Here is a 115,343-nt window from a genome sequence, read left to right as displayed (position 1 = left end):
GATAATATCACCGGGGAAGTGTTCGCTGGTTTTGATTAAAAACCTGATATTTTTATTTTGAAATGCCAGCAGCGAATCCCCACCGTAGGCTACCCAAATCCATCCTCTGCTATCGCGAGTCAGAACCTGAATTTTCTGTTGTCCTATGCAACCATGCATATTCATTTTCGTCAAGCGTCCATGTTGCACATGGTACAATCCATCGTCACTTCCTACATAACATTCATTGCTTGTAAGAGGAGCAATGGCTGTAATTCTTTTACCGGATGCTACAAGATGTATATCATATCTGCCGCGATGATACCTGAGAAGGTATAAATAGCCATGTGAACCCAACCAATACGTACTATCATCAACCCGTGCAGCAACTTTAAATCCGAAATATTGCGGAAAAATCCGTACAGGATTTTTGCCGGGATGAAGCTGATACAATCCTGTTTGCGAAACAATCAGAAAATAGGGATCGTTATAAAATATTTTTCTGATCCATGCATCCAAATTAGGATGGGTGGTCAAAATTTGTTTGGAAAGATGAGCAACCTGCTGATCTTGCTGATATGTCCAGAAAATGCATTCACCCTGGTTATTTCCGGCCACTATGCCATTGTCGAAAGGCAAGATGCAATTAAGATTCGAAACATGTGGAGCTGATGGTGGAAAAAAAGACTTGATATATTGTTGACGCAGTTGAATCAAACCTTCTTCTTTGGTGCATATCCATATTAATCCATCGCCCCGATCATATACTTCATTTGCAGAAGCATTTTGCCAGATTTTACGCTGTATTTGTAAGGAAACGGGATTAATCAGATAAATTTCTCCCTGCAATGTAGTAGCATATAATCCATCGGGAGCCTTATCAATCTGCCGGATGGAAAATGGAAATTTCTTTCGGAATGCAATATTACCTGTTTGAATATCTAATTGCAATAATGTAGAATCTGTACCACAAAACATGATATTTTCCCGGCTCACTGCAAAGCGAACCTGGATGGGAAGTGCAGATGCAAATAGCAATTGATGATTTTGCAACATCAGATATTTATCGGATAGCAATACACCATACCGGTTAGCAGGCAGTTTGACAATTTGATAGACAAGGGTATGGAAATCAAAGCTATCCATGATTTGCCTGTATCTTGTATGGACGATATACACCCGTCCATGAATATCACATAAGGCAATTTCGGATTGGGAAAGCACAAATGCCCGATAACTTCTGAAATCCCGTGCGGCCAGGGAAGGCAATACATAAAAATGATCGGTTTGCCAATCATAATACACCGGAGGTTTTTGAAATGGCAATGCCCAAATTGTGCCGATGCTATCCATGGTTGTATTCAGCACATCCAGGTCGGGCAAGCCATCCTGGATACCATAGCGACGGAATTGAAAGCCATCGAAGCGAGCAATTCCATTTTCAGTGGCAATCCATAAGAAACCACGCTTATCCTGTACACAACCATAAAGTGATTGAGCTGGTAAACCCTGGCTGAGTGAAAAATACCGGGCAGAAAGATTTATGGGATTAGCCGGCAATGACTTGTCAGGCTCTTGCGCATAACTATTATTCCACAGAAAACAAGCTAACCCAATAATGCAGATCAGTAGTAAATTTTTCATCAACTCACACAATGATTTATTTTATGAATTCAAAAGAAAATTACTGCTTTTATCTGTAAAAAAACAGCCCTCTGTTGAGGGCTGTCATGAAGGAAGCATGCAATATCAGTTCGCAATACTAAAAGGTAAGTACGATTTTCCCCCGGCCATGGGCCTGATCCATACGTTCGTGTGCTTTACGCAGATTTTCTGCAGAGAAGGGCATTACCTCATCAACCCACGATTTGGCCTTGCCCCATTCAAACAGGGGGGTCATTTCTTCCAGTCTTTTGCGTTCGCGGGTCAGAAACACGCCATGCAAGGTTTGATTGTGATGATAAAGTGGTGCTAGATTACCGGCGGGTGGCAGAATGCACGCCAAACGTCCGAAAGGCTTTACCAGATTCAGAATGCCACCAATCACCGGGTTACCCTGGATATCAAAAGCTGCATCCACGAGCTTGCCTCCTGTGTATGCCAGTATTTGCTGATGAGCCTGTTCGTGGTGATAATCTACCACAAAATCGGCTCCCACCATACGCACAAACTCGTGATTATGGGCACTGGCAGTGGCAATCACACGAGCGCCTGCCGCACGGGCAAATTGTACAGCAAACGATCCCACCCCTCCGGCTGCAGCAGTAATCAACACGGTTTCGCCAGGTTTAACCTGCAACCGTCTCACAACTGCTTCCCAAGCCGTACCTCCGGCCAGCGGAATAGCGGCTGCTTCTTCAAATGTAATTCCACGTGGCTTTCGGGCTAATATGTTAGCTGGCACGGAAGTAAACTCCGCATAAGTACCCCGTGGATTGCCGTGAATCTGTGGTGTATAAAACACTTCATCGCCCACGCGAAATTCGGTAACCTGTTCCCCTACGGCCTCCACAACTCCGGCAGCATCATAGCCCAACACCGCCGGCAGAGAAATGCCCGCCCAGGTACCATTGGCGCGAATTTTGGCATCCACTGGATTTACCGATACTGCTACATTGCGCACCACAACCTCATCTGGTGCGGGTTTGGGTTTAGGCAAATCAGTAAGCTTCAGCTGGTCAACCCCACCAAATTGTTCAATGATAACGGCTTTCATAACATGCAGGTTTTAAGATTTATGAAATGAAAATCTTTTCGATTTTTTGCAGAATCTGTTGGGCTTGTTGCTGATACTGCTGCGAAATTTGTCGGCTCCAAACAATAAAAGGATTGTCGTCCAGCCTGCCCAGCACTTTCTCCATCTGCTTTTCATGGTCATATACCATTTTGCGGAAAGGATTTTCATAATCCTTTTTCCGAGAAAGGTAAATCTGTTCATCTATCCACTGCTGAATATGCACAAATTTTTTCAACCACTGCATCAAAAGATCAGGATGCAAATCATCAGCCGTACATGCATGCAATGCCAGCAAGGCTGCTGCGGCATGATGTTGTTTTTCCTGTTCATATTGTTTGCTCCATTCCTGATATCGCTGATGCAAAGCTTGCCAACTATTGATTTTTCCGGAATGAATGTCCTGTATCAATTGTTCCCGATATCGTTTGGGAACAAGCTGCCCGCCTATGTTTTCCCATTTTTCCAGACATGCTTTCTTGAAAAACTGTTGAATGGATGAGAAATCTTCTTCTTCTGCCAAACGCTGAATCACCGGAAGTAAATTTTTTATGCCGTAATAATGAATCATTTCTCTAAATACCTGATAACCTTCTGCAATTTTGATGAAAATATTGTTGCGCGAAGAATTTTCAAGCCCTTCATAAAGCACTTCCATCTGTTGCAATACAGGATGTTTTGCTTGCAACAGGGATTCACCTGTTTTCTGATAATCTACTTTTTGCAGGTCGGAAACATGCGTATGCAGGTGATTATAATAAGCCTTGCCTGTGGCATAGGCCATTAGTTGCAAGGCATCCAGCATTTCATTCACGGAATCGGGAGCCAGAAAATCATATTCCAGATGTTGAACTTTTTCTGTACGTTGATCTCTGTCCTGATATTTCCAGGCATTGCGGGCCAGGGCATACATGTTGTAACGAAACCAATAGCCAGGCATGACTTTCAATCGGTTTTCGCTTTCTTCATGCACCAGTAAAGAAAAAGGTACACGCAAATCAATTTCAGCTGGATAATTGCCCTTGGCAATCAGCGTAAATGTGGCAAAGCGGGAATTGTGTTTAAGGCTTACGCAAAGACCCGGCCAGAAGCCACGCCCGGCGATGATTTCACCATCAGCGCCCCGTGAATTGTGATTGGAGCCGATGGTGGCTCCGGCAGCCATATTGCTTTGTCCCATCACCAGCGCGGCACATAAAAACGAATTGTTGTGATGTTGTTCATGTGCCGGGAAAATCAAAGAATTCAACACTTCACAACAAGATACAGTTGCATTATTACCCAGATAGGAATTGATAAGCCTGGCACCATATTTCAGGCTGGAATGCGAAGCCATCACAAAACGCACGGCTTTTACACCGTAAAAAACGCGGCATCCATAGCCTATAATCCCATTCACCAATTCACAGCCTTCTCCAATTTGCGAAGGGGCTTCGGCACTGCTGTTAATCGTAATATTCTTGATTTTATTGGCACCCTTGATATAGGCATCGGAACCGATTTTGGTGTCTTTGATGATTTTACAACTTTTAATCACTGTACGATCGCCCACTTCACCATAATAACCCCTTCGATGATCAAATGCCTGAGCGGTGAATTCCATAAACTTTTGCATGAGCAGATCGTCATCTCTGTAACGGCTCCACAAATAGGCATCGCCGGGCAGCATGCCTTCAAAAGGCAATACTTTGCGACCCCCGTTTTCGTTGCAGATTTCCAGCCAGATGCGATGGGATTCCGGCTCGCCCTGTTTCAAAATTCCATTGCCAAACCGGGCATAATCGGTGGTGGCCATTTCATCCACATTGGTCAGGATCACTTCATTGCCGATGATATAATGTGATAAATAATTCACCTGATTGATGACTACATTATCACCCAAATCCGATGAGCAAATGGTGCTGTTGTACAACCCTACGGCCAATCGCAGGTTATGAAATTCCAGATAATAGGGTTCCAGTTTGCCAATCCGCACCAGTCCGTAAAAATGGCAGTTTTTGACCAGCCCGGGATCGAAAGCATCATCTACCAGAATATGATTCCAGTTGTCGGATGTATTGTTGTTGCGCACCAGGGTTTCAATCTCATAAGCCGTGAGCTGGCGGTAGTTGCGGCGTGGGTTTTGCTGGTTGCGGATGTAATATTCATCCGCACCTTCGGGTAAATACTTCGGGTCAATGAAATGATAACCCAGAGCCTGAAGTGGATGCTTGGTGATGTTGTTCATATCGGCCGGATTTTAAAACTGTCCGTTTGCAAACGGCAATCAGTTCTGATTATTTCTTATTCTACGGTTACCGATTTGGCCAGATTGCGCGGTTTATCGACATCATATCCTCTGGCAACCCCAATGTAATATGCGAGCAACTGCAGGGGAATCACATTCAGGATGGGGGCCACCATTTCATCGGCAGCCGGCACTGCTATCACATCATCAGCCATGTGTGGCACCACTTCATCGCCTTCCGTAATCACGGCAATGACCCTGCCCCTGCGGGCTTTGATTTCCTGAATATTGGATACAATTTTTTCATGAAAACGATCGCGGGTAGCTACAAACAAAACCGGCAATTGTTCATCTACCAGTGCAATCGGACCATGTTTCATTTCGGCAGCCGGATAACCTTCGGCATGGATATACGAGATTTCTTTCAGTTTCAATGCCCCTTCCAGCGCTACCGGGAAATTATATCCCCGTCCCAGATACAGAAAATCGCGTGCTGATGCATATTTTTCTGCTATGGCTTTGATATTTTCATGCTGCTGCAGGATTTCCTTCACCTTTTCGGGAACCAAAGCCAGTTCATGCAGCACATGCAAAAATCTTTCCCTCGACAAAGTGCCTTTTTCATAGCCCACCTTCAAGGCTATCATACACAAAACAGCCAGCTGAGCCGTAAATGCCTTGGTGCTGGCTACACCAATTTCCGGACCTGCATGCGTATAAGCTCCTGCGTGCGAAGCCCGGGCAATGGAAGAGCCCACCACATTGCAGATGCCAAAGATAATAGCTCCGGCTTTTTTGGCTTCTTCTATGGCTACCAGGGTATCGGCTGTTTCTCCCGACTGGGAAATAGCCATCACCATATTGCCGGGATGAATCACTGGATTGCGATACCGGAATTCCGATGCATATTCTACTTCCACCGGAATGCGGCAAAGTTCTTCAAACATATATTCCGCCGTAAGTGCAGCATGCCAGGAAGTACCACAAGCTACCATGATGATGCGCTGTGCATCGATAAACTTCTGCATATATTCCTCTACTCCCCGCATGGTGATCATGCCCCGTTGCTCATCCAGCCGGCCACGCAAGCTATCAAAAATGGTATCGGGCTGCTCAAAAATTTCCTTGAGCATGAAATGATCAAAACCGCCTTTTTCAATAGCAGCCAGCTCCAAATCCAATTTCTGAATAAATGGCGTTTGCCTTTCATTGCCCAGGTTTTTCAGGATCAGCTCATCGGCTTTGACAATCGCTACTTCATAATCATTCACAAACACCACTTCTTTTGTATATTCAATAATGGGTGACGGATCGGATGCCAGAAAATGCTCACCCCTTCCTACTCCAATCACCAGGGGAGTTCCTTTGCGTGCGGCAATTAAAGTGTCGGGATGATCTGCATCTAAAATCACAATCACATAAGCGCCTACTACCCTTCGCAACGCGATACGCACAGCTTCTTCAAGCTCACATTGATTGTGTTGCTGAATATCTTCAATGAAATGAATCAATACTTCCGTGTCGGTATCGCTGGCAAATACATGCCCTTTGTTCAGCAATTCCTGCTTAAGGGCAGCATAGTTTTCAATGATACCATTGTGAACAATGGCCAAACGGCCGCTGCCCGACAGGTGAGGATGCGCATTGCGATCACTGGGCTCGCCATGTGTAGCCCAGCGAGTGTGGCCAATACCCACATGGCTGTTCAGATTTTTCCCTGCAAGAAACTCTTCCAGATCGGCTACTTTGCCTTTTCTCTTGTAAACCGCCAGATGCGGATTTTGGCCCGGTTCCCCATCCTGTATCAAAGCAATTCCCGCACTATCATAACCACGATATTCCAAACGTTTCAATCCTTTTAAAATAACAGGATAAGCCTGGCGATGACCAATGTAAGCAACAATGCCACACATAAAAATTCAATAAGGTTAGACGTGTTCAGAAATATGCAAACAAATATCCGAATAAATTAACGACATGCTCATAGCTTCGGAAACAGGCGAAAATTTATCTGTTTTTTGACAGGATTTTGCATGGGTTTTGCTCATAATTTTTCAAATCTTTGGAATATGAAAACGGCCGTGATGCTTGCTTTGTTGTGTAGCGGCTTGTACCTGCCCGCACATGCACAGGATCGCTTGCAGGGACAGGCACTGGAGAAAGCCGTGCAGGACAGAAAGTTTGTGTTTTATGCCCGAACCGCCCTTCCTCTGCAGGGCCGCATGATTAACCTGACCGACCTTAGCTACACCCTGAAAGTGATGCCCGATTCCCTGTACGCCAGCCTGCCCTATTTTGGAGAGGCTTATGTGGCTCCTGCCAACCCGGCTGAAGGAGGCATCCACATCCGCAGCGGAAAGTATCGGTACCAACTCAATCGTAAAAAATCGGGCTGGCATCTGACTCTTTTCCCTACCGGAAGTGGAGATGTCTATCGGATGGATCTTGATATCAGCACCGAAGGCTACGCCAGCCTTTACATCATTCCCAATCAACGCGAAGCGATCTCTTATTCCGGCATCATCAGCAAATAAAAATGGGATGAGCACTATCAGAAAAAATAACGTTGTTTTTCTTCCCTTTTCTGTTTTTGTCCTGCCTCACGAAGATCATACACGAATTTTACCATGAAATAACGATGCAATACGCTGTTTCTGGTATCCTGAATATAGGTTTTTGAAATAACCCGCTGCACATTTGCATTTTGATTCAACAAATCAAATACCGTAAATTCCAGACTGCCCTGCCTATTGCTGAAAAAGCCAGATCCAGCGTAATATTCCACAACCAGAAGTTTTTGCTGAATCCGAGCGTTGTGTGGCTATTATGAATATAACTCAAATCATTTCAGGATTTTCGTTTACCATACATAGCAACTTTGAATTATCCACAACTGGGAATAGTTACATAAGGGATAGGTGCTGCAATTAAGCCTGATAACTGAATGTAACTCTGTTTCCAATTCTTAAAACGATTGCAAAATCAATACTTGAAAAAACAAAGAACTGTGTTGTGAGAAATTTATATTCTGAGCAAATAAATGAAACTGCCTCTATCAGCAGGAACTTACAGCAGACATGAAAACCTGATCTGATTGTTTCTGCCTATCCGATTTCATATGGAACAATATGAGCTAAAAATGGCTGGGGCCCCTTGCCATTTTCAATTATTTACCGTATATTGAGATGGCGCTTTTCCTGAACACCTAAAACCCACTGTCATGATTAATGTAGCCAACATTCTCTCCCGCAAGGATCGCCGGCTGATTTCCGTGACGCCCGACACGCCGGTACTGGATGCCCTTCGCATCATGGCTGATGAAAATGTAGGATCTGTACTCGTGATGGAAAACAATACCTACAAAGGCTTGCTTACCGAACGGGATTACGCCCGTAAAGTGATTCTGAAAGGAAAATCATCCGCCGATACGCCGGTTTCAGAAATCATGTCAACGGATCTGCCTCGCATTTCTCCAGAAGATTCCATTGAACATTGTATGGAACTCATGTCCAGCAGGAACATCCGCTACCTGCCCGTCTTCCGCAACAACGAGCTGGTAGGCATCATATCCATCAATGACGTGATTAAGGCGATCATCACCCATCAGGAGCAAACCATTCAGCAGCTTACTTCCTATATTCATTCCTGATTTTCGGTGATAGCAAAATCAATCAGAATTTTCGAGAGTTTCAGACAGAGGAATGATGTTCGTTGAGGCCTAATTTTTCCAGTGCCAGCTTAGCGGCTATCTGACCAGCATCTTTTTTATTGTAAGCCTTACCGGTGCTAATAATTTTGCCATCTACCACCGCCGCAACGGTGAAGACTTTTCGGGCTCCTTTCATTTCCTCCTCAATCAACTCAAACTCCAGTTGATGGCCATATTTATTGGCCCAGCCGTATAATTTGTTTTTATGGTTGATTTCGGTGTGTTCCAGGGCTTCCATGTCCATATACGGCGCAATGATAGATTGATATACAAACTGACGGGTCTTATCATAGCCCTTGTCAAGATAAATGGCTCCCACAAGGGCTTCCAGCGCATTCCCAAAGATATGGCTGATTTTGAGCAGGCTGTTGTATTTATCGTAATGAACCAGCTTGCGCAGGCCCATTTTAATGGCAATTTCGTTGAGCTGCTGGCGGTTGACCATTTTGGAACGCATCTCGGTAAGATAACCTTCTGATCGGCCGGGATATTTGTGATAGAGATAATCTCCTACAATAGCCCCCAGTACGGCATCGCCCAGATATTCCAGGCGTTCGTTGCTTTCGCGGTTGTGTTCGGTTATGGAACGATGGCTGAGGGCTGTTTCATACAGCTTCAGATGATGGGGCGTGAATCCGAGGATTTGTTTTAAAGCCTTTTTCAGTTGCCGGTTCTCATTCACGCCTAACCAGCGGCTCCATATGCGACGTATCGAGGCCAAGGTTGAAATCTTCAGGGAACAAATTTCTTGAAGATTACGGAGGCGTTATGTCCGCCAAAGCCAAAAGTATTGCTTAAAGCAGCTCTAACTTGTCTTTGCTGAGCCTTGTTGAATGTAAAATTGAGCCGGGCATCGAGCTGGGGATCATCGGTGAAATGATTGATGGTAGGCGGTACCCAATCATGCACAACAGCCAGGATTGATGCAATGGCTTCAATGGCACCTGCAGCGCCAAGCAGATGACCCGTCATCGATTTGGTGGAGCTGATGTTGAGCCGATAAGCCGCTTCGCCAAACACCTGCTGGATGGCTTTTATTTCGGCCACATCGCCCAGCGGTGTAGAAGTGCCATGTACATTGATATAATCAATATCTTCCGGCTTCATCCCTGCATCTGCCAGGGCTTCCCGCATCACATTCACAGCACCCAGCCCTTCCGGATGAGGTGCCGTCACATGATAGGCATCGCCAGTAGCCCCACCACCCGCAAATTCAGCGTAAATATGTGCACCACGCTGCCGGGCATGTTCCAGCTCTTCCAGCACCAACCCGCCTGCACCTTCGCCCATCACAAACCCATCCCTGTCCAGATCAAAGGGGCGGGAAGCTGTTTTCGGATCATCGTTCCGCTCAGAAAGGGCACGCATGGCGTTGAAACCACCAATGGCCACCTCATTGATCACACTTTCCGAGCCGCCACAAATGATCACCTTGGCTTTGCCCAGCCGGATCAGGTTAAAAGCTTCTATAAGTGCATTGGTGGAAGAAGCACAGGCCGAAACCACAGCAAAATTGGGTCCCCGGAAACCATGACGGATGGAAATCTGCCCCGCTGCAATATCCATGATCATCTTGGGAATGAAAAACGGACTGAAACGGGGTGTACCATCACCCAGATAAAACCCCTTGATTTCCTCAATCAGCGTAAACAGGCCGCCAATGCCGGACGACCAAATGACACCCACCTGCTCAGGATCAACCGAAGTTTCCTTCAGCCGGGCATCGGCCACCGCCTGATCAGCACAGATAACTGCCAGCTGCACAAAAGGATCCATCTTGCGCAGTTCCTTCTTGTCAAGGAACTGCGCCGGATCAAAGTTTTTCAGCTGACAGGCAAACTTGGTTCTGAACCTGGAAGTATCAAACGATGTAATGAAATCAGCACCCGAAACCCCATTTATCAATCCCGTCCAGTAATCCTGAACAGTATTGCCAATGGGTGTGATGGCACCCAATCCCGTGATGACAACGCGTTTTAATTCCATTAATCGTTCGACAAAAGACTTTCAGAAACTTACTTTACGTGTTCTTCCAGATAAGCAATAGCCTGGCCAACCGTAGTGATGGTTTCAGCCTGTTCATCAGGAATGGAAATATTGAACTCCTTTTCAAATTCCATGATGAGTTCAACGGTGTCCAATGAATCAGCTCCTAAGTCGTTGGTAAAACTGGCTTCCGGTGTAACCTCTGATTCATCTACACCTAACTTGTCCACAATAATTTTCTTAACGCGGGTTGCAATGTCAGACATAACGGTTAGTGTTTAAGGTTATTTGACTGCAAAAATATAATTTTTGAGAAATCTTTTGCTTTCGGTCAAATTTTTGCTCATTCATTGCTCATCTCCCTATAACCGTATGAGCTGCTTGAACTTTTCACAGCTTTGGTGAAACAATATTCAACATTCATTGAAAAATAGCATTTATTTGTTTAATTCTTCTGAACCCCGCCCCCGTTTCTTTAATGATTTCTCTAATTTTGTTAAGCTTTGGTTGTTTCTGCTTTCTCATCCATAAACGATTTCCCAAAAATGAAAAAATTTTCTGCGGCATCGCTGATTTTCATCCTGCTGGGCATTACAGCCATTGGGGCATTGGTGGCCAATAAGCTGAAAAAGGATCGTCAGCTCAGGCAACAGCAAATGCTTGCCCGACGGGGTTCTGGCGTGCTGCAGGTTGATGTGTTTGTGGTAAAACCCCAGGTCATCCAGCAAACTCTTGATGCCAGCGGTACGCTGATGAGCAATGAATGGATTAATCTGCAACCCGAAGTGAGCGGCCGCATTACTGAACTGAACTTCAGGGAAGGCAGTTACGTGAAAAAAGGTACACTGCTGGTAAAATTGTATGACGGCGATCTGCAGGCTCAGCTTCAAAAACTGCAGGCCCAGCTGGCCCTCCAGCAGCTTACTCTGGAACGCCAGGAAAAATTACTGGCCATTAACGGCATCAGCCAGCAGGATGTGGATAACACCCGCAACCAGATTGCATCTATCCAGGCCGATATTCGCAATGTGGAAGCCCAAATTCGCAAAACCGAAATCTATGCTCCTTTTGATGGCGTAATGGGCCTTCGCAACGTAAGCCTCGGCGCAGTTGTCACGCCTGCTACCATCATTGCTACCCTTCAACAGATTGATCCCTTGAAACTCGATTTTACCATTCCCGAAAAATATGCTCCTTTGATTGACACCCATGTACCCGTAAGCTTTCGTACAGCAGGTTTTGATCAGGATTTTCAGGGGTGGATTTATGCCATTGAACCCCAAATTGATGAAAATACCCGAACGATCCGGATTCGCTGCCATGTGCCCAACCCCGCACAAAAACTGTTACCGGGTGCCTATGCCGATGTGAAGCTGGTATTGAAAAAAATTCCACAGGCACTGATGATTCCCACACAAGCCATTGTCCCCACGACACGCGACCAACAGGTAGTAGTTTACCGGCATGGCAAGGCCAGCTTTGTAAACGTGCAGACGGGCATTCGGCAGGAAGATTTTATTCAGATTACCCATGGGCTTTCACCAGGCGATACCGTTTTGATTACCGGTATGATGCAAGCGAGACCCGGTATGGCCTTGCATATCAACCAGGTTTTGTAATTTATTGATGAAGCTATGAGCTTACCGTCCCTTTCACTGAAACGCCCCGTGCTGGCCATCGTGATGAATATCATCATCGTGATATTCGGGGTTATTTCTTTTAAATTCCTGGGCGTACGCGATTATCCGGCTATTGATCCCCCCGTGATCAACGTCCGGACAACCTATTCCGGTGCCAATGCCGATATTATTGAATCACAAATCACCGAACCTCTCGAAAAATCCATCAATGGCATTGCCGGTGTAAAAAGCATTTCTTCAACCAGCGCCCAGGGATTGAGCAATATTACCGTGGAGTTCGACTTAGGCTCCGATCTGGAAGCCGCAGCCAACGATGTACGCGACAAGGTATCACAGGCCGTGCGCCAGCTCCCGCAGGATATTGACGCTCCGCCCGTGGTAACCAAAGCCGACGCCAACTCCGATGCCATCATCACCATGACGGTGCAAAGCAATACCAAAAGCCAGCTGGAAGTGACCGATTACGCTGAAAATGTGCTGATGGAAAAATTGCAAACCATTCCCGGCGTGAGTACCATCCAGGTGTGGGGCGAAAAAAAATATGCCATGCGCCTGTGGATGGACCCGGAAAAAATGGCTGCCTACGACATCACTCCACAGGACGTGGAAAATGCCCTAAACCGCGAAAACGTAGAATTGCCCTCCGGAAAAATCACAGGCAATGCCACTGAGCTCATCGTGCAAACCTCCGGCAGGCTGCTTACGGAAAACGATTTTAACAACCTGATCATCAAAAACCAAAATGGCCAGATTGTCCGCTTTTCTGATATTGGCCGGGCTATGCTGGGCCCAGAAAATGAAGAAACCGTATTGAAGGAAAAAGGCATTCCCATGATTGGCCTGGCCCTGGTACCCCAGCCCGGATCCAACTATGTGGCCATTGCAGAAGAATTTTATAAACGTTTTAATCAAATCAAAAAAGATATCCCAAAAGATTTTAAAGTAGATATCGCTCGCGATACAACCCGCTACATCAAGCAATCCATCTCAGAAGTAGAAGAAACCCTCATCATAGCTCTGCTGCTGGTGGTGCTGATTATCTTCATTTTCTTCCGCGACTGGCTCATTGCCCTGCGTCCCTTGCTCGATATTCCGGTATCGCTGATTGGCGCATTTTTCATCATGTATATTTTTGGTTTTTCTATCAACATCCTTTCTCTGCTGGCCATTGTGCTGGCTACAGGACTGGTGGTAGACGATGGTATTGTGGTTACCGAAAATATTTTCAAAAAACTGGAAGCTGGCATGCCGCGCCTGCAGGCAGCCCGGGAAGGATCAGATGAGATTTTCTTTGCTGTGGTAGCCACTTCCATCACACTCGCTTTCGTGTTCCTGCCCATTATTTTTCTCCAGGGATTGATAGGCCGGCTGTTTCGCGAATTTGGTATTGTCGTGGCCGGTGCGGTGCTAATTTCTGCATTCGTTTCGCTTACCCTCACCCCAGTGCTGAACGTATTGCTTTCCCGCAAAACCCTCCACCGTTCAAAGTTTTACAACCAGACGGAACCCTTTTTCCGGGGAATGGAAAATGGCTACAAGCAATCATTGACGCGTTTTATGCGCCATCGCTGGCTGGCGCTGGTTATTGTAGCCGCCTGCCTGGGTATTTCAGCACTGATTTATAAACATCTGCCAACCGAATTAGCCCCTCTGGAAGACAGAAGTGAATTCCGGCTCACGGTTACTGCACCCGAGGGCACTTCTTTCGATTACATGGATCGGTATATGGATCGCCTGATCCAGTTTATGATAGATTCTGTGCCCGAACATCGTATCATTTTGAGCGTAACATCTCCCGGATTTGGCGGATCGGGAGGAGCTAATACCGGATTTATGTATGTAACCCTGGTGCCACCGGCCGATCGAACACGCTCCCAGCAAGATATTGTGAATTACGTGAATGCCCACATGCGCGATTTCACCGAAGGACGGGCCTATGCCATCCAGACCCAAACCATTCAGGTGGGCCATCGGGGCGGATTACCTGTGTCTTTTGTATTGCAAAATCTGGACTTTGACAAGCTGAAAAACGTATTGCCCCGTTTCATGGAGGAGGTCAACCAGGATCCGGTGTTCCAGGGAACAGATGTGGATTTGAAATTCAATAAACCTCAACTCACGGTGCAGATCGATCGGGCAAAAGCCACCAGCATGGGAGTTTCCGTAGCCGATATCTCGCAAACCCTTCAGCTGGCACTGGCCAATACCCGCTATGGCTATTTCACCATGAATGGCAAACAATACGCAATCATCGGCGAATTATCACGCCCGTATCGGGATGATCCATCTGATTTAAAAAACATTTACGTACGCAACAATTTGGGTCAACCGGTGCCCATTGATAATCTCGTACAGATTTATGAAACTACGGCCCCACCACAGATCTATCACTGGAACCGATATAAATCAGCCACCATATCGGCCGGACTGGCTCCCGGCAAAACCATTGGCGACGGCATTGCCGAAATGCAACGCATTTTCCAGAAATTGAAAAAAGAAGGTGTTATCGATGATTCGTTTGTCACCTCGCTTTCCGGTTCATCACGCGATTTTGCAGAAAGCCAGTCGGGCATCTCCTTCGCCCTGGTGTTTGCCCTGATCCTGATTTACCTGGTGCTGGCTGCCCAGTTCGAAAGCTTCATCGATCCGATTATCATCATGATTACGGTGCCACTGGCTGCTGCCGGTGCCTTGATTTCCCTATGGCTGTTTGATCAGACATTAAACATCTTTTCCCAGATTGGCATGATTATGCTGATCGGGCTGGTTACAAAAAATGGTATTCTCATCGTAGAGTTTGCGAATAAAAAACGTGAACAAGGCCTTTCCAAACGGGAAGCAGCCATTGAAGCGGCTACCCTGCGGCTGCGGCCTATTCTGATGACCAGCCTGGCCATGTCGCTGGGTGCTTTGCCCATCGCTTTATCACTTGGTGCATCGGCAACCAGCCGGGTACCCCTTGGCATTGTGATCGTAGGAGGCGTTATTTTTTCTTTGATTCTCACTTTGTTTGTCATCCCTGCCATGTACACTTACCTGGCTTCCGAACGCGGCCTGTATCATGAAGATACCGGAACTCAACCTATCAGGCAGCCCGCCGACAAAGAAGCTTATGTATGGGATAAAGGATAAAGGAACAAACCATTGTCTATGGAGGATTTTTTGCAGAAGATGATTTGCATGATGAAATACTTGCGTCTGATGTTTTCTAAATTTCCATTAGTTGCCTGTTTTATGTTGCTGATAAGTTTGCTGGCTAAAGTATCAGCACAACCGTTGATGACACTCGATCAAGCCATTGCCATAGGTATCAAAAACAACTATAACATTTTAATGGCCAGAAATGAACAAGAAGTGGCCAATAATGATTACCGCTATGCTTACGGGGCTTTGCTTCCGCAAATCAACCTGAATGCTACACGCAACTGGTCATCCAACAATGTGAATCAATCTTTTTCTGATGGCAGAAAGGTAGATAAAAAAAATGCACGATCGAACGTCTGGAACCTTACCGGCAATTTAAACTGGACTTTGTTCGATGGTTTGCGCATGTTTGCCGCTGCTGATGAACTGAAAAACATTCGCGACAGAGGTGAATTAGCGGTTAAAAGCCAGGTGATCCAAACGGTTGCAGCTATCATGAATACTTATTATCAAATTGTCCAGCAAAAACAACAGCTGGCTGCTATTGCTGAACAGATGCAGATTTCAGAAGAAAGAGTGCGTATTGCACAAAATAAATTTGCTTCCGGGCTGGGATCCAAACTGGATGTACTTCAAGCCCAGGTTGACTTAAACGCGCAACGTTCAGCTTATTTACAACAACAAACGTTGATTTCGAAAACCAAAGCTTCCCTGAATCAATTGATTGCATTGCCACCCGATCAGGATTTTGAAGTAGAAGATTCCATTCCCGTTGATACCACCTTGCAGATTACCAATCTTAAAACCGAGGCGTTGCAGCAAAATCCGGATCTGTTAATTGCTTCAAAAGATATTCAAATTGCACAAAACAATTTGCAAATTACCCGCGCCCAACGTTTTCCCACCCTTTCTTTTAACACCACCTATAGCTTCAATAAACAAAATTCCCAGGCTACCAATCCATATCAACCTATTTCCAACCGCAATCTGGGACTCACCTATGGCTTTTCAGCCAGCATTCCCATCTTTCATGGATTCGATATCAAACGGCAAATCGAAGACGCACAATTGAATATTCAATATCAGCAAGTAAATCTGCAGAACCAAACCAGTCAGCTTGAATTAGCCCTGCAGAATGCATATCGGGATTATCGCTATTTTATTCAAGCCATGCAACTGGAAGAAAACAACGTGCAGGTAGCCGAAGAAAATGTACATATCGCCCTGGCTGCATTTGAACAAGGACAAACGACTACGCTTGACGTCAGAACGGCTCAGCAAGGACTGGCCGACGCACAAGCAAGGCTTATTACCGCTCGATATAATGCCAAACAGGCTGAAATTACACTGCTGCAATTGAAAGGAGATCTGGTGCAATAACTTATTAAACGATGTTGTCACTTCCGCTTCGTTTTGAACTGATTCCCTACGGTTCAGCATCTTATCAGGAAATGATCCGGTTGCGCGAAAAGATATTGCGCATTCCGCTGGGGCTGCGGTTTTCAGCAGATGAACTGATCGCAGAAAAAAACGATTGGCATGTGGGTGCTTTTTTGTTACTCACCAATCAGCTGATAGCCTGTTGTGTGCTGAGCCCAGTTGATCATCAAACTGTGAGGCTGCGCCAAATGGCAGTGGAGACCCATTTTCAACGACAAAAAATGGGTACTGCCTTATTGCAATACGCCGAACAAATAGCCAGATCAAAAGAATTCCAGACCATTGTGCTGCATGCGCGGGTATATGCCATGGCATTTTACCAGAAACATGGTTATACGGTGACAGGCGATGTATTTACAGAAGTCACCATTCCTCATGTAAAAATGAAAAAAGATATTCAGCTCGGTGGATGACAGCCTCAATAATCAGCTGCCTGATACATACTCCTGATATTGCATGAAGATGAAGAAAATGCATTCAGTTGCCTTGCAACGCCTGTACAATAAAGCCATAGACATCAACAGGACTGATGCATTCCGGCAATGCCATGGCTGCTGCAAACAAAGGTGCATGGTTTCGATCAAGTTCCACACATCCGGAAGCAGCTTTTATCAAAGTATCTGGTGCATGAGCATTTGTTTCCGGAAAATCTGTCTGCAAAGACGATGAGGGTGCTTGTGATTGCCTGCCTGGCGCAGATCCCAACAAGGCATAAGTACCATAAGGTTCGGCATACGCCATTGCATAATGTTGGTAAGGTGCTGCTTCTTTGCTTCGCCAGTAATCATAAGCAAACCACCGGCCGGATTCTGCAATCACCACGTAATCTCCGGCTCTTGGATGAGCAATACGCCGGTTTCGTTTTTCAGCTCTGTCCCAAACAGCTGCCACACCATCTATTTGCTGCAAAAAGGCCTTCAGCCGACGGGCCTGCTTCGGATCCTGCACATATACGTGTGCTATTTGATGATCGGCCACGGCAAAAGCCTTTGACTCCATCACATCCAGGAATTCCTGACCGTACTGCGAAATCACCTCCAGCCATCCTTCTTCCCGAAGCAACCGGTTTATATAAACGGGCTGATGTACGGGCGTATACACCTCATCCGAAAGCAGCATGACCTGCACATCATGAGCTTCATACAGTGAAATCAGCTGCATGCACAACCGATCTACAGATGCCAATATAGTACCCAGCTGCGCAGTCTCCAATCCTTTTACGGGAAATTGGTAAGATAGTTCAGGAAGCGAAATGCAGGTGAGATGAGGCTTCTCATGCATTTCAACCCACTGTGCCGTGCGAAAAATACGTTCATTCATCTGCTGCAACTCTTCAGCCTCACTCCGGATGCGCGAAGGTGTGGCCATTTCTTTCCGATAAAGCAGATCCCGAAATTCTTCCCATTCTTCTGCCAAACGGGTGAGCAATGATTTCGGCTTCACATATACCTGCGGAACAGGCGGCCAGAAAGCCATCCGGTAAGGTTTAAAACCAGCTACAATATCGCAGCTGTTTTGAAAATAATGATGCCAACCAATAAGGGCACACCGAAAATCCGGATATTTTGCTTTCATCCTCTGCCAGATGCCGGGATGCTGGATGAGCCTACCTGAGGGAAACTGCCAATGAATCAAAGCCTGATCAGCTTCGTACCAGCCATTGCCCACAATACCATGATCCGTAGGCCAGCTTCCGGTTAAAAAGCTCGCCTGCATGCTGGGCGAAAGCATAGGAAACGAAGCCTGAATAGGAGCATAACGCACACCCGATAACCAGGTATCTAACTGAGGAGTGAATTTTCTGATCAAATCAACCGAAAGACCTGAAATGTTGATGATGGCAACACGGTTCATATCCCTGATTCAATATTAGCCTTGCAAGCGGTCGTTTCAAAGGATAGGCCATCATATGCTTAAAAGCTCATTCGAGGCTAAAGTTATGAAATTCAAATCAAAAAATAGGATAACCGCACATTTTTTCATGACCTTGAGTGTGTACACATAGTAGAATCCTTGCATCCGGATAGCCCGGTGCTTTTTATGCTGAGGTTTATTAGTTTTGTATATCACACATGATAGAAGGTTTACGATATGGCTGCTTCTTTTGGCCTCTATGGCTGCAGGCGGCATTCTTACACTTTTCTTTTCAGCCTTACCCAATTTCCAATAAAGCTTTAAAAGATACTTTTGCTTTTCATCTCCCGGCCGATAGCCTGCTGGCAAGATGCATAGAGGCATTTGAAAAACGCGATTTGAACCAAGCCACATCTTTTGGAATTCAGGCTGCCGAAGCATTTCATCGGCAAAAAAAATATGCCTCCGAAGCGCTTGCCTATTCGTATCTGGGTGAAATATGCAAACAATTGGGCACTATCGATCGCACCCTGGCCTACAGCTGGCAGGGAATTGATTATGCCCGAAAGGCAGCCGCTATTTGCCAACAAATTCACGATACGGCCGGCTGGGTTGATGCCCTGAATGTACAGGGTATCATTTTCCGCGATATTGGCCAGGTTCATCCTTATGAAAAATATTATGATTCAGCACGTAGCTGTTATCTAAAAGCCATGAAATTGATTCAGCTTTCTGGCAAAGCCACAAAATATATTCCCAAACTGTACAATAATCTCAGCCAGATTGCTACGGAGTATGACCATAATTATGCAAAAGCGCTCGAATACCTGTCAAAAGCCATTGCTATTAATGAGAAAAATCACAACCTCATTAGCCTTTCTTATAACTATGGCAACGTGGCTTATGTGTATCAACAAATGGGAAATCTCCAGAAGTCTATTGCCTATGCCCGTAAAACGGTAGCTGCTGCTCAATCGTTGCGCATGCCCGATCGGTTACTGAATGCCTATGAACAAGCGTATGAAAGTTTTAAAGCGGCTCGCCAGTTCGATTCTGCCTTGTATTACTATGAGCTCTACAATACCATCAACGATTCTATGGCCAATGTGGAGAAAACCCAACAGATTGCCGATATGCAAACCAAATATCAGACCCTCCAAAAAGAATCTACCATCCAGCAATTGAATATACAGAATCAAGCTAAAACCCGGCAAATTAGTCTGCTGGCAGGAACACTCCTGCTAATGGGTCTCTTGCTGGGAACAGTGATCTGGCAATATTTAAAAACAGAAAAACAAAAAAAACTAATTGCCCTGCAATCTGAGCAATTGAAAACGATGATGAAGGAATTGCATCACCGGGTGAAAAACAATCTGCAAATTGTGAGCAGCTTGTTGAGCTTGCAGGGTTATAAAACAAGCGATGAACCAACCAGGCAGGCTTTTCGCGAAAGTCAGCAACGCGTGTGGGCTATGAGCCTCATCCATCAGCGATTGTATCAAACCGATCAACTCACTACCATTCACATCCAGGACTATTTATCCGAACTGGCACAATCTCTCATCATTGCCTTTGGTTATGATCCGGATACATTCGATTTGCAGGTAACCAGCAATTGCCAGTGGCTGGATGTGGAGAAAGCTTTGCCACTTGGCTTAATGGCCAACGAAATCCTCACCAATGCTTTCAAATATGCATTCATGGATCTGCCTCAACCCGCATTGCATATCAATTTTGAAGAACACAAGGATCACATGCATCTTACTATCCGATATTCCAGCCAAACATGGGATAAAAATCGCTGGCTTTCTAACAATCAATCATTCGGCCATCAACTGGTAGCTACACTTTGCAAACAACTAAGAGCCCGGCAGGAATTGGATATTCAACAGCACGCAACCACATTTTCCTTTTCTATTCCCAAATCAGCCTGATGCATGCCTGATGAACACATCCATATTCTCATCGTAGAAGATGAATCGATTGTGGCGCTCGATCTGGCCACAGGCCTGCAACACGAGGGATATCATATCGTGGGCATTGCCGATCATGCAGAAGAAGCCAAAACATTATTTACCTCTCATCAAGTAGATCTGCTGTTGATGGATATTCATATCCGGGGTGAAAAAGATGGCGTGGAAACCGCCAAGGAATTGATGGCCATCAAACAAGTGCCCTTGATTTATCTTACAGCCTATACGGATCATGAAACCATTCAACGCGTTAAACAAACCTATCCTGCTGCCTTTCTTTCCAAACCTTATGATATCCATCATGTGCGCATTGCCATTGAACTGGCTCTGAACAACTTTGCCCTGTATAGGCAGCGTACCGGGAAAATGATTTCACTGCCTTCTGCCAACACAGACGAAGCAAGAGATAATGTTTACACAAATCCCACACAGGAAAAAGAGAGCATTCTTCAGTATGATGAGTTTATTTTTATCAAGCAAAACTACCGATTCATCAAAATCCGCACAGCCGATATCTTATATGCCAGTGCCGACGACAACTATGTGCATTTGCATACAAATGATAAGAAATACAGCCTGCGCATACCTCTGGCACAACTCATCGAGAAAATTCAATCACCACAGCTGGTTCGTATTCACCGCTCCTATGCTGTAAATCTTCAGGCTATTCAATCGTTTACCGAACAGGAAGTGGTCATCAATAAACAACATTTGCCTATTGGCAGAAATTACAAAGAAGATTTTCTGAAAAACTTTTATTTCAGATAATCATCATTTTTAGTCCTCATTTTTCCCTGCATTCGCCCACAGATTTTTTGATTTTACCCCCTTGCAAATCCGGCAGGTAGATTTTGCAGGTATTTTAGCCTCATGATGAAAACCTTACCCGTATTTCCTTATCCTATGGCATACTCAGTTCGCAGTGCCACAACAGTGGTTCTGGTCAGGTATTATCCCCGAACGGTGCATCAAAACATGCATGTGATATTCCGGAGTGAAAGTTTTGTTCATGTTCGAATGGAAATCAAAGATTACAATATGCGTATCTGGTCGGGCCGCACCTTGTTGCTCAGGCCAGGTGAGCAGGAATTGATTTTTCATCTGCATTTTTTAGCTGAAGGCATGTATTGGATTGAATGGGATAAACCGGAATTGCCGTGGATTGAATTTCTGAAGGCGTAGGCTTTCGTGTTGTTGACCCCCTTCATCCTGTTTGTTACCCCAAAACTTAAGATAAAAAACAGGAGGCACCTGGAAGAGCCTCCTGTTTTGCATTTCAAGAAATAAATTGGGAATCGATATTAGTATCCGGGATTTTGTTTGAGATAAATGGTACCTGTCTTGTTTTCAATATCAATCTGCGACTGCGGAATGGCAAAGATTTCATTCTTGCCTTGCGTGAACTTCGCTCCCGTCATATAAGGTACACGAACAGCGGTAAGTTGAGCATATTTATTTAACACTGTAGCCATATACCCGGGCGATTCCTTATCCCATCTTTGCAGATCGAAGAAGCGATGGCCTTCCATGGCAAATTCAAGCCGTTCTTCAAAACGAATAGCCTCAAGCGCCGCATTTTTACCCAGAGAAGCAAAATAACCTGGACCATAGACGCTGGTATAAGTGCTGATTTTATAATTATCAGCCGGTGTGGTTTGGGGTGAATAAGTAAAACTCTTGGCGTCGAAGGAAGCATTTTTATAGACCCAGCCGGCCTTATTAGCAGCCCGCGCCCTTACACTGTCCACATACACCTGAGCCTGGTTCAGGTCGCCCAGTTCAGCGTTACATTCGGCTTCCCAGAGCAAAATCTGGGAATAACGGATTACATTGACATTATTAGCGGTAAGTTCTGTTGAAGCCCAGAAAGTAGATACATCGGAATACGTACCCTTTTGGCTTTTAGCATATACATTTTTCTTGGGGCTGAATAACCAGTCGTTAGATACATCCCGAATCCAAGAGGGATTTTGAGGCCCCCAATCCAGATAGGGAATGCCTGGCCGACCCATGGTCCAGTCAATACGCGGATCCAGAAATCCCGTCCAAGGATTCAGGGTATCACTCACATTATTTCCCTGTTGATAAGCATTATTCTGGAATAAGGGTAGGCCATTATTATCCGTTTTGAAAGCATTGGCCAGATCTTCCGAAGGATTATCAAATCCACAACAAGCACCTGGACCCGCATTGTACGGGAAATTCAATACATCTCCATAATTTCCATTTGCGTTACCTGTGATATTGGCTGCATCGCCTGAATTGTCGTTCACTGACATTTGCACAGCAAATACGCTTTCCGTGCTATTTTTAGCCGAAGGGTCGGGGTTGAAGTTATTAGCAAAAACGGGCTGCAATGCATATTTCTGTCCTTTGGCATTCACTCCGTTTTGGATGATATCATCCAGCAACCCCTTCGCCTGTGAATATTTCAGTTCATACATATAGCACCAGGCCAGAAAAGCTTCAGCGGCATATTTATTGGCTCTACCAGGCTCGGATTGTACAGCAGGCAGATTGGTCATGGCAAACTGAAAATCGGCTTCAATGTTGGGAAGCGGATCGATATAATTGCCAGAAGCATCTACATTGGGAGCATTGAAATTGTTGTTGGTATAAGTAATGCTTTCATCCACATAGGGAATATTCTTAAATACCCGGTAGAGTTCAAAATGATAAAACCCACGTAGAAAACGGGCTTCGGCAATTACTTCCGTGGTATCCAGTGTTCCTAAGTTTTTGGCAATGCGAATGGTACGAATTACATCATTGGCTCGTTGGATACCATCGTACATGGCATCCCATTTTTGAGCCGGGTAACTGTTGCTGGGATCGGCACTCCAGGTTTCCAGCGGCACAATGTCGCCCTGGTCAGAAGGGGTGGATCCTTTGTATGCATTATCCGCACACACATCGCCATACACCCAATTGGATGCTGCAGAACCCCAACCGGAATTGTTTCCTCCTTCGCCATCTAGCAAGGAATAAGCTCCAATCAGCAATTGCTGAATGCCTTCAGGCGTGGCCAGTGTTTGCTGGCTTACGGCACCTATTGGTGGTTTATCGAGGAAGTTTTTGCAGGAATACAAGGAAATCAGGCAAGTTCCTACAATGGAAAAGCTGATCCAGAATTTATATTGTCGTTTCATTTCCGTACGGTTTTAGATGTAAACAATTAGAATGAAAGATTAACACCCACAAAATAAGCTTTCTGATTCGCTGGATAGTTTCCGAAATCGATCCCAAAATTGCTGTTATCGTTCAGGTTAGAACCCTGCAATTCAGGATCCAGTCCGCTGTATTTGGTGATGGTGAACAGGTTGGCAGCCTGTACATAAATCCGCAAGCGGTCAATCCCGACTTTTGACAGGCGTGCAGTTGGAATGGTATATCCGATTTGCAGTTGTTTACACCTGAAATAGGATCCTTTTTCCATATACCACGAATTGAACACCGTGGTATTGCTGAAATTGGCTTTGGTAGTAAGGATCGGTGTTTTGGGATTGGGGTTGGTGGGTGTCCAGGAATCGTACACAGCTTCTTTGCTTACAGCTCCCTGGAATACCTGCCAGAAATCGGTCCAGTATTTCACATAATTGATCACATCATTTCCATACACACCATAGAAAAAGGCTGATAAATCGAAGTTCTTATATGTAGCTGCTATATTTAATCCATAAGTAAACTTCGGATTGGGATTGCCAAAGAACACCCTATCAGCATCTGTGATTTGTCCATCGCCATTGGCATCCAGATATTTGAAAAAGCCAGGAGCAGCACCCGTTTGAGTAGGTGATTTGGCGACATCGTTGGCATCTTTGAAATAGCCAATCACTTTATATCCAAAGAAAGCACCGATAGGATGACCCACCTGTGCACGGGTAAATGCACCAATACGAGTTGAACCCGCACTGTAATAATCCTGATACTGGAAAGGCAGCTTCACAATTTTATTGTTGTAAGAAGTCAGCGTTCCGGTCAGATCCAGATTGAAATCGCTGCTAATCCGGGCATGGTAGGTGCCACTGAAGTCAATTCCAGTATTCTGAATATTTCCTAAGTTCACAAATGGGGAAGCAGCTCCACCAGCCGTTGCTGGCAAAGTTACAGGAAACAATAAACCACTGATAGCTTTCTTATACCAGTCCAGTGAAATGTCCAGCCGATCACCTAAAATAGTTGCATCAAAACCCACATTAGTCAGGATATCGCCCTCCCATTTGGCTTTTGGATTACCCAGCTGGCTATTATACCAGCCCAATAAAGAAGATGTTCCTGTTCCATTCAAGTCGTAGTAAGACTTACTGGCGAACTGTGAATATAATGTGTAAGCATTAGTGGGATTAATGTTGCTCAAGGAACCCAATTTACCCCATCCACCTCTGATCTTCAGATCATTGATCCAAGTAATATTTTTCATGAACGATTCCTGAGAAATACGCCATGCCAACGATACCGAGGGGAAGTAGCCATAGCGGGATTCCGGCGCCAGCATAGACGAACCATCCCGCCGCAGGGTGGCCGCCAGCAAGTACTTGTCTTTATAGCTGTAATCCAATCGGCCAAACAAGGAGAACAAAGTATTGTTTGTATATACACTACCGCTGTTTGATACTGCACCACTACCTGTGTTCAGTTCCCAGTAGGTGGGGTCGGTAATGACGTAATTGGTTCGGCTAGCCACCATAGATCGCCCAAAATTGTTCACGGCTTCCGAACCCACCAGCAGTGCCACATTATGACTACCAAACTGCTGGCTGTATCTCAAAGTGTTGGTCCAGGTCCAGCTGCTGTTGTATCCAGCTCCTTCGGTGTAGCTATTGGGATTGGTAGCTCCTTCGGCATTTTCGTAGGCGGTATAAGTAAAGAAATAGTAATAGTAGTTGTCATAATTTCCACCAAATTGGGTACGGGCGGTAAAATGCTTCAGGAAATCCACTTCGGCATACACATCGCCTAAAACGGCCCAGTCATTGGACTTGTTATCTTTTGTTCGATATTGGTTCGCATAAGGATTTTGTGAGTTACTTAAGTTTTTAGCTCCTGTGCCTGCAAAATTACCCATGATATCATAGATAGGAATAATCGGCGGTTCCCGATAGCTGAAGGAGATAGCATTTCCTTCGTTCTGGTTGGTGAAACCCGGATTTTGTTTGTAGTAAACATATGCATTTTCACCTACCCGGATATGATCACCCACTTTGAAATTACTGTTCATCCGAACGCCATATCTTTTCAGGTAAGTATAAATCAAAGTACCTTCCTGATTCAAGTACTCGAGCGAGAACAGGTAATTGGATTTATCAGTTCCACCACTGGCAGAGATGGAGTGCTGCATTTGCAGGGCTGGCTTGAATATCGCATGAAACCAGTCGGTCCCTGCTTTGTTGGCCCGGGTGATGCGGTTATCGTCGGGCTGTCCGGGATCAAATACATAATCGGATGGACTGGTACCCGGGTCCCCTTCTTTAGCACCGGTAGGGATAATATAGTCGGGTAATACAGGAGTAGGCCCACTTCCATACTGCGGATGGCTGGGCGTAATGCCGTCGTTTTTATAAGCTTGCCAAATCAGGTTTGCTTCTTCCTGAGGAGTGGCAATATTCCAGACATTCCCACTCAACGGCCGCTGGGTACCAATGTAGCCGTCATAATTTACTTTGGTAGCTCCGGCTTTCCCTTTTTTAGTAGTTATAATCACCACACCATTGGATCCGCGCACGCCGTAAATGGCTGCCGCACCGGCATCTTTGAGGACTTGAATAGATTCGATATCATAAGGATTGATGTCCTGCATACTTCCCACCTGCACACCATCTACAATAATCAATGGATCGGTGTTACCCAGTGAGGTGATACCCCTGATCCGGAAATTGCTTCCACCACCGGGCACACCGGAGTTGATTACCGTTACCCCGGCTGCCATCCCTTGCAATTGGGACTCCAGCGTTCCTGCGGGAATTTGCTTGAGATTATCCACATTCACAATGGATACAGAACCGGTGATGTCTTTTTTCTGTTGTGCAGTGTACCCCGTCACCACCACTTCGTTGAGCTGGCTGGCGCTTTCCTGAAGTTTAATGGTGAGGGTAGAATGCCCATCCACCGGCACCTGTTGGGAGTTAAACCCAATAAAAGATATCACCAGCACGGCCTGGTCATTCGGCACCTGAATGCTAAAGGAACCATCCGGCCCTGAAACAGCACCGGTGTTCGTTCCTTTTACCTGAATGGAGGCCCCGACGATGGGAGAATTATCCGTCGCATTGAGAATGGTTCCCCGGACGGTTCGCTGGGCTAAAGCCTGGGTGCTCAGGGCCACGGCACCCAGGATCATCACAGCCCGAAACAACTGTGTAAGTCTGTGTTTCATTGTGCAGATCTGGTTTATGGGTTAAAAGATCAATTTTTGAACTATCTATTTCGAAAGAATATTCAAACAACTATCTCACCTGAGCAGACAGCATAAAAGCTATCACTCTCATGCCCAACACGCATATCAAGGAAAGGGGTCCAGAAAACACAACCGGGAAGCAATCAGAGAAGAATAACCAAATGAAGGAGAAACCAAAGCGGGTAAGGAGTAAACCAAATTCATATACAGTGGTTTAATGGGTAAAGGAGTCAAAACCGTATCGACAGACAAACTTATGCGATTTGTTTTAAAAAAACAAATACTTTTTTAACCTTTTTTTATACTTTTTTGACGGTCTTGTGGGAATGTTCAAAAGAAGATTCTTTTTTTCAAAAATTATCCAGTACTTTGAGTCTGTATCTTTCAATCTGTATCTTTCAAATTGTTACCCATGACTACCAGAAGATCTTTCCTGCAACAGCTTTCGGTAATGACAGCTGCCGTACTGGCCGCGCCTCTTTTGCCTGATACCGAAGCCCAGAGCCGGGCTATTGGCCTGCAACTTTACACCATTCGCGATGCCATGGCCAAAGATCCTGCAGGATCCCTGGCGCATGTAGCTCGCATAGGTTACAATGAAGTGGAAGCCGCTACCTACACGGGCACCGAAAAATTTTACGGCTATGAGGCAAAGGCCTACAAGCAACTGTTGAATCAGAACCATCTGCAACAAATTAGCGGACATTATATCCTTGGCGGATTGGAAAAAACTTCCCGTTCTCCCCTGGGCAGCATCCAAAACGGCTGGGAAAAAGCCATTGAAGATGCCCATACGGTGGGTCAACAATACATGGTATGCGCCTTCCTGATGCCCGATGAACGGAAAACCCTCGATCAGTACAAAAAAATTGCTGATATTTTCAATCGGGCAGGCGAACAATGCAAGCAGGCCGGCATCCAATTTTGCTATCATAACCACAATTTTGAATTTGAACCCATTGACGGGCAGATTCCTTATGAGGTGTTGCTGAAATCAACCGATCCCAACCTGGTAAAAATGGAAATGGATATTTACTGGGTCAAAAAAGCCGGGCAGGATCCGCTCAAGCTGTTTGCCAAATATCCCGGCCGCTTTGTACTCTGGCATGTAAAGGATATGGATAATACACCTAAGCAGTTTTTTACGGAAGTAGGCCATGGCATTATTGATTTTAAAACCATCTTTGCGCATGCGCGACAAGCAGGCATGCAGCATTTCTTTGTGGAACAGGATGTATGTCCAGGGGATCCCTTTGTAAGCATTACGGAAAGCTATCAATACCTGCACAAATTGCTGGGGTGATCTTTCTATTTTTGATTCAAAAAAACTAAAAAGCCCGCTTCAGAAGCGGGCTTTGCTTTATGCATTTGCCAGTTCATGATTTCAATGCCGCTTCATAACGCTTTTCTACCTCGGGCCAGTTCACGATGTTCCAGAAGGCATTCACATAATCGGCGCGGCGGTTCTGATATTTCAGGTAATAGGCATGTTCCCATACGTCCAGTCCGAATATCGGCGTACCTTGCTGTTCGGCCACATCCATCAGCGGATTATCCTGATTGGGCGTGGAAGTAATGACCAGTTTGCCGTTCTGCACAATCAACCAGGCCCAGCCACTGCCGAAACGACCCAAAGCGGCTTTGTTAAACTCTTCTTTAAACTTGTCAAAGCTGCCAAAAGTACTATTGATGGCCTCGGCCAGCTTACCCGAAGGCTGTCCGCCACCCTGCGGAGATAAGATGGTCCAGAACAAAGAGTGGTTATAATGCCCACCTCCATTGTTGCGCACAGCTACCGGATATTTGGATACCTGTTTCAGAATTTCTTCAATGGTTTTGTTTTCGGCATCCGTGCCCGCAATAGCATTATTCAGGTTGGTCACATAGCCGCCATGATGCTTGCCGTGATGAATTTCCATCGTGGTCTTATCAATATGGGGTTCCAGTGCATCAAAAGCATACGGTAAGGAAGGAAGTGTAAATGCCATAATCTATCGATTTTAAAGGGTTAAAAATGAATGTCAAACAGGATAACAAAAATACACATTTATCTACCAGCTGGCAAATTAGCTATGATTCGTCTGGTCATCCCATTTTCAAATTTTATGTCCGCAACCAGGGGCGAGCCACTTCCCGGAATGGCCAGGGTATGGCAATGATGATCAGCAGCAAGGCAATGCCAAAGAAAACAAGTGAACGGGCGAGTTTTTGCTGGTCGCTCTGGGCTTTTTTTACCCGGCTCCAACCCACGTGTACCAAAATCCAGGCTATGATCATCAACGTTTCATGTTCTACGGTAAAAAATCTCGCAGAGGCTTGTTGCATGGTTTGCGACATCTCACTCCACCGGGACAGCCATCCTCCCACGATGTACAGGATGATACCAATCAATAACTGCAGATCGCAGCTAATCATAAAAAGCAATCCGCTACGGCGATGTACGGGCAAATATTTTTTATCACCCATAAATTGGGTGAATGCGCTGAACCATGCCCACAGGCCCAGTAAAATCACCACCCAACGCATCCAGTTATGCAGAATCAAAAAGAAAGTGTGCATGAGATAAGCATTTTATGACAGCCAAACAAAAATACAGGTCAAACTCCTGATTTCCAATTTTTCCATGCCTGTTTTGCAAAAGCTTACTAAATTTGTTAGCAATTCTGAATTTTAGACTAACACTTATGGCATCCCTGGCCGGAAAAAACATTCGCATCCTGCGTCAGCAGAAGGGACTTACCCAACAAGCATTTGCCGATCGGCTGGGCATCAAACGGTCGTTGCTGGGCGCGTATGAAGAGCAAAGAGCCGAACCGAGGCTGGATGTACTGCAAAAGATTTCGGAGTGGTTTGGCATTTCGCTGGAGGATTTGCTGTGGCAGGATCTGTCAGCCCCGGGTGTACGCTTTCGACGCCTGAAAGAACAGGCCCAGCAAACGCCCCGCCAGCGCATTGAATTTGTCCCGCAAAAAGCCGCTGCTGGCTACTTGCAGGGATATAGTGATGAAGAATTTATCGAAGAACTTAATACTTTCACCTTGCCCATGCTGGGTGCGGGCCACTATCGCGCTTTTGAAATCAGTGGTGATTCCATGCTGCCGGTGGAGTCGGGATCAGTTGTCGTAGGGCATCGCGTGGAGCGGCTGGAAGATGTCAAAAACCAGCAACCCTGCATAGTGGTAACCCGGCAGGAAGGTATTGTGTACAAACGAATTCAGAAAAGCAACCGGCAACCGCAGAAAATTACCCTGGTATCCGACAATCCGGCCTATCCGCCCTACAGCGTTTCCAAAGAAGATATTCTGGAAATCTGGCAGGCCGATCTGATCATCAGCCGCCCAGCACAAAAGCCCCGCATAGGGGTGGAACAACTGGCTGAAGTAGTACAGCAACTGCAATCACGCATCGACAAATTGCAACGGTCATCTTCTTCATCCAAACGGGCATAACCATTGGGCATTTCAACCAGCAGGCACTTCCACCACTTCATTTCCCAAAACAGCATACACCTTTGCACCACTTGCAAAACGAATGAAATGGCGACCGGTAAATTTCCCAAATGCAGGTAAAACGGCATAGGTCTGTGTAAAATAAAAACAGGGCATTACCACCGATTGCCTGGCTTTGCCCTGGATGCGCACACAGGGATGAATATGTCCGCACAAAAAATAACTGCTTGCTGTTTCCATATCTCCCTGCGGTACATGCACCATGTGGAAAGGCCCCAGTTTCAGCTCATGATGAACTTGAATCTGCAGGCGATTGTACTCTTCCTCTGCCAGGATATCGTGATTGCCTTTTACAAGATGAAATGTGATGTCAGGGAATTGTTTGCGCCACACATACCATTCCTCTACCTGATAATTCAACTGGCTGTGAAACAAATCGCCCAGCATGATGATTTGTTGTGGAGCATAGCGCACAATAAGTTTTTGCAACAGCCTGAGATTTTCCTGATTTAGCTCTGCAGGTACAGCTATGCCTGCCCTGCGGAAATGCATGGCTTTTCCCAGATGCAGATCAGCTACAATCAGAGCAGCCTGTTTTTCCCAGTAAATGGCTTTTTCCGGCAATAATGTCAATGATTCTCCGCCACAAACAACTTGCATGGTTTCCTTTATGCTAACTTCATTTCAACGATTTGCCTACGGACCCTGCAAAATTCCTCCCATATTTCCTTCACCACTTCTGCAGCAGGCTTGATTTCCCGCACCAGCGCACATATCTGGCCAATTTCCAGTTCACCGTTTTCCAGATCCCCTTCAAACATGCCTTTTTTGGCACGACTTCTTCCCAGTAAATTTTTGAGTTCTTCTACCGAGGCACAGCGGTTTTCGGCTTCCTGCACCTGCTGGAAAAATGCGTTTTTCAGCAAGCGCACAGGCACAAGTTTTTTCAAAGTAAGCATGGTATCTCCTTCCTGCGCCTGCACCACGGCTTGCTTGAAAGCCGGATGAGAAGAAGCCTCGTGCGTGGCTACGAAGCGGGTACCAATCTGCACGCCCTCTGCACCCAACGCAAATGCAGCCATCATGGCCCGGCCACTGGCAATGCCTCCCGCAGCAATTACCGGAATCTGCACGGCTGCACAAACCAGCGGAATCAAGCACATGGTGGTGGTTTCCTCGCGGCCATTATGCCCTCCAGCTTCAAATCCTTCGGCTACAACAGCATCGCAACCTGCCTGTTCGGCTTTCATGGCATACTTTGCTCCCGGCACCACATGCACCACCGTTATGCCATGCGATTTCAGAAAAGGCGTCCATTTGGAAGGACTGCCACCGGAAGTGAATACAATGCGCACCCCTTCTTCCACAATGATTTGCATGTGCTGCTCAATATCGGGATACAGCAAGGGGACGTTTACGCCAAAAGGTTTGTCTGTTGCAGACTTGCACTTGCGAATATGCTCGCGCAATATTTCCGGATACATGCTGCCCGAACCAATCAAACCCAATCCTCCGGCATTGCTTACCGCACTGGCCAGCTTCCAGCCGGAGGTCCACACCATGCCTGCTTGAATGATGGGATACTGAATACCCAATAGCCGGGTTACACGATTATCCATAACCGATTATGCAAAATCAATTTCTGTATTATCGCCAATATTGAGATGCTGCGACAAACCCTTGATATGTGCATCGCTTCCAATCAATGAATCTGATAGCACCACCTCTTTTAATTTGCTGTAGGCCCCAATGATGGATTGCTGGATAATGCAGCGATGAATGAGCGTATGCTCACCGATCGTTACATTGGGACCAATGATGGAATCTTTGATCCTGCATCCTTCAGCAATGCTTACCGGCTGCACAATGATGCTGTTTTCAACCACACCTTCAGGAATCGGAACGGGTGGCTGCTTTTTTAATAACGTGGCATTCGACTCTAAGAGCTTGTCCTTTCTGCCGCAATCAAACCAAACTGTAACCTTGAAAGGAACAAATGAAATGCCTTTCCGGATCATGCATTCTATTGCATCGGTGAGTTGAATTTCGTCGTGTGAACGAATGTTGTGTTGCACCTGATGCGTCAGGCAATCAAACAATGCATCGGTATCAATGATTTTATACACACCCACCAGGGCTGTATTGGAGGTCGGAATCTGGGGTTTTTCTTCCACGTGTAGAATACGCTGAGTAGCTTCATCAATTTCTGCTACCCCAAAATCACGAGGATCATCCACTTTTTTAATGCCCAATAAATTTTGCCTGGCCTGTATGATGGCTTTGTAGTCAAATTCACAGATGGTATCGCCAAGCATGATCAACACTTCATCGTGCTGCACCCATTCCCGTGCCAGCCACACCGCATGGCCTACTCCTTCGCGTTCGGTTTGATGTACAAAATGGCTTTGCAAAAAGGGATATTTCTGTTCCACATAGGCACGAATTTTTTCGCCCAAATGCCCGGTAATGAAAATAAATTCCTGGATACCGGCTTCATGCAAGGGGTCAATGATAAAATCGAGCAAAGGCTTGCCAGCCAGAGGTATCAATGCTTTGGGCTGGGTGTGGGTATGCGGCCGGAGCTTGGTTCCGGCACCCGCAACAGGAATAATTGCTTTCATGATATCGGGTTAAGGTTGTAATCTTCCTTTCGCCAAAAATAGGTTTTCTGTGCGTTTAGCCTGTTTGCATCGATACACGGTGTGGAAAAATTCCCATAAGTGTATGCATTGCCATGATTTTGCTTGGATACAGCAGGCTGAAATTACCATAATTTAACCGGAGATAAAATCCATCAGGAACATATTTATGGCCTATTTTTGCCAAAAACACATATGCTTCGCGATCAACAAATCTTTGATATCATCCGCCAGGAACTGGAACGCCAGCGCAAAGGCCTGGAATTGATTGCTTCGGAAAACTTTACCAGCCTGCAGGTAATGCAAGCCATGGGTCAGGTGATGACCAATAAATATGCGGAAGGCTATCCCGGGCATCGGTATTATGGAGGATGTGAGTTTGTTGATCAAAGCGAACAGTTGGCCATCGATCGGGCTAAACAAATATTTGGGGTTCCGTATGCCAATGTACAACCCCACTCAGGTGCACAGGCCAATGCCGCTGTGATGCTGGCCGTGTTGCAGCCAGGGGATAAAATCCTGGGGCTCAACCTCAGCATGGGCGGTCATCTCACGCACGGCTCGCCGGTGAACTATTCCGGAAGGCTTTATCAGGCCTTGTTTTATGGCGTGGATCGCGAAACCGGACGGGTCGATTATGATCAGCTGGAACAGGTGGCCCTGGCCGAAAAACCCAAGCTGATCATTTGTGGTGCTTCGGCCTATAGCCGCGACTGGGATTACGCGCGTATCCGTCGCATAGCCGATGAGATTGGCGCTTTTGTCATGGCCGATATTGCCCATCCGGCCGGACTGATTGCCAAAAACCTCCTGCAATCGCCTTTTGAGCATTGCCATTTTGTTACCACCACCACCCACAAAACCCTGCGGGGCCCGCGCGGAGGCATGATTCTGATGGGTAAGGATTTTGAAAATCCTTTTGGCATCAAGACGCCTAAAGGTGAAACCCGTATGATGAGCTCGCTGATCGACGCCGCCGTGTTTCCGGGCATCCAGGGCGGCCCGCTGGAACATGTGATTGCCGCGAAAGCCGTGGCATTTTTCGAAATCCTCACCGACGATTTCACCCAATACGCCAAACAAATCATTGCCAACGCCCAGGCCATGGCCAAAGCTTTTCTGGATAAAGGCTATCATATCGTATCTGGCGGCACGGATAACCATTTGCTGCTGATTGACCTGCGCAACAAAAACATTACCGGTCGAAAAGCCGAACAAACCCTGGTGAAGGCCGATATCACAGTGAACAAAAACATGGTGCCCTTCGACGACAAATCGCCTTTCGTTACCTCGGGTATCCGCGTGGGCGTGCCGGCCATTACCACACGTGGATTGAAAGAGGAACACATGCCGCAGATTGTGGAATGGATCGACGAACTGATTTGTGATCCGGATAATGAACATAAAATCGCCACCGTGAAATCGGCTGTCAACCAGTTCATGGAACAATTTCCCCTCTATCCGGAATTGGGATGATGCGTTGGGTGTATAAAGCCTGCGCTCCAGAAAAATGAGTCAGGCAAATGGAATTCATTGCTGGATATGGGCTCCCAACCAGGCCATGATGCCGGCTCCAATTTCAATGGCCCGCTCATCAATGTCAAATTGCGGTGTGTGCACGGTGGGTCCTACGCCTTTTTCTGGGGCTGCTACTCCCAGCCTGAAAAAACAAGCCGGAATGACCTGTGAATAAAACGCAAAATCTTCCGCACCCATGCGGGGATCTACGTCTTTGACATGCGCAGCATCCAGATATTGTTCAGCCAATCTACGAGCCGCCGTTGTTACCTGTTCATCGTTCACCAGGCATGGATATCCTACCGGAATTTCTACTTCGGCTTCAGCACCCATGGCCTGAGTCACATGCTGAACGGTGTTGCGAATGAGTTCATGGGCCCGGAAACGCCAGGTTTCATTCATGGCCCGGAATGTGCCCAGCAGCTTGACTTCCGTAGGAATCACGTTGGTGGTGTATCCGCCGTTGAAGGCACAGATGGAAAGCACCGATGGTGAAAAGGGATCTTTCTGCCGGCTGATGACCTGTTGCAGCGCCACCACTACATGAGAAGCCGCCAGAATGGTATCGGTGGTCAGATGGGGAGAAGCAGCATGGCCGCCTTTGCCCCGAATGGTAATATAGATTTCATCAGCCGAGGCCATGCTAATCCCACTGCGAAAGCCCAGGTAGCCCACCGGCAGCTCGGGATGCACATGCATGCCTAAGATGCACGACGGACGCGGGTTTTCTAAAGCCCCATCGCGGATCATCAGGCTGGCGCCGCCGGGATGTTTTTCCTCGCCGGGCTGGAAAATGAGTTTTACGGTTCCCTGCCATTCGCGGCGCAACTGCTGCAAGATATACGCCGCGCCCAGCAAGCAGGTGGTATGCACGTCATGCCCGCAGGCATGCATCACGCCCGGATGCTGCGAGCGATAAGGCACGTCATTGGCTTCTTCGATCGGCAAAGCATCGATATCGGCGCGCAAAGCCACGATGCGCGACTGTGGGTTTTGCCCCTCGATCAATCCCACTACACCTGTACCGGCTACCGGTGCCCGGTAAGGAATGCCCCATTCCTGCAACTTTCCGATGATGAATTGCATGGTCTGATGCTCCTGGAACGACAGCTCAGGATGCTGGTGCAGGTGATGACGGATGGCTATCAGTTGCGGATAAATTTCTCTGGCTAAAGATTTGACCTGTGCTAACATGATTCAATAACAGATTTCAACGGCTGGAAGGTAAAATGGCTTCTGCATCAATCACATCCGGTACAATGAATACCCCGGAAGAAAATATTTCACGCAAGGTATCACGCAGGGGAATGGCATCCTCCTGGTTTAAAAAATCGCCCACCCGAACCCGGAAATAAGGTGCATGATATTGCAGATAAGCACGGTATTGCGGAAACCGCTGCAGCAGCAAAGCCCTTACCTGATTGGCCCTTTCCCGGTCGTCGGTACTGATCACCTGTACCCGGTATCCCTTATGAAAGCGGTTGGCATAAAAATGATATTGCCGGTACAAGTTCACCAGCCGGGTCAAAGCACTATCCTGAATCCATTCCACCGCCGGAGCGGCTGCCTGCTGGGCTCGCACTTGAGCTGAAAAAACACATCCCATCAGCATAACAACCACAAACCATCCGAAGAATACAAGCAATTTCAGGTTCAATTTGTACATACAGTGTATTTAAACCTGCTGAATAGCTTCCTGCATGATGGCCACGCCGGCACTGCAGCCTATCCGGGTTGCACCGGCTTCCAGGTATTGCCGCACCTGCTCATAGTGGCGAATCCCTCCGGAAGCCTTGATCTGAATATTTTCCGGCAACAATGAGCGCATCAGTTTCACGGCCTCCAGGCTGGCACCCTTTTCAGCAAAACCGGTGGAGGTTTTCAGAAAATCGACCGGATAATTGCCATACAGGTTACAACAAAAGCGGATCTGATCTTCTGACAGGATACCTGATTCAATAATCAACTTAAGAATTTTACTCCCGTCATGAACGACCGGTAAAATGGTTTCTATTTCCCGCCTGAGATAGGCCTCATCACCGGAAAACAGGGCCGATAGATTCATAACCATATCCAGCTCATCGGCACCTTCTCCCATAGCCTGTTTTGCTTCAGCCAGCTTGGTTTCGATAGTTGCATATCCCAACGGAAAACCCACCACGGTAGCCACTTTTACACGAGATCCCTGCAAATATTGCCGCGCTCTTGATACGTAACAAGGCGGTACACAAACGGCCGCAAAACCATATTGCATGGCTTCTTCGCAAAGCCGGTCAATATCAGCTGCTTTCGCTGTGGGTTTCAGCAGGGTATGATCAATGTAGGAAGCAACAGATGCGGATGACATAGGTTAATGATTTTTTATGCCTCACGGCCATGGCAGTGTTTGTATTTCTTTCCACTTCCGCACGGGCAGGGATCATTGCGGCCGATCTTGGGTCCTACCCGAACGGGCTCATGCTTCACAGGTTCGCTGTTAGTTACCAGCTCACCCTCTTCATTCACATACTGCCGACCATATTGTTCTTTGGAAGCCCGCATGCGGCTCATATCGGTACGTTGTTCATGCCCTTCGCGGATAGCCTGGCGCTGCTGTGGCTGACCCTCCTGCACGGGCAGGCTTGCCCGGCACAGGAATGAAACAATCTCCTGGTGCGTTTCACTGTCCATTTGTTTGAACAGGTTGAAAGCCTCCATCTTGTAAATGACCAGCGGATCTTTTTGTTCATATACCGCGCTCTGCACCGATTGCTTCAGGTCGTCCATAGCCCGCAGATGTTCTTTCCAGGCTTCATCAATTAGGATCAGGAAGGTATTTTTTTCCAGCGCATGGATAAGCTCCTGGCCGCGGGTTTCGATGATTTTTTTCAGATTGGCAATGATGTTCAATCCTTTTTTGCCATCGGTAAATGGAATGGCAATATTTTCAATGCGTTCGCCTTGTTCTTTGTAAATCTGTTCAATGATGGGAAACACCTGCTGAATGAGTGCCTGCTTTTTTTGCTGGTAATGGCGTACAATCTCACCATATAGCTTTTCGGTAAGCTCCTTTTCGTCCTGATTTTCCAGTTCTTCCGGTGTGATGGAAGTTTCGAAGCTGAAGAGTTTGATAATTTCCAGGGCAAACTCTTCGTGATTGTTTTCATTCTTATGGCGAATAATCAGGTTCTGGGCTACGTCATAAAATGCATTATCCAGATCCACAGCCAGGCGATCGCCGTATAGGGCATGGTTACGTTTGGTATAGATGATGTTGCGTTGTTTGTTCATCACATCATCGTATTCCAGCAAGCGCTTCCGGATGCCGAAGTTGTTTTCTTCTACTTTTTTCTGGGCTCGTTCGATAGATTTGGTGATCATGCTATGCTGGATCACTTCGCCTTCCTTATAGCCCATTTTATCCATCAGGGCGGCAATGCGATCGGAGCCGAACATGCGCATCAGGTCATCTTCCAGCGACACGAAGAACTGGGATGTACCCGGGTCGCCCTGACGGCCGGCACGGCCACGCAGCTGATTATCCACCCGTCGGCTTTCATGCCGTTCGGTGCCGATGATAGCCAATCCGCCGGCTTCTTTCACACCCGGACCCAGCTTGATATCCGTACCGCGGCCGGCCATGTTGGTGGCGATGGTCACCTTACCGGCCAGGCCGGCTTCAGCAATGATTTGGGCTTCGCGCTGGTGCTGCTTGGCATTCAGCACGTTGTGCGGAATTTTTTTCTGGGTAAGCATGCGGCTCAGCAACTCCGATACTTCCACAGAAGTTGTACCCACCAACACCGGTCGGCCAGCATTGCGCAAGCGTTCGATTTCTTCGATTACGGCCCGGTATTTTTCCCGTTTGGTTTTATAAACCAGGTCCTGGAAGTCTTGCCGGATCATGGGTTTATTAGTGGGAATAATGGAAACGTCGAGCTTATAGATTTCCCAGAACTCAGTAGCCTCCGTAGCGGCTGTGCCAGTCATACCCGCCAGCTTGTGATACATACGGAAATAATTCTGCAGGGTAATGGTGGCAAAAGTTTGCGTAGCAGCTTCCACCTTCACATTTTCCTTGGCTTCAATAGCCTGGTGCAACCCTTCGGAATACCGGCGCCCTTCCAGGATTCGGCCCGTTTGTTCGTCCACAATTTTCACCTTGCCATCGATGACCACATAATCCACATCGCGTTCAAACAGGGTATAAGCCCGGAGGAGTTGCTGAACAGTGTGGATACGCTCGGCCTTGATGGCAAAATCGCGCATCAGCTCATCTTTTTTCTGCAACTTTTGTTCAGGCGAGAGGGAGGAATTTTCAATTTCAGCGATTTCGGCTCCAATATCGGGCAGCACAAAAAAGTTTGGATCTTCACCGGCACGGGTGATCTCGTGAATCCCTTTATCGGTAAGCTCTACAATATTGTTTTTTTCATCAATCACAAAATACAATTCCTCATCTACCAGAGGCATTTCCTTTTGCTGGTCGGCCATGTAGTGGTTTTCGGCCTTCTGCAGAATCACCTTGATACCCGTTTCACTCAGGTATTTGATCAGGGCATTGTTTTTGGGCAGCCCACGGTAGGCGCGCAGCAGGGCCAGACCACCGGTACGATAATCGTCTTTCCCTTCGGCAATGAGTTTTTTGGCTTCGTTGAGAAATTTGTTGACAACTTTTTTCTGCAGTTCCACCAGGCGTTCTACCCGGGGTTTCAGTTCATAAAATTGCTGTTCTTCGCCCTGGGGTACGGGACCGGAAATAATCAGCGGTGTACGGGCATCATCAATCAATACGCTATCCACTTCGTCCACAATGGCATAATGGTGTTTGCGCTGTACGATTTCATCGACGCTGTGCACCATGTTGTCGCGCAGGTAATCGAAACCAAATTCATTGTTGGTGCCATAGGTGATATCAGCCAGATAGGCCTGGCGGCGCTGAGGCGTGCTGGGCTCGTATTTATCGATACAATCCACTGTGAGCCCCAGGAATTCAAACAAAGGGGCATTCCATTCCTGGTCGCGCCGGGCCAGGTAATCATTGACCGTGACGATATGCACACCCTCGCCTGCCAAAGCATTCAGATAGGCCGGCAGGGTAGCCACCAGGGTTTTACCTTCACCGGTAGCCATTTCGGCGATCTTACCCTGGTGCAGCACCACACCGCCAATGAGCTGCACATCGAAATAAATCATATCCCATTTCACCGGATTACCGGCGGCTTCCCAGTGAGTACTGTACACCACTTCATCGCCTTCAATCCGGATGTACGATTTCTGGGTGGCCAGTTTCCGATCCAGTTCGGTAGCCTTCGCCCGCAATTCATCATTTGTGGCAAAGCGCCGGGTGGTTTCTTTCATCACGGCAAATGCTTCCGGCAGGATTTCATTCAGGATTTCTTCGATCTTTTCATCCCGCTCTTTTTTCAGCTTATCCACCTGCTGATACAAAGCATCTTTCTGTGCCACTTCTTCGTCCGGCAAAGCATCGGCCTGGTCCTGTGTTTCCCGGATTCGGGCATCGATTTCTGCCAGATGTTCCTGTATCCGGGCCTTGAATTCCTGTGTTTTAGCCCTGAGCTCATCATTAGTCAGGGCGGCGAGCTGTTCATAAATTTCATTGATCTGTGCTACAATGGGCTGGATAAGTTTTACATCGCGTTCAAACTTGTTTCCCCCAAACAATTTTGTCAATAAACCCAACATGATCATCAAAAATTAAGTGGTCGAATGATATAAATACTTTCATGAGCTGCAACAATCATACTGAGCACGCCTGATGCCAATCTGGCATTCATGACCTGTAAAGTTACGCAGATTTTCGCGGCCAGCCACGCGTATTCGGAAAAGGTGGCTCTAAAAAGATGCAAATAAAAACGATGTGCATAATTTTCTGATTCCGGCATTTTTTTTCAAGTTTGTGTATCATCAGAAAAACAATTGGAATTATGGCAAACAGAAAACTCCGTATGGGCATGGTAGGGGGCGGACAAGGAGCCTTTATTGGCGCCGTCCACCGGATAGCCGCAAGAATGGATGGTTTAATTGATCTGGTATGCGGGGCATTCAGCAGCGATCCGGCCAAATCAAAAGCTACCGGCGAATCGCTTTTTCTGCCTGCAGAAAGGGTTTATGGTTCATTCGAGGAGATGATGGAACGCGAAGCCGCATTGCCAGCCGATCAGCGAATGGATTTTGTTTCTATCGTTACCCCCAATCATCTGCATTTTGCTCCCGCAAAACTGGCGCTGGAACGAGGATTTCACGTGGTGCTCGACAAGCCTATGACGTTTAACCTGCAGGAAGCACTCGAACTAGAAAAAATTGTCAAGCAATCGGGGCTGCTGCTATGCCTTACCCATACCTATACCGGCTATCCTATGGTGAAGGAAGCCCGCCAGGTGGTGCTTTCCGGCCGCCTGGGCAGGATTCGCAAAGTGTATGTGGAATATCCGCAAGGCTGGCTGAGCGAGCACATCGAAGGAGGCGAAAACAAGCAGGCCAATTGGCGCACCGATCCCGGCAAGAGCGGCATGGCCGGCTGCATGGGCGATATCGGTACGCATGCATTCAACCTGGCAGAATACGTAACAGGCCTGAAAGTCATCCGGCTCTGTGCCCAAATCAATACGGTAGTACCCGGCCGCAAACTCGATGACGACGGTGCCGTATTGCTGGAATTCGATAACGGAGCTACCGGTGTGCTCATGGCATCCCAGATTGCAGCCGGAGAAGAAAATTGCCTGAAAATCCGTGTCTATGGCGAAAAGGGCGGGCTGGAATGGAAACAGGATGAAGCCAACAGCCTCTGGTTGAAATGGCTGCATGAACCCGCTCAACTCCTTCGGACAGGCGGACCGGGGCTTTCATCCTACGCCCAACACAATACCCGCGTACCTGCCGGGCACCCGGAAGGCTACCTGGAAGCTTTTGCCAATCTGTACCGGAATTTTGCCTTAACCCTTCAGGCGCGCCTGCAAGGCACAAAGCCTCAGCCCGAATGGCTCGATTTCCCCGGCGTGGAAGAGGGCGTGAGAGGGATGCGCTTCATTGAACGGGTCATTGAATCGGGGAAAACTGATAAGAAATGGGTTGAGCTATAACTGTTTGGGGTTAATGATTTGATTCAAATCTGAAAAACACGTGCATCATGAAAACAATTAAAGGTCCTGCCATTTTCCTGGCGCAGTTTATGGGCGATAAGCCACCGTTCAACAACCTGAAAAACATCTGCCAATGGGCTGCTTCCCTGGGATACAAAGGGGTGCAAATCCCCACCTGGGACACCCGATTGATAGACCTGCAAAAAGCAGCCGAAAGCAAAACCTATGCAGATGAAATCAAAGGTATTGTGCAGGAGGCCGGGTTGGAAATTACGGAATTAAGTACCCATCTGCAAGGCCAATTGGTGGCCGTACATCCGGCTTACGACGTCTTGTTCGACAATTTTGCTCCCCCTGCCTATCGCAACAACCCCAAAGCCCGTACCGAATGGGCAGTAAACCAGCTTAAATATGCGGCCCGTGCCAGCCAGCATCTGGGACTCACTGCCCATGCCACCTTCAGCGGGGCTTTGCTCTGGCATACTGTTTATCCCTGGCCCCAGCGCCCTGCTGGCCTGGTAAAAGCCGGATTTCAAGAACTCGCCAAACGCTGGTTACCTATTTTGAATGAATTTGATCGATGTGGGGTGGATCTCTGCTATGAAATTCATCCTGGCGAGGATCTGCATGATGGCATTACCTACGAACGTTTCTTAGAAGCTACGGGCCACCATCCCCGGGCATGTTTGCTCTATGATCCCAGCCATTTCGTACTGCAATGCCTTGATTACCTGGAGTATATTGACATCTACCATGAGAAAATCAAAATGTTTCACGTAAAAGATGCCGAATTCAATCCCACCGGCCGTAGCGGGGTTTATGGCGGCTATCAGGACTGGATTGACCGCCCTGGCCGATTCCGTTCCCTGGGCGATGGACAAGTGAATTTCAAAGCCATCTTCAGCAAGCTGGCCCAATATGATTTCCCGGGCTGGGCCGTGCTGGAATGGGAATGCTGCCTGAAGCACCCGGAAGACGGAGCCCGCGAAGGTGCCGAATTCATTCGCCGGCATATCATCCGCGTTACCGAAAAAGCGTTTGATGATTTTGCCGGAGCGGGAGCCAACGAACAGCTGAATAAAAAAGTCCTGGGCCTTGATTAAACTTATTTTTCCACCTTCTAAAACCTGTTTTATGCAACGAATCTGTTGGACAATCTGTCTGTTTATCCTGCTGGGTGCCTCGCAAATGCCAGCTACGGCGCAAGCCACCTCCCGGCACAAATGGATAAGCCTCTTCAACGGCCGCGACCTAACCGGCTGGCATAGCTATCATCAATCGGCACCAGCACCGGCCTGGAAAGTACAGGACGGAGCCATTGTGCTGGACCACAGCGGAAATGCCCGCGGAGGAGACCTCGTAACCGACAGGGAATTCAGCAATTTTGAACTGGAACTGCAATGGAAAATCAGCAAAGGAGGCAACAGCGGGATTCTCTTTCTGGTACACGAAGACCCCCATATCGGCGCCACTTATTTCACGGGTCCGGAAATGCAAGTGCTCGATAATCAATATGCCGAAGACAATAAAATCCCCTCCCACCTGGCCGGCTCACTCTACGACCTGATTGCAGCCGATCCCAAAGCCGTACACCCGTATGGAACTTGGAACACCGTCCGCATCAAACTGCTGAACGGCCAGCTGACTTTCTGGATGAACGGCAAAAAAGTAGTGGAAACCCAGCTCTGGACGCCGCAATGGGACAGCCTCGTAGCCCACAGCAAATTCAAGCAATGGCCCGTTTTTGCCACCTATCACAGCGGACATATTGCCCTGCAGGATCATGGGGATGAAGTGTGGTTTCGGATTATCCGGATCCGGGAATTGTAAATTGCTTTAAGGCTTTTGCTGCAGCCTTCGCCGCTGCTGGCGTTCCTTCAGCTGGTTAATCAGCTGATTGGTGAATTCTCTTTCTGCCACAAAGAGCAAGGCAACCTTGCGAGGAGGAAGTACTCGTTCGAATTGCTGGCGATATTTTTTCCGGATATCTACCAGCTGCTGTTCATAAGCCAGTTCGTCGTTCAGGGCTTCATTTACCTGGGCATCCGTCGCTGAAGCCAGATGCTGGGCATTGAGCTGCTGCTGGCGATGTTGCTGGCGCGCCGCATTCATCTCCTGCTCGTATTGGTTATAAATCGGCCAGAATTTTTCGGCTTCTTCGGGTGTTAAATTCAACCTTTGTGAAATATAAGCAATCTTCAAGGCTTCAATACGCTGCAAAGCCCTGGCATTATTCTGTGCTTTCAGCCTGGTAAAATTCACCTGGGTTGCAGCCAGAACAAGGAAAAATAAGCAGAGATAGCTTCTTCGCATCATCACATCTGTTTTTCATTGCATAAACGACGCATCGGGCAAGGAGTCCAGATCTAAATATTCCCGGATATCATCCGGTGTAATCCCTCCATAAGAAGTGGGTGAAGGTAACGATAGGCTAATTTCACTGTTGCCCAACTGATGCACAATCAAATCACTGTTGAACAAATCCGTATGCAGTTCCAGATACTGGGCAATGGCTTCCGTGGGAACGCGTTCCAGGCGTGCTTCTATGGATTGTTGACGCTGATACATCCACCAGCCGACCACACCCATACCCACCAGACAGGCAGCCAGCGCAGCACGAATCATCCGTCCGGACAGCCATTTTCTTTTTGCCGGTAAGGGCGGCTGAGCCCCAAGCTTTTGCATCAGCTGTTCGGGAAAAGTTTCAAAATAGTTTTCCGGAACTACAAATGGCAGCTGGCGCGGTATTTTCTTTTCAGGCAGATCCGCTTCCTTCCGGATTGCATCCTGAGCTACACATGCCGGATCCTTTTTCTCCATCAACCTTGCCTTGAGCTGCTGGAGAAAAAAGGTAAAATAATCACCTGGCACATCAAAATCCGGATGTCCCGGAGGCTGAATCCTGCCACGCGTGAGCCGCATCCATTCCTGTCGAACTTCATCCGTTTCTTCCGTAGGCTTTGGCATATCAGGGTTTTTTATTTGGACAAACTTGTTTATGCATCGTTTAATCGTCTTTTAAATAGGCAACAATTTTTTTGACCGCGTGATGATAAGAAGCTTTCAAAGCTCCTTCAGAGGTATGCAAAATACGGCTCATCGTTTCATACGGCATTTCATCATAGTACCGCAAATGAAAAACCACTCTTTGCTTTTCAGGCAATTTCAGAATTGCCTGTTGCAGCTTCCATTCCAGCTTGTTCGCATCAAAATGCTTTTCAGCCTTTAATTTGTTTTCCAAACTATTTTCCACATCCGAAAGCGAGATAGCTCTTTTTTTCTTTTGTTGTTCCAGAAATGTCAGACATTCATTGGTAGCAATGCGATACAGCCAGGTGTAGAGCTGTGATTCTTCGCGGAAATCATCCAGATGATGCCACACTTTGATAAATACGTTTTGCAATAAATCATGTGCATCTTCATGATCAATCACCAATCTCCGTATATGCCAATATAATTTCTCCTGATAACGCTTCACCAGAGCCGTAAAGGCTTGTTCACGCGTATCCGGCGATCTGAACAAAGCAAGCAGTTGCTGATCCGTGTATGTCATTCGATTTTGTGAACCATAAACAGCAGTGGAACCTACACCTGCATCAGTCTTGTTAGACAAACCTTTCGAAAGCAGGTTTAATTAAAACGCATAAAATAATTTTTCATTGCTTGTCTTAAACTTCTTTGCTCCGGGAAGGTCTCATTATCAAAACATTTATTCACCTTTCAACCCATGGTTATGAAAAACACATGTATGGCCGGCTGCTTAGCTCTGATGATGAGCATCTCGGCCTTTCAGGCATCACCAGCCATGATCCGTGTTCCTGTTCAGGGCGTTAAACACGATGTAAAAGACATCCGCCACGACCGGCGCGATATTCGTCAGGACAGAAAAGATATTGCGCAGGACAAGGCACAGTTGCATCGCGACATTCGCCAGGGCCGGTATCGTGCAGCTGCGCATCAGGCGCGGGATATTGCCCAGGATAAAAAAGATGTCAGGCAAGACAAAAAAGACCTGCATCAGGATCGTCGGGATCTGAAACAAGACGTGAAACCCTGATCAGCAAGCCTGCAAGCAGGCAGGAGAGCCTGTGGAAGAAAATCCCGCCTCCAGCAGGCGGGATTTTTATTAGATAACATGCTGGTTTGTTGGTTAATGCTTCTTGCGCACCAGCACTTTTTCTGCGGCAGCCACAATATGGGCACTATCCAACCCGTATTTCTTCAGCAATTCATCGGGAGTACCGCTTTCTCCAAACGTGTCGTTTGTGCCAATGTATTCAATCGGAACAGGATAATGCCTGGCCGCCACCTGGGCAATACTATCGCCCAAGCCGCCGTAGATATTGTGTTCTTCGGCTGTAACGGCACATCCCGTTTTCTGAATGGAACCGAGGATAGCTTCCACATCCAGCGGCTTGATGGTATGTACGTTCCAGAGATCCACATGAATGCCTTTCTGTTCGAGTTCTTTCGCAGCCTGAATAGCAATCCACACCATGTGGCCACAGGCAAAGATGGATACGTCATTCCCTTCGTTCAGCTGCTGGGCTTGCCCAATTACAAAGGGTTCGTCGGGAGGTGTGAAAATGGGCCATTTGGGGCGACCAAAACGCAAATACACCGGACCTTCATGTTCGGCAATTGCTATGGTAGCAGCCTTGGTTTGGTTAAAATCGCAGGGCACCACCACGGTCATGCCTGGCAACATTTTCATCAGCCCGATATCTTCCAGAATCTGGTGCGTAGCTCCATCTTCGCCTAATGTGAGTCCGGCATGGGATGCACAGATTTTGACGTTTTTACCGGAATAAGCGATGGACTGGCGGATCTGATCATATACCCGGCCGGTGGCAAAATTGGCAAATGTAGTAGCATAGGGAATAAACCCGCTGATGGTAAGTCCCGCTGCTACCCCCATCATGTTGGCTTCTGCAATGCCACATTGAAAAAAACGATCGGGAAAGTCTTTGATAAACTTCTGCAGCTTGAGGGATCCCGCCAGATCAGCCGTGAGAGCCACTACACGCGGATTCTTTTTACCAAGTTCATGAATGCCTTCCCCAAAACCCGAACGGGTATCTTGATGTCCCAATACCTGAATATCCTGTAAAGCCATAAACCAAATGATTAACTAAAGAAACAAATATACACCACTCCTGCGAAGCGGCATGTGTTACACCACACCTTTGGCCATATTCAGCTCCCATTGCCAGGCCGTGCGCATCATATCTTCGATGGTATATTTCGGTTCCCAGCCCAGTTTTTCGCGGGCTTTTTTGTTATCCGCATAAATTGCCACCACATCGCCCGGCCGGCGCGGGCCAATGGTATAGTTTAGTTTCACGCCGTTTACTTTTTCAAAAGCCTGGATGGCTTCCAGTACGGTTACGCCGCGGCCTGTACCCAGATTGAAAATCTCGTAGTTGCTGCTGTTGCGATGCTCCATTAGATATTGCAATGCAAGTGTATGGGCGTGGGCAATGTCCATCACGTGAATATAATCGCGAATACAGCTGCCATCGCGTGTGGGATAGTCGGCCCCCATCACCTGCATCTGCGGCAATTTACCAATGGCGGTTTGGGTAATCACCGGCACCAGGTTATCGGGCTTGCCAAGCGGCACTTCGCCGATCCATCCGCTGGGATGAGCGCCTACAGGATTGAAGTATCGCAGCAAAATAAACTGATTGGAGGCTACTTTCGATACATCATAAATAATCTGTTCGCCCATCTGTTTGGTGCGGGCGTAGGGCGATTGCGCTTCACCCAGCGGGGTTTCCTCTACCACCGGCAACTGATCCGTATTGCCATATACCGAACAAGAAGAAGAAAACACAAAATAAGGCACCTGATATTCCTGAATATACTGCAGCAGATTGATGAGCGATTCCAGATTGTTGTGATAATACATGAGTGGTTTTTCGACCGATTCCGGAACCGTTTTAAAAGCAGCGAAATGAATGATGCCTTCGATTTCGGGATGCGCACGCAATACGGCCCGAAGCGCTTCGTAGTTGCATAAATCTACCGGATAATTGATAATCTTTTTCCCGGTGATCTTTTCAATTCCTTTCAATAAACGCGGTGTGGAGCGGGCGTAATTATCAATGGAAATCACTTCAAAACCGTGATCTATCAGATCCACAATGGTATGCGATCCGATATAGCCGCAACCCCCTGTAACCAGAATAGTAGCCATAATGAAGTTAATTTGATTCCTGTTCCATGATTTGCATCAAATATTGTCCGTAGCCGCTTTTGAGCAGCGGGCGGGCAATCTCGATGAGTTGTTCCCGGGTAATATACCCCTTGCGATAGGCTATTTCTTCGATACAGGCAATTTTAATTCCCTGCCGTTGTTCAATGACCTGTACAAACAGGGCTGCCTGCATCAGGGAATCAAACGTACCGGTATCGAGCCAGGCCGTGCCTCTTCCCAGAATTGAAACATGCAACTTTCCCCGCCTGAGATATTCCTTGTTCACATCGGTGATTTCATATTCACCCCGTGCGCTGGGCTTTAGCTGTTTGGCAATGTCAATCACATCATTATCGTAAAAATACAGTCCTGGCACAGCATAATTTGATTTGGGTTTCTGGGGTTTTTCTTCAATGGAAATCACCCGATGTTGCGCATCGAATTCCACCACACCATATCGCTGCGGGTCTGACACATGATAGGCATACACAATACCCCCATCCGGATCCAGATTTCGGGATAATTGTTCACCCAATCCGGCGCCATAAAAAATATTGTCGCCCAGTATCAAAGCCACTTTTTCCTTTCCGATAAACGATTCCCCAATCACAAATGCCTGAGCCAAACCTTTGGGCTCAGGTTGCTCAGCATACTGCAATTGCAATCCATATTGATGCCCATCGCCCAATAAACGCCTGAACAGGGGCAAATCCTGAGGGGTAGAGATAATCAGGATTTCACGAATGCCGGCAATCATTAGCGTAGATAGCGGATAATAAATCATGGGCTTATCATATACCGGCATCAGCTGTTTGCTAATGGCATACGTGATGGGGTGCAATCGGGTACCGGAACCGCCGGCCAGGATAATTCCTTTCATAAATAGCTTTTGACAACCAACAAATATAACAGGAATTTCAGGCGCATCTGAATGAAAATGAGGATTCTTTTTCAGGCATGGATAAACAGGTGGAGCAAAGCGTAAAGCAAAGCGGCTAAAATAGCGGTGATAGGTATGGTGATAATCCAGGCCCAGACCATATTCAGGGAAACGCCCCAACGCACGGCCGACAGGCGCTTGGCGGCTCCCACCCCCATGATGGAACCAGCAATGGTATGGGTAGTACTCACTGGAATGCCGGCCAGCGCCACGAATATAAGGGTAAGTCCACCAGCTGTTTCAGCAGAGAACCCTTCAAAAGGATGCAGCTTGGTGATACGCTGCCCCATGGTCTTTACGATCCGCCACCCGCCCAATAAAGTTCCCAATGCCATAGCAATCTGAAAAGCATATACCACCCATCCCGGAATCGGATCGTGTACCGAAATCATCCCGGCCGAAATCAAGGCCACATAAGCGATGCCCATGGATTTTTGCGCATCACTGGTACCATGCCCTATGCTCATCACAGCCGATGAAACCAGCTGCAGTCGTTTGAAAAGCTTATCCATATGCCGGGGGCTGGATTTTCTTCCCAACTGAGTAATGATGATGGTAATGATGAGCGCAAATATCATCCCGATGAGCGGTGCCAACACAATGAACAAAGTAATCCGGATGATCTCGCTGGTGATAATCACCCCAAAGCCACTGCGGGCAATGCTTGCGCCCACAAAACCTCCAATCAGTGTGTGTGAAGAACTGGTGGGAATGCCATACCACCAGGTAATCAAATCCCATACAATGGCTGCTATGAGGCCGGAAAGCAATACGGTAAGCGTTACGGCATGCGGATCTACAATTCCTTTACCCACCTGCTCGGCAACATGTAATGGCAACAGATGCAGGGCAATATAATTGAAAAAAGCGGCCCAAACGACGGCTGCCGTAGGCGATAATACCTTGGTTGATACAATGGTGGCAATGGAATTGGCTGCATCATGAAATCCGTTGATGACATCGAACAACAAAGCCAGGCTAATGATCACCACAAGCAGCGTAAACATATCAAACAAATAAAACGATCTAAGCGTATTTCACGATGATGGATTCAATCACATTGGCTGCATCTTCACATTTATCAGTTGCAGTTTCAAGCGTTTGATAAATCTCCCGCATTTTGATAATCTTGATCGGATCCTGCTCAAGGGCAAACAGATTGGTCACAGCAGTATCATATACATCGTCTGCATGATTTTCAAGACTGTTAATAATCACACAAGCATTGGTAATGTTGCGCAAATTTTTCATGTTGCGTAATTCTAAGATGGCTTTCTTCAATTCCAGAATGGCTTTATAAATAATATCGGCCAGCTTGCAGATGTACTCATCTGTAGGCTGAATCCGGTACATAATGAGGCGCTTGGCCGATCCATGAATATAATCGGCCACATCATCCAATGCGCTGGCCAGATAATGAATGTCTTCCCGATCGAAAGGTGTAATGAAATTTTGCCCTAATTCCAGAAATACGCGATGGGTAAGATCGTCGTTGGTATGCTCCTGATCTTCAATCATCTTCACAAGCTCACGCTGGCGTTCAGAACTGGAAGTGATGACGGCTTCTTTCAGGGTTTCTCCCATTTTTTGAAGGTTATCGGATACCTGTTCAAAAAGTTGATAAAATACCCGATCCTTCGGGAGAAAAAAATGAATCCAGCTGTTGGCGCTCATGGCTAAGAGAAAATTACAATGCACAAAAATACACAGGTCAGACGAAATCGGCCGAGAATTATGATTTTAATCTGTTGATATTCATAAAAACTTCACGGCAAATTGCCCGAAAATTTACATGCAACAAGCATCTTGCCGCAGGATGATGTTTGATCATCGCCTATCGCAAAGCTTTTAGAAAAATCATAATGTGCATCCCATGCCCATATCCCGCGTCAAAATCCTGCATTTATCGCCCGACATGACCGTTTCAGCTCTTAAAAATCAAATAAAACAATTGCTTGGCTGTGATATGGAAGTGTACTATCAACACGAGCCTGCTCCATTGGGCTACACCCTTCAGCAAATAGGTTTTTGCTTGCCGGTCAATGAGACAGAAGTTTTGCAAATGCCCATCGATGAAACCTGGCGCATCCGGGATCTGGAAATGTGGTTTGAACAGGAATGCCAGCTGCAGGTGGAACTCTCTGTGCGGTTGCCCTTTTCCTTCAAAAACAAGTACATCCGTTTATATCAGCTTCGTGAAACTCGTTGAGCCTTATGAGGTGGGAAATAAGTTTGGTATTTGTAATAGCCAGGTTAATGAGTTTAATGGCTATTGTACTGGTGGCAAGGCTTTCCGGTCAGGGAAGGAAAAATGAAAAGCGCTCTTAACATTAAGTTCATCTTAAGTTAACATTGCCATCATCGGGTTGTCATTTCTTTGCGGCACACCATCAACGCTTGTATATGTTTAAACTGGTAAAGTTTGAAGCAGCCATTTGTGGATTGGCAATGGCTTTTCTCCCGATTTTTCTGCATGCTCAGCAACACGGCAGTACCGGCTTCTGGAACCAAGGAAGGCTTACCGGCTATATCTTTGGTGACTATTACTATAAAGCTCATAGCGATAGCCTAAGCCGGGGACAAGCCAATCAATACACCGGTATTCCACAAAATGCCAACGCCTTCCAGTTCCGCCGAATTTATCTGGCCTATGAAACGCCGCTCAATGATCGTTTCCAGGCCCAACTGGGCGTGGCCGCTGAAGACGTAACCGATGTAACCCAAAGCGGGAAATATGCATTTTATATCAAATTCGCTAATCTTCGCTGGAAAAACATCTGGAAGGGCACCGATCTCATCATTGGACAACAGCCTACGCCTGCCTTTGTCCCGTTGGAAGAGCCCACCTGGAAATACCGTTCGGTTGAACGAACCATTGCAGACATCCGCCGCACACCATCTTTTGATATGGGTGCCGGCCTGCAGGGTACTTTCGACCCACAAACCAAAAACTTTGGCTACAACTTGCTGGTGGGCAACGGAACAGGTGCCAAACCTTCATCCAGCCGCTTCAAATGGTTTTATGCTGACCTTTGGGCCAAACTGTTTCAACAACACCTGGTGCTGGACCTGTACGCCGATTATGACCGGATGCACTGGCAACCGGGCTTTCACCAAAGCAGGAACATGTGGAAACTGTTTGCCGCCTATACTACTCCTCAATTCACCGTAGGAGCCTCGGCTTTCATCAACTTCCTGAAAAATGGCATGGTGGCCACCGATCTGGTCAGCCAGGTTTCAGATACCTTGAATCAGCAGGCCAGCGGAGTTTCTTTCTTTGCCCACGGACAGCTGGTGCCCGATAAACTACATTATTTCGCCCGAATGGACTTGTATAACCCCGCCGATGGAAAAGCCCTAACTCCTCAAACCCAATGGACCGGCCTGGTGACCAATTATGATCCGCAGAATACGGAACGATTCATCACGGCAGGGCTTGACTTTACACCCATCCCTCAGGTACATCTGATACCCAACATCTGGTATAATCAGTACACCAGCAAAAACGATTCATTCAAAGAAAAGGCATACCGTGATTACGACCTGGTATACCGAATCACATTCTATTATGTTTTTGCCAAATAATCATTCACACAAAAAATACAGAACTATGAAAAAAACAAATTTGATTTCACTAGCCATTGCATCCATGGCTTTGCTGGCCTCCTGCGGTGGTGGCGGACAGAAACAGACATCCCAGACTGCTGCTTCATCACAGGATAACAAAACCCTGCTGGGCGCCGGCAGCACATTCATCTACCCGTTTTACTCAAAAGTGTTTAATGTATACACCCAACAAACCGGCATCAAGGTCAACTACCAGTCCATCGGTTCGGGAGGAGGTATCCTGCAGCTGATCAACAAAACCGTGGATTTCGGTGATTCGGATGCGCCACTCACCGACGATCAGGAAAAACAGGCAGGTACTCCTGTGGTGCATATTCCCATCTGCGCAGGCGCCGTGGTACTCACCTATAATTTACCGGGGATTCAAGATACCCTGCAGTTCACCCCCGATGTACTGGCAAATATTTATCTGGGCAAAATCACCCGCTGGAACGATCCCGCCATCCAGGCCATCAATCCCAAAGTCAAACTGCCCAACCTGCCCATTGCCGTGGTGCACCGCTCCGATGGTAGCGGTACCACCAATATTTTCACCAACTATCTTTCCAAAATCAGCCCGGAATGGAAAGCCAAAGTAGGGGCCAGCACTTCGGTTAACTGGCCTGTAGGCCTGGGTGGAAAAGGGAATGAGGGCGTAAGCGGGCTGATCAGGCAAACACCCGGAGGATTTGGATATGTAGAACTGGCCTATGCGATTCAAAACCAGATGCCCGTGGCTAAAATACAAAACGCTTCAGGCCATTTCATTGCACCCACCATTGCCAGTACCCAAGCAGCTTCCAATATCCAGCTTCCTGCCGATGCCAAAGTATTTGTAACCAATACCACGGCCCCCGACGGATATCCCATCAGTGGCTTTACATGGGCAATTCTGTATCGGGAACAACATTACGGTGATCGCTCGCTGGATAGGGCCCAAGAGCTGGTGAAACTGTTCTGGTGGGTTACTCACAATGCGCAAAGCTATTGTGCCGATCTACACTACGCTCCGCTCTCAGCAGAAGCTCAGGCAACAGCTGAAAACCTGCTGAAAACCATCACCTTTGACGGCAAACCTGTCCTCGAAACATCAGCCCAATAAATTGAGATGCATGCCAGAACCGTTGCCAACATTTACTTCTAAAACACATGCTTCTACATCATCACGCGCTGAGGTCAGCCGATCCATCCCTCGCTCACATCGGCTGATCGCGCGCATTTCCAATGCCGACAGAAAAGACCAATGGTTCCGACACACCTTGCACATTGCAGGTTTAATTGTGCTTTGCCTGGTGATAGCTATCTTCCTGACCCTAATAGTGGGTTCCATCCCCTCATTTCGGGCTACAGGTATTCATTTTTTCTGGGGAAAAGTATGGGATCCGGTAACTGAGGTATTTGGTGCGTTGCCCTTTCTGGCGGGCACCCTGCTGACATCTTTTCTGGCATTGTTCATCAGCCTGCCTTTTTCGCTTTCAATAGCTATCTTTCTGGGCGAATATTTCCCACCGGGAAAAGGTAAAAATCGCATGGCCGGCGTAGTTCGCGAAGCGGTGGAACTCATTGCCGGCATTCCTTCCGTGATTTACGGATTCTGGGGATTGTTTGTACTGGTGCCGCTGGTCAGACAGCTGGAAATGAAATGGCACGTGCTGCCTTATGGGGTAGGCATATTCACCGCATCACTGATCCTGGCTCTCATGATCATACCCTACGCGGCCTCTCTGGGAAGGGAAATCATTCACATGGTGCCCGCTGAACTGAAGGAAGCCGCCTATTCACTGGGAGCTACCCGCTGGGAAGTCATCCGCCATGTGGTGCTGCCCTATGCCCGGACCGGGATTTTGGCTGGAATTTTGCTTTCCCTGGGAAGAGCCTTGGGTGAAACCATGGCAGTTACCATGGTCATAGGGAATACCAGTGCCTTGCCCAAAAACATTTTTTCGCCGGGAAATACCCTGGCCAGTGTAATTGCCAATGAATTTACAGAAGCCGCCAGCAACGTGTATCTTTCAGCCCTGATTGAACTCGGGCTGGTATTGTTTCTCGTTACTACCCTTATTCATCTGATCGGGAAACGGATTATCAAACAATTCAGTACCTGAGTATATGCACCTCAATTCAATCAAACATATTCGGCGCCGGCAGCTGATCTCCGCAAGTATTCGCGGAATCGTGCTGTTCTTTACGGTGCTCACCCTGCTTCCCCTGGTGTATATCCTGATTTATATCATCAAACAGGGAATCGGAGCTATCAACTGGTCGTTTTTTGTTCAACTTCCTCGACCCGTAGGCGAAGCGGGGGGAGGCATCGCCAATGCGCTGGTAGGCAGTGTGTTGATTGTTTGTGTAGCCACCCTAATGGCTGTACCAATAGGTATATCTAGCGCCCTGTATCTTAGCGAACATCCACAGGGACGACTGGCTAATGTGATTCGGTTTTGTGTGGAAGTGCTTACCGGCATCCCTTCCATCGTAGTCGGCATCGTGGCCTACGACTGGCTGGTAAAACCCATGGGATCTTTTTCCGCATTCTCGGGAAGCGTAGCACTCGCCATCATGATGCTTCCCATCATGATTCGTTCGGCGGAGGAAACCCTGAAACGTTTTCCCACTCACCTGCGGGAAGCCTCTCTGGCCTTAGGGGTACCCTACTACAAGACCATCATGAAGGTGCTGCTACCCTGCAGCCTCAGTGGTGTATTGTCGGGCATCATTCTGTCGGTAGCCAGGATTGTGGGGGAAACTGCACCCCTCTTATTTACAGCTTTTGGGAATCCTTATCTGAGTTTTCATATTTTTCATCCCATGCATAGCCTGCCTTTGCTGATTTACAATTATGCCATCAGTCCTTACGACAGCTGGCACCAGCTGGCATGGGGTGCTGCCCTGGTTTTGCTTTGCTGGATCCTGTTATTGAATATATTGACCCGAATGATTATCCGAAAATGGAGCGTCCGATATTAGAAGTTAAACATTTTCATGCCTGGTTTGGCACGCATGAGGTGGTGAAGAACGTAAATCTCACCCTTCACCGGAATGAAGTTGTTGCTGTTATGGGCCCTTCTGGCTGCGGCAAAACTACTTTTTTGCGTTGCATCAACCGGATGCACGAGCTTACCCCTGAAGCCCGTACCGAAGGTCAAATTCTGCTGGAGGGAGAAGACATCTACCGCATGTCGCCCATTATGCTTCGGCTGCGCGTAGGCATGGTATTTCAGCGGCCCAATCCTTTCCCTCACATGACGATATATGAAAATGTGCTGGCAGGCTATCTGCTGAACAACATCAAATTAAGCCGAAGCGATAAAGATGCCATCGTGGAAGATGCCCTGCGAAAAGCCGCTCTCTGGGAAGAGGTGAAAAACAACCTCAAGAAAAAAGGCACATTTTTGTCGGGCGGACAACAGCAGCGCCTGTGCATTGCCCGGGCCATTGCCATGAAGCCCGATCTTCTTTTACTTGACGAACCCACATCGGCCCTGGATCCCATTTCCACGGCCGGCATCGAAGAACTGCTGCAGGAACTGAAAAAAAATTATACCCTGATCATCGTCACCCACAACATGCAACAGGCTGCCCGGGTAAGCGATGAAACAGCATTTTTCTACATGGGTGAACTGGTGGAATTTGCGCCCACCCGGCAATTGTTTACCGCACCCAAAGATCAGCGCACCCAAAACTATATTACCGGACGTTTTAGCTAATGCCTTATGACCGCACTTGAACATGCTTTAAAAGAATTAAAAGACGATGTGATCCTGATGTGGATCATGGTAGAAGCCCAGCTGGAAGCTGCATACAAAGCCATGCTGGAATATGACCAGAATCTCGCCCGTGAAGTCATGCAAAAAGAAAAACGCATCAATGCATACGAACTGAAGATTGATGAACAATGCGAAGATATCCTGGCTCGTTATCAACCGGTGGCTGTTGATTTGCGGTTTTTGCTGGCCGTATTAAAAATCAATGCCAACCTGGAGCGCACCGCCGATATTGCCGACGGCATTGCACGATATGTTATGGACGCTCCTGCCGCCTTTGATCATGGCTTGCTGCAATCCACCCATCTGCTCGATATGTACACCGAAAGCCTCACCATGCTTTCCGATACCCGAAGGGCTTTTGAAAGAGAAGATACCGCGCTGGCACGAAGCATTTTCCAACGTGATGAAATCATAGACAAATACAACATCGAGGCACTGGATATCGTAACCGCACATCTGCAACAGAGCAGTCCCTTCATCCGCCAGGAACTGCTGGTGCTTTCCATCATCCGCAAACTGGAACGCGTGGGTGATCAGGCTAAAAACCTGGCTGAAGAAATCATCTTTTACGTGGAAGCAAAAGTATTGAAACACCATTCTCCCAAAGAACTTTAAAATATTTCTTTGTTTGCCTGCCTTATCATTTTCAATTTACAGGCAGGTATAATCTGGATAACAGCCAGATGCTTATTTGCAGGGCTTTTGTAATTATCTTCGTAAAAAGTCCCTCACCATGACCTCTGCACATACCAATGCATTGATCCACGCTACCAGTCCCTACCTGCTGCAACATGCACATAATCCGGTGAACTGGTATCCCTGGGGTGAGGAAGCTTTGCAAAAAGCACAACAGGAAAATAAACTCCTCATCATCAGCATTGGATATGCTGCTTGCCATTGGTGCCATGTGATGGAAAAAGAAGTCTTTTCCGATGAGGAAGTCGCAGCTTTTATGAATGCCCATTTTGTTTGCATGAAAGTAGATCGGGAAGAACGCCCCGATCTGGATCAGGTATACATGCAGGCCTGTGTGTTGATCAATGGCGATGGCGGCTGGCCGCTGAATGCTTTTGCTCTGCCCGATGGCAGGCCTTTTTATGCAGTTACCTATCTGCCCAAAAAGCAATGGTTGCATGTATTGCAACAAATAGTAAACATCCATGTGCAACAACCCCAACAATGGATTCAGCAGGCGCAACATCTGTCTGAAGGCATCCGGCAAAGCCTCATGATTCCTTTGCAACCTGAAGAAAACAATCAAAAACCCTTGCTGGATATTTATATTTCTTTGTTTGAACAAATCCAATCATCCCTTGATTTGACATGGGGCGGATTCAATCGGGCTCCGAAATTCCCCATGCCTGCAGTTTGGGAATGGCTCTTGCAATACTATTATTTTACTCATCGCGAGGAAGCCCTGCAAGCAGTCAACTCCACACTCCATCACATGGCACGGGGAGGTATATACGATCAGATTGGAGGTGGCTTTTGCAGATATGCAACCGATAGCCAGTGGCGCATCCCTCATTTTGAAAAAATGTTGTACGATAATGCCCAACTCATCAGCCTGTACGCACATGCTTATCAACTTACCCATCAAAATCTGTATGCCGAAATCATCCGCCAGTCCATTGCCTTTGTAGAAAGAGAACTTACACATCCTTTGGGTGCATGTTATGCATCAATTGATGCAGATAGCGCAGGCGAAGAAGGAAAATTTTATGTATGGACCGAACAGGAAATCCGTGATTTGTTTGATGAGACAACTGCATCGCTGATCCTTGCCTATTACCACATAAACCGGCAGGGCAATTGGGAAGCAGGCAAGAATATATTATACGTAACAGAAGATGATGCCTCTTTTGCAAGACAATACCAACTTGATTTACAAGAATGGCTCATGCTTTTAAATCAAGCCAGAGAAAAATTATTTGCATACCGCACGCAACGTATTCGCCCTGCTACAGATACCAAAATTATTACCTCATGGAATGCTCTGATGATAAAAGCTTACATAGATGCTTATCGGGCATTGGGCGATAAAACTTATCTGGATAGGGCATTTGATATTATTTGTTTCATTCAAAAATATTTGCAGCTTCCGGATCAGAGCCTGTGGCGAAATTTTGCACAAGACAAGCCTGGGATTCCGGCTATGCTGGACGATTATGCTTTTCTGGCCGAAGCTTATCTGGAATGGTATCAGGTTACATTTGATATCCGCTGGTTAGAACAAGCACGCACACTGGTACAGTTTGCATCAGATCATTTTCAGGATGCGACAAGCAAATGTTTCTTTTTTACGGCCGATACCTTATCTCCCGCATCGGGTTTTCGCATCATGGAAACAGAAGACCAGGTGATACCTTCCTCCAACGCCACCATGGCACATGTACTGTATCGCCTGGGCATATACATGGATGAACCTGCATTCATCAATCATGCCATGCAGATGTTGCATACCATGCTTTCACAGGTACAGACAACGCCTGCTTACATGGCTAAATGGGCTCAGTTGCTGGGTTTAACCAGCTATGGCATACATGAAATAGCTGTGCTGGGTGAAGAGGCCCGGGTTATGGCTGCAAGCATGCAACAACATTTTCTTCCAGATTGCCTCTTTATGGGCGGACTGGATGAAAACCTGCCTTTGCTGCAACAAAAACTGGTGCCTGGTCAAACCCGTATATACATCTGCAAAAACCGGGTATGTGAGCCACCCGTGACGTCCATAGCTGAAGCCCTGGAAAAGATTGCAAGAGTATAATCTGTGGTACGATTATAAGAAGTCAGGTATTTCAATGTATGATGCGTCAATGCCTGCAAAATCAAATAATATTTTCCCGAATTTTGAGTTATATAAATGAGTGATTTATTTGATTTATCACTGATGATGATCCATATCCATGGCCAAAAAAATTTTGATAATTGAAGACGAACCGGTGATGCTGAAAACCCTTGAGCTGTTGTTTCGCAAAAAAGGCTATGAAGTCGTTACTGCCACCAATGGTAAGGAAGCCATGGAGCAAATCCGCCGCTATGCACCGGATGCCGTGATTACGGATGTGATGATGCCTTATCTGCCAGGAACTGAAATTATCAGTCGCCTCAGGCATGAGCTGAAGAATGAAAAAACACCTGTGGTAGTGATTTCTTCTGTTGAGCTCGACAGCCTGGTGGAGGAAGTTTTTGCATTGGGTGCAAATGATTTTATCCGCAAACCCATTGTACCGGCAGAACTGGTGGCAAGAGTGGAAAAACTGCTTGTCAGCTAACCATATTCAGAAAAACATCCTATGAGAGACTTGTTTGATGTGCTGCAACAAATCATTCCCTACCCATTCTGGGCCAGGTATATTGCGCCTTATCAAAGCTGGTTTGAAGCTCAGCCTCCTTTTATCCGTTTTGCGCTGATTGTGATTGTTATAGCTACGGTGGCTATTCTGTGCATGTATGCCTTGCTGAGCATTACCCGCCTGCGTTATCAATGGAAGCAACATCGGGAAAATAAATTTCGCCAAAAAGCCGAAGCATTAATCATCGAACACGTGATGCTTCATCCGGATATTGATATCTCGCCACCTGAGCAGGTTGCTTTACCGGATGCTGTTTTCAGGGAAGAGCTGGGACTGAGGCGGCGATGGCAAAAGCAGGTGTTGATAGATGTGATGATGTATTATCACAAAAACTTTGCAGGGAAAACAGCACAGGTCATCCGCCGGTTGTACATCCAACTGCGACTCGATAAACTTTCCTATCGTAAACTCCGCTCCTGGCGCTGGAACAAAAAAATTGAAGGGCTGCATGAACTGTCTGAAATGCAACTACAAGTACCCGAAGTAACCATGCTGGAACTCACTACCAGCCGAAATCGCGTGCTGCGTATGGAAGCACAGGCCGCCTATATCCGGCTGAGCAAAAACGAGCCTTTCAAATTTTTCGATCACCTGCACGGACGTTTGCTACCCTGGGAACAATTGTTTCTGTTTGAGGTCATCACCCATACCCCTGGCCTCAACATACCCAGTTTTTCCCGGTGGTTACATTATGCTGAAAACACAGATCTGAAATTATTTTGCCTGAAACTCATTGTGCACTTCAATCAGTTCAATGCCATTCCGGCCGTCATGAAATTGCTGGAACACCCCAACGCTCAGGTGAGAGCCGCAGCCATAGATGCTCTCGGGCAACTTGAAGCTGTGGATGCCGAAGATCAGCTCGTGCAGCTGTATGTAGATCAACCGGTAGAATGCCAGGTGGCCATTCTCCGTGCACTTGGACATATCCGCAGCGGGCGGTATCTGCATTTTCTGAAAGAAGAGTTTTTACGTTCACAGGATTATGCCGTGCGGAAAGAAGCTGCTCGTGCTATCATTGACCATGGCGATGAAAACCTGATCGAGAGCCTGTTGCAACATGCACCGGAAGAACGCCGACGTACGCTGGAACATTGCCTGGACCCACTCATCAAATCCTGAATTATGCTGCTGAATTTTACCATATCCCACCTCTGGCATCTATTGCAAAGCCTGTATGAAGGCTTTATCTTTTATTACGCAGCGGCCATTATGTCGCTCTACGTTATCCTGGCTATTTTTTCAGCCCTTGCCATCCGTCAGTTTAAGCGCCGCAATAGTTTCGTTGACTATAAATCCATCTTGAATTCTCCGCATGCACCTGGCATTTCCGTGATTGCACCAGCTTACAACGAAGGAGCAACTATCATAGACAATGTGCATTCCCTGCTTACACTCAACTATGCAAAATTTGAAGTGATTATCGTGAACGATGGCAGTACCGACGATACGCTCGAAAAATTAATTCGGGAATTTGAACTCGTGCCAGTGAAATTTGACTATCAGGAACGCATCGTAACCCGACCGGTAAAAAGGGTTTTTCGCTCCACGAATCCGGCTTTTTCCAAGCTTATTGTGGTGGACAAGGAAAACGGCAAAAGCAAGGCCGATGCTTCCAATGCAGGCATCAACGTGGCATCCTACCCGCTGTTCCTCTGCACCGATGTGGATTGCATCATTGAAAAAAATACCCTGCTCCACATGGTCAAGCCCTTCCTGGAAGAAGAAATCCGGGTGATAGCTGTGGGAGCCACCATCCGCATTGCCAATTCCTGCGAGGTAGATCAGGGCGTATTGCTTCGCGTCATTCCTCCCAAAAAACTGTTGCCCCGCTTTCAGGAACTGGAATATATCCGCTCATTTCTGCTGGGTCGCATGGCCTGGAGCCAGATGAATGGATTAATTATTGTAAGCGGCGGATTGGGTTTATTCGACAAAGAAATCGTGATTAAAGCCGGTGGATATGACCATACTTCGTTTGCAGAAGATATGGAAATGATCACACGCATGCGCCGGTATATGGAAGAAAACAAACTACCCTACCGCGTGCGGTACATTCCCAATTCCCAGTGCTGGACCGAGGGGCCTTCCACCTTGAAAGTATTCAGCAAGCAAAGAACCCGCTGGGCACGAGGATTGATTCAATGCCTCACCGTACATCGCCGCGTGATTGGTAATCCCAAATACGGCATCATGGGATTGCTCACCTATCCTTACATGGTGCTGTTCGAATGGCTGGCACCCTTTCTGGAAATCACCGGACTGATCTTCTATGTTGTATCAGGCCTGACAGGGTCTATCAACTGGACACATACCCTGATCCTGCTGCTTTATGTGTATAGCTTTTCCGTAGCCATTACCACGATAGCTGTTCTGTGGGATCAACTTACCTTCAAGTATTATGACAGCATATGGCAGGTGATTGGTTTGTGCGCAATGGCTATTGTTGAGCCTATTCTTTATCATCCGTTGAATGTATTTTTCTCTATCCGCGGAAATTATTTTTATTTCACCGGAAAAAAACTGGCCTGGGGCAATATGTCGCGTCAAGGCTTTGCTCGCCGGCAAATGGCCCAGGCACAACCATCAGAAGCTTCAACTTGAAAGCTACAGAACAACTATGTCTCACATCGTATACCCTGCGCATTTTTTGCGTCTCTCCAGCATATGTTTGGGCTTCCTCATCATGTTCAGCTTGCAACAGGCTCATGCACAAAAAATTTCATCAGACGATCTGTTGAAACAGGCCCTGTATGAAACCAATGTGCAACATCATTACGAGAAGGCTATAGCTTTATGTAAACAGGGATTGGCCTTAAGTCCGGATTACCTGGATATCCGACTGCTGCTGGGAAGATTGTACATGCTCACGCATCAATATGATTTAGCTCGCATTGAACTTTCTCGTGTGCTGGCCAAACAGCCCAACAATGCGGATGCGCTGACTTATCTCATCAACCTCGAAATGCAGGATAAACGCTATGATGAAGCACTATGTTACGCCAACATGGCATTGTATTATTATCCCGATAGTGTATTTTTTATTCTGAAAAAAACGGCTGCATTGAGCGCGGGATCGAAGTTTGATGAAGCCATGCAGGTCTTGCAGCAAAGCATGAAAAAACTACCCAATCAAGCCCAACTACACATAGCCTATCTCGATCAACTGGTAACAGCTGCCCGTTCATATCAGGATCAGCATAACTATATCCAGGCACATGCATATCTGCAACAAGCCCTGCAGATAGATCCCGGCAACAAGCTAATACTGACTTATCTCATCAACCTCGAAGCCGCCTATGAACATTATGACGAAGCCCTGATTTACGCCAATCAGGCTTTGCAACACTACCCGGATGATCCGGAATTCATCAGGCGTAAAATTGGTATTTTGATTTCAGCCAAACGCTATCTGGAAGCGGAAGACTTTTTGCAGCAACTGACCCGCAAAGATCCACGCAATGCGGAATGGAGAAAACTTGCCACCTACGTGCATTTGCAGGCAGCCAGGGATTATGCGCATCTGATGCCCCAATATCAGTACAATGCCGTGCTGGTCAACGACCCTACCAACCGGGAAGCTCTTCAGGCCCTCATCAACCTGTACAGCGCACAAAATGCCTATCCGGAAGCATTGATCTATGCCAACCAGGCTTTACAATACTATCCGGACGACACGTTGTTTCTGCTGAAAAAAATTGCCCTGCTCGATGCCATGGGGAAATATGCTGAAGCCTATCCGCTCACAGCCCGGCTGGCTGCCCAATACCCTGGGCATCGGGAACTGAAAGTCCATCTGCTGGATGAATTGATGATGGCCGGACGAGCATTTGAACAAGATCAACAATGGGACAGTGCTGCCAGTTATTATCAACAAATGCTGGACGTCGATTCATCCTATCTCCCGGCCTACGACAGGATGATTGCCCTGAGCCTGGAGCAAAAACAATACAACCTGGCACTGGCTTACGTACGAAAGGCCTTACAACTATCAACAAATCCTGAGCCCTACCAATTCCGGGAAGCCGGTATTCTGGAAGCTGCTGGCCGATACCAGGAGGCCGCTGCTATCACCCGCCAGCTCATGACAGCCCATCCCCAAAACCTGCGCTACCGCCAGGCCTACCTCGATCAGCTGCTGGAAGCTGCTCGTGCCGATATGCAAGCCCAACAACCCGGCCAGGCCGTGGAAGACCTGCAGATGCTGCTAACCCTGGATCCTCCTCGTGCGGAAGCCCTTGACCTGATGATCAATGCCCTCTACCAGATGAAACAATATGGCGCCGGACTGGCCTGGTGTGATACGGCTCTTCAATATTACCCGCAGGATAAGGATTTTCTGGTAAAAAAAGCAGGGCTGTTGGAAGCCTCGGGCCAATACGCTGAAGCCGCCCGGCTGCTGGCCAATTTGTTCACGCGTTACCCGTATGATACAAAGTTGCAAAACAGCCTTAGTGAAAATTTGTTTCTGGCCGGAAAACAATTTGCTGCAAATAACCAGACCGATAGTGCCAGCAGCTATTTCTGGGCAGCCATCCGCCAACAACCATCCGATACGCTGGCCTGGATTAGCCTTATTAACCTCAAAGCCAGCCTTCAACAAACCGATTCAGCCCTGTGGATTGCCGACAGCGCTTTGCATTATATCCCCCATGTGCCCGAACTGCTGATGAAAAAAGCCAGCTTTCAGCTGGCTGCAGGCAAATCCAAGGATGCCCTGCAAACCCTCGACAGCCTGCTGGAAACCGATCCGCACAATCTGGCAGCCAAAGCGCTCCGCGATCAGATCCGCATCGCCTCTTACCACCAGGCCATCGGCATAGATTATAATTTCACTTCCTTTGGCGACCGTACGACCCCTCCCTGGAACCTGGCCAGCCTGTACTACCAGCGCCTGCCGCACTGGGGGAGTTATGACTTGCGCCTCAACTTCGCCAACCGCAACAACCGCAACGGCCTGCAGGGCGAAGCTGAAGTGTACTGGAATCACGATTCTTCCAATATTTCCTATGTTGATCTGGCCTTTGCACATGATTCCCTCTTCCCCAGGCTTCGAGCAGCCTATACTTTCACCCATTATTTCCGCAAGGGCTGGCAAGCCGATATCGGGGGCCGGTATCTGAACTTCGACAGCTCGGCATTGGGCTCAGCTTACCTGGGATTGGGAAAATACTTCAGCGACTACTGGCTCTATGCACAGGCTTACCTGACACCCCAGAACAAGCAACTGTTTGGTGCCTACCGGGCTACCTTGCGTTATTATTACAGCGAACAACGAGACGATTACCTGAATCTGATTGTGGGAACCGGTATTTCGCCCGACGATCGCAGCCGGTATTTTGGACTGAACAAATGGCTAAGCCTGTCGGCTACCAACGTCGCAATAGGCTACCAGCATATCTTCCGCGGACAAACCATCGCGGGGCTTACCCTGAGTTGGACCAACCAGGAAATTGCTCAGGGCATTCGCCAAAACGAATATGATGTGTATGTACACCTGGTTCAAAAATTCTAAACCCAAGCTTCTGTTGATCCCTATGAGCCTTGCTCTGGGAATCAGCTCCTGTGCTCAGCCATATTCCCAGCTCAAATTGGTGCAAGAAGGCAAGTCGCGTTATGCCATTGCCATTACTTCCCATGCAAGCCGGTATGAAAAACAGGCTGCCGAACTGATCCGGCAATACACCCGTCAGGTAACCGGCGTTACCCTGCCTGTTCTCACTGCTGATGACACCACACAACTCCATCAGCCCGTCATAGCCATTGGCTATACGGCCTGGGTACCGAAATCCTGGCTACAAGATATTCAGCAACTCCCCGAAGGAAGTGTGTTTATCCGGGTACAGGCTCCCCATATCATCCTGGCCGGCGGCGGAAAACGCGGCGTGCTGAATGCGGCCTATAGCTGGATAGAACAGGTCTTGCATTGCCGGCTTTACGCTGACAATGTACTTCATATACCCGAACAACGCACCTTAACTATTCCTTCATCCTTGCAAATTGTGGAAAAACCCACGTTTTCCTTTCGCCAGGTTTACGATCCTCAAGCCATGAATGCCCGGTATATGGACTGGCACCGGCTCAACGATTTTGCCGATTTCTGGGGATTGTGGGGACATTCTTTTTTTAAACTCGTTCCGCCTGAAAAATATTTTCACACCCATCCGGAATATTTTGCCCTGATAAACGGCAAACGCCAGCCCACCCAGCTATGCCTGAGCAATCCGCAGGTCCGGCAATTGGTTGTAAATGCCCTGCGTGAACGGATACAACAAAACCCCGATGCTCGCTACTGGTCTGTATCTCCAGAAGACAATACGGCATTCTGTACCTGTGATTCCTGTGAAAAATTATACGCTACTTATGGCGGCGTTTCAGGTGCTTTGCTGCATTTTGTAAATCAAATAGCCGTTCATTTTCCCGATCATATCATCACCACCCTGGCTTATGGCCCCACCCAGCATCCGCCCCAACATATCGAAGCGGCCCCCAATGTGGGGATCATGCTCAGCACCATCAACTGCGACCGGAGCGAGCCCATCGCCATCAGCCCCCGCTCCGCCCCATTCCGTCGTGACCTGGAAGGCTGGGAACGGCTCACCCATCACCTGATGATCTGGGACTATACCGTGCAGTTTACCCACTACCTGGCTCCTTTCCCGGATTTTCATATCTTTCAGCCCAACTTGCAATACTTTGCGCAACATCATGTGGAAGCGATGTTTGAGCAAGGTAGCGGCGAAGACCCCAGCGTATTCGACGAATGGCGTTGCTACCTGCTGGCCAAGCTGCTCTGGAACCCGAATACAGACGAAAAAGTTATTCAACAAGATTTTCTGCAGGGTTACTACGGACCTGCTGCTCCTTACATCGCCCAATATTTCGGCAGCATGCAGCATGCACTGGAGCAATCACATGCCCACCTCGATATTTACGGCAATCCGCTCGACGCCAAAAACAGCTGGCTGAGTCCCGACTCACTGGTAAGCTATCATCAGCTGCTGAAACGGGCCATGGACGCCGTGCAAAACATGCCCGAACTAAACATGCGCGTGCAGAAGATTTACCTTTCCTACCTGTATGTAAGGCTGCTTCAGGCCTGGTTCTATGGAACCGATGCACACGGTGCCTTTATGGAAAATGCGGCCGGCAAATGGACTCCCGATCCGCAAATACAAAGAGATCTGCAGCAATTCCGGCAAATCACCCAACAAATGGGCATTCACTACCTCAACGAAGACCATCAAACGGTGGAATCGTTTGTGAATACCTACCAGCAGATGCTCCGGCAGGGTGTGGCCATGAGCCTGGCATTTCATAAGCCCGTGAAGCTGCTCACGTCTCCCATTCCCGACTATCCGGCCAAAGGCCCGCAAATCCTTACCGATGGCATATTGGGCACAAATGATTATGCTTTTAACTGGCTGGGGTGGTACGGGCAGAATATGGAAGTGGAAATTGATTTGCAGCAAACCCAATCTATCCATGAACTAACAGTGGGTTTCCTGCAGGATCCCCGACATCAGATTTTCCTGCCTACCGCAATCAGCGTGAGGGTATCCAAAGATGGGATCAACTTTACTCCCGTTGCCAGTGAGCCCGTGTTGGAAGGTCAGCTTACCGATCAAGCCGAAAGAAAAGACATTTCCATTCAGTTTACGCCCACGGAAGCCCGGTTTGTACGCATCATGGCCACATGCAGGAAAAGCTTGCCCGACGCGTATTTCCGGCCGGGCAAGTTACCCGCTATTTTCGCAGATGAGGTGCTGATTCATTAACTGACTCATTAACATACACAAACTTATCCATTTGCCTGCGCTTGTGGTCTTCCACATATGCCAGCAATTCCTCGTACATATTGGTGTTGTGTCCATCCAAAATTTTGATGGTTAATACCAGCAATTCAATCAACAAAAACACAAAAATCACAATTAACCACATAAAGAAAGCCGGTCGGTTCCCCTCTGTATGGAACATAAAGTAAAAGAAAGCATTGATTTCTGTGAGCAAACCGTGTGAGTGCTCCAGCTCCTGCCTGATCTGGTCGGCTACATTTTGTTTCTGGGTTTCGAGGGCTGAAATTGCGCTATCGGCCTGGCTTCGCAAACGATACAACATCGGAATCCGATTTAATTCCGGATTGGCTTGTGCGGTAAATTGCGCTGTATGCGCACGTTGCAGGATTCTACCCGCAGAATCGCGTACCACAGTTTGGGTGTAATTGGGTAGCTGAATCGTGGGATGCTTTCTGACTTCGGCAGTAACCTCCTGAATCTGGGAATCAATCTGCTGGCGCTGCAGGGAAAGCTGCTGGATGTGTTCATCTATCAGCTGCATACGATAAGGGATGAGTTGCTGGATCTGCAATTCAATATATTTCTGACGAGCCTGCTGAATATCTTCTTTAAACAGCATTTGATCCAGAATGACAGAACCTACTAACGACATCAAAAAGGCCAACACGGTTCTGAATATTGCTATCCTAGAAAAGAATCTTTTAATCTGGGAATGAATAATCATGCGTTCCACAAACCAGATAACCACAAGCATGAAGATTCCACCTATTATAGCTTTTCCCCTGGTTAAACCTAAATATTGCATACTAAAGAAATATCCTACAAAAAACCACAAACCCATCACCAACATTACGCCCAGCGCATATTTCCAGATTTGGTGCATGGTTCTTGGACCTGCTTCTTTGGCAATGGGATACCGATGATCGGTCAGGAAACAACACCAGAGATCCCAGAATTGGGTGAGTCGAACAAGGATACGTGTCATAGGATAGCAGATTTATGTTTAACCTTTTTATGCAATACTTTGAGCCCGGCTGATTTCCACAATTCCTTCCTGAAAACCATTTTCAAAAGAGGTGAGCATCACATAAAACGGATTATAGTCCGCCTGATTGGGTTCATGGGGCATGTCAGGATCAATCTTATGTTCGCGAATTTGCTGGATGATGGCTACGCCTTTCTTTTTCAATTCCATTGTCCTTTCAAATTCTCTTTGATATAACTCTGCTTGCTGATCGAGATTCTCGGCCAGCGAAATATAACCTTCCGCCCGCCTGGACCGGGCAAGCTTTTCTGTTGATTCTTTGAGTTCTTTGTATCTACTTATTTCCTGATCAACCAACAACAACACCCGCCCCACCAGCTCTTCCATGCGCGTCCATTTATAATCCGACGATCCTAACCGAACAGCCGTCTGATAACCCTCTTCCCGATAACTCTTTGTCAGCAAATCGTGGATCTTCTCCTGGGTTGAAAGATGATCGGACAATGATCCGTTTTGCTCAAATTTGGGTGGTTGAGACTGAGCATTGTCCTTCGGGGTTTGTTCCTGTACTTGATCTGATGTGGATTGCTCAGCAGGAACCGCATCTTTGGTGGCCGGAATGGCCTGGCCATTGGATGGATGTGTTTCGGGCTGCGGCGTTGGCGTAGGAGCAGCAACTTCCAGCCTCTCTTTCATCGTATGCCGGAAAAAGACGACAATAATCAAAATCAAGGCTGCAAGCGCGAAGATTAAGGCAATGACAGAGATTGTGATATTTTCCATAGTGTATGAAATTTACATGAAAGACAAAGGTCAGTAAGTCCTATGCAATCAAACTGCACAAGTAGAAAGGGGAAGCAAAAATGCGGGTTTTGAAAAATAGCCTGTATTGAAATTGGAAAACGAAAAATGAGGAATAATATTGTTTATCCGATGGATCGGGGATTGGGTGGAGCAAATCATGTTAACTTTGAAACGCAATTCCGTTGAACATGCCGTTTATGATTTCCGATCAACGAACCGTTTCAAAATCTTCTGCTTGTCTATTTTCCATCCTCATTCCCACATGGAACAATCTTCCTTATCTCCAGCTATGCATTGAAAGCATTCGCCAACATTCAACTTTCCCGCATCAAATCATTGTCCATATCAACGAAGGAACAGATGGCACCCTGGAATGGGTCAAACAACAGACGGATATAGACTATACGTATTCATCGAGCAACATTGGGGTGTGCTATGCTTTAAATGCTGCCCGGCCTTTGGTACAAACGGATTTTATCGTCTATCTAAACGACGACATGTATGTATGCCCCGATTGGGATCGGGTGCTGTGGGAGGAAATCCAGCAGCTTCCGGATTGCTTTTTCTTTCTTTCGTGTACGGCGCTGGAGCCTGTTGCTTCGAGCAACTGCGCCATACAAGCCAACTTTGGCAGCGATCCCGCTCATTTTCGCAAACAGGAGCTGCTGGCTCAGTATGCCACATTCCAAAAACCCGACTGGTTGGGCGCTACCTGGCCACCGAATGTTATACACCGCAATGTATGGGATCTGGTGGGGGGCTATAGCATTGAGTTTTCGCCGGGTATGTATTCCGATCCCGATTTCTCGATGAAGCTCTGGCAAGCCGGGGTGCGTTACTTCAAGGGATTATCGGCCAGTCGGGTCTATCATTTCGGATCGAAGAGCACAAAACGGATTCGCAAAAACAAGGGCTATTATACTTTCATCCGCAAATGGGGCATGACCTCCAGCACATTCACCCGCTATTACCTGCACAGGGGCGAACCTTTTACCGGGCCCCTTGATGCGCCGCGCTTACCTTCCAGAGTGAAATGGAAAAACAAAGGGAAAAAAATCCTTGCTTCGTTCTACCCGGCCTGATTTATTCCTGCTGAAAAGCATTCCAGCCCTGGGCCACCAGTTTGTACTTATTACCTCCTTTGGTGATGATATGGGCTCCATCGGTAATTTCCGTCATATAACCTATGACGCTAATTTGCTCACTGGTGGTGATTTTGTCGTAGTCTTCCTGGCGAATGGTAAACAGCAGTTCATAGTCTTCCCCGCCATTTAATGCGCAGGCCGTGGGATCAAGCTGAAAAGGATAGGCAGCCAGCCGCGTTTCTTCGGCAATCGGAATTTTATCTTCATAAATCACACAGCCCAGATTGCTTTGTTTGCAGATGTGCAGGATATCCGAGCTTAATCCATCGCTTACATCCATCATGGCCGTGGGACGAATATTCTGTTCCTGCAGCCATTCCACAATGTCGCGCCGGGCTTCGGGTTTCAGTTGGCGGCCAATGACATAGGTATAAGGCTCTAATTCAGGCTGGATATTCGGATCATCCAGATAAAGCCGCTTTTCTCTTTCCAGAATCTGCAAACCCAGATAAGCAGCACCCAGATCGCCGCTTACACAAATCAGATCGCCCTTGCGGGCTGTGTTTCGGCATACAAACTGATCGGGGGCCACTTCTCCGATGGCCGTCACCGAAATGATAAAACCCTTCTGGGAGGATGAAGTATCACCGCCCACCAGATCCACTCCATACCGTTCACAGGCCAGGTACACCCCTTCGTAGAATTCGGTCAGCGCTTCCACGCTGAACCGGTTGCTCACGGCTATACTCATGGTGAGCTGGGTGGGTGTGGCCATCATGGCGTAGATATCAGACAGGTTCACCACCACAGCTTTGTAGCCCAGATGTTTAAGAGGTGTGTACAATAAATCGAAGTGAATGCCCTCGATGAGCAAATCGGTGCTGATGACTGTTTGCCGGCCAAAATGATCGATGACGGCAGCATCATCGCCCACACCCACCAGCGTACTGGCGTTCTGGATCTCGATGTTTTTGGTGAGGTATTCGATCAATCCGAATTCACCCAGGGTGGAAATTTCTGTGCGTTGAGGTTCTTCTGCCATGGTTCAGGAAATGAAAAGGTAAATAATCAGGCCGTCTGTACAGCACGAACCAATGCTTCATGAATTCGGCCATTGGAGGCAATCAGTTTGGATGATGCAAGCCGGTAGGGCTGCCCTTCAAAATCGGTAACGCTTCCACCGGCTTCCCGCACAATCAGCCCACCCGCTGCCACATCCCAGGCATGGATATGGTGTTCCCAATATCCATCGAACCGCCCACAGGCCACCCAGCAAAGGTCAATCGCAGCCGACCCCAGCCGCCGCACCGGCACGCCTTGTTTGATAAAATACCCAAACACCTGTACCGGATCGTGTGGCATATCACGCCACTGATAAGGAAATCCCGTTACCAGAAAAGCCTGCCGGATCTGATCCTGAGCGGAAACCTGGATAGGCTTGTCATTCAGATACGCCCCCTGCCCTTTTTCAGCAAAAAACAATTCATTGAGAAAAGGATTATACACGGCACCCATAATCACCTCCCCTTCCTTTTCCAGCGCTATGGACACCGAACAAATAGGCAACCGATGCGCGAAATTAACGGTACCATCGAGCGGATCGATGATCCAGCGAAAAGTACCCGAATGTTCACTGGAGCCGGCTTCTTCACTGAGTATGGCATGATCGGGATAGCGATTTCGAATCTTCTCCAGAATCACAGCCTCCGATCTTTTATCCACTTCCGTAACCAGATCATTCACTGTACTTTTATGGCTGATCTGAAAATTCTCTCCGATCCCTTCAAGGAGAATCCGGCCTGCTGCCTGAATAGCGTCTAACAAAACTGCCTTGTACATGGCCACAAAGATAGATGATTACCCTTGTTTGGCAGGAAAGCTCAACACTCATCGTGTATATTTGAACTGAATATGCAGCTTTCTGTGATCCTGGTTCACTACCAGACACCCGATTACCTGGAGCTCTGTTTGTGGGCTATTCGTAAAGCAGTTCAGGATATAGCGGCCGAGATCCTGGTGGTGGACAATGCTTCTCCTTCACCGGAAGTACAGGCACTGAGCAGGTATTTTCCAGAGGTTACCTGGATATGGAACACCCGAAACTTAGGATTTGGTGCTGCCTGCAACCGGGCAGCAGCTCAGGCTTCAGGCACTTATTTGCTTTTTCTGAATCCTGATACCCTGATCGATCCCGGTGGATTGCAACGAGCACTGATTTTTATGGATCAGCACCCGGAGGTTCACGCCCTGGGCCCTTACCTGCAAAACAGCAAAGGTGCGTTTCTGAAGGAAGCCCGCCGGGCATTCCCTACACCCTGGAACAGCCTTTGCAAAATACTGGGGCTCGACGATCTTTTTCCCCGTTCCCGCCTGCTGGCTGGGTATTACGCCGGGGATAAGTCTACTCATGAAGTTCAACCGGCCGAAGTGCTTTGCGGTGCCTGCATGCTCATCCGGAAAAAAGCCTGGGATGCGGTGGCTGGATTTGACGAAACCTATTTTCTCTACGGTGAAGATACCGATCTGTGCCTGCGCCTCCACCAGCAGGGATTGCAGGCCTATTTTTTCCCGGACTGGAAAGTATTGCATTTCAAATACCGGAGCATGAGAAGCAATCCAAAAGTGCACCGGTATTATTTTTTCCAGGCCATGAAAACCTACGTACAAAAGCATTTCCCGCATCATCGTTGGTATTTGTTTCCGGGTATCGAACTGGTGTATAGGCTATCGCGTTTGTCGTCCAAATTCCGCCCAACTCCTGTTGCCCCATGCATAAGCCAGCAATTACAAGGTACTATTCTCACCTCACCGCTGCACCCCCCGCTCCCTTCCTGGTGTGAGCCACCTTCCTGGCGAATCAGGGAGGTGACTTCTGATGAATTGTTTTCTCTGTTTTCAGGCCATTCTCCGGATCATGTGGTGGTTGTCCACACGGCAGCTTTCACTCCCGACAGTTTTTTTCGGCTCCTGTTAACAGCCGGTCGGCAGAACAAATGCATCACATGGATCAGCCCCTATACTGGAAAGCTGGTCATCCATCGGGAATGAAATACTGGAGGGGGTGTTCTGGACTTTGTCGTTCTTTATCCCTAAATTTGCCCGCACCTACTATCTAAGCTTAACGATAAATGCCCATCATTGGAAACTTAATTGCCCGTTCACTTCAGATCAAGAAGCAATTCCAGATCGCGCTGGGTACACCTCGCACCTATCAGCTGCAGGTGCTCAGGCGCCTGCTGCAAAAAGCACAGTTTACTGAATTCGGGACAGCTTATCAATTTACCCGTATCCTGCTCTCTCCACACTGGGTAAAGGAATATCAGCATACGGTACCCATTCACAGCTACAACGAAATGCATCGCAGGTGGTGGTATAAATGCCTGGAGGGTCAGGCAGACGTGACCTGGCCAGGTAAGGTGCCATACTTTGCACTCAGTTCGGGCACTTCTGAATCGTCGAGCAAGCATATTCCCGTCACAAAGGACATGCTGCGCAATATCCGCAAGGTGGGTATGAAGCAGCTGTATTCGATGGTGAATTTCAATCTTCCGGCCAAAACCTTCGAAAAAGGTATCCTGATGCTGGGCGGTACCACTGCTCTGAATCAAAGAGGGGATTACTACGAAGGAGACATGAGTGGTATCAGTGCCAAAAACATTCCCCGCTGGTTCCGGGCCTTTTACAAGCCGGGAGAAAAGATTGCCAGCAAACCTGATTGGGATCAACGTATCCGGCTCATCGTACGCAAGGCACCGGAATGGGATGTAGGCACGATTTGCGGAATTCCGGCCTGGGTACAGATCGTGATGCAAAACATTGTGGAATACCATGGCGTGCAGCATATTCATGAGATCTGGCCTAACCTGGCTGTGTATATTCATGGGGGTGTGTCCATAGAACCTTATCGGGAAAGCTTCAAGCGGCTCTTAGGGAAGCCTATTACTTTTATTGAAACCTACATGGCTTCCGAGGGATCCTTTGGTTTTCAGGCGCGGCCGGGTGTACGGGGCATCAAGCTGGTGCTGAATGCCGGTATATTTTTCGAATTTATTCCTTTCACCCAAAACTATTTCACTGAAGACGGCGAACTGATACATGCCTATCCGCGCACCTATCTGATTGATGAAGTGGAAGAAGGCGTGGATTATGCTGTGGTACTCAGCACCTGTGCCGGAGCCTGGCGCTACCTGATTGGAGATGTGGTGCGATTTACCGATGTGGCAGAACACGAAATCATCATTGTGGGACGTACCAAACAATTCCTCAGCATCTGTGGCGAACATCTGTCCATCGACAACATGAACAAAGCCATCGATATTGTATCCCGCAAGCTGGGTATCTGCATCCGCGAGTTTGCCGTTACGGGTATGAAATATCAGAACCTGTTTGCCCACAAATGGTATATCGGCACTGACAATCCCCATGTGAATGCCGAACAGGTGAAAGCCTTGCTCGACCAAACCTTGTGCGAACTCAACGACGACTATGCCGTAGAACGCGCTTCAGCCCTGAAAGAAATTTTCGTGGAAATCCTGCCCAATGAGCTTTTTATTGGTTTCCTCCGCCATATTGGAAAAGAAGGTGGGATGAATAAGTTTCCCCGGGTATTGAAAAATGAAAAGCTGGCCCAATGGGAGGAATACCTGCGCAGCCAGCGTATTCCATCCTGATTGATCACGTTCAAAACGCAGATTTTCTTAATTTCCCAGCCTATTGTGTATGGCTTATGGTGCTGGCTTTTATTACAGGACTGGCTATTGGTGCTTTTCTCTCCATCTCAATGGGGCCGGTAGTTTTTGCCCTGATCAAACAAAGCGTGAACAACGGCTTAAAATCGGGGGTATTGTTTGCCCTGGGTGTATCGTTCAGCGACACCAGTTTTGTGTTGCTGGGTAACCTGGCCAGCCAATACATCCTGATGCTGGAAAGCTTCAAACGCCAGATAGGCATCGGAGGCGGTATTTTGCTGCTGATCATGGGCATTCACGCCATTTTTTTCCGCAAGCCCAGCCTTGGTTCCGGCGACGAGGAAATGCCTCCTTTGGGAAAAAAGGATTACCTGAAAAGCTGGCTTGCCGGCCTGCTGATGAACACCCTAAATCCAGCCGTGGTGCTGTTCTGGATTCCCACCATCGCCGGCTTAACCGTGAAATTTCCCAACCCGGATGAACGGGTGGTGCTCTATGTTACCTGTTTGGGTTTTGTGCTGACTACCGATCTGATCAAGGCTACCCTGGCCGATAAAATCCGACATAAGCTCACGCTCCGGAAGGTCATTCTGCTGAACCGCATCTCCGGCACCATTATTTGCTGCTTTGGCCTGTTTTTAATCTACAAAGTAATTTTTGAAGTGGGCAATATGGCTGTTCACTGAGTTGACATTCAGGAATCCACTGCTACCCCCTTACCGGCTGGTGGGATACTGAACAATCCGTTTTTTTCGGGGTAAAGTGGAGGCGCGCACCAATACTTCGGCTTGTAGTTTCCGGGTTTCGAATTCCTTGACTGGCCGTTTGCTTTCGATGAGTTGCAGGAGCAATTCGGTGGCAATGCGCCCCATCTCAAAAGCCGGTTGTTTGATGACGGTTAGCGGCGGATCCAGCAATTCGGTAAGCTCAGAATTGGAAAAGCCAGCCAGCGCCATCTGATCGGGAATTTTGATCTGTAACAACCGGAGCACCCGCAATGAATTGGTGGTAAGCTTGTCTGAAGCCGCAAAAATAGCGTCGGGCCGGGGTGTTTCTGCAAGCAGGCTGCGAAGCGCCGATTCCACCTCATCATAATACATCCCCCCATGATCACAATACCGGATGTAGGATTCCCGGAGAGGTAAACCATGCTCGGCCAGAGCCTTCTGGTACCCAGCCAGTCGTTCCTTGGTGATAGACAGAAAAGCCGCATTGGCTAAAATGGCTATCCGCCGATATCCATTTTCTATCAAATGACTGACAGCCTTGTAAGATGCCTGAAAACCATCCACCGTCACTTTATGCGTGGGAATATCCTCGGCTACACGATCAAAAAACACGATGGGCAAACCCTGGGCATGTAGCTGCCGGATCATGCTAAGGTCGGTGGTTTCTGTGGAAAGCGACATGAGCAAACCATCTACCGAGCGAGAAGCCAGGTATTGCAATCCCCGCCATTCCTTGACGCTCGACTCCCGGCTCTGGGAAATTATTACCTGATAACCCTTTTCATAGGCAATGGATTCCACTCCGTTGATTACCTGCGAAAAGAAGCTGTTGGCCACTTCACACACCACCACCCCCAGCGATAAACTCCTGCGTTCCCGCAGGCTCAGGGCAATGGGGTTGGGATGATAATTCAGCTTGGCTGCATATTCCAGCACCAGTTTCTTGGTTGCCGGATTGATTTCGTAGCTATCCCGCAATGCACGGGATACTGTGGAGGTGGATAAATTCAATGCTCGGGCAATATCTTTTATGGTAGGAGCTGAATATTTCATCTGGCGTGGGTTTGGGTTCTATATCCTGCAACTCAACGACAGGTGTAATTTAATCATTTTTCTCCAATTTGGCTTTTCGGGGCCTGTACACCCATGGCATCATAGAGGGTCTGCTGGATGCGGCCACGGATATTCATCTGGATGAGCTTCATGTTGGCTCCGCCGTCCGGATACACCCGATTACTCAGGAAAATAAAAGTGAGTTTATACGCCGGATCCACCCAGATGCAGGTGCCGGTAAAGCCGGTATGGCCAAAGGTCAACGGCGATGCGCTGGCACAGGGATAGGGTTCAGGATCTTTCATCCGGTCTTTCTCTGGTTTATCCCATCCCAATCCCCGCCGGCTGATGTCACTCCGATATCCCGTAAAATACTGAATGGTGGATGGTTTGAGAAAATGTTGTCCGTTCAGGGTACCGCCGTTGAGCAACATCTGCATCAGCACAGCCAGATCATAGGCATCGGCAAACAAACCGGCATGGCCCGAAATACCGCCAAACATAGCTGCTCCCGGGTCATGCACATCCCCATGCAGCTGTTGCAGGCGAAATTGTTTTTCGTTTTCCGTAGGTGCTATTTCATTCAAAGAAGCAAAGCTGCGGGGCCTGAAGCCTATGCGGGTAAGCCCCAGCGGGGCATAGAAAGTTTTCTCCACATATTCATCCAGCCGCATCCCGGTAATAGCTTCCACAACCTTCTGCATCAGGATGAAATCATTATCACTGTACACATACCGATGACCCGGAATGAGTTTGCTGTTGCGGATTTGCATGTACATGCTATCCAGATAAGCCGGATTTATATACAAATTTTCTGCTACCCGTACAGTGTGCACCGGGTCACGATGATGGCTGTAAAGTACCGTGTCGGGATGCACGCCATCATAAAGGGTGTTTTTATAAAACGGAATCCAGGCTACCAAACCAGCCTGATGCAGCATCACATCCCGGATGGTTAAAGGCGCTTTATCACTGCCTCTTAGCCAGGGAAGATATTTTCCGAGACCCGCATCCAGATTAAGTTTCCCTTCATCATACAAACGCATGGCTGCCAGCGTGGTAGCACTTACCTTGGTACAGGAGGCCATGTCGTAAATCGTATTCAGCTGTACGGGCAGCGTATCGCCATTATCCAGGTATCCATAGGCTTTGTGAAAGAAGATTTTCCCATCCCTTGCAGCCAGCACCACACAACCGGGTGTGGCATGGGCGGCAATGGCTTCCTGCGCAAGGGTATCAATGCGCTTCAGGATACCCGGGTCAACTCCGACCTGTTCGGGTTGGACATAAGGCAGCACAACCCGGGTGCGATTCCAGGCTGTTAAACCACTCCCTGCCTGATAACGCCCGCTGACACTCACAGCCAGACGGCCGCCTGGCTCCATCCGGCCAAACAACAGGGCAGCGGCCGTCGCATAAGCCAGCGAATCATCCTCATAAGCCACTACAATGGCTTCGCCATCATGCATATCTTGTAGGGCATAAGGATTCCCAAAAAGCACCGTAACCGTTCGTGCCTCCTGCTGCAATTGCTGAATTAGCAAAATTTCTGCTTCCGACAATCCAAAATGATGAGCGGGATAGCGATTCAACCGGTGCACGCCGACGATTACCGCATCATAATCATATTTTAATTTTTTTGCCAGCGGGGCAATATTTTCCCAAGGAGAGGAAGCAGGGAAAAAATAGGTGTCCACCGGATGATAAGCCCGCAGATCACGTGCAAAATCGGTTTGTGTGGTATCGAGCCCTACGCCCACATAAGCAATCCGCATAGGGCTTTCCGGGGAAAAAGGCAAAAACTGATGATCATTGCCCAACACCACAAAACTGCTGTCGTCCATCAGCTTGGTTACTGAACGCACCGACCGGTTCAGGTCTTCAAGTAAATACGTGGTATCTACTGGCTGCCAATGCGCCAGTCCAAGCTGATACTTAGTTTCCAGAATTCGCCTGACCTTGCTATCCAGATAAGCCATGCTCAGCCGATGCTGGCGCAGGGCTGCGGCAATGGTGTCAATGGCTTCTTCCACATTTTCAGGCAAAACCAGCACATCATTCCCGGCAAGCAAAGCCTGCAGGGCGGCCTCTCCATGCTGAAAATAATTGGTAACCCCCTTCATATCAAGCGCATCGGTAAATACCAGTCCCTTATAGCCCATCCGTTGCTTCAACAGACCGGTAACTATTTTACGGGATAAAGAAGCTGGCATATGGGATGTGCTGTCGATGGCAGGGACATGCAGATGCCCCACCATAATGCCTTTTACACCCGCCCGGATCAACTGCCGAAAAGGATACAACTCCAGGGTATCCAGGGTGCGCAGCGTTTTATCAACTACCGGGAGGTCTTGATGGGAATCCACTTCCGTGTCGCCATGTCCAGGAAAATGCTTGGCCACGGCAATAATACCTTCCTCTTGCATGCCCTGCATATAAGCCCGGGCATAACGCGCTACGATGAATTTGTTTTCGCCGAACGATCGGTCGTTGATGACCGGATTATCGGGATTGTTGTTGATATCGGCGTCAGGAGCAAAATTGATCTGAATGCCCATGCGTTTGCATTGTGCGCCCACGATGCAGCCCATTTGATAAATCAGGGAAGCATCGGGCAAAGCGCCCAGCTGCATTTGTTTGGGGAAGGGTTGCACTCCCAGCAGCCGCATAGCCAATCCCCATTCCCCATCTATACCTACCCATAACGGAATGGCACTCATGGACTGATATTGATTGGTAAGCAAAGCCTGCTGCACCGGATCACCCTGAAAAAACACTATGCCCCCCACCCCTAAATCCTGAATTTCATGTTCGACCCGGGCTGCCTGTTCAGGCGAAGGCGGATTGTACACACGAATCATGAGCAGCTGGGCAATTTTTCGGGTGGTATCCATGTGCCGCATCACACTATCAGCCCATCGGCGGGCAGGCAATATGGAACTGGGTTTTTTCACCTGTTGGGCATAAATTCCCGAGGATAAAAGGCACCCTGCGGTGCCAATCAGAAGCCTCCGGCTGTATTTTCGGAATTTTGGGCAAAACATGTGAACAAACATAGGGAATCTGGCCGACTTGCAGGCTTTTTCAGCCATGTTCCGTATTATTTTCTGAACTTGCAGGGTGATGGGCGATAAAATTCAGCTTTTACCCGAACACCTGGCCAATCAGATTGCTGCTGGTGAAGTCATTCAGCGACCAGCTTCTGTCGTGAAGGAATTGCTGGAAAATGCTGTAGATGCCGGTGCTGATGATATCCTGTTGATTGTGGAAGAGGCCGGGAAACGCCTAATTCAGGTGGTGGATAATGGCTGCGGCATGAGTGAAACCGACGCCAGGATGAGTTTTGAACGGCACGCCACTTCCAAGATCCGGGATATTGATGATTTGTACCGCATTCGCACCATGGGCTTTCGGGGAGAAGCCTTGGCATCCATTGCTGCTGTGGCTGAGGTGGAAATGCGCACCCGCCCGGCTGATCAACAGCTGGGAACCTGCATTGAGATTGCCAATGGCCGCATCCTGCGTCAGGAACCCTGTGCCTGCCAGCCCGGCACGCAGGTGCAAGTGAAAAATCTCTTTTTCTCCGTGCCTGCACGCCGGCATTTCCTGAAAAGCGATGCGGTGGAGCTGCGCCATATCTGGGAAGAATTTAACCGGGTAGCACTGGCTTTCCCCGAAGTGGGGTTTAGCTTTATTTATGAAGGGGAACTGCAGCTCAGGCTGGAAAAAAGTTCGCTGAAACAGCGTGTGCTACAGCTGCTGGGTAAATCCTACGCCGATAAGCTGATTGCCGTACAGGAAAAAACACCCGATTTGTACATCCATGGCTTCGTGGGCAAACCCGATACAGCCAAAAAAAGCCGGGGCGATCAGTATTTCTTCGTCAATCGGCGATTCATCCGTAGCAACTACCTGCACCATGCAATATCATCGGCTCTTGCACCCATGATACCAGCCGACAGCCATCCGGTTTATGTGCTTTTTCTGAATGTGGATCCCGCTGAAATCGATGTGAATGTGCATCCCACCAAGCAAGAAATTAAGTTCGGAGATGAAAAGATGATCTATGCATTTGTGCAGGCTGCTGTAAGACACGCCCTGGCGGTGGCCAGCGTGACACCTGCGCTCGACTTTGAACTGCCTGCCGATATTCAGCAATCACCGGCATTGAATCAACCTCTGACACCGGATCAGCAAACCCGTATCAGTCACTCGCCTTTGTATCTGTCTTTTACCAGGCCCCATCAGGCGCACGTCATTACACCACATCGCTCGGTTATGCAGGAAAAACCTGTTACCGCTGCACCTGATAGGCCCCCCATCGAACCGGAAATCCAATCCACCGGACAATCACACAACTGGCTATCACTCTACGAAAGCCTCCAATCTTCGGTTTCTTCCCTGCCACAGCAAGCCGAGCTGGCGTTGCCTGCCAATGCTCCAGAGGATCAGGTTTTTCCGGTGCAACTTCACCTGAAATGGATTCTCCAACCGGTAAAATCGGGCTTTATTCTGTTGCATCAGCATGCTGCCCATGAAAGAATATTGTATGAAACATACCAACAGGCTTTTCTGCAACAACCGATAGCCATTCAGGCGTGCCTGTTTCCGCAGGTGCTTGAGCTTGCCCCGGCCGACCAGGCATTGCTGGAACAGATACGCGATGACCTGCGCGTGTTGGGATACCAACTTGAACGGGCGGGCAATACCAACAATTTTGTGATTCAGGGTATTCCGGCCGATCTGCCACCGGGTTTTGAAAAGCAAACCCTTACTCAGTTGCTCGCCCAATGCCGGAATGAAGCAGGTGACCTCCGGCTCGAACTCCGGGAAAAAATGATCCGTTCCCTTGCCCGCCAGCATGCCGTACCGGCAGGCCGATCGCTCACCCGTCGGGAAATGCAGCAGCTGATTGATCAGCTTTTCGCCTGCAAAGAACCTGAATTTGCCCCTTCGGGGAAAAGAACCTATATCTGGATCCGGGATGCCCAACTGGAAAAATGGTTGACCGATTTTCCTTTTGCCGACCCAACAGCAACAGGATATTTTCAGCAACCATGCTCCTAAGCCCGGTAAAGGCTTTTATATTTGCCGATCAATTTGCATATCGGATGCTAAAACCTTCTTTTATACCCATTTTCCTGGTCCTCTGGCTTACTGCCTGGGCTTGTCATCAGCGCCCCTCTGGCCAAACCTCTGCCGTACGTGACTCCGTACCGGTCGCTGTTACCCATCCCATCCAACCACCTTCTCCAGATAGCCTGCAACCCAAACCAGATACGACTATATACCCTACGCCGGCAACATCAGATACAGCACATCCAAAGCCTGCAGATGCAAATCATGCAAAGGACAGCGCTTCTGCTGCCAAAACCCGCGTTTGGCCGGTCAAATTCCCGCCTCTGCTTCCAGGGTCCATTTTTCCGGAACATCGGGTGGTGGCATTTTACGGAAACCTGTATTCTAAAAACATGGGCATCCTGGGTGAACTGCCTCCCGACCAGATGATTCCCAAACTGTTGCAGTATGCCCGCATGTGGCAGGAAGCCGATACCACCAAAAAAGTAATTCCTGCTCTTCACCTGATTGTGGTCACAGCGCAAGGTTATCCCGGAAAAGATGGGAAACACCGCCTGCGGATGCCCAACTGGATGATTGACAGCGTGCTACACATGGCCGACCGGATTCATGGCCTGGTATTTCTGGATGTGCAGGTGGGACTAAGCACCCTTCAGGATGAAGTGCCCCGGCTGGAGCCTTATCTAAAACTGCCCAATGTACACCTGGCCATCGATCCGGAATTTTCCATGAAAACCGGCGCCGTTCCCGGTACTCGCATCGGCACCTTCGACGCGGCAGATGTGAATTATTGTGTAGACTATCTTTCCCGGCTGGTACAAGAATATCAGCTTCCCCCTAAAATCCTGGTGGTACATCGCTTTACTCAACGCATGCTTACCAACTACAAAGCCATCAAACTCAGGCCTGAAGTACAAATCGTGATGGATATGGACGGATGGGGTCCCAAATGGCTGAAGATCAATTCCTACCGCAACTTCATTGCGCGCGAGCCGGTGGAATTCACTGGCTTTAAGCTGTTTTTTAAAAACGATACCCGGAATGGCCAGCCTATCATGACGCCCCAGGAAGTCTTGTCATTATTCCCGCCACCCGTGTATATTCAGTATCAATGAGCATTTCACAATTGTGCTATTACGTTCTGCAGCTTTTGCCTGACTATATCCGCCACTTCCCTGAGCTTAGGGCTGTCAACCGCCATCATGGATGCTACCGGATCAATGGCCGCTACTTCAATCTGATTAGGCTCCCGCTCCTGTACAATCACATTGCAGGGAAGCATCGTGCCAATCTTATCCTCAGCCTGTAAAGCCTGATAAGCAAAAGGTGGATTGCAAGCTCCCAGGATACGGTATTTCCGGAAATCTACATCCAGCTTCTTCTTTAAGGTAGCTTGCACGTCAATTTCGGTCAATATGCCAAAACCTTCCGTCTGCAAGGCTTGCGTAACCCGTTGAATGGCATCCTCAAATGAAACGCCGGATAATGTTTTGGAAAAGTAATACGACATAACTGATCTGTTTTAATGATTACGATTAAAATTAAACTGAAGGAAAAACAAATTGGGTAATCCTTGTTACATTCAGCATGTCCCGGGCATCCGGGCAATATAGCTTTGTTAGCCGGGTTATACTTTGGTTTTGACTTTACCTATAAAATAAGCCGCTATGGATAATGGGATGAAAATCAGATTCAATATTGTCTTGTAATTCCAGGCAAAGGAGGGCATGTGCAGTGAGGCTACAGTCGCCGGATGGCTTGGCATCCAGCCCAGCGCCTGAAACAAATAATCTACCCCCACGCCGGTAATCAATATCGATAAGAAAAGAATGAAAAACAAGCGGAACATCATCTTCGTCCCGAAGTAACGTCGATATACCAGCAAGATAGGCAGCGTAACCAGATCGGAAAATATAAAGGCAATAACCCCACCGAAATTAATGCCTCCATGCCACAACACCGCCGCCAGTAAAATGTTTCCTACCGAACAAACAAAAGAAAAGACCGCTACCAGAATGCCTATCACCGCATTCCAGACCGTGATCACAAAGGTGGGCAACTGTACCTGATTTTTGAGGAACAAGACCATCCATACCTGAGGTGGCACCACCGCTGCCAGCACAGCAGCTATCACCACGCCCAGCAAAATATCCTTTCCTACCATACGCACATCCATATAAAAATACATCATGGCATCCTGCCAGCGGGTGGAACCAGCCGGATGATGGTGGGTATGCTCCGTATGTGCTGCATGCTGGTGGTGATGGGCATGTGGATCGTGTGCCAAAACCTGTGTTTCTGTTTGCTGGATATGTTTTTTAGCCTGCTCCACACTTTGGGAACTCAGCAACCAGCGAATTAATAACGTGCCCACCAGGATCAGTAACAAACCTCCTACAATCTCACCGGCAAAAAAGGGCCAACCCAATAACATCACAATCACCAGAAAAATTTCGAACACCAAATTGGTACTGGCTATCATAAATGCTATGGCATTGGCCCAGGAAGCGCCTTTCACAACAAGCGTACGACCCATGGATACGGCGGCATAAGAGCAGGAGGAAGACAGGGCCCCAAACAAGACAGACAGGCTGAGACCTTTTACATCTGGCCGGCCCACATGCGCCGCTATGGCAGAAGAGGGAACATACGCCCGGATGATGGCCGACAAGAAAAATCCCAGCGCCAGCGGCCAGTAAATATCCCAGGCCATATTCAGTAACTCCGTAAAGATGTGTTGGAGCAGCATCGTCTGATGGATAGTTTAAAATGTTCGCCTTTAATTCAACCCAACTTAACCAAACATATCCTCATAGGCAAGAAGATTTACCAAAAGATTTTACTACATAGAAGAACCTTTCCCTTCCATTTTCATATCGGACATCTGCATACCCGACATGTTCACGCCGGCGCCATAAGTAAGGGAATACTGGCTATGCAGCAGATAACTGCCCTGATCCACGACTCGTTCTCCAGGCTTCAGTCCACTCACCACAATCGCTTCCCTCGTATTTACAGCGCCCAGCCTAACATGTCGCATCATGTAGGTATGGGGTTTCGTCTCTACCCACACCACGGGTTGGCCGGAGGCATATACTACAGCTGTGGCGGGAATACGTAAGGCTCCGGCTATCGGCTGATCTGTTTCCAGCTCCACCTCCGCCATTTCTCCGGGTTGCACCGGCACCGAGCCTGCAGAAAAAGCAATTTGCACCAGATACACCTGCGAACCGGGCTGCACGACCGGGTTGGAAAAGGCTATTCGCCCGTCAAACACATGACCAGGATGGGCGGGCAGCTGAATATGTAAACTTTTAAGATGGGAAAGCCAATCGATTTGTTCCGGATCGAGCTGTGCCTGTACCCAGAGGATGGCTGTCCGATTGAGTTGCATGACGGGTTGGCCTTCACTTACATGATCGCCTTCCTGTACGTATTTGCGGGTCAGATAACCGGCGCCACGGCTATACACAGTGAGCTTGCCCGTACTGACATGCGATGGCAAATCCTCGATCTGCCGGGGCGACAACCCCCAACGCAGCAGCCGCTGCCGGAGGCTCATCAGCAAGCTGCTATCGGTGATCATCCCCCGTTGCCATTGCCGGTAGACTGTGAGATAGGTTTGCTCATCGGCCAGCAAATCGGGACTGTAGATTTCATACAGAGCCTGACCCGAGTGTACATATTGCCCAGGATTATTCACCAACAAGCGGGTAATCCATCCCGAAAACCAAGCGCTGAGGGTTTCTACCCGTTGCGGATCAAAAATAGTGGTGCCCGTGAGCCAGAAGGTATGCGACAAGCTGCCCGCCCGCGCTATCGTGGTATGCACCCCGGCCAGCATTTCCTGGCGAGCATCGAGCACGATCATAGGCATCGCATCGCCTTTATTCATAGCAGGTACAGACTCAGCATTGGCCGTATCCCGAGGATTCCGCGGCTGAGCCTGGGCAGGATCAGCAGAGATGGGCAACAAGGGCATCCCACAGATGGGGCATTTTCCGGGTTGCTCCCTGCGGATCTGCGGATGCATGGAGCAAGTGTAAAGCGTGGAGGTGCGTTCAGCCCGTTGATTTGGGGTGGAAGAACGATGCCAGCAACCCGTCCCCAATATGCCCCACCCAAGGATTAAGAGGCTTACCATCCAAAACATTGTTTTCATGATCAAATCGCGTTTAAATGAAAAATTGAGACTTTATTCTGCCCAGGTTACAAAACTGTCGCTATCAACCATATAACCGGCTTCACGGGCTATGCGTTCGCCGGGTTGTAGTCCGGCTACCACCTGCACCCAATCGCCCTGCGAAAATCCGAGCTTCACTTCCCGCGCATGAAACACCTGGGGATGACGGGCATCCTGCACCCAGACCACCTGATGCCGACCCAGATCATCGACAGCCGAACGGGGAATAAACCATCCTTGTGATGCTGAACGGCGGTGTTCCCTGCCAAGCAGGGGATAAAGGCGAGCACGCAGCAGCTGATTCACCTTCCATCCCGGAGGAAGCGCCTGCAGATAAACCCGAAGGGATGCAAAGCGGGCATCCTCAGCATCCCGATATGGAGGGATGAAATCAATATGTGCCCGTACTTTTTGATCGGGCATTCCTTCCCGGTACAGCTCTACCGGGTCGCCCACCGATAGGTTGGCCAGCTGATCGTTGCTGACCTGCACGATAGCCCAGATTCGGGCATCGGTTTGCACACCCAATATCGGTATGCCAGCCTGTACATAATCGCCGGTTACAAAGGGCAGTTGCATGGGCTGCAGGGTGGGCGATGCGGCTGCATCGGAGGAAGCATGTGGGATAAAAATCCAGCCCGAAACCGGGCTCACCAGGGTAAAGGTGGTCAGGGGTTGCAAGGTTTGTTTCACCTGCTGCAGCTCTTCGGGCAACATACCCTGGTTGAGGAGATTTTGCTGCAGGGAAGCTATCAAGGCCGTGTCGTGTGCACGCAAAGCCTGGATCCAGTAGCGCTGCAGGGCAAGCAATTCCGGACTATATAGCTTCATCAGCGGCTGGCCAGCTTGTACCCGTTCATAAAGAGCGTGTACATACAGGGCTTCAATACGACCGCTTACCCGCGGGGTAATCAGCTGGGTATAACGTTGATCATAGGTAAGGTAGCCAAACGCCTGCAGGGTATCGGCAAGGGGTTGTAACTGCGGGCTGATTACCGGAAATGAGCCAATCACAGTACGGGTTACAGGCTCTGCCAGCAGGCTCAGGCTGCTATCGACAGTAGGGCTGGCACTGTCGGGATCTGCCGGGGCTGACTGAAGCGCGTGAAATTGCAATGTCATACCACAGATCGGACATTTGCCCGGCTGCTCTCTTCGGATCTGCGGATGCATGGGGCAGGTATAATAACCAGCGCGTTTCTCTAAACCCGCCGAATCTTGTTTCACAGAGGAAGAATGACAGCCGGTCAACCCAAATCCTGCAATCCAGATCATGCTTCCGATCAACAGCCGAACAAACAAGGAATAAGGTTTGCGTTTCATAGCATCCATTTTTTATTGTTCGAGTTCATTCAGGAGTTCAATTTTTTTCAGAAAATATTGGTGCAACAAGTCCAGATAATCGATTTTTTTCAAGGTCCATTCGTTCCAGGCCTGTAGGGTTTCCACACCGGTAGAGCCGGGGCCGATTTGTTCGGCAAGCGCCTGCAGATAAGCCGTATACGTATGGGCATACGCAGGCAGGATATCGGTTTCATAGGTCTGAAGTTGCTTTTGCCAGGCATCCAGTTGGGTTTGCGATTGAGCAATCTGTCCCAAAGCTTCAAAGAGCTGTTCCTGTTGCTGATCTTTAAGTGCTTTCACTTCTTCGTTGAGGCTGATGGCCTGTTGCCGCTGGGTGCGGGCCGCCCAGGGCAGAGAAGGCAGGGTAATCATCACCATCAGGTTGTACATATACATCCCGTTGGCCATCCGCATGTTATCCCATGAGAGCCCCACCTGGGGTTTGAGTTGAGCCAGCAAAGCTTCACGCTGGTAAGCCAGGCTGTTCATCTGGTGGGAAAGCCACCGCAGGTCAGACCGGTGTTGCAGTAAACTAACTGAGTCGAGCAAAGCAGGTATGGTGAGCGACAGGGGCAGCCGGGAGGTGTCGATCTGCAGGGGTGCATCCACGGGTTTGTTCATCAGGCTGTTGAGCAAGGCTGTAGATGCCGCCACCTGTCCCTGCCATTCGGTGAGCCGGTTCTGCCAGTCGGCCAGCGCAGCCCGGGCTTGGTAGATGTACTGAGGCTGTGTACGGTTATAGCTTAGTTGTTTTTCCAACACCTGAATCAACAATTTCAATTGTCGGATCTGCTCCTGCATGGCATGGATTTTCTGCTCACCAATCCACATCTCCACATAAGCCATGCGTGCCCGGGTGTGCAAGGTATTCCGTAACATACCCTGCTGATCGGCATACTGAGGCACCAGCGAGCGCTGATAGGCAGCTTCTGCCCGCTGATAGCCGAACAGGGGTAGCATTTGCTGGAACCGAAGCATCGACATTTTTCGGGCCGACAGGTTTTCCGTTTTGCTCATGCCGGGATAAGGAAATTCATTCAGGCCCAGCCCGATTGCCGGAGCGGGCCATCCTTGAGCAGCCAGCGTCAGATGTCGGGCAGCTTCTTGTTGATGTACATATTGCTGGAGTCCCACATTGCGACGATCGATGCTGTCTATGATTTGTGCAAGGGAAAGGCCCTGGGCATACAATCGGGAGGTGGAAGCCATAATCAGCAGGCATCCGGCTAAGAATAAAAACAGATTATGAGCACCGATGTTTGTTGATTTCATATATCATATATTTTCATTCAGGGTAAGCGAATCAGTCAGGGGGAGTTTGATTTCTCCATATTTTCTGAGCTCTCGTTCTTTAAACAGTTGATAAACCACCGGCATCACCAGGAGGACGCAGATTGCCGAGCTAATCACCCCGCCAATCATTGGCAAGGCAATGGGTCGCATCAGCTCAATACCCGTACCCTTCGACCAGAGTACCGGCACCAGGCCCAACAAAGCAATGAGCACGGTCATCAGCTTGGGTCGCAATCTTTTCACAGCCCCTTCTATGACATATTGCTGCAGAGTAGCCCGGTCAACTCTTCGTCCTTTTTCCTGAATCATTCGACGCATGGCCTCATCCAGATAAATGATCATCACCACGCCCGTCTCCACGACCAAACCAAACAAGGCAATAAATCCCACCACCACGGCTACCGACAGTTGTGCACCCCAGAAATACACCATCAGGATGCCGCCGGTGAGGCCAAAAGGCACGGTGAGCAACACATTCCAGGTATCGGGCCAATTCTCGAAAGTCAGGTAGAGGATAAAAAAAATGGTAAACAACACGATGGGCAGAACCAGCTTCAGGGTTTTGCGGGCATGTACCTGATTTTCCCATTCGCCGCTCCACTCAATGAAATATCCCGGCGGCAGATGCACAGATTGCTTCACTTTTTGGATAGCCTCTTCCACCGTACTGCCCATATCCCGGCCCCGGACGTCGAACAATACCGTACCGCGCAGCAGGGCATTCTCGCTGTTGATCATGGAAGGACCTTCGGTGAGGCGAATATCGGCTACGGCCGACAGCGGCACCGGCCCATGTGCTGTTTGTATGGGAATCTCCCGGATCTCATCGAGGGTCTGACGCCAGTCCTGGGCCAATCGCACATTGATCGAAAACCGCTCCCGACCTTCCACCATCTGACTCACGGAGGCGCCGCCGATCGCAAATTCAATCACATGATTCACCGTTTCCGTAGAAATACCATAGCGACCCAGAGCCTCCCTTCGAATGGCAATATCCAGGAACCGGCCACCGGAAAGCGGCTCGGGATAGAGATCCACCACTCCGGGTATGGATTGCAAGACTCGAGCTATCTGTTGCTCTATCTGTTGAAGGGTATCTAACTGCTCGCCAAAGACCTTCACGCCCACATCCGTTCGAATACCGGTGTTGAGCATGTTGATGCGGTTGATGATAGGCTGTGTCCACCCGTTGGTTACGCCGGGGATCTGCAGCTTAAGGTTTAGCTCCCGGATCAGGCTGTCGCGCGTAACACCCTTGCGCCATTGGCTGCGAGGCTTAAGCTCAATGATGGTTTCAATCATATTCAGCGGGGACGGGTCGGTAGCCGAGGCAATTCGGCCTGCTTTACCCAATACATTTTTCACTTCAGGAACCGACGCCAGAATTTTATCCTGGATCTGCAGGATGCGTTTCATCTCGGCATTGGAAGCATCGGGCAAAGCCACAGGCATAAACAACAACGTGCCTTCGTTTAAAGGCGGCATAAATTCCTGTCCCAGCCGGCTGAAAAGGAATATTGCAAATCCAAGGGCAACGATATTCAGGGTCAATGTGGTTTTTTTCCAGCGCAGGCACCAGCGCAACACGGGCTCATACACCCGCACAAAAAACGAACTCACCGGATTTCTCGACTCCGGCCTCATGTTTCCCTTCATGAAATAAGCCATCAAAGCCGGTACCCAGGTAATAGCCAGCACCATGGAACTCAGGATAACCAGCGTCTTGGTCCAGGCCAGCGGATGAAACAACCGCCCTTCCCGCCCGGTAAGCAGAAATACGGGTAAAAAAGAAACCACAATGATGAGAATGGAATGAAAGATAGGGCGGCCCACCTGCAGGGCCGACCGTTCGATTAGGGCAATACGTTTTTGTTCCTGAACGGGATTGGACTTCATAGCTATTCGTTTTCTGTGAGATGACGATGGGCGTTTTCAATCATCACAATGGCATTATCGGCAATCACGCCAATGGCAATGGCAATGCCGCTGAGCGACATGATGTTGGAGTTAAAGCCCATCCAGTGAATGAAAATAAAGCTGATGACCACCGCCGCAGGAATGGTGAAAATGGCCACCAGTGCACTTCGCAGATGAAACAAAAAGACGATGATCACGACAGATACCAGCACCAGTTCTTCAATCAGCGTATGTTCAATGCTGTGGATGGCCGATTCGATAAGGGTGCTTCGATCATACACCACATGAAAATGAATGCCCGGGGGCAAACCCGCCTGCACGGCCTTCATTTTTTCTTTTACCGCGCGGATCACGGCATCGGCATTGGCTCCATATCGCATGATAACCACTCCGCCTACCCGTTCGCCACTGCCGTTTTCATCGACAATACCCAGGCGATGATCGCCTCCCATTTGCACCTGCGCTACATCTTTCAACAATATGGGTGTAGAGCCCTCAACAGCTACCGGAATCCGCTCCAGATCATGAATGCCTTTCAAATATCCCAATCCACGGACCACATAATTGGCTCCGTTCAGATCTATCACGCTGCCCCCTACATCCCGGTTGTTTTCGCGGATAGCCTGCAGTACCTGCTCCAGAGAAAGATGATAATACGTAAGCCGCTGCGGATTGATGCGCACCTGATACTGGGGTTGAAAACCTCCAAAAGAGGCCACCTCGCTCACATCCGGTACATCCTGCAGGGCAAACTTCACATACCAATCCTGAATGGCGCGCAGGGTGCCCAAATCATACCCCTTACCCTCGAGCGTGTACCAGAACACCTGACCTACGCCTGTGGCATCGGGGCCCAGGGTGGGCACCACATCGGGCGGCAATTGCTTCTGCGCATAACTGAGCCGTTCCAGTACCCGGCTGCGTGCCCAGTACAGATCTGTACCATCCTGAAACACCACATACACAAAGCTCATCCCAAACATGGAAGTGCCCCGGATGTCTTTTACTTTGGGGATGCCCTGCAAACTGCTCACCAGTGGGAAAGTAACCTGATCTTCCATCACCTGAGGCCCGCGGCCCGGCCATTCCGTAAACACAATCACCTGCACATCAGAAAGATCGGGAATGGCATCAACAGGCGTCTGCAAAAGCTGATACATTCCATATCCTGTTAAAGCCAGGACGAAGACCACCACCACAAACCGGTGGTGGATTGACCACGAAATCAAGCGATTGATCATAAAAAATGCGTTTGATACCGGTTAAACCAAAATCACACGTTCTCCTGCAGGAGAACATAAAAGCCGGAAAGGCTTATCCCGGTATCAAATCAGCCACACCTGGTGTAAGACAAATAACGGAGGAGAATGCAGTGGAAAAGAATCGCTGACCTTTCGTTTCAGCAGTAAAAAATCAGTATCAAAAGAAGCAAGGAGAAGGGGATGTTGCGGCAGTAAAGCTTCTACCTGCCCCAAAGCAAATGAACTGAGCTGATGAACATCATGTATCTGTGCAGATGTCGTAAAATCGCTACAGCATGGCTCCTGCAGCTGGAGATAATCATGAGGGATATTCTTCATGCCCACACTCAACTTCACGGTATCCAGCTGACCACAGCAGAAATGAACAGAAATAGCCATACCACTGATGCTGGTGAGATATATCCACAAAAGCGATATGGCTATTTTCCGTCTCATCAATTCAAAAGCTAATAGCTACTGGCAACATGATTTTTTATGCGTAAACCATTTTTTGAAAAAAGAAGGCTTTTCAACAGGCTTTGCCTCGGTTTGTTCTTTGATTTCCGAAAGGGTATAATGACCCGATTGGCTTACCGCTTCCTGCAGCCGCGAAAATGCAAGATCATCTTCCATACTGATAATAGCCTGTGGGGGTGTTAAACTCACCTGTACATCTATCACACCCGGCAATGCCTGCAAAGCCTTCCGCACATTTTGCACACAACCTTCGCAATGCATACCTTTTACTTCAAACATTTTCACCTGCATGATTCAGTGTTTTGATTCAAAGTTACATGTAAATCAACCCGCAGGCTTTATATGATTTGAATAAAAAGTTGCAAATATTTAGCTTTCTTCCCCATCAGTAAATTTATACCCTACGCCCCGCACGGAATGGAAATATTTGGGATGGCGGCTGTCTTCTTCAAAATATTTCCGGAAGTTCAGAATAAAATTATCGATAGTTCGCGTAGTAGGATATACATTATAACCCCATACCACCTGCAGGATTTTTTCCCTCGGCACCACTTCTCCTTTGTTTTCAATCAACAGTTTGAGCAGCATGGTTTCTTTCTTACTCAACTCATATTTCTTCCCGTCCTTCCCAATACATTCTTGAGCAGCAAAATCAATTTTATTCGGGCCGAATTCATACACATCGGGCACGCTTGACCGATCGTGCAGTTTTTTGTTTTTGATGATGAGTTTTTCCACACGCAATAAAAGCTCTTCCAAGTTAAACGGCTTGGTCATATAATCATCTCCTCCCTTGCGCAGGCCCAGCACCCGGTCGGCGCTGGTATTGCGAGCACTCAAAAACAGAATAGGTACATCGTTGTTCTGCAAACGAATATTTTCAGCCACAGCAATACCATCCATTTCGGGCAACATAATGTCGAGGATAATCAAATCAAAATATTCATTTTTAATGGCTTTCAGGGCTGCCAGTCCATTGTCCACAGCGGTTACCTCATATCCTTCCAGTTCCAGGTTCAGCTTCAGCGATTCTTGGAGATTTTCTTCATCTTCCACCAGCAGAATGGAAGCCTTGTAATTGCGATGGATATTTGACATACGGATGAAATTAAAAAGCTCAGGAAATAAGGTCCCGGGTTAAGGGAAATGCTATTTCAAATATACTACCCTGCGGCTTTCTGTCCAACACCCGGATCATGCCTCGATGTTCCTGGACAATTTTCTTGGTTAAATATAAACCAAGCCCCGTGCCCTTGGTTTTGCGGGTGTTTTCGTTGCCAATCCGATAGAACCTATCAAAAATTTTAGTTTTTTCTGCATCGGGTATGCCGCTGCCTTCATCGGCCACCGATACAACGGCCATAGCCTGATCCTTATGCAGGCTGATTTCTACCGTACTTCCTTTGGGAGAATATTTAACGGCATTTTCAATCAGGTTATTGATAGCCAGACTCAAGGTAAGCATGTCGCCTTTAATCCACACATCCTGGTCGATATGGCTTACAAATGTATGCGTATGCACGCGACGTTGCTGTTGCAATACGCACTGCGTGACCAACTCGCTCAGGTTCAGTTGTTCTTTTATCATCTGGTATTGCCTGCTCTCAAACTGTGAAGCAAGAAGCATGTTATTGCACAGATGATTCAGCCGGGTAGTTTCAGCAATCATGCTTTCCAGGAGTTTTTGCTGTTTTTCGGGGTCCAGTTTGCGTTTGAGCAGAGTTTCCAGATTGAGTTGCAGGGCAGCAATTGGTGATTTTAGTTCGTGGGTAACGGCCATCATAAAATTATTTTGTTGCCGCGAAAGCAAAATCTGCCGGCGGGTTGCCCGATATACATAGGCTGCTCCTATGAGAATGACCAACAAAAAGGTAATACCTTCGCCCCAGTATTTAAACTTTCGCATCTGCTCTTCATGGGCAATGCGTGCCATTTCTTGCTGAAACAATGCGGGATGTTGAAGGCTATCAACTGTAAGCCGCAGATAACGTTGTTGGCTTTCGGTAATGATTTCACTCTGATGAAACAGGGATATACCCCACCAGATCAATGCTGCCAGCGTATATACCAGCAGAAAGAAATAAAAATAAGTAATGAAACGTGTACTTTTTTGTTTGATGATGGCCCTGCGTTTCATAGATTATCTTGTCTTAAATCACAAAATAGCGGACTCATGGTTGGGTGGTGGGTTTACTCACCTGTTTTGCTGCATCGGCAGTTACCTGTTGCCTGCGCCCGATCTTTTCAATCCGCAGTCCGATATTCATCACATCGGGCAAAGGATTATCACGCATATCCTGTTCAAATGTGAAACGATAAGTGCCCGGTCGGTTGAAATATGCATTGTGCTGAATCAGAATGCGATGAAAAAAAATATCTTCCATACCGCTGCCAAACCATTTTCCCGTGGCATCGGCCAACGGTAGTTCCACGCGTTGACGAATTGATTTTCCATCCGGATAGGTAGTAGTAATCAGCAACCATAAATTGCTGTACCGGTAATCATTGGTATGGCGCAAGGTTACATAAATATCGTATAACGCTGTTGTATCAGTAATGTTTACGGTAAATACAGGGCGAAATTTTGCATCCCAGCTTTGATGGGGAATAGCAGTTTGCTGTTCAAATACATTCAGCTGCGTAGCAATCTGACATCCGCAGCATAATGCCAGCATTAGCAACAAAAGGGAAGGCAGGTTTGGTTTCATACAGCCATGGAATCAGCTCTGTAAATATACATGAAGGAAGCTTGTCTGCACAAACGACGACAACCGGTTAAAGGACATTCAGCACCTGTTCCTTGGCTTTTTCCAGTTCATCCTTCATAAGTACCACCCATTGCTGGATTTGCGCATCACTGGCCTTGGAGCCGGTAGTATTGATTTCACGCCCCATTTCCTGTAACAAAAAACTCAATTTGCGCCCTTTCACCACATCCGGTTCATCCAGTATCTGTTCAAAATACCGGCAATGATTCTCCAGCCGAATTTGTTCTTCTGTGATATCCATTTTCTCAATGTAATAGATCAATTCTTGCTCCAGCCTGTTCTGATCAATTTGTTCACGTGAAAAATATTCCTGCAGGGAATCTTCGAGGCGTTGCCTGATTTTTTCCCTGCGCATGGGATCCTGCTTTCTGATTTCCTGCAGATATTGCAGAATGCGTTGTACATAAGCACGCAACGCTTGCTCCATGGCCAACCCTTCCTGCTGGCGGTGATCATTGAGCGCCTGAATGGCTTCCATCAAGGCGTGTTTTACCTGAAGCCAGTCTTTTTCAGGAAGTATATCAATAGCAGGTGTAATGACATCGGGAAGTTTAATCAGCATCGACAATACATGCTGTTGCCACTCAGCCGGTAACTGCAAGGCTGCAGCCAGCTGCTGCAAGCTCTGGTAATATTGTCTGGCAAGCTCTATATTGAGCAAAAGAGGATTTTGGGATTGATATTGCTGCAGGTTGATGGTCAGGTCAATTGTGCCTCTTTGCAGATGCTGCTGCAGCAACGAACGGATTTCCGGTTCATAAGGCTTCAAAGATGCAGGCAATTTGATATTTGCATCGAGTTGTTTGCCATTCAGCGATCGAATTTCCACCACTACGGTCCATCCGTTTTCATGCTTTTCTGCGCGCCCGTATCCGGTCATCGATCTCAACATAATCTTACTGATTTCAATGATTCAGTCATGTATGAATAAGGATCATCAACAAACCTAATGATATGCCTTCGGAAAAACAAATCTTATCTACGCAATGCCTGCCATGCTTGTTCTTCTGATATTTCCCGATATTCTCCCGGCAATAAAGATCCGAGCTGCAACTCACCGATGGCATAGCGAATCAGGCGCAGGGTGGGAAAGCCTATGGCTGCCGTCATTTTCCGGATCTGATGATATTTCCCTTCATGAAGCCGGATGCTGATCCATGACGTGGGAACATGTTTGCGATAACGGATGGGGGGTTGCCGTTCCGGTACAGCAGGTGGCTCTTTCAACAACTGAATGGCTCCCGGAGGAAGAGGAAGCGTATGATAGGTTTTTCGTTTGATCCGAATGTGTATGCCTGCATACAACGGTTCAACAGCTTCTGGAGTAATTTGTCCTTCCACCTGCACCCAGTAGGCCCTTGGATGCGCAAATGACGGATGTAATAGTTGCGTATGCAAGCGTTTATCATTGGTAAGCAACAACAAGCCTTCGCTTTCATAGTCTAACCTGCCCACGGGATACACATCTTTCGAAACCTGCAACACATCGGCCAGCGTAAGCTTGCCCGGAGAAGATGAGAATTGACATAACACACGATAAGGCTTGTACAAAATATAATATTTCAGTTGTGTCGACATACATGCAAAATCACCTCATGCCTCTTTATACACAATAAAAAAGCCCAGCAGTGCGTTGCTGAGCTTGTGTTGAATTACAATGGGTTAGTAAGTATGAATGGAAAATTTTCCTACACAATATTAAAAGATAATTTTGATTAAATAAAATTTTTTTTTCTTTTTTATGCACATCATGTGAAATGATATTCACATCTGCATGATTGCAGATTGCCCGAAATGCCCAAATCACAGTACCTTTGACGGATTTCTGCATACAACGATCACAATGTTTAAATACATATTTCATGCAATTGCCAGCACCCATATCAGTAAAATGGATTGCCCATTTTGTTCAGGGAAACATACTGGGAGATGCAACCCAACAAGCTACAGGCATCAACGAAATCCATCAGGTAAAGAATGGAGATATTTCCTTTGTAGATCATGAAAAATATTACAAAGCAGCACTTCAATCAGCTGCAACGGTAATCCTGATTAATCAGGCATTTGACCCGCCACCCGGCAAAACACTTATTCTGGTAGAAGATCCATTCAGGGCTTACAATCAATTGGTCAGGCATTTTCATCCGTTTCCCTTTCCGGAAAAATTACATGCCGATGATGTGCAGATTGGTGAAGGTACACGGATTGCTCCGCAAGTATTCATAGGTGAGCATGTGCAGATTGGAAAGAATTGCCTGATTTATCCTAATGTCACCATTTATGATCATTGTATCATTGGCAATAACGTAATCATTCATGCCGGTACGGTAATTGGTGCAGATGCATTTTATTACAAAAAACGCACGACGCCGGAATGGAAATATGAAAAAATGATCAGCTGCGGCAGGGTGGTGATTGAAGATGATGTGGAAATCGGTGCCCATTGTACAATTGACAAGGGAGTAAGTGGTGATACCGTGATCGGGAGAGGTACAAAGATTGACAATCTCGTGCACATTGGTCATGATACACGTATCGGCAGGGCCTGCCTGATTGCTGCACAAGTGGGCATTGCAGGCACTGTGATCATCGAAGATCATGTTACCCTGTGGGGGCAGGTAGGCATTTCCAAAGATCTTACCATAGGCCGTGAAGCCGTGGTGCTGGCGCAGAGTGGCGTTCCCAGTTCTTTGAAGGGTGGACAAACCTATTTTGGATATCCTGCAGAAGAAGCGCGTTACAAACGCAGGGAAATTGCCTGGGTCAAACGCATTCCTGAAATATGGGAAAAAGTTAAACACCTGTAAGCAATGGCGCAGCAGCCAAATACCGCTGGTTGTTCAAAAAGGCTTCGCAGGTATAAGCGATGGTTTTTTCCAGAGGCGTGAATTGAAAATCCGGAAAATAACGCAAAAATTTTTGGGGTTCATAATATACTTTCAGCTGCGATGTGTGCACAGTTTCCAGCGTTACCACTGGCTCATATTGCGATGAAAACCATGATTTTATTTGCTGAAAGGCAGCTACCACATATCCCATCCATCGGTTGGCTGCATAGCGGGGGGCGCTACGATGAAAGTTGTGTGCAATGGTGGTAAACAACTGTTGATACGACCAGTTATCTCCATTTAAAATAAATGCCTCTCCGTTGATGGACGATTGCATAAGCAAATACATCGCACGAACCACATCACGCACATCCACAAAACCATTTACACCTTTGGAATAAAACGGAAATCCATCATATATTCTTTTGAAAAGTGCAGGAGATCCCGTATGCCAATGACCTGGGCCCAACAAAATGGTAGGCTGTACAATCACTACCTGCAGGCCTTCGGCCCATCCGCGCCATACTTCCATTTCACCCAGGTATTTGCTCCATCCATACGCGGAACGATGCACCTGTTCTGGCTGGCGACAATCATCATCTATATGCTGTTCCTTTTCTCCCCGGCCCAAAGCAGCCACAGAACTTACATGCACCAGGCGTTTCACCTGCATGTCAATACACAAATCCACCAGATGTCGTGTACCTTCCACATTTACCAACATCAGTTCACGCCGCGCTTTCCGTGCAAAGCTTACCTTGCCAGCACAATGATATACCTGCTCCACTCCGTGCAATGCTTCGCGCAGCGATGAAATATCCAGCAGATCCGCACGTACCCACTCCACCTGTTCCTGCACTTCTGCGGGTAATGCTGGTATGTGTGTCCGGTAAATAGCCCGCACCGCCTGATGCTGCTTCGCCAGATATGCAATCAGATGACTTCCTAAAAGTCCGGTACCTCCTGTGACAAGTACAGACATGATGCGGGAATAGATAACAAAAATAATAGCTTATCGTTGACTACTAAGCCTGGCTAAACTGACGGAGAAAACGAATATCGTTCTGTGCATATAAGCGCAAATCGTTTACCCGGTATTTCAGCTGGCAGATGCGTTCAATACCCATTCCAAAAGCAAAACCTGTGTACACTTCCGGATCAATCCGGAAATTCCTCAACAAATCCGGATGCACCATGCCGCAACCCAGAATTTCCACCCAACCAGTGTACTTGCATAGCCCGCATCCCTTGCCGCCACATACGGTACAGGAAATATCCATTTCTGCACTGGGCTCCGTAAACGGAAAATAAGAAGGACGAAAACGTATACGGGTATCGCGACCAAACATCTCGGAAGCAAAATAATACAAGGTTTGTTTCAGATCAGCAAATGACACCTGTTTATCTACATACAATCCTTCCACCTGATGGAAAAAACAGTTCGCCCGCGCAGATACGGTTTCATTGCGATAGACCCGTCCGGGGCAAATCACCCGAACAGGCAAGGGTTGTGATTCCAGCACGCGTGCCTGTACAGAAGAAGTATGGGTACGAAGCAGCCATACCGGATCACGCGACAAATAAAACGTATCCTGCATATCACGCGCCGGATGATCGGGAGGCATGTTCAAGGAGGTGAAATTGTGCCAGTCATCTTCAATTTCAGGTCCTTCGGCAATAGCAAATCCGATGCTTTCAAAAATCCGCACGATTTGCCTCCGCACGATGCTGAGTGGATGATGACTGCCTAAAGGCAAAGGCTTCGCGGGCAGGGTTATATCTGTTCCGGCAATGATATCCTCTCTTGTTGCAGCTTCAGTGCTTTGCCGGATGCGTTGCTTGTGTGCGGCATACTGCGCTTCGGCAAACTGCTTCAGCTCATTCAGCTGACGCCCTACCTCCTTGCGCTGCGAAGCATCAATCGTACCCAGCTTGCTGAATAATGTTTTCAATAAACCTTTACTTCCCAGATATTTAATCCGAAAAGCTTCCAAAGCCTCGGCCGTATCCGGATGCTCCCCGGCAATGGATGCGCGCAAGGCCTCTATTTCTGCAAACAATGATTCCATGCGAACAAAGTTAACCTTTGCCGCCCATTTCCAGCAGCCGGAAAAACAAATTTATTAGTTGTGCGCGGGAGCTACTTCCAGCACAGCAAAGCTATTGGGCACAAGCGGAGGCCTGCCATGTGCACCCGCGGGCATTTGCTGAAAATCAGCTACAGGTAAAAATAAATGATGATTGAGCGTATCAATGGTGCTGGTACGCGCCCCCATCTGTGTGGTTAGCTGCTGGATCACCCGATACTGATCGGGATTGATTTCCTGAATCACCGTAAGAGTACCTGCACCATTTGAACTGAACACCTGCCTGGTGCGGGGATCAAAATCCGTTCCGTCGCATCCTCTGCCAATCGGTAACCGTGCTACGACCTGCCCGTTGTTGCTGTTCATCACGACGAGCACCTGATTGGCACAACCTGCAAACAAACGATGATGCAGGATATCTATGGATAAACCCGTAGGTCCTTCCCCACCCTGCAGGGGCCAGCTGGCATCGGCCTGAAAAGTGTGCAGATTGATTCGCTGGATTTCATTCCGGTTTTCGATGTTGACAAACAAGTGGCCCGATTGATCACTTACGGCAGTTTCAGGTTTCCCATCAACCGGAATGGTGTGCATAACTTGATCCTTAACCGGGTCAATAACGGACAGATCATTGCTTCGCCCGTTACAAGTAATGATGCTGCCGGTAAAAGGATCGAAGAGAATAGCATCGGGATCTTTTCCGGTTGCGATGTTGTGGAGGATACGATGTGTCTGCATGTCCACCACCGTTACCTCATTGCTCTGGCCATTGCTGATATAGGCTTTATGCAAAGCAGGAACAAACGCAATTCCGTGTACGCCATGCAAAGGTTGAATGGTGGCTATTTTCCTGCCACTGATTTCGTCCAGTACAACCACTTCGTTTCCATGACTTACATACAGTTCGTGAGCAGGTGTATAAACGGCAATATAATCCCATCCGCCATTCCCGCCCACTGCAATATGGCGGACTACTTTGAAGGTTTGCTGCGCGTGTACAGCCGCTACAGGCATACACAGCATCAGCAACATATTCCGAATGCTAATCTGGCTGCAAATCCAGCGCATGAGAACGTTTCGCATAACTTGTTTTTTATAACCCACAAGCTATGCCGGAAAACTGAAGAAAATCGGAAGCAAGCGAAAAGATTATTTAAACATCAGCTGCCGCACTTTTTCGGGATCTTCTTTTTCTTTCTGTAAATCAAAAAAAGTCCCGAATACCCGGTCCCACAAAGAAGTGCTCACCCCAAAGCCCTTGTGTTCATCCTTGTAATGATGCAAATGATGGTTGCGCCAAAGGGGTTTCATGAACTTAAAAGGTGGTTTCCAGGCGTGGATTGCATAATGCATGCTGCCATACATAAGATATCCCAGCAAAAATCCCGGAAAGAAAGCAAATGCATATTTGCCCAGGATCAGATATTGCAATGAAAAAATCAAGCACGCCAAAATCAGGCTCGGCACCGGAGGCATAAACAAGCGCTGTTTATCACGCGGATATTCATGATGATTGCCATGTAAAACATAAATAAATCGCTGCACACGGGGATTATCAGATACGAAATGAAATACAAACCGGTGCATCAGGTATTCAAATAATGTCCAGGCAAACATGGCTGATACGAAAATACCTGCAATCATAACAGGCTTCAGTCCGATTCTGACAGCGCTCACATACAGCATGTATCCAATCACCGGAATATACATACCCCAGATGACCAATGGATGCGTTTTGGTGAGAAACTCCAGATATTCGTTTTCAAACAGCCTGGCCTGACCTTTATTTTTGATTTTATCAAACTGCATACGTTTTACTCTTTTTCAATCAAATTTACATGGATTTCTGCGGATCAGTCAAGCACACATGCTTTAATTATCTACCTGTTTGATAGCAGGACGCATGTCGTTTTCATCCCTATGTTCATATTGTATCTGGAAGCGGCTGAGATCTGGCAGATGCTTGCGCCTGCGATGCAGTTCATGCCGATAGATCACCTGCCCGAGCTGATATAAAAATGGTGTGCCTACCTCTTCGTATTCATACCGATCATCATTCAGTACACCATCGCTGTTCACATATAGGGTAGCGGCCAGCATATATTCTATGTGATGCTCAAAATCAGCCACATACGAAACATCCGTCAAAAATCCATACGACCAGCCTACTTTGTTGAACACGCGCACTCCCGGAGGAAGCTGATGGTGGCTGCTATCCCGGAAGAAAAATTTTACATAGGTATCGTAAAACACATCCGCATCGTATTTGGGATAGTTGGTTTCACGGGGGAATTGCGAAAGGTACTGATACAGAAAATGCAGATCATCGTCTGTAAGCAAAAAACGTTGCCTGGCCGGGACCGATTCCGGGAACAAAAGCGCCTGAAGCATATGCACCAGATCGTATAATGAAATCTGATTTTGCATGCTGAAATCCATGGGCTGAGGAACAAGCTTCCCATCGCGGTTAATATAGGCCCGGCCAATCAATACCGGAGCGCCCCGTTGCACAGAGTCTGGATTGTATAAAGCAGGCTGTGTGTAAAGCAGATGCCCCTGTTCATCCAGAAAACGAACAGGATTGGTATATCGATTTTGTTCAGCCATTAAACCCATAAACTGCCGGATGATACGGGCACTGGTATATCCTTTCTCGTGCAGCTTTTGCTGGATAGCCTGCTGACCCACAAATTGATACAACCGATTGTAGGCATCGTTGTCGCTCACCAGAAAAGCTTTTTTGATGAAATGCGCAATTGAGGGATAACCCGTTTCTGACGTACTATCGGCCCATTCGGGAATTTGCCAGGGATAAGCACTGTCAAACTGCATTCGGGTAAATTTGTTGACACCCGGAATATGCAGCTCATTCAGCTTTTCCAATGCCAGACAGGCCAGCGGAAGCTTAACCACGGAGGCCGGATAAAAGTATAGCTGCGGATCAGCATGATAGGCATAGGTATGGAAATGAGGCCGGTTGTGCCGATCACGATCAATTTGTACATACAGGATCTGAAGTCGGTACGTATCCGGATGGGTGAGTACCTGCCGATATAACGAATCCTGATGCGCAAACAGCAGCCTGCGGAAATAAGGATCAGTGTGCGGTTGTGCATGGCTGGTGCCGGATGGTATTTGCATACAACCTATCAGAAAAAGGGCCATTTCAAATACAAAGCAATGTAGGTTTCGCATCATAGCCTGCAGGAATGTTTAACAGTTCCGCTGCAGATTGACTACAGCTGAGAGGATGCCACAGCTAACCGCCGTTGCATCAATTCACGCCAGGTGGTGATGATAAACCCATGCTCCTGCAAAAATTGCCTGAAGCCGGGATCCAGCATGGCCAACATATCGGCACGACGGATATCTCCGCTGTCGGAAATTTTACTGAAATTACATGAAGTTTGGGTGCAATGCATGATGACCATTGTGATGCCCGGCTTTAATTCCATCAGGGTTTTTTCATACAAGGCAACCCGCCATGTGCGCAAATGCTCGTCATCACGCGGCATATCGGCCGGGATTTTCCAGTCGTAACTAGTGTTATGCAAATCATCTAACACCGGCAAGCCTGCATCCCAGAGCATTTTGCCCAATGCACGCAATTGCTGCATTTGTGCTGCCGTCAGATGCATTTGCTGGCTGATGTAACTATCATGTCCACCCGGCAACATCACGGGAATATGATGCTTGATGCCAGCCTGGATATAAACCTGTAAAAAAGCCGGTGTGGCAAACAAGGTACCCATGTGCGAATCCAGATGGGTAGGATGAAAGCCCATGCGTTCTGCTTTTTCGATTTGTGCTTCTATTTCCTTTGCTACTTCTTCGGCACTGGCATGGCTTACCACATCGGCCACATCGGGCCACAGATTACCGGTAGTATCGGTAAGTCCGGGCACAGCCATCGCTCCGGCTACAGGCCCCCAGCGATAATCTTTCCATTCGGAAGTAAGCGTCAAATGCAGGCCTGCATCCACCCGATGTTCCAGGATATATCGCACGATATGAGGTACCCACGGGCAGGGCATCATCACGCTGGTTGACCGCGCTACGCCTTGCTCCAGCACCCGGATAATCCCACTGTCCGAATCGAACGACATACCTGCATCATCCATGTGTAAAATCAACACGCGCGCGTGGGCCGGGAATCCCAGCCTCATGGCATAGGTAGTGTCCTGTGCATGCAATCCGATGCCTGACCATAACAGGCCGATTAGCAGGTAAACATAGCGTTGCATCATCATTTGTTTATTGCCGGAAGTTAGGGTTTATTTGCTTTGTTTCACCCACCCGGAGCTTGAAATATGCTATTTTTGCAGGCCTGATTAACGGATAATCACCATACCATGTCGCTTACTTTATCTGAACAGGAACGCATCCGCAGAGAAAAATTGGCGCAGTTGCAGCAATTGGGCATCGATCCCTACCCCGCTGCACAGTATGAAGTCAATACGCATATACGGACCATCCGCGAACAGTTTGACCCTGCTCATCCCGAAGCTTTTCAGCATGTATCGCTGGCAGGCCGCATTATGACCATGCGCGATATGGGCAAGGCCAGCTTTGCCGATCTGCAGGATAGCACGGGCCGTATCCAACTATATGTGCGCCGGGATGATATTTGTCCCGGAGAGGATAAAACCCTTTACAATACCGTTTGGAAAAAACTACTCGACATTGGCGATATCATTGGTGTAAAAGGCTTTGTGTTTTATACCAAAACCGGCGAATTATCTATCCATGTACAATCCTTCACCTTATTGTGTAAATCGCTCCGCCCGCTGCCGGTAGTGAAGGAAAAAGAAGGAGAAGTGTATGACGCAGTTACCGATCCGGAATTTAAATACCGGCAACGCTATGCCCATCTGATCATTGAACCACAGGCCAGGGAACGATTTGCCATGATCACCCGCATGAAGCAGGCCATTCGCGATTTTCTGAACCAACGCGGGGCCCTGGAGGTTGATACGCCAGTATTGCAAACCATACCCGGCGGAGCCGCTGCTCGTCCGTTTATCACCCATCATCATGCACTGGATATCGATTTATACCTGCGGATTGCCGATGAACTGTATCTGAAACGCTTGATTGTGGGAGGATATGACTGGGTATATGAATTCAGCCGCAACTTTCGCAATGAAGGGATGGATCGCACACACAATCCCGAGTTTACCATCCTTGAGTTTTATGTGGCTTACAAAGATTATTTCTGGATGATGGAAACCACCGAACAACTGCTGGAACATGTGGTAAAAACACTGCATGGCACCACAGTCATTCCGGTGGGCGATCGGCAAATTGATTTCAAGGCTCCTTATCCGCGCATTGCCATTCTGGATGCCATACAGGAATTTACCGGGATAGATATAAGTGAAATGGATGAAAACCAGCTGCGTGAAGTGTGTAAACAGTTCAACATTCCGACTGACAATACCATGGGCAGAGGCAAACTCATTGATGCTATTTTCAGTGATACCTGCCAGTCGCATTTCATTCAGCCCACCTTCATCATAGATTATCCCGTGGAAATGAGTCCGCTCACCAAAAAACACCGCAGCAAACCCGGATTGGTTGAGCGTTTCGAACTCATCATCAATGGAAAAGAAATTGCCAATGCCTACAGCGAGCTAAACGATCCCATTGACCAACTTCATCGTTTTGAAGAACAACAAAAACTCATGCAGAGGGGCGATGAAGAGGCTATGTATATTGATTACGATTTTATCCGGGCGCTGGAATATGGGATGCCGCCCACTGCAGGCATTGGTATTGGTATGGATCGGCTGGCCATGCTGCTTACCAATCAGCCTTCTATCCAGGATGTGTTGTTCTTCCCGCAAATGCGCCCCGAACGCCTACCAGATTAAGGAATGAAAAAGGCTGGTGTAAGCAGTAAATCAGCAAATTCCCCCAGGAGGCTCCTCTCAAATCTCAAGGCCTTATCCACACTCTTCTTCTAACCACTACTACCGGTGCCGGCCGAACTACCACCACAGGTGGAGGTGGAGGCACTACCATTACCCGGGCAGGTCTTACCACCACTACAGGTACGGGTGGAGGCAAAGGCGCACCCATTTGTACTCCTATGGCCACACGAACCTGACCATGGGCATGATGGGCAGCCATCAGCATACCCGTACAGATCCAGATCATAAACAAACTTCGCCAAACTGATTTCATAGGAATTGATTTGTTTGTTTGACCGGGAGGCACATGTAAAGTTTAACCCCCAAAGTACGGGAGTTGCATTTTTCATGAATTCAGTCTATTTTTCTTTTCAAAACATACCGAATTATGAAAAACATCATTCCTAACCGTGTAGCCATGATTGTCTTTGCCATTCCATTTCTGTACATCGGCATCAATCATCTGATCTACGCTTCTTCCATGGCATCTATGTCGCCCATTCCACCAGGTAAATTCTGGATTATGCTCACAGGCATTGCCCAGATTCTGGCAGGCATTGCTTTTATCATCAATGTAAAATCAAAACTGGCCGGTTATCTGCTGGCTTTATATCTATTGCTGGTTGTATTGTTGGTAAGACTACCAATGGGATTTCACGATGCCAACCAGAACCTGATGCTTGTAAAAGACTTAGGGTTATTGGCTGGTAGTATTTTGCTGGCCAACCAGGGTAAGTAATCTATTCCTATCGGAGCTGTTCAGGAATGCTTCTCCTCTGCAGGGGAAGAAACTTCTTCATCTTTGGCAGAGGTAGTTGTGTCCTGTACAATTTTTTGCAACACTTGCAAAAGCTGATCGGGTGGTACAAAACCCGAATGACGCCAGAGGGGTTGGCCCTTGTGAAATACCATCAACGTGGGCACGCCTGAAATCTGATATACACTAGCTACTAACGGATTGCGATCTACATCCACCTGATAAAACAATACCTGATCACCGATTTTGTGTTTAACTTCTTCCAGAATAGGTTCCATCATCTTACAGGGCATACACCAGGTCGCAAAAAAATCGACCAACACCGGTTTTTCACTCCTGATGATTTCTGAAAAAGTTGGGGCATGATTCTCCATTTCCTTTAGTTTTTAAAGGTTTAACTATGATCTATATCTTCAGTCAATTTGACTGCTTTACCCTACAGGTACTGATACCCAATATCCGGTAGAGAGGGCAAAAGTTTACCAGAGCTGTTAAAAACAACACAATACCTATAATCAACAGCATAATGCCCCAGGTACCCGTAAGTGTATGATTGAAGTACAAAATACCCAGTATGACAGCCACGATAAAGCGGATAATCCGGTCGGCTGTACTGATATTGCGTTTCATGCTTTTTGTTTTCAACAAAATAAATCTATAAAACAAAAAGCATCCGTAACCTGAGTTACACAGAAGGCTGTTGCTGGGATGTTTTCAAAACCACAATCCGATTGCGTCCAAGCTGCACAATACCCTCATTTTCGAGTTGCTTCAGCAGGCGCGAAACAACCACCCGATCAGTACCCAATTCATCAGCCAGCTGCTGATGGGTAATTTGCAGCTGGGGAGAACCATTCAGCAATACTTTTTTATGAAGCAAAGATAGCAGACGTTCATCCATGCGCTTGAAAGCTACGGCCTCCAACACACTGAGCACTTCTTCAAAACGACGGTGATACAAGCGAAACATAAACTCTACGAAACCATATTCTTCACGAATCAACCGACGAACCTCATCAATAGGAATCAGCAACACATCCGCATCTTCTTCCACCACGGCCTTGATCTTGCTTTTTTCTTCATGCAAACCGCCCAGAAACGACATCACGCAACTTTCTCCGGGCTGGATATAGTAAAGCAGGATTTCCCTGCCTTCTTCGTTTTGCTTCAGCACCTTCACCACACCAGAAAGCACCACCGGCACACTCCTGATATAACTTCCGTCCTGCAGCAATACCGCCCCCGCAGGAAACGTACGTATATCTCCTGCATCCATCCATTTTTCAAGCAATTCATCCTTCATATTCCGCTTAGATTGTTTCCACATGAAGTTAGGCCAGATTCTGGATATGTGCTGCAGAAACAATAAATTATGCCAGATGTTGCCGGAAAAATGCCTTCACCAGCTCCCAGGCTTCTGCGGCCGAAACGGGATGATAGCTTGCACGGGCATCACAGAAAAAGCCATGATCGGCTCTGGAAAACACCACATTCACATAATCTTTTTGATGCTGATCCAGCGCTGCCGTGATGGCCTGTATTTTATCGGCCGTAATATGTTTATCCTGTCCGCCCCAGCACATCAGCAACGGAGCCTGCACCTGCGCAGCTCTGTTGAGCAGTTGTTCAGCAATTCCTCCTCCGTAAAAACAGGCTGCAGCACGCAAAGGAAGCACAGTTGCTGCGAGAAACGATACTCTGCCGCCCATGCAAAAGCCGATGGATGCCAGCCGATCGGGCTTGCAAGCCGGATGGGCCGACAATGCGGCTGCAGTTGCCCGAATATCAGCTTCAAAACCTTCCAGGGTAAGTGCTTGTATATGCTCGCGGGCTGCAGCAAAATCACTATAGCTACATACAAACCCCGGCCCCGTGCGATGATATAGCTCTGGGGCCATGACTACATATCCTTCAGCAGCAATACGCCTGGCTACATCGCGGATGTGCTCATTCACACCAAAAGCTTCCTGAAACAACATCACACCGGGCAGCTGTTGAGAAGCGTAATTTTCCGGATAGGCCTCGTACACATCCATCCGGGTACCATCGGAAACTGAAACGGAAATCATTCGATGCAAGACTCTGCTCATAGGTTTAATTTTTATGTGAGTGAAACCATGAATGGGATTGTTGTTGGGATGCTGCAGCGCGAGAATCAGATTTGTGGGATGGGTCAGAAAATAATGCCTGGCTGTGTGTTAACTGCCTGTTTGCTGAAACATGCTTTTCTTCAGTTGCCAGCTCATGATGCACAGGCCGATGCCTGAGCCATAAAGAAGCCAGCAAACAAAATATGCCCATCAGCCCCACAGCCCACGAAACACTTAGCTCATCTCCTATTGCACCGGCTACCAGGCTGCCAAACGGCATGGTTCCTTGCAGGCACACGGTATAAAAACTCATCACACGCCCCCGTTTATCGTCATCTGTAAATACCTGCAACAGAGTATTGGTGGTGGCTGTATGCAGCATCTGGGCAAAGCCGGTTACGGCCATGCAAGCCAGCGAAAGCCACAGCACATGGGATATGGCAAATATCATCATCCCTGCGGCAAGGGCCATTCCCGTGAGCGATACAATGCGCAGCATGGTTGGCAGCGTTTTGCGATTGGTTAAGTAAAGCGCACCTGTCATCGCCCCCACGCCTGAAGCACTCATCAACAAGCCAAAAGTCCCCGCGCCTCCATGCAACACCTGTTTGGCAAATACCGGCGCCAGCGTGCGCAGGCTGGCATTTACAAAACTTACAATGGCCAATAATCCCAACAGCCTTGCCATTTGTTCATGATGAAATACATAACGCACTCCTTCTTTCAGCTGAGAGATAATCTGTGCACCCTCTCCTGATTTACGGGAATGATCCAATGAAATATGCATGAGCATCACGCAAATCACCACCACGGCATAGCTGAGCGCATTGATGAAAAAACACCACGCCTCTCCTACGGTGGCAATGAGCACCCCGGCAACTGATGGACCAATAAGCCGGGAAAGATTGAAAACTGTAGAATTGAGCGCAATGGCATTAACCAACGCCGTTTTGTCGCGGTTAACCATTTCCACTACGAACGATTGCCTGACCGGTACTTCAAATGCATTGACAGTTCCCAAAAACAAACTCAGGCCCATGAGATGCCAGACATTTACCTGATTCAAAACCGTCAGGATGCCAAGCAAAAACGCCTGAAACATGGCCAGGGATTCAATCCGGGCCAATGCTTTTTGCTTATTCCATCGGTCGGCAAATACACCAGCAAAAGGCGCAATAATGAAAATGGGAATTTGTTCACAGAATCCTATAATGCCCAGCCAGCCTGCAGAATGCGTAATCTGATAAGCCAACCACATCATGGCAATTCGTTGAATCCAGGTACCAACAAGTGATAACGACTGGCCAACGATAAACAACCGGTAATTGCGATACCGCAATGCCTGCTGTCCATGCCAATACCATTTCAACCTCACTGCTATATCATGTACCAGATTCATTTCTCTACAGTTTCAATGGCTTACGGAAGCTATCATGCAGCACTTCCTATGCAGGTATGGTCACCACTGGCACTGTGCTGCGAAACAATACAGCCCGCGTGTGTTTCACCTTCAACAAACTTCCGGGCCAGCGCTGCTGCTGGGGAATCAACAATATCATATCGGCCTGCTGATCACGTACAAAATCCTTGATACCACTCACCACATGACGCGAAGAGATGTGATGAAAACTCACTTGCAGACCGGAAAAATACTCCTGCAGAAACCTCTGCTGGGCTTCAATTTGCGCGTGTTCTTCCTTTTTGGGGTATCCTACATGCATCACCAGCAATTCCACACCTAAAAGTTGCACCACATGGCGAATCCGCACAAAGGCCTGAAAATGCGGATGAGCTTCCGGAGAGGATAACTCCTCTTTGTCGCCGGCAGGCAGACCAGCAGAAAAATCATAGGCAAATACGATTTTCCGGATATTACGTTCACCAGGAAATTCGGCCCTCGGAGGCACTGTAATGACCGGATAACCAGCATGCTGGGCAATTTCAACGGTATGGCTACCCAGAAAAATATTGCCCATACCTGCACCGGTGAGCCCGATCACTACAAAGTCAACCCTGTTGTGCTCACATAACCTGCGGATATGCTCCAGCAAACCTTCATTAGTGGCTACACATTCAATGTGCAAGTGTCGGTCCACTTCTTCTTTCAGTTCATTTTTTCGCTCCTCCAGCCTTTCACGGATATAGGTTTTCATGGTGTCAAAATGAAGCATGTTCAATTCATATTCTGAAATGGCCGAAGGGGCTTCAAATACATGCAATAAAATCAACCTACCATCATTATGAAACTGATGTGCTATCAGTTTTGCCGCATAAGTAGTAGCATGCCGGGCATTGAGCGAAAAATCCGTTGGAGCCAGTATTGTTACCATATTACCATGAATACTGTAATGATCTTATTTCAATATACTGATCTTCTCTGGTATCTGCAAATGGGATTTAATGCGCACCGGCAGGCATCATGCCACCGCTTCGATTGAATTTTTGCAAATACAACAATGGAATCATAACCAGGAAAAAAATTCCCACAATCCAGAATACATCAGCATAAGATAACAAAGCCGTTTGCCGCATGAGCTGACCATCAATAGCCTGATAAGCCATGTGGCTGGCTGTCTGGGCATCATAGCCTCTGAACTGAAATCCATGCATGAGCATGTCATAGCGTTCGGTAAAAGAATTGTTGTAAGGGTTTACATTTTCAATTAGCCTGTTACGGTGAAATGCTATTCTTCGATTGAGAAATGTGGTAATAAGGGCTATCCCGAACGATCCACCTAATTGACGGGCCATGTTATTCAAACCTGTTCCCTGACCTATGTCCTTCCCTCTCAATTCCTGCACAGCCAGTGTGGTAATGGGCACAAACAACAGGCTCATTCCCAATCCGCGTATAATCAACGGCCAGAAAAAATCTGTGGTACCCGACATCTGGGTGGTGTAATGTACCATTTGCATGCAGAACAAGAAAAAAATCAGAAAACCTGCAGTAGCCAGAAATTGAGCGGGCACTTTGTTTTTAAGCATAGCCCCCACCCACGGCATCATAAAAATCGTGGCCAGCCCGCCCGGTAAAAGCAATAATCCAGTTTGTTCAGCCGTGAATCCCAAAATGTTTTGACACAGCACCGGAAACACAAACACCGATCCGTATAACCCCAAACCCAGAATAAAGGATGTAAACATTCCAATGGTAAAACTGCGATAACGCAATATCCGGAAATCTATTACCGGATCAGCAGCCTGGATTTCCCGCCAGATAAACAGAATACCACTCACAATCGAGATAAATGTAAGCACAACAATAAAAGTGGATGCAAACCAATCTTCTCTTTCTCCTTTTTCCAACACGGTTTGCAGACATCCTACAGAGATAGCCAGCAACACAATGCCCCACCAATCTACCGGCTTGTTTTTACCTCTTGCAGCTGTAGGCCGGATAAACGTTACCACCAGAAAAGTAGCCAGGGCACCCACCGGAATATTCACATAAAAAATCCATGGCCAGGAAAAATGATCATTGATATAACCCCCAATGGTAGGGCCCACCGTTGGGCCCACAACGGCACCCAGTCCAAACAAAGCCGTGGCCAGCCCAATTTCTTCCGGAGGCCAGGCTTCCAGCAATATGGCCTGTGCCGTAGAAAGCAAACCACCTCCCGCTAAACCCTGTATAATGCGAAAAACAATCAGTTCATTGAGACTGGTGGCATGTCCGCAGAAAAACGATGCAACCGTAAATACAATGATGGAAAACAAAAAATAATTCTTTCTGCCAAAACGCTCGCCCAGCCAGCCCGACATGGGCAAAATCACCACGTTCGATATCGCATAAGCTGTTACTACCCAGCCCACTTCATCGAGTGTAGCACCCAGATTGCCCATGATATCGGGCAATGATACATTTACGATTGTGGTGTCAATCAATTCCAGCAAGGAAGCCATGATCACCGTGATCGTTACAATCCACTTGCGAATGCCCTTTTCTGCCATAAGTTTTTTCAATTTTAATTTTATTCCATCACCAAATGGCCTCCTTCAGCCGTTTGTCCACGATTGAATTTCTGAAAATACAGCAAGGGAATAATGCATAGAAAGAACACACCCACAATCCAGAACACATCCGCATAAGTGAGCAGCGAAGCCTGTTTCATGAGCATGCCATCCATAGCCTGATAGGCCATTAATTTGGCCTGTAAAAAATCATATCCCTTACTCATAAATCCATGCCACAACATGTTGAATCTTTCTGTGAAATTGGGATTATAAGGATTGATATGGTTAATCAGCACATCTCGATGATAAGCCAGTCGCCGGTCCACAAAAGTGGTAATCAAGGCTATCCCAAACGAACCGCCCAATTGCCTGCCCATGTTGTTTAATCCCGTTCCCTGCCCAATATCTTTACCCCGCAAGTCCTGCACAGCCAGGGTAGTTATAGGCACGAACAACATACCCATACCCAATCCGCGAATAATGAGCGGCCAGAAAAAATCTTCATTGCCTACTTGCGCAGTAGTACGCTTTTGCATCATCATACAAAAAATGAAAAACACAATCATGCCTACAGTTGAAATAAACTGGGCCGGTACGCGATTCTTGAGCATGCTGCCCACAGCCGGCATCATGAAAATGGTAGCAATGCCACCCGGCAGCAACAGCAAACCCGTTTGCTCGGCAGTGAATCCCAATATGTTCTGGCACAGAATGGGAAACACAAACACGGAGCCATACAAGCCCAATCCATAGATGAACGACGTGAGCATGCCCAGGCTGAAACTGCGAAAACGAAAGATCTTCAAATCCACAATCGGCTCACGGGCAACCATTTCGCGCCAGATAAAGGCTACCGTGCCAACCATGGCCAGGAATGTCAATACTTGAATGTAGGTAGTAGCAAACCAGTCTTCCCGTTCGCCCTTTTCCAGTACAATCTGTAAACTTCCCACAGCGATTGATAAAAAGGCAATTCCCCACCAATCAATAGGCCTCCCCTTGCCGGTTGCGGGTGTGCGGCGAACAAAGGTTACCGATAAAAAGGTAGCCACGGTGCCTACCGGGATGTTCACATAAAAAATCCAGGGCCAGGAAAAGTGATCGGTGATATATCCACCCAGGGTAGGCCCAATAGTAGGAGCCACGACAGCGCCTAATCCGAAAATGGCAGTGGCGAGCCCCACTTCTTCGGGAGGCCAGGATTCCAGCAAAATAGCCTGCGCCACAGCCATAATCCCCCCGCCAGCAAACCCCTGAATGATTCTGAACACAATCAGTTCATTTAACGAATGTGCATGACCACAAAAAAAGGAAGCCAAAGTGAAAATAATAATGGATGCTGTGAAATAGTTTTTTCTGCCAAAACGCTCGCCCAGCCAGCCCGACATGGGCAACACAATCACGTTGGCCACCGCATAAGCCGTTACGACCCAACCCACATCATCCAGAGTAGCTCCCAGATTACCCATGATTTGCGGCAGGGATACGTTGACGATGGTGGAGTCAATAAGCTGCAACATGGCAGCCGAAATCACCGTAATCGTGATGATGATTTTTCTGAATCCTCTCTCTGGCATTTCATATCAATTTTAAACGGCCCATTTGCAGAGGAGGCTTGCCAGACTGCCATTTACCTATCCCGCATACAGCTATGGTTTGATATGCACCCGCACAAATACACTCAAACCGGGTCGCAGACGCCGGCGCCATTCATCATTCAATTTTGTAAATGCAATCCTCACCGGTACACGTTGCACAACCTTCACAAAATTTCCTGTAGCGTTATCAGGCGGCAACAACGAAAACTTAGCACCCGTAGCTCCGGAAAAACTTTCCACCACGCCTTCAAAAGTCGTATCGGGATAAGCATCCACGTCAATATCCACCTTCTGGCCCACATGAATATCGCCAATCTGGGTTTCTTTGAAATTAGCCGTTACATAAATGCTGGAATCCATCACGATGGAAAACAGCGTTTGTCCGGCTTGTACCAGCTGCCCGGGCTGAATATTGCGTTTGGATACAATGCCCGATACCGGGGCTGTGATAACGGTATAAGATAACTGCAGTTTGGCAAAATCAACCTCTGCACGTTGAATATCGATGTTAGAAGCAGTAGCTTTCACTTGTTGCTGGGTGGTGCTTACCTGTTCATGCAATGCAGCCACCTGTTTCTGGGCTGCTTCCAGCTCAGCTTCTGCTGCATCACGTTGTGCTTTCACAGCATCAAATTGTGCTTGAGTAATAGCATGATCATGCAACAGATTCAAATACCGATTATAATCCTGCTGGGCTTTCCACAACTGTACTTTAGCTGCAGCCACACGAGCTTCGGCGGGTTGTACGTTTGCGGCAACAGTTTGTACATTCGAACGTGATACATTTACATTTGCCATGGCGGCTTTCAATGCCGCTTCAGCCTGTTCCAGCTTCACCCGATAATCCCTATCATCGAGAATGACAAGCGTATCGCCCGCATGCACAAACTGGTTATCTGTAAACAAAATGTCTTTTACATAACCACTCACACGAGCCACTACGGGACTGATATCCCCATCAATCTGGGCATCATCTGTTGTTTGATAATGCTGATAATAAATGTATTCCCGGATGCCAAAAATAGCACCGCCTATCAAAA

At 47.8% G+C, this 115,343-nt stretch carries 102 protein-coding genes (2 of these 102 cut by a window edge); 38 read left to right on the top strand and 64 right to left on the bottom strand.

What is annotated here, in order from left to right; genetic code table 11:
* The 4 genes from BM367_RS07270 to glmS all read right to left on the bottom strand — a co-directional run.
* Nucleotides 1–1,623, bottom strand: partial view of a sensor histidine kinase gene (locus BM367_RS07270; protein ID WP_092459374.1) — the 5' portion only. It extends 1,305 nt beyond the left edge of the window; the window shows 1,623 of its 2,928 coding nt (coding positions 1–1,623); the start codon lies at nucleotides 1,621–1,623; the stop codon falls past the left edge of the window.
* A 118-nt stretch (nucleotides 1,624–1,741) separates the two neighbouring features.
* Nucleotides 1,742–2,695, bottom strand: a complete 954-nt coding sequence (locus BM367_RS07265; RefSeq protein ID WP_092459372.1) for a zinc-binding dehydrogenase — start codon at nucleotides 2,693–2,695, stop codon at nucleotides 1,742–1,744.
* Nucleotides 2,696–2,714: 19 nt separating this feature from the next.
* Entirely contained in the window at nucleotides 2,715–4,940 is a 2,226-nt protein-coding gene (locus tag BM367_RS07260) for a DUF4954 family protein (protein ID WP_092459370.1), read from the bottom strand.
* Nucleotides 4,941–4,996: 56 nt separating this feature from the next.
* Nucleotides 4,997–6,853, bottom strand: a complete 1,857-nt coding sequence (glmS, locus tag BM367_RS07255; RefSeq protein WP_092459368.1) for a glutamine--fructose-6-phosphate transaminase (isomerizing) — start codon at nucleotides 6,851–6,853, stop codon at nucleotides 4,997–4,999.
* A gap of 156 nt (nucleotides 6,854–7,009) precedes the next feature.
* Here glmS and BM367_RS07250 point away from each other — a divergent pair, with 156 nt between their 5' ends.
* Nucleotides 7,010–7,474 (top strand): DUF4251 domain-containing protein, encoded by a 465-nt coding sequence (locus BM367_RS07250; RefSeq protein WP_177224146.1) that lies wholly within the window; start codon nucleotides 7,010–7,012, stop codon nucleotides 7,472–7,474.
* Nucleotides 7,475–7,491: 17 nt separating this feature from the next.
* Here the strand turns inward: BM367_RS07250 and BM367_RS07245 are convergent, their stop codons facing one another.
* Entirely contained in the window at nucleotides 7,492–7,725 is a 234-nt protein-coding gene (locus BM367_RS07245) for a hypothetical protein (protein ID WP_092459364.1), read from the bottom strand.
* A 435-nt stretch (nucleotides 7,726–8,160) separates the two neighbouring features.
* Between BM367_RS07245 and BM367_RS07240 the strand changes: the two genes are divergently transcribed.
* A complete protein-coding gene (locus BM367_RS07240) occupies nucleotides 8,161–8,589 on the top strand; it encodes a CBS domain-containing protein (protein WP_092459362.1) in 429 nt (142 codons plus the stop codon).
* Nucleotides 8,590–8,629: 40 nt separating this feature from the next.
* Here the strand turns inward: BM367_RS07240 and rnc are convergent, their stop codons facing one another.
* Genes rnc through BM367_RS07225 form a run of 3 tightly spaced genes read right to left on the bottom strand, consistent with a single transcriptional unit; the run spans nucleotide 8,630 to nucleotide 10,901 of the window.
* Entirely contained in the window at nucleotides 8,630–9,370 is a 741-nt protein-coding gene (gene rnc, locus BM367_RS07235; protein ID WP_245759926.1) for a ribonuclease III, read from the bottom strand.
* 11 nt (nucleotides 9,371–9,381) lie between these two features.
* Complete coding sequence (gene fabF, locus BM367_RS07230) at nucleotides 9,382–10,635, bottom strand: beta-ketoacyl-ACP synthase II (RefSeq protein ID WP_092459360.1); 1,254 nt, start codon at nucleotides 10,633–10,635, stop codon at nucleotides 9,382–9,384.
* Nucleotides 10,636–10,664: 29 nt separating this feature from the next.
* Nucleotides 10,665–10,901, bottom strand: coding sequence for an acyl carrier protein (locus BM367_RS07225; protein ID WP_092459358.1), 237 nt, complete (start codon nucleotides 10,899–10,901; stop codon nucleotides 10,665–10,667).
* Between the two features lie 279 nt (nucleotides 10,902–11,180).
* On the opposite strand from BM367_RS07225, the gene BM367_RS07220 reads away from it, so the two are divergent.
* The 4 genes from BM367_RS07220 (at nucleotide 11,181) to BM367_RS07205 (ending at nucleotide 17,272) form a co-directional block, all read left to right on the top strand.
* On the top strand, nucleotides 11,181–12,254 hold the full coding sequence (locus BM367_RS07220; RefSeq protein WP_092459356.1) for an efflux RND transporter periplasmic adaptor subunit: 1,074 nt from the start codon (nucleotides 11,181–11,183) through the stop codon (nucleotides 12,252–12,254).
* A gap of 15 nt (nucleotides 12,255–12,269) precedes the next feature.
* Nucleotides 12,270–15,407 (top strand): efflux RND transporter permease subunit, encoded by a 3,138-nt coding sequence (locus BM367_RS07215; RefSeq protein WP_092459354.1) that lies wholly within the window; start codon nucleotides 12,270–12,272, stop codon nucleotides 15,405–15,407.
* 102 nt (nucleotides 15,408–15,509) lie between these two features.
* Entirely contained in the window at nucleotides 15,510–16,799 is a 1,290-nt protein-coding gene (locus BM367_RS07210; RefSeq protein WP_177224145.1) for a TolC family protein, read from the top strand.
* A gap of 11 nt (nucleotides 16,800–16,810) precedes the next feature.
* Complete coding sequence (locus tag BM367_RS07205) at nucleotides 16,811–17,272, top strand: GNAT family N-acetyltransferase (protein ID WP_092459350.1); 462 nt, start codon at nucleotides 16,811–16,813, stop codon at nucleotides 17,270–17,272.
* A 64-nt stretch (nucleotides 17,273–17,336) separates the two neighbouring features.
* Here the strand turns inward: BM367_RS07205 and BM367_RS07200 are convergent, their stop codons facing one another.
* Nucleotides 17,337–18,713 (bottom strand): alkaline phosphatase family protein, encoded by a 1,377-nt coding sequence (locus tag BM367_RS07200; protein WP_092459348.1) that lies wholly within the window; start codon nucleotides 18,711–18,713, stop codon nucleotides 17,337–17,339.
* 218 nt (nucleotides 18,714–18,931) lie between these two features.
* Here BM367_RS07200 and BM367_RS07195 point away from each other — a divergent pair, with 218 nt between their 5' ends.
* The 3 genes from BM367_RS07195 to BM367_RS07185 all read left to right on the top strand — a co-directional run bounded on the left by BM367_RS07195 (nucleotide 18,932) and on the right by BM367_RS07185 (nucleotide 21,868).
* Nucleotides 18,932–20,647, top strand: a complete 1,716-nt coding sequence (locus BM367_RS07195) for a tetratricopeptide repeat-containing sensor histidine kinase (protein ID WP_092459346.1) — start codon at nucleotides 18,932–18,934, stop codon at nucleotides 20,645–20,647.
* A gap of 3 nt (nucleotides 20,648–20,650) precedes the next feature.
* Nucleotides 20,651–21,454, top strand: coding sequence for a LytR/AlgR family response regulator transcription factor (locus BM367_RS07190; RefSeq protein ID WP_092459344.1), 804 nt, complete (start codon nucleotides 20,651–20,653; stop codon nucleotides 21,452–21,454).
* A 135-nt stretch (nucleotides 21,455–21,589) separates the two neighbouring features.
* Nucleotides 21,590–21,868 carry a hypothetical protein gene (locus BM367_RS07185; RefSeq protein WP_143103979.1) on the top strand — a complete coding sequence of 93 codons (279 nt, stop codon included), beginning with the start codon at nucleotides 21,590–21,592 and terminating at the stop codon, nucleotides 21,866–21,868.
* Nucleotides 21,869–21,987: 119 nt separating this feature from the next.
* Here BM367_RS07185 and BM367_RS07180 read toward each other — a convergent pair whose 3' ends face one another.
* Nucleotides 21,988–23,835: a RagB/SusD family nutrient uptake outer membrane protein gene (locus BM367_RS07180; protein ID WP_092459340.1), complete on the bottom strand. Its 1,848-nt coding sequence runs from the start codon at nucleotides 23,833–23,835 to the stop codon at nucleotides 21,988–21,990.
* Between the two features lie 26 nt (nucleotides 23,836–23,861).
* Nucleotides 23,862–27,059, bottom strand: coding sequence for a SusC/RagA family TonB-linked outer membrane protein (locus BM367_RS07175; RefSeq protein WP_092459338.1), 3,198 nt, complete (start codon nucleotides 27,057–27,059; stop codon nucleotides 23,862–23,864).
* A 433-nt stretch (nucleotides 27,060–27,492) separates the two neighbouring features.
* On the opposite strand from BM367_RS07175, the gene BM367_RS07170 reads away from it, so the two are divergent.
* On the top strand, nucleotides 27,493–28,383 hold the full coding sequence (locus BM367_RS07170; protein WP_092459336.1) for a sugar phosphate isomerase/epimerase family protein: 891 nt from the start codon (nucleotides 27,493–27,495) through the stop codon (nucleotides 28,381–28,383).
* Between the two features lie 73 nt (nucleotides 28,384–28,456).
* Here BM367_RS07170 and BM367_RS07165 read toward each other — a convergent pair whose 3' ends face one another.
* Entirely contained in the window at nucleotides 28,457–29,068 is a 612-nt protein-coding gene (locus BM367_RS07165) for a superoxide dismutase (RefSeq protein WP_092459334.1), read from the bottom strand.
* 115 nt (nucleotides 29,069–29,183) lie between these two features.
* On the bottom strand, nucleotides 29,184–29,639 hold the full coding sequence (locus tag BM367_RS07160) for a hypothetical protein (protein WP_092459332.1): 456 nt from the start codon (nucleotides 29,637–29,639) through the stop codon (nucleotides 29,184–29,186).
* Between the two features lie 125 nt (nucleotides 29,640–29,764).
* Between BM367_RS07160 and BM367_RS07155 the strand changes: the two genes are divergently transcribed.
* Nucleotides 29,765–30,529, top strand: a complete 765-nt coding sequence (locus tag BM367_RS07155) for an XRE family transcriptional regulator (RefSeq protein WP_092459330.1) — start codon at nucleotides 29,765–29,767, stop codon at nucleotides 30,527–30,529.
* Between the two features lie 12 nt (nucleotides 30,530–30,541).
* Here BM367_RS07155 and pdeM read toward each other — a convergent pair whose 3' ends face one another.
* The 3 genes from pdeM to BM367_RS07140 are packed head-to-tail and all read right to left on the bottom strand — an operon-like array spanning nucleotide 30,542 to nucleotide 33,150.
* Nucleotides 30,542–31,189: a ligase-associated DNA damage response endonuclease PdeM gene (gene pdeM, locus BM367_RS07150; RefSeq protein WP_092459328.1), complete on the bottom strand. Its 648-nt coding sequence runs from the start codon at nucleotides 31,187–31,189 to the stop codon at nucleotides 30,542–30,544.
* Nucleotides 31,190–31,197: 8 nt separating this feature from the next.
* Nucleotides 31,198–32,148 carry an NAD(P)H-dependent flavin oxidoreductase gene (locus tag BM367_RS07145; protein ID WP_092459326.1) on the bottom strand — a complete coding sequence of 317 codons (951 nt, stop codon included), beginning with the start codon at nucleotides 32,146–32,148 and terminating at the stop codon, nucleotides 31,198–31,200.
* A gap of 6 nt (nucleotides 32,149–32,154) precedes the next feature.
* Nucleotides 32,155–33,150, bottom strand: coding sequence for a sugar phosphate nucleotidyltransferase (locus tag BM367_RS07140; protein ID WP_092459324.1), 996 nt, complete (start codon nucleotides 33,148–33,150; stop codon nucleotides 32,155–32,157).
* A 213-nt stretch (nucleotides 33,151–33,363) separates the two neighbouring features.
* Between BM367_RS07140 and BM367_RS07135 the strand changes: the two genes are divergently transcribed.
* A complete protein-coding gene (locus BM367_RS07135; protein WP_092459322.1) occupies nucleotides 33,364–34,644 on the top strand; it encodes a serine hydroxymethyltransferase in 1,281 nt (426 codons plus the stop codon).
* Between the two features lie 54 nt (nucleotides 34,645–34,698).
* Here the strand turns inward: BM367_RS07135 and BM367_RS07130 are convergent, their stop codons facing one another.
* Genes BM367_RS07130 through secA form a run of 4 tightly spaced genes read right to left on the bottom strand, consistent with a single transcriptional unit; the run spans nucleotide 34,699 to nucleotide 40,371 of the window.
* Entirely contained in the window at nucleotides 34,699–35,880 is a 1,182-nt protein-coding gene (locus BM367_RS07130) for a M20 metallopeptidase family protein (protein ID WP_092459320.1), read from the bottom strand.
* Between the two features lie 16 nt (nucleotides 35,881–35,896).
* Entirely contained in the window at nucleotides 35,897–36,352 is a 456-nt protein-coding gene (locus BM367_RS07125; RefSeq protein WP_092459318.1) for an SPOR domain-containing protein, read from the bottom strand.
* A 9-nt stretch (nucleotides 36,353–36,361) separates the two neighbouring features.
* Nucleotides 36,362–37,033: a deoxyribose-phosphate aldolase gene (gene deoC, locus BM367_RS07120; protein WP_092459316.1), complete on the bottom strand. Its 672-nt coding sequence runs from the start codon at nucleotides 37,031–37,033 to the stop codon at nucleotides 36,362–36,364.
* Nucleotides 37,034–37,047: 14 nt separating this feature from the next.
* Nucleotides 37,048–40,371 (bottom strand): preprotein translocase subunit SecA, encoded by a 3,324-nt coding sequence (secA, locus tag BM367_RS07115; protein ID WP_092460959.1) that lies wholly within the window; start codon nucleotides 40,369–40,371, stop codon nucleotides 37,048–37,050.
* Between the two features lie 242 nt (nucleotides 40,372–40,613).
* Here secA and BM367_RS07105 point away from each other — a divergent pair, with 242 nt between their 5' ends.
* From BM367_RS07105 to BM367_RS07095, 3 genes are read left to right on the top strand one after another with little or no spacing between them, the layout of a single operon-like run.
* Complete coding sequence (locus BM367_RS07105) at nucleotides 40,614–41,768, top strand: Gfo/Idh/MocA family protein (RefSeq protein WP_092459312.1); 1,155 nt, start codon at nucleotides 40,614–40,616, stop codon at nucleotides 41,766–41,768.
* 47 nt (nucleotides 41,769–41,815) lie between these two features.
* Complete coding sequence (locus BM367_RS07100) at nucleotides 41,816–42,871, top strand: sugar phosphate isomerase/epimerase family protein (RefSeq protein WP_092459310.1); 1,056 nt, start codon at nucleotides 41,816–41,818, stop codon at nucleotides 42,869–42,871.
* Nucleotides 42,872–42,902: 31 nt separating this feature from the next.
* Nucleotides 42,903–43,598 (top strand): 3-keto-disaccharide hydrolase, encoded by a 696-nt coding sequence (locus BM367_RS07095; protein WP_092459308.1) that lies wholly within the window; start codon nucleotides 42,903–42,905, stop codon nucleotides 43,596–43,598.
* Between the two features lie 6 nt (nucleotides 43,599–43,604).
* Here the strand turns inward: BM367_RS07095 and BM367_RS07090 are convergent, their stop codons facing one another.
* Genes BM367_RS07090 through BM367_RS07080 form a run of 3 tightly spaced genes read right to left on the bottom strand, consistent with a single transcriptional unit; the run spans nucleotide 43,605 to nucleotide 45,381 of the window.
* Nucleotides 43,605–44,084, bottom strand: a complete 480-nt coding sequence (locus BM367_RS07090) for a hypothetical protein (protein WP_092459306.1) — start codon at nucleotides 44,082–44,084, stop codon at nucleotides 43,605–43,607.
* 12 nt (nucleotides 44,085–44,096) lie between these two features.
* The gene (locus BM367_RS07085) at nucleotides 44,097–44,735 is read right to left on the bottom strand and encodes a hypothetical protein (RefSeq protein WP_092459304.1); all 639 of its coding nucleotides are present in this window, start codon (nucleotides 44,733–44,735) and stop codon (nucleotides 44,097–44,099) included.
* 40 nt (nucleotides 44,736–44,775) lie between these two features.
* Complete coding sequence (locus tag BM367_RS07080; RefSeq protein WP_245759925.1) at nucleotides 44,776–45,381, bottom strand: RNA polymerase sigma factor; 606 nt, start codon at nucleotides 45,379–45,381, stop codon at nucleotides 44,776–44,778.
* A 135-nt stretch (nucleotides 45,382–45,516) separates the two neighbouring features.
* On the opposite strand from BM367_RS07080, the gene BM367_RS07075 reads away from it, so the two are divergent.
* Nucleotides 45,517–45,825: a hypothetical protein gene (locus BM367_RS07075; RefSeq protein WP_092459300.1), complete on the top strand. Its 309-nt coding sequence runs from the start codon at nucleotides 45,517–45,519 to the stop codon at nucleotides 45,823–45,825.
* 93 nt (nucleotides 45,826–45,918) lie between these two features.
* On the opposite strand, the gene BM367_RS07070 is transcribed toward BM367_RS07075, so the two are convergent.
* The 5 genes from BM367_RS07070 to BM367_RS07050 form a co-directional block, all read right to left on the bottom strand.
* The gene (locus BM367_RS07070; protein ID WP_092459298.1) at nucleotides 45,919–46,884 is read right to left on the bottom strand and encodes a transketolase family protein; all 966 of its coding nucleotides are present in this window, start codon (nucleotides 46,882–46,884) and stop codon (nucleotides 45,919–45,921) included.
* Between the two features lie 57 nt (nucleotides 46,885–46,941).
* Nucleotides 46,942–47,967, bottom strand: coding sequence for a UDP-glucose 4-epimerase GalE (gene galE / locus BM367_RS07065; RefSeq protein WP_092459296.1), 1,026 nt, complete (start codon nucleotides 47,965–47,967; stop codon nucleotides 46,942–46,944).
* Nucleotides 47,968–47,974: 7 nt separating this feature from the next.
* Nucleotides 47,975–48,847, bottom strand: a complete 873-nt coding sequence (gene rfbA, locus BM367_RS07060) for a glucose-1-phosphate thymidylyltransferase RfbA (protein WP_092459294.1) — start codon at nucleotides 48,845–48,847, stop codon at nucleotides 47,975–47,977.
* Between the two features lie 71 nt (nucleotides 48,848–48,918).
* Complete coding sequence (locus BM367_RS07055; protein ID WP_092459292.1) at nucleotides 48,919–49,914, bottom strand: inorganic phosphate transporter; 996 nt, start codon at nucleotides 49,912–49,914, stop codon at nucleotides 48,919–48,921.
* Between the two features lie 19 nt (nucleotides 49,915–49,933).
* Complete coding sequence (locus tag BM367_RS07050) at nucleotides 49,934–50,581, bottom strand: DUF47 domain-containing protein (RefSeq protein ID WP_092459290.1); 648 nt, start codon at nucleotides 50,579–50,581, stop codon at nucleotides 49,934–49,936.
* 199 nt (nucleotides 50,582–50,780) lie between these two features.
* On the opposite strand from BM367_RS07050, the gene BM367_RS07045 reads away from it, so the two are divergent.
* From BM367_RS07045 to BM367_RS06985, 13 genes are all read left to right on the top strand, one after another.
* Nucleotides 50,781–51,116, top strand: coding sequence for a hypothetical protein (locus BM367_RS07045; RefSeq protein WP_092459288.1), 336 nt, complete (start codon nucleotides 50,781–50,783; stop codon nucleotides 51,114–51,116).
* 194 nt (nucleotides 51,117–51,310) lie between these two features.
* Nucleotides 51,311–52,492 (top strand): hypothetical protein, encoded by a 1,182-nt coding sequence (locus BM367_RS07040; protein WP_092459285.1) that lies wholly within the window; start codon nucleotides 51,311–51,313, stop codon nucleotides 52,490–52,492.
* Between the two features lie 25 nt (nucleotides 52,493–52,517).
* A complete protein-coding gene (gene pstS, locus BM367_RS07035) occupies nucleotides 52,518–53,615 on the top strand; it encodes a phosphate ABC transporter substrate-binding protein PstS (RefSeq protein WP_092459283.1) in 1,098 nt (365 codons plus the stop codon).
* Nucleotides 53,616–53,625: 10 nt separating this feature from the next.
* Entirely contained in the window at nucleotides 53,626–54,618 is a 993-nt protein-coding gene (gene pstC, locus BM367_RS07030; RefSeq protein ID WP_092459281.1) for a phosphate ABC transporter permease subunit PstC, read from the top strand.
* A gap of 4 nt (nucleotides 54,619–54,622) precedes the next feature.
* Nucleotides 54,623–55,480 (top strand): phosphate ABC transporter permease PstA, encoded by an 858-nt coding sequence (gene pstA / locus BM367_RS07025; protein ID WP_092459279.1) that lies wholly within the window; start codon nucleotides 54,623–54,625, stop codon nucleotides 55,478–55,480.
* Complete coding sequence (gene pstB, locus BM367_RS07020; RefSeq protein WP_092459277.1) at nucleotides 55,462–56,220, top strand: phosphate ABC transporter ATP-binding protein PstB; 759 nt, start codon at nucleotides 55,462–55,464, stop codon at nucleotides 56,218–56,220. Before pstA ends, pstB begins: the two co-directional genes overlap by 19 nt.
* 6 nt (nucleotides 56,221–56,226) lie before the next feature.
* The gene (gene phoU, locus BM367_RS07015) at nucleotides 56,227–56,895 is read left to right on the top strand and encodes a phosphate signaling complex protein PhoU (RefSeq protein ID WP_092459275.1); all 669 of its coding nucleotides are present in this window, start codon (nucleotides 56,227–56,229) and stop codon (nucleotides 56,893–56,895) included.
* A 118-nt stretch (nucleotides 56,896–57,013) separates the two neighbouring features.
* On the top strand, nucleotides 57,014–59,047 hold the full coding sequence (locus tag BM367_RS07010; RefSeq protein ID WP_092459273.1) for a thioredoxin domain-containing protein: 2,034 nt from the start codon (nucleotides 57,014–57,016) through the stop codon (nucleotides 59,045–59,047).
* Nucleotides 59,048–59,186: 139 nt separating this feature from the next.
* Nucleotides 59,187–59,555 (top strand): response regulator, encoded by a 369-nt coding sequence (locus BM367_RS07005; RefSeq protein ID WP_092459271.1) that lies wholly within the window; start codon nucleotides 59,187–59,189, stop codon nucleotides 59,553–59,555.
* A gap of 21 nt (nucleotides 59,556–59,576) precedes the next feature.
* Complete coding sequence (locus BM367_RS07000) at nucleotides 59,577–60,758, top strand: HEAT repeat domain-containing protein (protein ID WP_092459269.1); 1,182 nt, start codon at nucleotides 59,577–59,579, stop codon at nucleotides 60,756–60,758.
* 3 nt (nucleotides 60,759–60,761) lie between these two features.
* A complete protein-coding gene (locus BM367_RS06995; protein WP_092459267.1) occupies nucleotides 60,762–62,240 on the top strand; it encodes a glycosyltransferase family 2 protein in 1,479 nt (492 codons plus the stop codon).
* A gap of 16 nt (nucleotides 62,241–62,256) precedes the next feature.
* A complete protein-coding gene (locus BM367_RS06990; protein WP_177224144.1) occupies nucleotides 62,257–65,151 on the top strand; it encodes a tetratricopeptide repeat protein in 2,895 nt (964 codons plus the stop codon).
* Nucleotides 65,152–65,173: 22 nt separating this feature from the next.
* Nucleotides 65,174–67,414, top strand: a complete 2,241-nt coding sequence (locus BM367_RS06985; protein ID WP_177224143.1) for a DUF4838 domain-containing protein — start codon at nucleotides 65,174–65,176, stop codon at nucleotides 67,412–67,414.
* On the opposite strand, the gene BM367_RS06980 is transcribed toward BM367_RS06985, so the two are convergent.
* Together BM367_RS06980 and BM367_RS06975 are read right to left on the bottom strand one after the other, a co-directional pair.
* Complete coding sequence (locus BM367_RS06980) at nucleotides 67,383–68,417, bottom strand: DUF4407 domain-containing protein (RefSeq protein ID WP_092459261.1); 1,035 nt, start codon at nucleotides 68,415–68,417, stop codon at nucleotides 67,383–67,385. The genes BM367_RS06985 and BM367_RS06980 overlap by 32 nt on opposite strands.
* A 27-nt stretch (nucleotides 68,418–68,444) precedes the next feature.
* A complete protein-coding gene (locus tag BM367_RS06975) occupies nucleotides 68,445–69,200 on the bottom strand; it encodes a hypothetical protein (RefSeq protein ID WP_092459259.1) in 756 nt (251 codons plus the stop codon).
* Between the two features lie 209 nt (nucleotides 69,201–69,409).
* Here BM367_RS06975 and BM367_RS06970 point away from each other — a divergent pair, with 209 nt between their 5' ends.
* Nucleotides 69,410–70,303 carry a glycosyltransferase family 2 protein gene (locus tag BM367_RS06970; RefSeq protein ID WP_222842587.1) on the top strand — a complete coding sequence of 298 codons (894 nt, stop codon included), beginning with the start codon at nucleotides 69,410–69,412 and terminating at the stop codon, nucleotides 70,301–70,303.
* 1 nt (nucleotide 70,304) lies between these two features.
* Here BM367_RS06970 and thiL read toward each other — a convergent pair whose 3' ends face one another.
* Both thiL and BM367_RS06960 read right to left on the bottom strand, forming a co-directional pair.
* Nucleotides 70,305–71,348: a thiamine-phosphate kinase gene (thiL, locus tag BM367_RS06965; RefSeq protein ID WP_092459257.1), complete on the bottom strand. Its 1,044-nt coding sequence runs from the start codon at nucleotides 71,346–71,348 to the stop codon at nucleotides 70,305–70,307.
* Between the two features lie 26 nt (nucleotides 71,349–71,374).
* On the bottom strand, nucleotides 71,375–72,145 hold the full coding sequence (locus BM367_RS06960) for an inositol monophosphatase family protein (protein WP_092459255.1): 771 nt from the start codon (nucleotides 72,143–72,145) through the stop codon (nucleotides 71,375–71,377).
* A gap of 72 nt (nucleotides 72,146–72,217) precedes the next feature.
* On the opposite strand from BM367_RS06960, the gene BM367_RS06955 reads away from it, so the two are divergent.
* From BM367_RS06955 to BM367_RS06945, 3 genes are all read left to right on the top strand, one after another.
* Nucleotides 72,218–73,354 (top strand): glycosyltransferase family 2 protein, encoded by a 1,137-nt coding sequence (locus BM367_RS06955; RefSeq protein ID WP_092459253.1) that lies wholly within the window; start codon nucleotides 72,218–72,220, stop codon nucleotides 73,352–73,354.
* 80 nt (nucleotides 73,355–73,434) lie between these two features.
* Nucleotides 73,435–74,976, top strand: coding sequence for a GH3 family acyl-acid amido synthetase (locus BM367_RS06950; protein WP_092459251.1), 1,542 nt, complete (start codon nucleotides 73,435–73,437; stop codon nucleotides 74,974–74,976).
* Nucleotides 74,937–75,680: a LysE family translocator gene (locus tag BM367_RS06945; protein ID WP_092459249.1), complete on the top strand. Its 744-nt coding sequence runs from the start codon at nucleotides 74,937–74,939 to the stop codon at nucleotides 75,678–75,680. The genes BM367_RS06950 and BM367_RS06945 overlap by 40 nt, the downstream gene beginning before the upstream one ends.
* Nucleotides 75,681–75,710: 30 nt before the next feature.
* Here the strand turns inward: BM367_RS06945 and BM367_RS06940 are convergent, their stop codons facing one another.
* Together BM367_RS06940 and BM367_RS06935 are read right to left on the bottom strand one after the other, a co-directional pair.
* Nucleotides 75,711–76,775 (bottom strand): LacI family DNA-binding transcriptional regulator, encoded by a 1,065-nt coding sequence (locus tag BM367_RS06940; protein ID WP_092459247.1) that lies wholly within the window; start codon nucleotides 76,773–76,775, stop codon nucleotides 75,711–75,713.
* Between the two features lie 53 nt (nucleotides 76,776–76,828).
* Entirely contained in the window at nucleotides 76,829–79,729 is a 2,901-nt protein-coding gene (locus BM367_RS06935) for a serine hydrolase domain-containing protein (protein WP_177224142.1), read from the bottom strand.
* A 169-nt stretch (nucleotides 79,730–79,898) separates the two neighbouring features.
* Between BM367_RS06935 and mutL the strand changes: the two genes are divergently transcribed.
* Together mutL and BM367_RS06925 are read left to right on the top strand one after the other, a co-directional pair.
* Nucleotides 79,899–81,842: a DNA mismatch repair endonuclease MutL gene (mutL, locus tag BM367_RS06930; protein WP_092459243.1), complete on the top strand. Its 1,944-nt coding sequence runs from the start codon at nucleotides 79,899–79,901 to the stop codon at nucleotides 81,840–81,842.
* A 44-nt stretch (nucleotides 81,843–81,886) separates the two neighbouring features.
* Nucleotides 81,887–82,969: a hypothetical protein gene (locus tag BM367_RS06925; RefSeq protein WP_143103978.1), complete on the top strand. Its 1,083-nt coding sequence runs from the start codon at nucleotides 81,887–81,889 to the stop codon at nucleotides 82,967–82,969.
* 5 nt (nucleotides 82,970–82,974) lie between these two features.
* On the opposite strand, the gene BM367_RS06920 is transcribed toward BM367_RS06925, so the two are convergent.
* The 14 genes from BM367_RS06920 to BM367_RS06855 form a co-directional block, all read right to left on the bottom strand.
* Nucleotides 82,975–83,364, bottom strand: a complete 390-nt coding sequence (locus BM367_RS06920; protein WP_092459239.1) for a DUF302 domain-containing protein — start codon at nucleotides 83,362–83,364, stop codon at nucleotides 82,975–82,977.
* 117 nt (nucleotides 83,365–83,481) lie between these two features.
* The gene (locus BM367_RS06915; protein ID WP_092459237.1) at nucleotides 83,482–84,603 is read right to left on the bottom strand and encodes a permease; all 1,122 of its coding nucleotides are present in this window, start codon (nucleotides 84,601–84,603) and stop codon (nucleotides 83,482–83,484) included.
* 93 nt (nucleotides 84,604–84,696) lie between these two features.
* Nucleotides 84,697–86,016 (bottom strand): heavy metal-binding domain-containing protein, encoded by a 1,320-nt coding sequence (locus BM367_RS06910; RefSeq protein ID WP_092459235.1) that lies wholly within the window; start codon nucleotides 86,014–86,016, stop codon nucleotides 84,697–84,699.
* A gap of 33 nt (nucleotides 86,017–86,049) precedes the next feature.
* On the bottom strand, nucleotides 86,050–87,360 hold the full coding sequence (locus tag BM367_RS06905; RefSeq protein ID WP_177224141.1) for a heavy metal-binding domain-containing protein: 1,311 nt from the start codon (nucleotides 87,358–87,360) through the stop codon (nucleotides 86,050–86,052).
* A gap of 12 nt (nucleotides 87,361–87,372) precedes the next feature.
* The gene (locus tag BM367_RS06900) at nucleotides 87,373–88,653 is read right to left on the bottom strand and encodes a TolC family protein (RefSeq protein WP_092459231.1); all 1,281 of its coding nucleotides are present in this window, start codon (nucleotides 88,651–88,653) and stop codon (nucleotides 87,373–87,375) included.
* Nucleotides 88,654–88,656: 3 nt separating this feature from the next.
* Nucleotides 88,657–90,570 carry an efflux RND transporter permease subunit gene (locus BM367_RS12265; RefSeq protein ID WP_092459229.1) on the bottom strand — a complete coding sequence of 638 codons (1,914 nt, stop codon included), beginning with the start codon at nucleotides 90,568–90,570 and terminating at the stop codon, nucleotides 88,657–88,659.
* Nucleotides 90,571–90,572: 2 nt separating this feature from the next.
* A complete protein-coding gene (locus BM367_RS12260; protein WP_092459227.1) occupies nucleotides 90,573–91,832 on the bottom strand; it encodes an efflux RND transporter permease subunit in 1,260 nt (419 codons plus the stop codon).
* 84 nt (nucleotides 91,833–91,916) lie between these two features.
* Complete coding sequence (locus tag BM367_RS06885) at nucleotides 91,917–92,288, bottom strand: HYC_CC_PP family protein (RefSeq protein WP_092459226.1); 372 nt, start codon at nucleotides 92,286–92,288, stop codon at nucleotides 91,917–91,919.
* A gap of 18 nt (nucleotides 92,289–92,306) precedes the next feature.
* Nucleotides 92,307–92,600, bottom strand: a complete 294-nt coding sequence (locus BM367_RS06880; protein ID WP_092459224.1) for a heavy-metal-associated domain-containing protein — start codon at nucleotides 92,598–92,600, stop codon at nucleotides 92,307–92,309.
* A 78-nt stretch (nucleotides 92,601–92,678) separates the two neighbouring features.
* The gene (locus tag BM367_RS06875; protein WP_177224140.1) at nucleotides 92,679–93,407 is read right to left on the bottom strand and encodes a response regulator transcription factor; all 729 of its coding nucleotides are present in this window, start codon (nucleotides 93,405–93,407) and stop codon (nucleotides 92,679–92,681) included.
* Between the two features lie 19 nt (nucleotides 93,408–93,426).
* The gene (locus BM367_RS06870; RefSeq protein WP_092459222.1) at nucleotides 93,427–94,446 is read right to left on the bottom strand and encodes a sensor histidine kinase; all 1,020 of its coding nucleotides are present in this window, start codon (nucleotides 94,444–94,446) and stop codon (nucleotides 93,427–93,429) included.
* A gap of 34 nt (nucleotides 94,447–94,480) precedes the next feature.
* Nucleotides 94,481–95,017, bottom strand: a complete 537-nt coding sequence (locus tag BM367_RS06865) for a gliding motility lipoprotein GldH (protein ID WP_092459220.1) — start codon at nucleotides 95,015–95,017, stop codon at nucleotides 94,481–94,483.
* Between the two features lie 67 nt (nucleotides 95,018–95,084).
* Nucleotides 95,085–95,969, bottom strand: a complete 885-nt coding sequence (locus BM367_RS06860) for a YicC/YloC family endoribonuclease (RefSeq protein WP_092459218.1) — start codon at nucleotides 95,967–95,969, stop codon at nucleotides 95,085–95,087.
* An 83-nt stretch (nucleotides 95,970–96,052) separates the two neighbouring features.
* The gene (locus BM367_RS06855) at nucleotides 96,053–96,655 is read right to left on the bottom strand and encodes a pseudouridine synthase (protein ID WP_092459216.1); all 603 of its coding nucleotides are present in this window, start codon (nucleotides 96,653–96,655) and stop codon (nucleotides 96,053–96,055) included.
* 284 nt (nucleotides 96,656–96,939) lie between these two features.
* Here BM367_RS06855 and BM367_RS06845 point away from each other — a divergent pair, with 284 nt between their 5' ends.
* Nucleotides 96,940–97,884, top strand: coding sequence for a UDP-3-O-(3-hydroxymyristoyl)glucosamine N-acyltransferase (locus BM367_RS06845; protein WP_092459212.1), 945 nt, complete (start codon nucleotides 96,940–96,942; stop codon nucleotides 97,882–97,884).
* Here BM367_RS06845 and BM367_RS06840 read toward each other — a convergent pair.
* The 6 genes from BM367_RS06840 to BM367_RS06815 all read right to left on the bottom strand — a co-directional run bounded on the left by BM367_RS06840 (nucleotide 97,871) and on the right by BM367_RS06815 (nucleotide 104,236).
* Nucleotides 97,871–98,887, bottom strand: a complete 1,017-nt coding sequence (locus tag BM367_RS06840; protein ID WP_092459210.1) for an NAD-dependent epimerase/dehydratase family protein — start codon at nucleotides 98,885–98,887, stop codon at nucleotides 97,871–97,873. The two genes, BM367_RS06845 and BM367_RS06840, sit on opposite strands and share 14 nt — an antisense overlap.
* Before the next feature lie 43 nt (nucleotides 98,888–98,930).
* The gene (pheS, locus tag BM367_RS06835; RefSeq protein WP_092459208.1) at nucleotides 98,931–99,974 is read right to left on the bottom strand and encodes a phenylalanine--tRNA ligase subunit alpha; all 1,044 of its coding nucleotides are present in this window, start codon (nucleotides 99,972–99,974) and stop codon (nucleotides 98,931–98,933) included.
* Between the two features lie 54 nt (nucleotides 99,975–100,028).
* Nucleotides 100,029–101,075, bottom strand: a complete 1,047-nt coding sequence (locus tag BM367_RS06830; RefSeq protein WP_143103977.1) for a YncE family protein — start codon at nucleotides 101,073–101,075, stop codon at nucleotides 100,029–100,031.
* 66 nt (nucleotides 101,076–101,141) lie between these two features.
* Nucleotides 101,142–101,801 carry a sterol desaturase family protein gene (locus BM367_RS06825; RefSeq protein WP_092459204.1) on the bottom strand — a complete coding sequence of 220 codons (660 nt, stop codon included), beginning with the start codon at nucleotides 101,799–101,801 and terminating at the stop codon, nucleotides 101,142–101,144.
* Between the two features lie 63 nt (nucleotides 101,802–101,864).
* Nucleotides 101,865–103,190, bottom strand: a complete 1,326-nt coding sequence (locus BM367_RS06820; protein ID WP_222842586.1) for a serine hydrolase — start codon at nucleotides 103,188–103,190, stop codon at nucleotides 101,865–101,867.
* Between the two features lie 38 nt (nucleotides 103,191–103,228).
* Nucleotides 103,229–104,236 (bottom strand): polysaccharide deacetylase family protein, encoded by a 1,008-nt coding sequence (locus tag BM367_RS06815; protein ID WP_092460956.1) that lies wholly within the window; start codon nucleotides 104,234–104,236, stop codon nucleotides 103,229–103,231.
* 108 nt (nucleotides 104,237–104,344) lie between these two features.
* Here BM367_RS06815 and lysS point away from each other — a divergent pair, with 108 nt between their 5' ends.
* On the top strand, nucleotides 104,345–105,865 hold the full coding sequence (gene lysS, locus BM367_RS06810; protein WP_092459200.1) for a lysine--tRNA ligase: 1,521 nt from the start codon (nucleotides 104,345–104,347) through the stop codon (nucleotides 105,863–105,865).
* Between the two features lie 64 nt (nucleotides 105,866–105,929).
* On the opposite strand, the gene BM367_RS06805 is transcribed toward lysS, so the two are convergent.
* Nucleotides 105,930–106,178 (bottom strand): hypothetical protein, encoded by a 249-nt coding sequence (locus tag BM367_RS06805; RefSeq protein ID WP_143103976.1) that lies wholly within the window; start codon nucleotides 106,176–106,178, stop codon nucleotides 105,930–105,932.
* 114 nt (nucleotides 106,179–106,292) lie between these two features.
* Here BM367_RS06805 and BM367_RS06800 point away from each other — a divergent pair, with 114 nt between their 5' ends.
* Nucleotides 106,293–106,643, top strand: a complete 351-nt coding sequence (locus BM367_RS06800; RefSeq protein WP_092459197.1) for a DoxX family membrane protein — start codon at nucleotides 106,293–106,295, stop codon at nucleotides 106,641–106,643.
* Between the two features lie 20 nt (nucleotides 106,644–106,663).
* On the opposite strand, the gene trxA is transcribed toward BM367_RS06800, so the two are convergent.
* From trxA to BM367_RS06755, 9 genes are all read right to left on the bottom strand, one after another.
* On the bottom strand, nucleotides 106,664–107,035 hold the full coding sequence (gene trxA / locus BM367_RS06795; protein ID WP_092459195.1) for a thioredoxin: 372 nt from the start codon (nucleotides 107,033–107,035) through the stop codon (nucleotides 106,664–106,666).
* A 43-nt stretch (nucleotides 107,036–107,078) separates the two neighbouring features.
* A complete protein-coding gene (locus BM367_RS06790; RefSeq protein WP_092459193.1) occupies nucleotides 107,079–107,291 on the bottom strand; it encodes a YgaP family membrane protein in 213 nt (70 codons plus the stop codon).
* Nucleotides 107,292–107,346: 55 nt separating this feature from the next.
* Entirely contained in the window at nucleotides 107,347–107,988 is a 642-nt protein-coding gene (locus tag BM367_RS06785; protein ID WP_092459190.1) for a Crp/Fnr family transcriptional regulator, read from the bottom strand.
* A 43-nt stretch (nucleotides 107,989–108,031) separates the two neighbouring features.
* The gene (locus BM367_RS06780; protein WP_092459188.1) at nucleotides 108,032–108,751 is read right to left on the bottom strand and encodes a dienelactone hydrolase family protein; all 720 of its coding nucleotides are present in this window, start codon (nucleotides 108,749–108,751) and stop codon (nucleotides 108,032–108,034) included.
* 4 nt (nucleotides 108,752–108,755) lie between these two features.
* Nucleotides 108,756–110,150 (bottom strand): MFS transporter, encoded by a 1,395-nt coding sequence (locus tag BM367_RS06775; protein WP_092459186.1) that lies wholly within the window; start codon nucleotides 110,148–110,150, stop codon nucleotides 108,756–108,758.
* Nucleotides 110,151–110,196: 46 nt separating this feature from the next.
* Complete coding sequence (locus tag BM367_RS06770) at nucleotides 110,197–111,081, bottom strand: universal stress protein (protein ID WP_092459184.1); 885 nt, start codon at nucleotides 111,079–111,081, stop codon at nucleotides 110,197–110,199.
* Between the two features lie 67 nt (nucleotides 111,082–111,148).
* Nucleotides 111,149–112,702: a DHA2 family efflux MFS transporter permease subunit gene (locus tag BM367_RS06765; RefSeq protein WP_092459182.1), complete on the bottom strand. Its 1,554-nt coding sequence runs from the start codon at nucleotides 112,700–112,702 to the stop codon at nucleotides 111,149–111,151.
* Nucleotides 112,703–112,722: 20 nt separating this feature from the next.
* The gene (locus BM367_RS06760; protein ID WP_092459180.1) at nucleotides 112,723–114,282 is read right to left on the bottom strand and encodes a DHA2 family efflux MFS transporter permease subunit; all 1,560 of its coding nucleotides are present in this window, start codon (nucleotides 114,280–114,282) and stop codon (nucleotides 112,723–112,725) included.
* Between the two features lie 72 nt (nucleotides 114,283–114,354).
* Nucleotides 114,355–115,343, bottom strand: the 3' portion of a protein-coding gene (locus tag BM367_RS06755) for an HlyD family secretion protein (protein ID WP_092459178.1). It continues 64 nt past the right edge of the window; 989 of the gene's 1,053 nt are visible here — the last part of the coding sequence; its start codon lies beyond the right edge, outside the window; its stop codon occupies nucleotides 114,355–114,357.

Source organism: Thermoflavifilum thermophilum (assembly GCF_900116565.1).
Lineage (GTDB): Bacteria > Bacteroidota > Bacteroidia > Chitinophagales > Chitinophagaceae > Thermoflavifilum > Thermoflavifilum thermophilum.
The sequence above is the reverse complement of the archived record's forward strand: the minus strand, read 5'-3'. Positions and strand labels throughout refer to the sequence as shown.

Coding starts and splice junctions, on each gene's coding strand:
- BM367_RS07265 (WP_092459372.1), bottom strand. CDS start 2,695: ATGAAAGCCGTTATCATTGAACAATTTGGTGGGGTTGACCAGCTGAAG.
- BM367_RS07260 (WP_092459370.1), bottom strand. CDS start 4,940: ATGAACAACATCACCAAGCATCCACTTCAGGCTCTGGGTTATCATTTC.
- glmS (WP_092459368.1), bottom strand. CDS start 6,853: ATGTGTGGCATTGTTGCTTACATTGGTCATCGCCAGGCTTATCCTGTT.
- BM367_RS07250 (WP_177224146.1), top strand. CDS start 7,010: ATGAAAACGGCCGTGATGCTTGCTTTGTTGTGTAGCGGCTTGTACCTG.
- BM367_RS07240 (WP_092459362.1), top strand. CDS start 8,161: ATGATTAATGTAGCCAACATTCTCTCCCGCAAGGATCGCCGGCTGATT.
- fabF (WP_092459360.1), bottom strand. CDS start 10,635: ATGGAATTAAAACGCGTTGTCATCACGGGATTGGGTGCCATCACACCC.
- BM367_RS07225 (WP_092459358.1), bottom strand. CDS start 10,901: ATGTCTGACATTGCAACCCGCGTTAAGAAAATTATTGTGGACAAGTTA.
- BM367_RS07220 (WP_092459356.1), top strand. CDS start 11,181: ATGAAAAAATTTTCTGCGGCATCGCTGATTTTCATCCTGCTGGGCATT.
- BM367_RS07215 (WP_092459354.1), top strand. CDS start 12,270: ATGAGCTTACCGTCCCTTTCACTGAAACGCCCCGTGCTGGCCATCGTG.
- BM367_RS07210 (WP_177224145.1), top strand. CDS start 15,510: ATGTTGCTGATAAGTTTGCTGGCTAAAGTATCAGCACAACCGTTGATG.
- BM367_RS07205 (WP_092459350.1), top strand. CDS start 16,811: ATGTTGTCACTTCCGCTTCGTTTTGAACTGATTCCCTACGGTTCAGCA.
- BM367_RS07200 (WP_092459348.1), bottom strand. CDS start 18,713: ATGAACCGTGTTGCCATCATCAACATTTCAGGTCTTTCGGTTGATTTG.
- BM367_RS07195 (WP_092459346.1), top strand. CDS start 18,932: ATGATAGAAGGTTTACGATATGGCTGCTTCTTTTGGCCTCTATGGCTG.
- BM367_RS07190 (WP_092459344.1), top strand. CDS start 20,651: ATGCCTGATGAACACATCCATATTCTCATCGTAGAAGATGAATCGATT.
- BM367_RS07185 (WP_143103979.1), top strand. CDS start 21,590: ATGGCATACTCAGTTCGCAGTGCCACAACAGTGGTTCTGGTCAGGTAT.
- BM367_RS07180 (WP_092459340.1), bottom strand. CDS start 23,835: ATGAAACGACAATATAAATTCTGGATCAGCTTTTCCATTGTAGGAACT.
- BM367_RS07175 (WP_092459338.1), bottom strand. CDS start 27,059: ATGAAACACAGACTTACACAGTTGTTTCGGGCTGTGATGATCCTGGGT.
- BM367_RS07170 (WP_092459336.1), top strand. CDS start 27,493: ATGACTACCAGAAGATCTTTCCTGCAACAGCTTTCGGTAATGACAGCT.
- BM367_RS07165 (WP_092459334.1), bottom strand. CDS start 29,068: ATGGCATTTACACTTCCTTCCTTACCGTATGCTTTTGATGCACTGGAA.
- BM367_RS07160 (WP_092459332.1), bottom strand. CDS start 29,639: ATGCACACTTTCTTTTTGATTCTGCATAACTGGATGCGTTGGGTGGTG.
- BM367_RS07155 (WP_092459330.1), top strand. CDS start 29,765: ATGGCATCCCTGGCCGGAAAAAACATTCGCATCCTGCGTCAGCAGAAG.
- pdeM (WP_092459328.1), bottom strand. CDS start 31,189: ATGCAAGTTGTTTGTGGCGGAGAATCATTGACATTATTGCCGGAAAAA.
- BM367_RS07145 (WP_092459326.1), bottom strand. CDS start 32,148: ATGGATAATCGTGTAACCCGGCTATTGGGTATTCAGTATCCCATCATT.
- BM367_RS07140 (WP_092459324.1), bottom strand. CDS start 33,150: ATGAAAGCAATTATTCCTGTTGCGGGTGCCGGAACCAAGCTCCGGCCG.
- BM367_RS07135 (WP_092459322.1), top strand. CDS start 33,364: ATGCTTCGCGATCAACAAATCTTTGATATCATCCGCCAGGAACTGGAA.
- BM367_RS07130 (WP_092459320.1), bottom strand. CDS start 35,880: ATGTTAGCACAGGTCAAATCTTTAGCCAGAGAAATTTATCCGCAACTG.
- BM367_RS07125 (WP_092459318.1), bottom strand. CDS start 36,352: ATGTACAAATTGAACCTGAAATTGCTTGTATTCTTCGGATGGTTTGTG.
- deoC (WP_092459316.1), bottom strand. CDS start 37,033: ATGTCATCCGCATCTGTTGCTTCCTACATTGATCATACCCTGCTGAAA.
- secA (WP_092460959.1), bottom strand. CDS start 40,371: ATGTTGGGTTTATTGACAAAATTGTTTGGGGGAAACAAGTTTGAACGC.
- BM367_RS07105 (WP_092459312.1), top strand. CDS start 40,614: ATGGCAAACAGAAAACTCCGTATGGGCATGGTAGGGGGCGGACAAGGA.
- BM367_RS07100 (WP_092459310.1), top strand. CDS start 41,816: ATGAAAACAATTAAAGGTCCTGCCATTTTCCTGGCGCAGTTTATGGGC.
- BM367_RS07095 (WP_092459308.1), top strand. CDS start 42,903: ATGCAACGAATCTGTTGGACAATCTGTCTGTTTATCCTGCTGGGTGCC.
- BM367_RS07090 (WP_092459306.1), bottom strand. CDS start 44,084: ATGATGCGAAGAAGCTATCTCTGCTTATTTTTCCTTGTTCTGGCTGCA.
- BM367_RS07085 (WP_092459304.1), bottom strand. CDS start 44,735: ATGCCAAAGCCTACGGAAGAAACGGATGAAGTTCGACAGGAATGGATG.
- BM367_RS07075 (WP_092459300.1), top strand. CDS start 45,517: ATGGCCGGCTGCTTAGCTCTGATGATGAGCATCTCGGCCTTTCAGGCA.
- BM367_RS07070 (WP_092459298.1), bottom strand. CDS start 46,884: ATGGCTTTACAGGATATTCAGGTATTGGGACATCAAGATACCCGTTCG.
- galE (WP_092459296.1), bottom strand. CDS start 47,967: ATGGCTACTATTCTGGTTACAGGGGGTTGCGGCTATATCGGATCGCAT.
- rfbA (WP_092459294.1), bottom strand. CDS start 48,847: ATGAAAGGAATTATCCTGGCCGGCGGTTCCGGTACCCGATTGCACCCC.
- BM367_RS07055 (WP_092459292.1), bottom strand. CDS start 49,914: ATGTTTACGCTGCTTGTGGTGATCATTAGCCTGGCTTTGTTGTTCGAT.
- BM367_RS07050 (WP_092459290.1), bottom strand. CDS start 50,581: ATGAGCGCCAACAGCTGGATTCATTTTTTTCTCCCGAAGGATCGGGTA.
- BM367_RS07045 (WP_092459288.1), top strand. CDS start 50,781: ATGCCCATATCCCGCGTCAAAATCCTGCATTTATCGCCCGACATGACC.
- BM367_RS07040 (WP_092459285.1), top strand. CDS start 51,311: ATGTTTAAACTGGTAAAGTTTGAAGCAGCCATTTGTGGATTGGCAATG.
- pstS (WP_092459283.1), top strand. CDS start 52,518: ATGAAAAAAACAAATTTGATTTCACTAGCCATTGCATCCATGGCTTTG.
- pstC (WP_092459281.1), top strand. CDS start 53,626: ATGCCAGAACCGTTGCCAACATTTACTTCTAAAACACATGCTTCTACA.
- pstA (WP_092459279.1), top strand. CDS start 54,623: ATGCACCTCAATTCAATCAAACATATTCGGCGCCGGCAGCTGATCTCC.
- pstB (WP_092459277.1), top strand. CDS start 55,462: ATGGAGCGTCCGATATTAGAAGTTAAACATTTTCATGCCTGGTTTGGC.
- phoU (WP_092459275.1), top strand. CDS start 56,227: ATGACCGCACTTGAACATGCTTTAAAAGAATTAAAAGACGATGTGATC.
- BM367_RS07010 (WP_092459273.1), top strand. CDS start 57,014: ATGACCTCTGCACATACCAATGCATTGATCCACGCTACCAGTCCCTAC.
- BM367_RS07005 (WP_092459271.1), top strand. CDS start 59,187: ATGGCCAAAAAAATTTTGATAATTGAAGACGAACCGGTGATGCTGAAA.
- BM367_RS07000 (WP_092459269.1), top strand. CDS start 59,577: ATGAGAGACTTGTTTGATGTGCTGCAACAAATCATTCCCTACCCATTC.
- BM367_RS06995 (WP_092459267.1), top strand. CDS start 60,762: ATGCTGCTGAATTTTACCATATCCCACCTCTGGCATCTATTGCAAAGC.
- BM367_RS06990 (WP_177224144.1), top strand. CDS start 62,257: ATGTCTCACATCGTATACCCTGCGCATTTTTTGCGTCTCTCCAGCATA.
- BM367_RS06985 (WP_177224143.1), top strand. CDS start 65,174: ATGAGCCTTGCTCTGGGAATCAGCTCCTGTGCTCAGCCATATTCCCAG.
- BM367_RS06980 (WP_092459261.1), bottom strand. CDS start 68,417: ATGACACGTATCCTTGTTCGACTCACCCAATTCTGGGATCTCTGGTGT.
- BM367_RS06975 (WP_092459259.1), bottom strand. CDS start 69,200: ATGGAAAATATCACAATCTCTGTCATTGCCTTAATCTTCGCGCTTGCA.
- BM367_RS06970 (WP_222842587.1), top strand. CDS start 69,410: ATGCCGTTTATGATTTCCGATCAACGAACCGTTTCAAAATCTTCTGCT.
- thiL (WP_092459257.1), bottom strand. CDS start 71,348: ATGGCAGAAGAACCTCAACGCACAGAAATTTCCACCCTGGGTGAATTC.
- BM367_RS06960 (WP_092459255.1), bottom strand. CDS start 72,145: ATGTACAAGGCAGTTTTGTTAGACGCTATTCAGGCAGCAGGCCGGATT.
- BM367_RS06955 (WP_092459253.1), top strand. CDS start 72,218: ATGCAGCTTTCTGTGATCCTGGTTCACTACCAGACACCCGATTACCTG.
- BM367_RS06950 (WP_092459251.1), top strand. CDS start 73,435: ATGCCCATCATTGGAAACTTAATTGCCCGTTCACTTCAGATCAAGAAG.
- BM367_RS06945 (WP_092459249.1), top strand. CDS start 74,937: ATGGGAGGAATACCTGCGCAGCCAGCGTATTCCATCCTGATTGATCAC.
- BM367_RS06940 (WP_092459247.1), bottom strand. CDS start 76,775: ATGAAATATTCAGCTCCTACCATAAAAGATATTGCCCGAGCATTGAAT.
- mutL (WP_092459243.1), top strand. CDS start 79,899: ATGGGCGATAAAATTCAGCTTTTACCCGAACACCTGGCCAATCAGATT.
- BM367_RS06925 (WP_143103978.1), top strand. CDS start 81,887: ATGCTAAAACCTTCTTTTATACCCATTTTCCTGGTCCTCTGGCTTACT.
- BM367_RS06920 (WP_092459239.1), bottom strand. CDS start 83,364: ATGTCGTATTACTTTTCCAAAACATTATCCGGCGTTTCATTTGAGGAT.
- BM367_RS06915 (WP_092459237.1), bottom strand. CDS start 84,603: ATGCTGCTCCAACACATCTTTACGGAGTTACTGAATATGGCCTGGGAT.
- BM367_RS06910 (WP_092459235.1), bottom strand. CDS start 86,016: ATGAAAACAATGTTTTGGATGGTAAGCCTCTTAATCCTTGGGTGGGGC.
- BM367_RS06905 (WP_177224141.1), bottom strand. CDS start 87,360: ATGAAACGCAAACCTTATTCCTTGTTTGTTCGGCTGTTGATCGGAAGC.
- BM367_RS06900 (WP_092459231.1), bottom strand. CDS start 88,653: ATGAAATCAACAAACATCGGTGCTCATAATCTGTTTTTATTCTTAGCC.
- BM367_RS12265 (WP_092459229.1), bottom strand. CDS start 90,570: ATGAAGTCCAATCCCGTTCAGGAACAAAAACGTATTGCCCTAATCGAA.
- BM367_RS12260 (WP_092459227.1), bottom strand. CDS start 91,832: ATGATCAATCGCTTGATTTCGTGGTCAATCCACCACCGGTTTGTGGTG.
- BM367_RS06885 (WP_092459226.1), bottom strand. CDS start 92,288: ATGAGACGGAAAATAGCCATATCGCTTTTGTGGATATATCTCACCAGC.
- BM367_RS06880 (WP_092459224.1), bottom strand. CDS start 92,600: ATGCAGGTGAAAATGTTTGAAGTAAAAGGTATGCATTGCGAAGGTTGT.
- BM367_RS06875 (WP_177224140.1), bottom strand. CDS start 93,407: ATGTCAAATATCCATCGCAATTACAAGGCTTCCATTCTGCTGGTGGAA.
- BM367_RS06870 (WP_092459222.1), bottom strand. CDS start 94,446: ATGAAACGCAGGGCCATCATCAAACAAAAAAGTACACGTTTCATTACT.
- BM367_RS06865 (WP_092459220.1), bottom strand. CDS start 95,017: ATGAAACCAAACCTGCCTTCCCTTTTGTTGCTAATGCTGGCATTATGC.
- BM367_RS06860 (WP_092459218.1), bottom strand. CDS start 95,969: ATGTTGAGATCGATGACCGGATACGGGCGCGCAGAAAAGCATGAAAAC.
- BM367_RS06855 (WP_092459216.1), bottom strand. CDS start 96,655: ATGTCGACACAACTGAAATATTATATTTTGTACAAGCCTTATCGTGTG.
- BM367_RS06845 (WP_092459212.1), top strand. CDS start 96,940: ATGCAATTGCCAGCACCCATATCAGTAAAATGGATTGCCCATTTTGTT.
- BM367_RS06840 (WP_092459210.1), bottom strand. CDS start 98,887: ATGTCTGTACTTGTCACAGGAGGTACCGGACTTTTAGGAAGTCATCTG.
- pheS (WP_092459208.1), bottom strand. CDS start 99,974: ATGGAATCATTGTTTGCAGAAATAGAGGCCTTGCGCGCATCCATTGCC.
- BM367_RS06830 (WP_143103977.1), bottom strand. CDS start 101,075: ATGCGAAACGTTCTCATGCGCTGGATTTGCAGCCAGATTAGCATTCGG.
- BM367_RS06825 (WP_092459204.1), bottom strand. CDS start 101,801: ATGCAGTTTGATAAAATCAAAAATAAAGGTCAGGCCAGGCTGTTTGAA.
- BM367_RS06820 (WP_222842586.1), bottom strand. CDS start 103,190: ATGATGCGAAACCTACATTGCTTTGTATTTGAAATGGCCCTTTTTCTG.
- BM367_RS06815 (WP_092460956.1), bottom strand. CDS start 104,236: ATGCAACGCTATGTTTACCTGCTAATCGGCCTGTTATGGTCAGGCATC.
- lysS (WP_092459200.1), top strand. CDS start 104,345: ATGTCGCTTACTTTATCTGAACAGGAACGCATCCGCAGAGAAAAATTG.
- BM367_RS06805 (WP_143103976.1), bottom strand. CDS start 106,178: ATGAAATCAGTTTGGCGAAGTTTGTTTATGATCTGGATCTGTACGGGT.
- BM367_RS06800 (WP_092459197.1), top strand. CDS start 106,293: ATGAAAAACATCATTCCTAACCGTGTAGCCATGATTGTCTTTGCCATT.
- trxA (WP_092459195.1), bottom strand. CDS start 107,035: ATGGAGAATCATGCCCCAACTTTTTCAGAAATCATCAGGAGTGAAAAA.
- BM367_RS06790 (WP_092459193.1), bottom strand. CDS start 107,291: ATGAAACGCAATATCAGTACAGCCGACCGGATTATCCGCTTTATCGTG.
- BM367_RS06785 (WP_092459190.1), bottom strand. CDS start 107,988: ATGTGGAAACAATCTAAGCGGAATATGAAGGATGAATTGCTTGAAAAA.
- BM367_RS06780 (WP_092459188.1), bottom strand. CDS start 108,751: ATGAGCAGAGTCTTGCATCGAATGATTTCCGTTTCAGTTTCCGATGGT.
- BM367_RS06775 (WP_092459186.1), bottom strand. CDS start 110,150: ATGAATCTGGTACATGATATAGCAGTGAGGTTGAAATGGTATTGGCAT.
- BM367_RS06770 (WP_092459184.1), bottom strand. CDS start 111,081: ATGGTAACAATACTGGCTCCAACGGATTTTTCGCTCAATGCCCGGCAT.
- BM367_RS06765 (WP_092459182.1), bottom strand. CDS start 112,702: ATGGCAGAAAAGGGCATTCGCAAGTGGATTGTAACGATCACGGTGATC.
- BM367_RS06760 (WP_092459180.1), bottom strand. CDS start 114,282: ATGCCAGAGAGAGGATTCAGAAAAATCATCATCACGATTACGGTGATT.